Raw genomic sequence first — 114,277 nt, 5'->3', positions numbered from 1 at the left:
CTCAGCCGGCTCAATGTAGACGGCACGAAGGACGAGGCATCCGTCGACGTAGGCGATCCAGGCGGCCATACGGCGCAGTACGACGACATCCTCACGGCGATCGCCGCCGGCAACCAACCGTCCATCACCGTCCAGGACGGCATCAACGCCCTTGCCCTGGTCCGCGCCGTCTACATCGCCTCCACCCTCCAACGCCCGGTCAAATTCGAAGACGTCCTGGAAGGCAAATACGACGACGTAGAAGTCTCCCGAGGCATCGGCCTACCCCCGGTTTAAGCGCCTGGTGGGCGGTTGTTGAGGATTCGTTGGTAGAGGTTGCAGTCTTGCCAGGTTCCGCCGATGTGTAGGTAGGTGGGGGCGAAGCCGATCTGGTCGAAGCCGGTGCGCTGGAGGACGCGTTGGGATGCGACGTTGTTCTTCAGCGTGCTGGCTTCGATGCGGTGGAGTTTGAACTCGGTGTCGGCGAGCTCGGCGACCGCCTCGACGGCCAGCGTGGCCAGACCCCGGCCGGTCACGTCGCCGGCCAGCCAGTAGCCGAGGCTCGCGCTGCGGAACGGTCCGGCGACAACGTCCTGCAGCGTGAAAGCACCGACGACGCGGTCGGACTCGACCAGCAGCCACGGCACAACCTGACCGTTCTTGTAGCGCTCGAGCGTGCTCGTCAGCCGCTCCCGCTGCCCGGCAACCGTGAACCAGCTCTCGGGCCGAGCCGGCTCCCACGGCGACAAGTGGTCCCACGACCGCGTGTACGCATCCGCCAGCGCGGCAGCGTCCTCGAGGGTGGCGATGCGGAGTTGTACGTCGGGAGTCAGCGGGCGGGCTTCGATCACTTCGGCAGCCTACGTGCCTGGCTGGAGCCCGACACGCGAGGGGTGAAGGCGTCGTGGAAGATCGTCGACGCCGCCCCGACCGCGGCCGCGTCGGTCTGCAACATCGACTCCTCGACAGCGACCGGACGTGTCTCCCGGGCCACCGGATGCGCGTTCACCGCACGCCCGATCTCGGTCAGGAAGATCTCCGAGATCTCCTTCATGTACGCCGGCCCGCCGAGCACCACGAGATCGATATCGAGCAGATCCACCAACCCGACCGCTCCCTGCCCGACCACGCGCGCCACCTGCGTGACGGCCTGCACCGCCGCCGCATCACCATCAGCCGCCGCCTTGCACACCGCCTTGTACCGCTTGGCCTCGTCGGTCGCGCCCGGATCGGTCTCGACGTACCCGAACTCGGCCGCGATCACCGGCAACGACGCCGTCGGGTTGCACTCGGGGATCATCCGCGGCCCGTCGACCGGGTCCCACTCCCCCATCCGCAACGCCGCGATCTGCCCGAACTCACCCGCGTTCGCCGAACCACCGCGATAGATCGACCCGTTCAGGATCAGCCCGCTGCCGACGCCCGTACCGAGGTACAGGTAAGCGAAGTCCCGCGCCCGAGCCGACCGCCCGATCCAGCGCTCGCCGATCGCGGCCGCCGTACCGTCCTTCTCGACCAGCACCGGGTGATTCAGCCGCTCCTGCAGCAACTTCCGGATCTTCAGCCCACGCCAGGCAGGCTGCAGCGGAAGCGCGAGCAGCGACCCATCCGTATCGATGGGCCCCGGTACGGCGACTCCGACGCCGAGCATCGACGCGGGATCGACCTGGCTGATGCTCAACGCCGCCGACACCGTCGCCGCGGTCAGATCGATCAGCTTGCCCGCCTCGAGACCGTCCGCGAGATCGACAGTCTCACGACGGACGATCCGGCCGTCCAGATCCACGACCGCGACCGTCAGCAGCTCTGGGTCGATGTGGATGCCCACCGCGTGCGCGGCGTTCGACCGCATCCGCACCGGCGTCCGTGGCTTCCCGAGTCGTTCGGCGCGCTCCTGCGCCTCCTCGACCAGCAGCCCTTGCTGGAGGAGGATGCGCAGGATCCGCGACACCGACTGCTGGGTGAGACCGGTCCGGCGGGAGATCTCGGTCCGGCTGATGGTGCCGGCCAGCCGGATCGTCTCGATGATCACTGCCTCGTTGAACGAGCCCAGGTCGTACTGGTTCGCGCCGGCACGCCTCAGCCCCTCGAGCTCTGCCACGTCGTCGACCGAATCGTTCATCTCCACCTCCCCGTCTCACCTCGAGTAGCCGCGATCGTACTGCCGACTGTGCTTGCCGAGGCGTGTTTACGGCGCTTCGAGCGCTCCGTCGATGCGTCGTACTCCCGCTGCCCACTCGTCGTGTCCGGACAGTTGCGCGGGATAACGAGCCGCCGCCTCCAGATCGATGTCGATACCCCAGCCCGGCGCCTCGTTCGGGCGCAGCCAGCCGTCCTCGATCCGCAGCGTCCCGGGGAACACCTCGTGCACGGCGTCGTCGTAGATGTGACCCTCTTGGATGCCGAAGGCAACAGAACTCACGTCGAGCGCGACGTTCGCCGCGGCGCCGATCGGCGAGGTGTCACCGGGCCCGTGCCACGCCGTCCGTACGCCGGAGATCTCGGCCAGGTCCGCCAGCTTGCGCGCCGGGGTCAGACCGCCGATGTCGGAAACGTGCGATCGGATGAAGTCGACGCCGCCGTCCCGGATCAGCCGGACAGCGTCACCGAACGACGTTGTCAGCTCGCCGACAGCCAGCGGCACCGGCGAAGCGGCCCGCACCTCGGGCAGCCGGTCCCACAGCTCCGGCGCCAGCACGTCCTCGAGGAAGAACAGCCGGTGCGGCTCCAGCGAACGAGCCAGCAGCACCGCTTCCTTCGGCGTCAACCGCGAATGTACGTCGTGCAGCAGCTCGATGTTGTCCGGCAGCGCATGCCGCGCCTCGGCGAACAGCTCCGGCGTCGTCCGCAGGTAGTCCCGCGCCGACCAGCCGTTGTGGTACGGCGCATCCGGGTAGAGCGTCGGCACCCGCGGAGCGCCGTACCCGCCGCCGCCCGGCGTGGACATCTGCAGCCGGATGTGGCGCCAGCCCTGCGCGATCAGCTTCTGCGCGTGCTCGAGGGTGTCCTCGATCGTCTTGCCGCTGGCGTGGATGTAGGTGTCCGCGGCGGCGCGGACCTTGCCGCCGAGCAGCTCGTACACCGGCATCCCGGCGCGCTTGCCGGCGATGTCCCACAGGGCCTGGTCGATACCGGAGATCGCGTTGTTGGTGACCGGTCCGCCGCGCCAGTAACCGGAGTACCCGGCCAGTCGGGTCAGGTCGCCGATGTCACCCGGGTAGCGGCCGACGAGCAGCCGGGACAGGTGCTCGTCGACGAACGTCTGCACCGCCTTCCACCGCTGGGTGAACGTGGCGCAGCCCAGCCCGTAGAGGCCGGGTTCGGTGGTCTCGATCTTCACGACCACCAGCGGGATGCCTTGCGGCGCCGTGACGATCGCCTTCACCTCGCGGATCCGGAGGTCGTCGCGGACGGGCCACGGCTGGTCGAAGTTCGAAGGCATTCAAAGCTCCAGGGGAAGAGTTGGTAGGTCGAGTTCGTGCTTGGCCCGGAAGCCGAGCACGGTCCGGATGGCGGTCAGGTCGATCGGCACCTCGCGGCCGACGAACCGCCGCGATCGCGGCACGTCCGGCGCGAACGCGTCGAGCAGGTCCTCGGTCGCGTACGGCGCGATGGTGTTGTCCGCGGCGACGAAGAACGTGTGGGCTCCCGACAGCGATGCCGTCAGCCCGAGCTCCACGGCGTACGCCGAGTCCCGGGTATCCAGGTAGCTCCACGCCTCGCGCAGTCCGCCGGCCGGCTTCACCCGAACATTCTCGGCCATCCGCTCCAGCACGTCCGGCGAGTTCACATGCGGGAACCGGAACGAGACCACGTCGATCCCCCACCGGCGCCACGCCATCCGCGCGGTGTTCTCGTCGTTCTGCTTCGACAGCGAGTACCAGTCGGCGACGTCGGTCGGCGCCTTCTCGTCCCACGGGAAGTACGGCTGGCGGATCTCGTGCGGGTTGAACGGGACGCCGGTCGCGTTGATGCTGCTCGCGATCACCGCCCGGTCGATGCCGAGCGCGCCCGCCTGCGCGAGCACGTTGAACGTCGACACGACATTGATCGAGTAGACGTCGTACGGCGTACCCGCGGAGGGATGCGGCAGCGCTGCGAGGTGGACGACGTACTCCGCACCCTCCAGCGCCCGGGCGACATCCGTTTCGGAGCGGGTGTCGCCGATCAGCACCCGGTCCGCCTTCAGGTCCGGGTGCTCGACGTTCGACAGGGCGGTCACCTTCGCACCCAGGTCGTTCAGGTGCTCGACCGTCACCAGCCCGATCCGGCCGGCGGCCCCCGTGACCAGCACGCGCCGGCCGTTCAGTTCACTCACTCTGGCCTCACTCTTTGATTCCTCCCGCCATCCCTACGCCGCGCAGGAACTGTTTCTGGAACACCAAGAACAACACCACAGGTATCAGAACCGCGAGGAACAGGGCGCTCATCTGCAACGAGATCTCCGTGGTCTTCTGCACCCGCGGCAGCGCGACCGAGATCGGTTGCAGCCGCGGGTCCGGCAGCACGAGCAGCGGCCAGAGGTAGTCCTTCCAGGACCCGATCACTGTGAGCAGGGCGACGACGCCCACGATCGGCTTGGACAACGGCAGGATGAGCGCCGTGAACAGCCGCAGGTTGCTCGCCCCGTCGATCCGGGCGGCCTCGATCAGCTCGCGCGGGATCGAGTCGAAGTACCGCTTCATCACCAGGACGTTGAACGCGCCGGCCGCCGACGGCAGCCAGACCGCCCAGAACGTGTTCTGCAGGCTGATCCCGAGCAGCGGCATCTTCAGCACCGTCATGTAGAGCGGGACCAAGGAGATGACGCCGGGCAGGAACAGCGTCGCGAGTACGGCGCCGGTGACGATCGGACCCCACTTGGGCCGCAGGATGCTGAGCACGAACGCGCCCGTCGTACACACGAACAGCGTCGAGATCATCGAGCCGATCGCGATGAACGCGGTGTTGCCGAGGTACGCGCCGATCTGGACGCGGTTCCAGGCGTCGGGGATGTTCTTCAGCTGGATGCCCGACGGCCACATCTGCATCGGACCGCTGAGGATGTCCTGGCTGGTGGAGACACCGGACTTGAGCAGCCAGAGCAGTGGACCGACGCCGGCGATCACGACGGCGACGAAGATCAGCACCTGGATCGCCGGCAGGCCGTAGCGGATCAGGCCGCGCTGCCGGTCGGCTGTCGAGATGATTCCGCGCTCGGACATGCTCATGTCGTGCTCCAGCGGCGAGTGACGAAGTGGTAGACGACCGACAGCGCGCACAGCACCCCGGCGAGCAGCACGCTGAGCGCGGTCGCGGCACCGAAGTCTCCGTTGACGAACGCGTACCGGTAGATCAGCAGCAGGACCGTCATGGTGGCGTTGTTCGGGCCGCCGCCGGTGAACAGGAACGGCTCGGTGAACACCTGGAACGTCCCGATCAGCTGCAGCAGCATCATGATCAGGATGATGCCGCGGATCTGCGGCAGCGTGACGTGCCAGACCCGGCTCCAGATCCCGGCCCCGTCCAGCTCGGCCGCCTCGTACAACTCCGTGCGTACGCCGGTCAGCGCCGCCAGGTAGATGATCGAGGTGGCGCCCGCGCCGGCCCAGGTCGCCTCGAGCACGATGGCAGGCATCGCCAGCGTCTGCGAGTTCAGCCAGGCGAACGGGCCGATCCCGAACCAGCCGAGGATCGAGTTGAAGACGCCCGCACCGCTCGGGTCGTAGAAGAACGTCCACAACAGGATCGCGGCCACCGGCGGTACGACGGCCGGCAGGTAGGAGAGCACGTTGTACAGCCAGCCGGTCTTGCGCAGCTCGCTGATGAACACGGCCAGGAACAACGGCACCGGGAAACCGAAGATCAGTGCCAGGAAGGCGAAGTACAGCGTGTTGAGCGCGGCCTGCGGGAGTTGCGGGTCGGTCAGCACGTAGCTGAAGTTCGACCACCCGACCCACTCGGCGGGTAGCACCAGGTTGTTCTTCTGGAAGCTGAGCACCAGTCCGCGGACGATCGGGCCCCAGGAGAAGTACAGGAAGATCAGCACCAGGGGCAGGGCGAAGAAGATGCTGCTGAGCCCGCCGGAGCGGTACCAAGTGGCAACGCTCCGGCCGGACTTCTGGGTTCTTTGCTGGAACATGTGGCTACCGCGCGAGGCGAGCGTCGATCTTCGAGGCGGTGTCGCTCAGTAGCTTGTCGATGTCCGCGTCCTTCTTCGTCAGCACCTGCTGCACGACCGGGTCGAGCAGTGAGTAGACCTCCTGACCCTTGTTCGACGGCTCGGGCAGCAGCTTGAGCGACGTGGTCGAGTCGATGTAGCCCTGGAACTGCTTGACCGGAACGTTCACGTACGGCTCACGCCACTTGTTGAACTGGTCGTACGTCGACTGGCTCAGCGGGCTGATGCCGGGGCGGCCGACGAAGCCCTTGTCGGCGATCGTGGTCTTCGCGTCCTGCACCGCGACCGACTCGGTCGTGTACTTGTCGAACTGGTCGAACTTGATCCACTTCAGCGCCGCGACGATCTCGTTCTTGGTCGCCTTCGGGCTGATCATCTTCAGCGAGCCGCCGGTCAGCGTGCCGTACGGGCCGCCGTCCTGCGGCAGGGCGCCCTCACCGAAGTCGGCGGGCTTCATCCCGAACTGCTTCACGCTCATGTCGTAGGCGTCCGGCGCCTGCAGGACCATGCCGATCTTGCCGGCCGCGAAGTCCTGGCGGACCTCCTCCTGGTTGTAGAGGAAGCGGCTGCCCATCGAGTTGTCGGTCCAGCGCATGTCCTTGAGCAGCTGCAGCGCCTTCTTGGTCGGCGCGTCGTTGAACGTCGACTTCTTGCCGTCCGCGCTCTCGACCGTGCCGCCCATGCTGTAGGTCATCGTGGTCAGCATCCAGCCACCGGTGTTGTTCGTGGTGAGCTGCGAGTACCCGGCCTTGCCGGTCTTGTCATGGATCTGCTTGGCGTACTGACGGACCTCGTCCCAGGTCGTCGGCGGCTTGTCCGGGTCCAGACCGGCCTCGCTGAACAGCTTGCGGTTGTACGCGATGCCGACGGAGAACACATCGATCGGCACGCCGTAGATCCGGCCGTTGGCGTCCTGGACGATCTTCAGGACGTTCGGGTTCAGATCCTTGGTCAGGTCGACCATCTTCAGCTCGTCGGTGATGTCCGGGAGCTGCTTGTTCGGGATCATGTTGGCCGGCTCGGTGAAGCTGATGTTCATCACCGTCGGCAGCGTGCCGCCGGCCACCTGGGCCTGGAAGGTCTGCGCCTGCCAGCTGGTCTCGGTCGACTTCACCGTGATGTTCGGGTTCTTCGCGGTGAAGTCTTTGATCTTCTGGTTGAACGCCTTCAGGTCGTTCGGCTTGTCGGGGGTGGGGCGGTCCCCGATCGTGATCGAGACCGGGGCGTTCTGGTCGATATCGCCACCCGCGTCACCGGACGCTCCCGGTGTGGTGCCCTTCGCACAACCGGCGGCAAGCACCAGCCCGGCAACCCCCAGGGCGGCGCCCCACCTGCTCACTCTCGTCATCGGAACTCCTCAGGTTTCCGGATGCCGCCGATGTGCTCTGAGCCACACACCGGCCAGGTCCCGAGTAAGTTAAACCAAGCGTGTTACTAACTCAAGACCTAGACGGCCACTTTTGCGGTAACGGTTTCGCTCAGGGGTTCAGATCACCCAGCGGGAGGAACTTCGGCGTCTGCGGATCGCCCAGGAAGTCCAGCAGGATCCGGTTCACCAGGTCCGGCTTCTCCAGCGGCAGCCCGTGCGAAGTCCCCGGTACGACGGCCACCTGGGCGTCCGGGATCGCGCGGGCGACCTCCGCGGTGTGTTCGAGCCGGACGCAGTCGTCGTCGCCCTGCATGAGGAGGACCGGCATCGGCAGGGTCGTCAGGGTGGCCGGCTCGATGTCGGGGACGGTCTTCCACATCTGCACCCATTTGGCGAAGACGACGTCGAAATGGGCGGGGCCGTCGGGCGAGAGCGCGTCGTACTGCGGGCGGAAGGCCCCGGCGAGGAACTCCAGTCCGGCAGGCTCGAGCAGGGCCTGGTTGGCCGCGGTCCCGCCGGTGTGGGTCAACTCGGTGCCGATCAGCACGAGCTTGCGAACCAACTCCGGTCGGGACAGCGCGAGATTCATTCCCACCTTGCCGCCGTCACTCCAGCCGACCACATGCACCGGCCCGAGCCCCAGCGCCTCGATGAACGCGGCCGTGTCCGCTGCGAAGATCTCCATCGACACCGGCCCGTCGAGCGCCCATGCCCACGCCGGTCCGGCACCAACACCCGGTACTGCGCAGCCAACGCGGGCGCCTGCGCCGCCCAACTCTGCACGGTCCCTCCCCCACCGTGCAGCAACAGCACACCTTCGCCCGCTCCGAGCTCCTCGTAATACATCCCATCCACATACATGGACGTCGAACGATCCACACCAACTCCGACGTTCCCACCGAAACCAATCGTCGAGGAGAGATCATGCCGAACCCAGTTGTGCACTTCGAGATCATCGGGACCGATCCGGACCGACTGCGGGAGTACTACGCGGAGTTGTTCGGATGGAGCTACGCGGTCGGCGACACCGTGTCCGGTGAGGTGTCCGAGACCGGCCAGTACGGGTTTGTGGAGGAGTCGGTCGCCGGACTGAACGGTGGCGTCGGCGGTGGCCCCTCGCTACGGGCGAAGGTGCTGTTCTACGTCGGAGTCGACGACGTAGAAGCCGCGCTGGAGCAGGCTGAGGCGCTCGGCGGACGGCGGGTGTTCGGACCGGACGGGGTGCCCGGAAAGTTGGTGGTCGGCCAGTTCACCGACCTGGAGGGCAACCTGATCGGGGTCGCCGGTCCGGCGTAATCGGGCTCTAGCCGAAGCCGCGGATGCGGAACTGCATGACGTGGTAAGGCCAGCCGTTCGCGGTGTCCCATTGGCTGACGGACAGATGCATGTCTGACAAGGTGGACCCGGGGATGATGTAGCCGCCGTACAGCTGAGCCACGTGGTTGTCGTCTTCGGAGCCCCAATTGCCGCCGTAGATCAGGGTCTGGCGGTACGCCGTGTAGAGGTTCGACGTCGGCGTGTCCATGATGATGCCGTCGATGCGGTAGTCGCCGGCGTTGAACCAGGTCAGGACCCATTTGCCGCCGAGTGGGCGCAGGCTCATCTCGCCGAAGCTCCCGGTCAGGATCGGCGTCGCCGGATTGCCCCACGCCCACACCCCGTCGCGGTACCCCCACGGCTCGTACGCCGCCGGGTTCGCGATCTGTTCGGCGCGGACACGCTTGAGGATAATCGGCTTGTCACGCTGGAAACCGGTCGAGTAGACGTACACGTACCCGTCGTTCCCGAGCCCCCACGTGAGCAACTGGAACAGCCCGCCGTCGATGTTCGGGTCGAACTTCGCGCCGGTGTGATACCAGCTCGCACCCGAGTTGTCCGACCGCCAGATCTCCGTCCACACCACGTTACCGAGGCCTTTGTTCACCATTGCGTGCAGGTACATCGACCCGCCGATCGTGATCACATCCGACGGCAGCACGGTCGAGAACGTCGGATTGTCGTGCGGGTAGTCCCACAACTGCTGCGCCGCGTCTCCCCCGACGGCACCCGACCACTGCACCCCGCCGTTCAAGTCCGTTGTCGTCGACCACAGCGCGACCGGCGACCGCCACCATCCCCCGCCGACAGCCGGCTGCTCGAACGTGTCGCCGAACATGAACAGCAGCCGCCCGTCCGGCGTACGCGCCGGAATGCCGAGGTCGGTCGCCGCCATCCGGAACCGGTCGGTCAGACCCGGCCCGGTCAGGTCGGCCACCTTGTTCGTCAGCACGGCCTGGGTGCTCGAGAACGCTCTGGACGGTAGGGCGGCGAGTACGCCGGCGCCGAGCGCGGCGCGGAGGAACGTGGATCGCTTCATCATCGCTGTCTCCAGGGGCGGTTGGAGGATGGGAAATCGATTTCTGACTCTCCAGCAGCAATGCCCCTATGTCAAGGGGTGACCAGCACGGACGCCAGCTGGGTGAACTGCTTCCGCTGGGTTGCGTTCAGCGCCTTGGTCAGCTCGGTGATCCGGCGGGTGATCTGCATTTCGCCCTGTTCGGCCAGGCGACGGCCGGCCGGCGTCAGTGCCACGAGTACGCCACGACCGTCGTGCGGCGACGGGGTGCGCTGGACCAGGCCGCGCTTCTCCGCGCGTGAGACCAGGCCGGTGATCGAGGATTTGTCGAGGCCGAGGTGCTGGCCGAGCTCGAGCATGCCCGGCTGCCGATCGCGGAGGATCCCGAGCAGCCGGATCTGGATGATCGACAGGTCGTGCTCGGCGCCGACCGCAGCGAGGATCCGCTGGATCTGGAACGACAACTGCACGAGGGCATCCACGGTGTTCATGCTCCGGAGTCTAGTTGACGTGGTACGTGGCACAAACTATCCTCGTAAAGTAGTACGTGAGACAAAGTACTGTGCGAGGTGCTTGATGTACGCAGCCGTGGTCCGGTCGTTCGACGAGCCGCCGACGTACGACGTGTTCCCCGAACCGGCCGGACCCGATGTCGTCGAGGTGGTTGCCGCCGGCCTCCATCCGCGGGTGCGTTCGGCGGCGAACGGGACGCACTACACGTCGGAGGGCGCCCTGCCGATGGTGCCCGGTATCGACGGAGTCGCACGCACAACCGACGGTGAGTTGCTGTACTTCGTTGCCGATGACAACGCGGTCGGCACGATGGCGGAGCGGGCAGCCGTGGATCGCCGGCGTGCCGTCGTACTGCCTGAGGGCACCGATCCCGTGGCGGTCGCGGCCGGGATGAATCCGGCGATGTCGTCGTGGATCGCGCTCCGGCGACGCGCCGACTTCCACGGCGGATCCGTTCTCGTCCTCGGCGCGACCGGGAACGCGGGACAACTCGCCGTACAGATCGCCAAGCACCTGGGCGCGTCCAAGGTGATCGGCGCCGGCCGCGACTCCGAACGCTTGAAACTGCTCACGTCGCTGGGCGCGGATGAAGCGGTTACGCTCGATGCTGTCGCCGAGACCGCCGCTGACGTCGACATCGTTCTCGACTACCTGTGGGGCGAGCCGACCGAGCAGGCGATGTCCGCCATCCTCCACGCGCGCTCCGACCGGGCCCAACCGCTGACCTGGATCCAGATCGGCTCGATGGCCTCGCGCGAGCTGACGCTCCCGTCCTACCTGCTGAGGGCCGCCGCGCTCACCATCATCGGCAGCGGCCAAGGCTCAGTCTCCGGCCGCGACATCCTCGCCGAACTGCCCGAGCTGGCCACCCTCATCACGTCAGGCACGCTGGCGATCAACCCACGTGCGGTCCCGCTCGCAGACGTGCAGCAGGCCTGGACCACGCAGGCTGCGCCCGGCGAGCGCGTCGTACTAGTCCCTTGATCCGGTGGCTACCGGGCGGGTCGGGTCGGTGATCCACTCGGACCACGAGCCGATGTACACCTTCGAAGGCAGACCAGCGGATTCAAGTGCCAAGGCCTCATGGGCGGCGGTCACGCCGGAGCCGCAATAGACGGCGGTCTCGGCGTCCGGTGTCACACCGAGCTTCTCGAAGCGGGTGCGGAGATCGGCGGCAGGGAGGAAGCGGCCCGTTTCGTCAACGTTTGCGGTGGTCGGAGCGTTGGTGGCGCCGGGGATGTGGCCGGCGACCGGGTCCATGGGCTCGACCTCACCGGCGAAGCGCTCCGGAGCGCGGGCGTCCAGCAGGATGCCCTTCGCGGCGACCTCGGCCGCACCGTCGGCGTCGAGGACAGGCAACTGGCCGGGCGTTGCGGTGAACGTGCCGGCTCCGTCGGCCGGTGCTTCCACCGCGACCTCTCCCCCGGCGGCCTTCCAGGCGGCGAGTCCGCCGTCGAGGACGCGCACGTCGGTCAACCCGAAGTACCGGAAGATCCACCACGCGCGAGCGGCGGACATGGAGTTCGCGGCGTCGTACACCACGACCGGGGTGTCGGCAGAGGTGATGCCGAGGCGCTGGAACGTGCCGGTCACGGTGGTTGCGTCAGGCAACGGGTGGCGGCCGGGGCCGGGCGGACCGGCGAGCTCGGTCTCGAGGTCGACGAAGTACGCGCCGGGCAGGTGGCCGGCGTCGTACGCCTCCTTGCCGGGCGGACCCGCCAGGTTCCACGTCACGTCCGCGAGCACAGGCGACAGCGCGCGCAGTTCGTCAACGGTGATCAACGGGCTCATCCACGTCCTCGCTTCGCTCCGGGCGCGGATGAGGCACTGTCCGCGCTGTACTTTTTGATGAACTCGCTGCGCTCGCTCATGAAGCAGCTCCTCCGAACGGCAGGACCTCTGGGGACAGGGTGGCGCGGGCGCGGGCCTGGGTGAGTCGGCGGCGGTGATGCCGGCGACACAGCACCTCGTACGCCGGCTCGAGGTCGCGCGTCACCATGTCACCCACCACCAGCTGCTCGCCCTCGGTCACCATCTCCCCACCGATCGTACGGGCGTTGTGGGTGGCCCGTTCACCGCACCAGCACAACGCCTCGACCTGCAGCAGTTCCATCCGGTCGGCGAGCTCGACCAACCGGGCCGAGCCGGGGAACAGCGTCGCCCGGAAGTCGGTCAGGATCCCGAAACAGAACACGTCGATCTGCAGCTCGTCGACCAGTCGCGCCAGCTGCTCGATCTGCAGCGCGCTGTAGAACTGCGCCTCGTCGCACACCGCGTAATCGATCCGTCCGCCCTGGGTGAGCTCGCTGACGACGTACTCCCAGAAGTCGAACTCGGCCCGCACCTCGACCGCCTCCGCGGACAGACCGAGCCGGGACGAGAGCACCGACTCCCCGGCGCGGTCGTGGCTGGTGAAGATCCGGCCGAGCCGTCCTCGCGCCTTGTGGTTGTGATCCATCTGGAGGGCCAGCGTCGACTTGCCGCAGTCCATGGTCCCGGTGAAATAGAGGAGCTCAGCCACGGGCGATCATCCTGCCAAGTCAATGGTTCGCACCGCACGTCGGGGTGTGTCGTTCGGTGCGGCTTGGTTCTGAGCCCCGGTGCGGTTTGAATGGATCGTGCGCAAAGCTCTGCTCCTCATCCTCGCGGCCTGTCTCACGGTCGCCACCGCCGCTCTGCCGGCCAGTGCGACACCGGTCCGGGCCGAGGCGGGGTTGCGTGCGTACTTCGTGATCACCGAACCGAACCAGACCGGAAAGGTCACCGGAGCCGTCACGCAGAACGGCGGCACGGTCTACGCGACGTACGACGCCATCGGCGTGATCGTGGCGCACTCGACGGCTCCCGACTTCATCAACAAGATGCGCGACGTCGCCGGTGTCCAGAAGGCCGGAGCGACGCGTACGACGGACCTCCCGGCCGATGTCGACAACCCGGCGATCCCGTCCGCGGTCCCGGAGACCGCGACGACCGCTCCGGAGACGGATCGCTCCGACATGACGCAGATCGGCGCCGACCGGGCCTGGCAGAAGAACCAGGGCTCGAAGAGCGTGACTGTCGGCGTACTCGACACCGGCGTGGACGACCAGCACCCGGATCTGAAGGCGAACTTCGACGCGTCGAAGTCGGCGTCCTGCGCGTACGGCAAGGCCGACACCCGGCCGGGCGCGTGGCGTCCGGTCGGTGAGCACGGCACGCATGTCGCGGGGACGATCGCGGCCGCGAGGAACGGCGTCGGCATGATCGGGGTCGCCCCGGGCGTGAAGGTGTCGTCGATCCGGATCGCCGAGGCCGGCAACCAGTTGTTCTTCCCGGAGGACACGGTGTGCGCGTTCATGTTTGCCGCCGACAAGGGTGTCTCGGTGACGAACAACAGCTACTACGTCGACCCGTGGTTGTTCCTGTGCCCGAGCGACAAGGACCAGGACGCGATCGCCGAGGCAGTACGCCGGGCCGTCGCGTACTCGGACAGCAAGGGCGTCGTGAACGTGGCCGCGGCGGGCAACGAGGACTACGACCTGGCCAACAAGTCCGGCGACGACTCCAGCCCGGACGACTCGACCGCCGCACCGCGGACCGTCACGAACGACTGCATCAGCCTGCCGACCGAACTGCCGGACGTGATCGTCGTGGGCTCCGTCGACCCGACCAGCGTCAAATCGCAGTTCTCGAACTTCGGCGTGAACAAGATCAACCTGGCCGCCCCGGGTGAGGATGTGTACTCGACGGTGCCGGGCGGCGGCTACAAGATCCTCGAGGGTACGTCGATGGCGTCGCCGCACGTCGCCGGTGTCGCGGCGCTGCTCCGAAGCGCCGACCCTAAACTCACGGTCGCCGAGGTACGCGCCCGGCTCGCCCAGCAGGCGAACGACCTCGCCTGCCCGCCCGGCGCGACCGGCGAATGCGTCGGTCCGACGGCCAACAACTCGTTCTACGGTGAGGGTCTCGTCGATGCCGCCGAGGCGGTCGGAGCCGCGCCTGCGCAACCGCAGGGCGCGATCGCGATCACCGAACCGGGCGAGCAGATCGGTGTCGGCGGCATCCCGGCGATTCCGCTGCTGATGAAGGGTACGGGCGGCTCGGGCGACATCAGCTACACCGCCGCCGGCCTTCCGCCCGGGCTGTCGATCGACCCCGAACGCGGCTGGATCACCGGCGTCCTGACGCCCGGCTCGGGTCGCTACAAGGTCACCGTGATCGCCCGCGACGGCGAAGCCAAGACCGCGCAGACGAGCTTCTACTGGAACGTCTGGAGCTTCTAGCGTCCGGCGTCGACGAGCAGCGGGATCTCCATCTCGTCGGCGGTCAGCGAGCCGTGCAGACCGATCAGGTTCGCCTCTTGGGCGTGCCGACGGGATGCCACCAGCGCGACCGGACCCAGCGACGCGACGATGACGTCACCGAGACGCGGCGCCACCCGATCCTCGACCGGCCCGAACCAGCCGCGCGCGATCGCGTCCGACCGCGACAAAACCAGGGCCTTGTCGCCAAGCCGTTCGGTATAGGTCGCGATGACATCGAGCTCGGCCCCGGGAACGCAGTACAGGTGGCGGAAGCGGGACTCACCGCCGACGACGCGTACGCCGTCGGTCAGCGCCGGCTCGAGGTCGATATCCACGCGCTGCTCGGGCGCGATGTCGATCATGCCGTGGTCCGCGACGACGAGCAGTACGGCGTCGCGCGGGAGGGCTGAGCGAACCTGCAGGGCGAAGTCGTCAGCCGCAGACAGTTCCTTCTGCCATTGCCACGAGTCGCAGCCCTGCTGGTGGCCGATGTAGTCGAGCTGCGAGTCGTACACGTAGACCAGCGACGACTTCCCCTCGCGACTCGCGAATCGGGTCGCGTCCAACCGGTCCTCGACCGTGTCCGCGCCGCGGTGCGCACTCCCCCGGAACGCGGCAGCCGTCAGACCGGACGAATCGAACCGCGCCTTGCTCACGTTGCGAGTCGCGACGCCGGCGGCGGCTGCCCGTTCGAAGACCGTGCCATGCGGTTGCCAGCGACGCGGGTCGACCGGGGCATCCCAGGCCAGCGCATTCAGCAGGTCGCCGGTCTCCGGGACGATCGACGTGTAGCCGACGATGCCGTGCGCACCGGGCGGCAGCCCTGTGCCAAGACTCGTCAGACTCACCGCGGTCGTCGACGGCACACCGGCAGTCAGACTTCGGCTGGCCGGCATCAGCGAGGACAAGTACGGCGCGGCCTCGGAGTAGCGCTGGAGCAGGTTCCACCCCAGGCCGTCGAGGAGCAGTACGGCGTACCGCGAGGCGGCGGGCAGGCCGAGGACGTTCGTCTCCCCCGGCACCGACAGCGCACCGGACACCGACGGCAGTACGTCGGCGAGCGATCCGCCGCCGTACTGCGGGGACACCGGGACGATCACGGCGCTACCTGGTGGTCGCGAAGGACAGTGCCTTGGCGAACTCGAGCACCTGCTGGATCCCGGCCGGACCGTCGGCCGCGGCGCTGATCCGCAGCGAGATGTCGTCGGCCGCGACCGACCCGGTGTACCCGTGGTCGGCCTCGCAGTTCGGGTCGGCGCAGACGGCCGGCTCGAGGTCGATCCGGTTGACCATGCCCCAGCCGATCGTCAGCACGACCTCACCGGCGCCGGCCACCGCCGGGTCGGCCTTGCCGGAGGCGTAGCCGGCCGGGTTCGGGACGACGCGGTTCACGACGACGGCGTTCACCCGGTGCAGCGGGATCGCCTCGGTGGAGGTCGACGCATACGGCGCGCGGATCAGTTCGTCGGCGGCGTGTTCGTCGGTGTGGCCGACGATCAGCCGGCTCGGGGTCAGCGCCAGGATCGTGATGTGCCGCCGGACCTCGTCCCGGTCGAACGTCGGCTCGTGCTGCAGCACATACGCCCGGATCGGCTCGCCGGCGATCGCCACCTCGAGCGAATCCGTCACCACGTCGGGGTAGTAGCCGCACCGATCGATCGCCTCGCGCAGGTCCGCGGATGCGTCCGCGAGCTCCGGTGTATTCAGGTCACGCATGCCCTCATCCTTGCACGATCGCGAGCCCGAGCGTTCGACCCTTGTGGACAACCACGCTCAGTTCGCACTCGCCTTCCGCAGTACCGGCGCACCGGCGGCGCCCGCGACCGCGACGAGGATCAGCCCGGCCACAACCTGCCCGATCAGCAGCAGTACGCCGGAACTGCCCTGCGTGATGACCTTCCCGCCGCTCAGCGCCAGCCCGCACAGCGCGCCGAACCCGACGACCGGCAGCCCGACCCCGATCACCGGTACGACGGCCGCTACCCGCGCCGACCGCTCAATGACCTTCAGCGGTACGCCGGACCGCCGCAGCGCTCGGGCCGGAGCCGCCTGGTCGAGCGCAGTACCGACCGCACCGGCTGCAGTCGACGCTGCAACAGTCAGGAAGACCAGAGACAGCAGGAGTGCCACTCCGATCCGCATGTCGTGGAAGCTCGGGTCGTCGTCACCGGGCGGCATGAACACCGAGATGAAGCCGGTGACGAAGCCCGACAGGACCAGCGCCGCCACCGGTCGGAAAGCGCCCTTCGGGTCGTCGACAAGCCGGCGACCCGCCAGCAGCGTCACGGGTCCGTTGGCCAGGTTCGCCATCGTCTTGCCGACGACCTGCACTGCGAACGGGCCGATGATCCGTACGGCGAGCGCAGCGAACCCGACCCCGATCAGCAAGGGCAGGAGAGCTGCCTGCATGCCGTAGTAGGCCAGGATCAGTGGACCGATCACCAGCAGGCCGATGCGCACCACGCTGACGCCCTTGCGAGTCTGACCGCGGACAACGCCCAGCGGAGTGATGCTCACGCGGCCCAGGCCGATCAGCGCGCTCACTACAGACAGGACCGGTACGGCGACCAGTACGACGAGGACTGTCCACCAGTTGACGGTGATGTCGCCGACGTACCAGCGTCCGCCGCCGAGCGGGATGCGGGCGATCAGTGGGCTCAGGACCGTGTAGCCGACCAGTCCGACCACCGCACCGGCCAGAGCGAGGACAGCTTGCTCCACCGCGCTCAGCCAGAGGACCTGCGTTCGGGTGGCGCCGGCGAGACGTAGTGCGGCCAGTCTGTGTTCGCGGCGCTTGGCTGCGACACCGGCTGCCTGGCCGACGAGGCTGAGGATCGGGAACAGCACAAGCGTGATGCCGAAGGCCACTGCGATCAGCAGGCCGAGCATGCGGCTGTCCCACACCTTCTCGTGCCAGCTACTGACGTACTGCGGATGCTCGTCGACCGGGATCGTCTGGACACCGCGGATGACGATGAACTCCTCCGGCGAGGACAGACCCTTCGCGCTGATCACGCCGGTCGGCTGCGCAACGCCGTACTTCGTACTCAGGCTGGACCAGTGCTTGGCGACCTCAGGCGAGACAAAGACCTCGCCGGGCTTGGGAGTGTGGTCGAGGCCGGGCGGTGGCGGGAGTTCGTTGGGCTTGAGCGTTGCCAGGTCGAGGACGGACATCCGGTGGCCGTCTACGCGCTGGTCGTCGTCGAGATTCAGCGCACCGATCGCGGTCGCCGGATCGGCCTTGTCCCCACTCCGCCAGCCGATCCGCTCCGACCGGTGCGACAGTCCGAGTGAGCCCGCGATCAAGAAGGTCACCAGCAAGGCGACCACTGCGGTCGCTCCGAGCGCCGCGAGGTTGGCGGCTCGACCGCCCGGGCCGGGACGACGTACGAAGCGCAGACCGAGGTCAGTCATCGGATTCATCGTGCGACTCCCGTTGACTCACTGACTCGACCGTCGACGATGTGGAGGGCGCGGTGGCAGCGGGCGGCGACCGCATTGTCGTGAGTGACGACTACTACTGCAGCACCTCGATAGGTGGCGGCGCCGACAAGCAGGTCGATCACCTGCGAGCCAGTCGCTGCATCAAGGGCACCGGTCGGTTCGTCGGCGAACACCACCTGTGGTTCGCCGACCAGAGCACGGGCAATCGCGACTCGTTGGGCCTGACCGCCGGACAGCTCGCCCGGACGACGGCCGACCTCAGCGGCCAGGCCGACCTGGGCGAGCATGTTCCGCGCCCGCCCGATCGCGTCCCGCCGGCTCAGACCGTCCACCATCAACGGGAGCGCTACGTTCTCGTCCGCGGGCAGTTCGGCCAGCAGTTGGTTGTCCTGAAACACGAAACCGAGCCGGCGCCGACGCAGTACTGTCCGGGCGGCGTCGTTCAGCTGGTCCACTCGTTCGCCGGCGAGCCAGACCTCCCCCTGGTCCGGCGTGAGGATCCCGGCCAGCACATGCAGCAGGGTGGTCTTGCCGTTGCCGCTCGGACCCATCACCGCGAGGGCCTCGCCGGACCGGACGGCAACGTCCACGCCGGCCAGGCCGACCACGCTGCCGTAGTACTTGACCAGGCCGTGACCGGAGAGCACGACCTGCGACTGGGGACTCTGGAAGTTCATAGCCCTGAGCCTTCCGTCTACGGCGCCCGCGATCGTCGGCCTGCAGACCGGTCTTGCCGTCGCCTTCCGACGCCTTTCGGCAGGCCGGCGTACGACTCAAGTCGTACGTCAGGCCGGGAAGGCCGACGGATACGCGTCGCGGTAGCTCGGGATCGTGCCGCCCGGCGTCTCCACCGACTCGGCGTTCAGCATCGCGTGCACGATCGCCCGCGAGAGCGTGCGCGCACCGGCCGCGTAGAGCGTCTCGAGCTGTCCGAGCGCCATCGGATCGGTGACGCTCAGCCGGGGCCGGTCGTCGTCGGCCACCTGGGTCGACAACGCGAAGATGCTGTCGCCGTCGACGAGCGTGTGGATCGGATCGATCGCGCGGGCCAGCCCGTCGTGCGCGACCATCGCCATCCGCGTCGTCGCCGCCTTGTCGAGCGGTACGTCGGTCGCCACTACGGCGATCACGGTGTTCATCGACGGCCCTGGGATCAGATTGCGACCGGGCGCGGCGGGTGGCGGCGGCTCGACCGGCGTCCGCAGGTGGCTGAACTCGTCACCGATCCCGTAGCGGGCGCCGTACAGGTTGCCGTCCGCGTCGACCGTCGAGCCGGCCGCGTTGACGATCACGAGTACGCCGACTGTCGTACCGTCGTCGAGCCGTACGCTCGCCGAGCCGACGCCGCCCTTCAACGAGCGAGCACGCGCTCCGGCGCCGGCGCCGTGGTTGCCCAAGGCAACAGGTCCGTCGGTGGCGGCGGCGATCGCGTCCGCTCCCCAGGACGGCTCCGGCCGGGCCTTGAAGTCGCCGCCGCGGGCCAGGTCGAAGATCACCGCGGTCGGCACGATCGGCACCACGTCGTATTCGCCCTGGCCGACACGGACGCCCTCGCCGCGCTCCTCCAGCCAGCGCATCACACTGCCTGCGGTGTCGAGACCGAACGCGCTGCCGCCGGTCAGCACGATCGCGTTCACGCCGCCGTTCGAGTTCACCGGCGAGAGCAGATCGGTCTCACGGGTGCCGGGCGCTCCGCCGCGGACATCGACGCCGGCGACGGCGGTCGTCGGCACGTGGATGACCGTCGTACCGGTCAGGTACGGCGCATCGACACGCTCCACCTGACCGACAAGCACTCCGGGGACATCGGTGATCGCATTGTGCGGACCAGGCTGCATGCTGCGGATCATAATCCTGTTGCGGTAATCGTTAGCGTGAAATGTATGAACACCGATCAGCTCTGTGGTCTGCTGGCCGAACCGTCGAGGTTGCGGACGTACTCCGCGATCGTCCTCGGCGCCTCCACTCCCGAGCAGGTTGCCGGGAGCACCGGACTGGCCGCGCCGGTCGTGGTGAAGGCCCTGCAGCGGCTGACCAAGGGCGGACTGATCGAAGCCACCCGCGACGGGTTCACGGCGGACGACGCCGTGTTCAAGGACGCCGTCCGTGAGAGCCGCCCCGAGCGCGTTCCGCTCGACCCGGATCCGGCCCGGGACAACGTGCTCAGGTCGTTCATCCGCGACGGCCGGCTCACGCACTTCCCGACGTACCCGGACAAGTTCCGGATCGTGCTCGAGCACCTGGCGCAGAGCTTCGAGGTCGGCCGCAGCTACCCGGAGACCGAGGTCAACGAGATCCTCAACCGCTGGCACCCGGACCACGCCGCGCTCCGTCGCCAACTCGTCGACACCCGCCTCCTCACCCGCCAGAACAGCATCTACACCCGCCACCCCTAACACCTCCCCCGGCCCCGAACCTCCCACCCCGGCGCGCCCACCTCACGCCCCACTCCCCCGCGCCAGCGCCCCGTGCCCCGCGCCGCGTGCCTCGGTCCTCCTGGGTGGGTTAACCCATCCCGTGGCGGGTTCCCCCACTGTCTACAGGGTGGGGAACCCACAACAGGATGGGTTAACCCACCCAGGAGGCACGGGGCGAGCCCGTGGGCGGGGGGTGGTGGAGGTTAGGTGAGGCGGCGGGCTGGGGTGTCTTGGCGGGGTTTTTCGTTCGGGGCGATGCGGACGCGGGTGTCGAGGACGCAGGCGCCGTTGGCGGAGACCAGGACCGAGCGGAGGTCGAGGCGGACGACCTCTTCGAGGTCGAGCGTGAGGCGCGAGACGCGGTGCAGCAGGTCCTCGATCGCGGAGATGTCGACCGGGTCCGAGCCGCGGTACCCGTACAGCAGCGGCGACGCCTTCACTTCGCGCACCATCTCGGCCGCGTCCCGCGTGGTCAGCGGCGGCATCCGGTACGAGCGGTCGCCGAGCAGGTCCGTCGCCACCCCGGACAGCCCGAACGTGACCACCGGCCCGAACGACACGTCCTCGATCGTCGAGATCACCACCGGCACCCCCGGCGGCGCCATCTTCTGTACGACGAACTGCGCCCGACCCGGATCCGACGCGACACCGAACGTCTGCGTCATCTCCGCCCAGGCCGCCCGCATGTCCTCTTCATCGTGGATGTGCCGCCAGATGTCGGCCAGGTCGGGCCGCATCCGCCACTGCTCCGCGGTCGCCTTGAGGATCACCTCGAACCCGAGGTCCGCGGCGCGGTCGACCGCCTCGTCCGCGCTCAGCACCGGGAACGCCGGCAACACCGTGATCCCGTAGAAGCTCAACAGCCGCTGGCGGTCCGCCTCGGCGAGGTCAGCGCCACCGGGATGCCGCTGCAGGAACTCCGCGACGAAGTCCTCTCCCCCGGCCGTGTCCACCTCCGGCAGATCCGGGATCCGGCTGTCGGAGCGCCTGCGCCACTCGGCGTACTGCGTTGCCTTCGCGAGCGCGCCCACGGCGTACTGCGGGTTGAGGAACGACGGGATGGATCCCCGCGCGGCGCCACCGTCCTCGTCGGGGACGCGCAGCTCGGCAGGCACGCTGCGGGACGCGAGGAACGTCGACACCACAGGCTTGTCCGACCCGGCGGCAGCCGCGGCCAGCACCTGCGCGACCTCGGCGCCGTTGGACTGGACCGGCGGCGTGTAGATCACCACGACCGAGTGCACCCGGTCGTCCGCGAACACCTCGGACAGAGCCACGCCGAAGTCCGAGGCAGTCGCGTCCGCGCTCAGGTTGTGTGGCTCGCCGGCTACCTCCAGGCCACAGCTCGCCATCGTGTCCAGCGCGAGCAGCGTGAGCGCGTCGGAATTCGAGACGATCGCGACCCGGCGGCCCTTCGGCAGCGGCTGGTGCGCGAGCAACTGAGCGACGTCGAACAGCTCACCCGTGGTGTCCACTCCGATCAGGCCGCTCTGCCGGAACATCGACTCGACGGTTGCTGGAGGCAACAGGCTGCGCCGGACCATCTGCCCGACCGGCACGCCCTGGGTCGCCCGCCCGGACTTCAGCGCGACCACCGGCTTGCGACCGGCCAGCCGGCGCGCGACCCGGCTGAACTTGCGCGGGTTGCCGAGCGATTCGAGGTACAGCAGGACGACCTCGGTGGCCTCGTCGGAGTACCAGAACTGCATCAGGTCGTTGCCCGAGACATCGGCGCGGTTGCCGGCCGAGACGAAGCTCGACAGGCCGAGGCCACGACCGACCATGTCGGCCAGGATCGGTACGCCGAGGGCGCCGGACTGACAGAAGAACGCGACCCGGCCCCTGCTCGGCATCAGCGGTGAGAGCGTCGCGTTCAGCGAGACGCCGGCCGCGGTGTTGATCAGGCCGAGCGCGTTCGGGCCGATCACGCGCATGCCGTACGAGCGCGCCAGACCGACCAGGTGCCGCTGCCGCTTCCGCCCTTCGTCACCGATCTCGGCGAACCCGCTCGACACGACGACCAGCCCGCGCACGCCCTTGGCCGCGCAGTCGAGGACGACGTCCGCGACCATCTCCGCCTTCACCGCGACGACGGCCAGGTCGACGGTGTCCTGGACCTCGCGGATCGTCGGGTACGCCGGGACGCCCTCGATCTCGTCGGCCTTGGTGTCGGTGTTCACGGCGTACAACCGGCCCGGGAAGCCGCCGTCGCGGAGGTTGCGGAGCAGCGCGTTGCCGATCGTGCCCTCACGCCGGCTCGCGCCGATGACCGCGACCGACGACGGGGTCAGCAGTCGCGCGATCGACAATGCCTCGGACCGCTGCTCACGGGCCTGCATCACGCCGAACGAGGTGTCGGTCGGCGCGATGTCGAACTCGACCACGATCACGCCGTCCTCGAACTCGCGGGCGACCTTGTACCCGGCCTCGGCGAAGACCGTGATCATCTTCCGGTTGTCCGGCAGCACCTCGGCGACGAACCGGTGGATCCCGTTCTCGCGGGCGGCCTGCGCCAGATGCTCGAGGAACAGCTGCCCCAGACCGCGGCCCTGGTGCGCGTCCTCGATCAGGAACGCGACCTCCGCCGTGTGCCGTCCGGTCCGCTCGTAGCGGCCGACGCCGATCATCTCGTCACCGACGGTGACGATCAGCGCCAGGCGGTCGTGGTAGTCGACCTGGGTGAACCTGGCCACATCGCGGTCGGATAGCTGTGGGTACGGGGCGAAGAAGCGGTAGTACTTCGACTGCTCGGACACCCGCGAGTAGAACGCGACCAGCAGGTCGGCATCGCCGGGCGTGATCGGGCGAAGATGCGCGGTGGCGCCGTCCCGCAGGACGACGTCAGCCTCGTACTCCGCCGGATAGCCGTCCGGCAGCTCCTGGTCATACTGGCCCTTGGTCATGGGGCCTCCCGGTCTGGACCGAGGAGCGCAGGGAGCGCAGCGACCGGAGCGACGAGGGAAGACCGGGAGCACCAGCCCCATGACCCGCCGCGACGGAGTCGTGGCATCAAGAGAGTCACCTGGCAAGCGTACTCAAACAGTCACCTCGGAGGTCGTGAATATTGGTCGAGCGCATCGCGCCGGTGCTGGTGTTCCTGATCGCCGTGACCGTCATCGCCGAACTGGCCGACCAGGCCAAGGTGTTCGACGTCGCGGCACGGGAGGCCGCGCACCTCGCCCGGGGCCGGGTCTGGCGGCTCTGGCTGCTGGTCGTCGCGCTCGCCACCGGGCTCACAATCGTGCTGTCGTTGGACACCTGCGCGGTGTTGCTGACGCCGGTCGTGCTGTCGATGGCCCGCCAGCTGAACATCCCGCCCAAGCTGTTCGCGTTCACCACGGTCTGGCTGGCCGGTACGGCATCGTTGCTGCTGCCCGTGTCCAATCTCACGAACCTCCTCGCCCTCCATCAGTTCCGCCAGTTGGACACGTCGTTCATCTCGGTGAGCTGGCGTCCGGCGATCGCGTCGATCCTGATCACGGTCGTCGTACTCGCGGCCCTGTTCCACCGCGACCTGCGCCGGACGTACGCCGTACCGCCGACCCCGCCGGTCGAGGACAAGGTGCTGTTCTGGGGCGCGGCAGGCGTGTGTGTGCTGATGGGGCCCGCGTTCGTGTCCGGTGTGGAGGTCGCGTGGCCGGCCAGCATCGGGGCGATCGCGTTGGTCATCCTGTTCGCGATCCGGCGGCGCAGCGTGCTGCGGTGGTCGCTGATCCCGTACAAGCTCGTCATCACGGTCGTGGTGCTGTTCACCGTGGTCGGGTTCCTCAGCGACCACGGGCTCGAGGATCTGCTCCGCCGGATCGCGGGGACCACGTCCGAGCTGCGGTTGAGCGCGACTGCTGCCGTCGGCGCGAACCTGTTCGACAACCTGCCGGCGTACCTCGCGATGGAGCCGGTCGCCTCCAGCAGTCCACACCGGATGATGGCGCTGCTGATCGGCGTCAACTGCGGATGCATGCTGACCCTGTGGGGCTCGCTCGCCACGCTGCTCTGGCGGGCGCGTTGCGACGCGGCGCGGGTGGACATCTCCTGGTGGTCGTTCCTCTGGCGCGGCCTCATCCTCACGCCGCTCGTCGTGGCGGGGGCTGTTCTCGCCCTGAATGGGTCCTGAATGGGTAATGTGCGCGGCATGGCGACGGAGCAGAGCACCTCGGCGGTGACCCGGGAGTTCCGGGCGGCCCGGGACTTCCTGGTAGCGCATCGCGACGACTACGAGACGGCGTACCGGGACTTCAGTTGGCCGGCGTTGGAGCGGTTCAACTGGGCGCACGACTGGTTCGACGCCCTCGCGGTCGAGCAGCCCGAGGTGGCCGCGCTGACCATCGTCGAGGAGGACGGCCAAGTCACCACCCGGACGTACGCTGAGATGGCCGAGCGGTCCCGCCAGGTCGCCGGCTGGCTCACCGAGGCTGGTCTGAAGCCGGGCGATCGCGTGCTGATCGTGCTCGGCAACCAGGTCGAGCTGTGGGAGACGATGCTCGGCTGCATCCGCGCCGGCGCGGTGATGATCCCCGCGACCACCCTGCTCACCGACGCCGACCTCGCCGACCGCATCTCCCGAGGCAACGTCCGCGCCGTCGTCACGAGTGGCGCCGACGCCGGCCGGTACGCCGGGATCGCGGACCACTGCATCCGCGTGGCCGTTGGTGCTCTCGGCTCAGGGGCCGAGGGATGGCTGTCGTACGCCGACACCGAGAGCTACGACGGTCCGGTCCCTGAGGTCGACACCGCTGCGGACGACCCGCTCCTGCTGTACTTCACCTCCGGTACGACGAGTCAGCCGAAGCTGGTCGAGCACACGCAGGTCAGCTACCCGCTGGGCCACCTGTCGACGATGTACTGGATCGGCCTGCAGCCCGGCGACGTACACCTCAACGTGTCGTCGCCTGGCTGGGCCAAGCACTCGTGGAGCAACGTGTTCGCGCCGTGGAACGCCGGTGCGACCGTCTTCCTCTACAACTACACGCGCTTCAACGCGGAGCGGATGCTCCAGGTCCTGCAGGAGTACGGCGTGACCACGTTCTGCGCGCCGCCGACGGTGTGGCGGATGCTGATCCAGGCCGACCTGTCCGCGGTCGACGTACAGATCCGCGAATGCATTTCGGCTGGTGAGCCGCTCAACCCCGAGGTGATCGAGCAGGTCCGCAACGCCTGGGACATCACCATCCGGGACGGGTACGGCCAGACCGAGACGACCGCCCAGATCGGCAACACCCCCGGGCAGCCGGTGAAGCTCGGGTCGATGGGCCGCCCGCTGCCCGGGTACAGCATCGCGCTGATCGACCCGGCCACCGACGTGATCGGCGACGACGGCGAGATCTGCATCGAGCTGGCGCCTGCGCCGGTCCCGTTGATGCGCGGCTACCGCGACGCGGACGAGCTGACGGCCGAGGTGATGCGCAACGGGTTCTACCACACCGGCGACGTCGCGAGCCGGGACGCGGACGGTTACATCACGTACGTCGGACGGTCGGACGACGTGTTCAAGGCCAGCGATTACCGGATCTCGCCGTTCGAGCTGGAGTCGGTGCTGATCGAGCACCCCGCGGTCGCCGAGGCCGCCGTCGTACCGTCACCGGACCCGCTCCGGCTGGCCGTGCCGAAGGCGTACGTCGTCCTCGCAGCGGGACACGAGCCGTCGCGGGAGCTGGCCGGGGAGATCCTGGCGTTCTGCCGCGAGCACCTGGCGCCGTACAAGCGGATCCGGCGGCTCGAGTTCGCCGACCTGCCGAAGACGATCTCCGGCAAGATCCGCCGCGTCGAGCTCCGCGCCGACGAGGCCGCGAAGGTCGAGACCGGCGCCGGCAACACCTACGACGAGTCCGACTTCAAGTAGCCGGGGGCGTACGGTTTCCCCATGAGCGACGACAAGAGCATCATCGGGCGGATCGACGACCTGGTTGCGGAGGAGAAGGACCTTCGTGCCAAGCACTCCGCCGGCCAGATCAGTGACGCCGACGAGCATGCCCGGCTGAAGGCTGTCGAGATCGAGCTGGACCAGTGCTGGGACCTGCTCCGCCAGCGGCGTGCACGGCGTGAATTCGGTGAGAACCCCGACGACGCGCAGGCCCGTTCGGCCGACACCGTCGAGGGCTACCTCAACTAGAAACCACGCAGTTTCCCGGGGGTGATCCGGATCAGGACCGAGTACGACGCATGGAACTGATCCGGAGTCATCCCGAGCCCCGCGATGTCGTTGGCGTACTTCGTGTTGTACGCCGCAAGCGCCTCGCCGCGGATCGGTTCGCTCTCGATCACCGCCGTACCGGTGATGACGCCGACGTCTCCCCCGGTGTGCGTCGCGTTGAAGTTCACGCTGACCTGCGGGTGCGCCGCGATGTTGCGCAGCTTGGCCTTGTCCGGCTCGCTGCTGATCAGGAGCTCGTCGCCGTACCAGAGGAACCACACCGGCGTCGGAGCCGGCGTGCCTGACGGGGCGACCGTCGTCAGCCAGACCACTCGCTCGTGGCCGAGTTGCCGCGCGATGCGTTTGCCGAAGCCGGTGGACGTGTCGATCGTGAACATCAGAACCTCTCAGAGCGTCGGTCCGAGACGCCCCCATTCGATCGCCGGGCAGTGGTTCATCACCATCGTGAGTCCGGCCGCGGTCGTTCGGTCGTAGGCGTCCTGATCAACTACGTCGAGTTGGAACCACACTGCCTTGGCGTTGATTCCCACCGCTTGGTCCGCGATGTCGCCGGCCAGGTCGGAGTTGACGAAGACGTCCACGCAATCGACCGGGAACGGGATGTCCGCGAGCGTCGCGTACCCCTGCTCGCCGTGCACGGTCTCCGCGGACGGGTGCACGGGCACGATCCGCTTCCCGTGATTCTGCAGGAACCGCGCCACGCCGTACGCCGCCCGGCTGGTGTTGTTCGACAGCCCGACCACGGCCCACGTGTCGCAGTCGGCCAGGATCTTCCGGATCGCCTCGTCCATGTTCAACCTCTCAAGTAGGTCAGCACCGCGGATACGCGCCGGTCCAACCCCTCTTCCAACCGCAGTTTGGCGAAAATGTTTCCCACGTGTTTGCGGACTGCGGCCTCACTCACCACCAACTGTTCCGCGATCGACGCGTTCACCCGGCCCTCCGCCATCAGCGCGAGGACCTCGAGCTCGCGTGGCGTGAGTGCGGCCAGTGGCCCGTCGTTGCGCCGTCGTGCGAGCAACTGCCGCACCACCTCCGGGTCGACCACGGTCCCGCCGTTCGCGACCCGGTCCAGCGACTCGAGGAACTCCGTGACGTGCCCGACGCGGTCCTTCAGCAGGTACCCGATCCCGCCGGTGGTTGTCTCCAGCAACGTCGACAGGTAGGCGTCAGCGACGTACTGCGACAACACCAGGATCCCGATCGCCGGCAGCTCGGCCCGGATCGCCGCGGCGGCGCGCAGGCCCTCGTCGGAGTGCCCGGGCGGCATCCGTACGTCGGTGATCACCACGTCCGGCGGCTCCTTGCGTACGACGGCCAGCAGCGTGTCCGCGTCCCCGACCGAGTCCCGTACGTCGTGCCCGGCGCGATCCAGAATGCTGGCCAGGCCCTCCCGCAACAGCAGCGAGTCTTCGGCCAGCACAATGCGTAGTCGAGGGCTCAGTCGCCGAGTCGGCACGGGCACTCCATTCTCAGTCGGGTCGGCCCACCGGGTGGGCTGTCGACGTCGAGTGTGCCGCCCAATGCGTCCAATCGCGTCACCAGCCCGGTGAGTCCGGTCCCCGCACCGAGACGTGCGCCACCGATTCCGTCGTCCTGGATCGTGATGACCAGCCGCTCACGATCCACCCAGCCGGACACCTCGCATTTCGTCGCCTGCGCGTGCTTCGCGACATTGGCGAGCGCTTCGGACACTACGAAGTACGCCGCAGCCTCGATCGGCGGTGGCAAGCGGGTCGTCGACAGCTGCACCGTCACCGGGAGCGGCATCCGGTCGGCCACCTCCCGTACGGCGGCCTCCAGCCCGTGATCGACGAGCACCCGCGGATGGATCCCCCGTACCGCGGCCCGCAGGTCGGCCAATGCAGCCTCCGCCTCGGAGTGCGCCTTCACCACCAGCCGCCGTCCCTCGCCGTCGGGCAGGTCCAGCTCGGCCAGCCCGAGCGTCATCGTCAGCCCGACCAGCCGCTGTTGTACGCCGTCGTGCAGGTGCCGCTCGATCCGCGCCCGCTCGGTCTCGAACGCGTCGACCAGATCGAGCCTCGAGCGTCGGAGCTCGGCGAGGTTGCGCTGCAGCTCCTCCTGCCGCGGTCCGAGCATGGCCTTCGCGAGCGAGGCCTCAGCGCCGGCGATGACCCCGAGCAGGTACGAGCTGAACACGTAGAACACCGGCCCGAACAGCACCAGGAACAGCAGCCCCTCCCCCGCGGTGTCCAGCGTCCACGGCCCCATTCCCAGCTCGTCGTCGGCGGCGATGATCGGGGCCGCCAACGTGGTCAGCAGGATCGTCGCGCTGATACCGGCGAACAACGCACTGAGCGGCCAGATGAGCACGCCGAGCACGAAGCCGTACCCCAGCGCCCGCATCGAGGCCTGCTCGCGCCTGCGGAACGACAGCCGCTGTTTGAGCGACAGTGCGATCGGCAGCTGCGCATGCGGGCTGCTGATGCCGTCCACCAGCATCAGCCCGGCCCGCCAGCGCTCCATCCACCCGATCGCCGCACCGATGAGCGGGAACGCTGTCAGCATGAGGATGCCGATGAGAATCGGGCTCAGCAGCGCACTGAGCGCCGCCAGCCCGACCAGGACCCCGATCGCCGTCGCACCGACCGGCACCGACGTGAAGAGATACGCGTAGCTACGCCACGGCCACGACGAAATCAGATAGCGCGGCGACGCGAGCGCTGCCCACGCGGTCCTGGGGCCTCCCGGCCTGGACTGAGGAGCGGAGGGAGCGAAGCGACCGGAGCGACCGGAGCGACGAGGGAAGGCCGGGAGCAACAGCCCCAGGACCCGCCGCGACGGAGTCGCGGCATTCAACACTGTCTTCGGACTCTCCACCCACTCAACACTAGAGGTGGGCCGCCCTGTTGGGCGGTAGCGTGCGCGCTACTCCAGGTCTCCACCATGGGCCAGGGCTTCGCGCCCGCTTCCGCGGTTGCCTGGTTCTATGACCGCTACCGCGCCCTCGTACCCGACCGTCGCGCCGATCGAGCCGCCCGCGCTGCTGCTGGACGGCATCACCAAGACATACCGCTCCAAGGCCGGAGCGGTCGACGCGCTGCGCGGAGTGACGTACCACTTCGGCCGCGGCTCGTTCACCGCCGTCATGGGCCCGTCCGGTTCCGGCAAGTCGACGCTGCTGCAATGCGCGGCCGGACTCGACCAGCCGACCACAGGCACCGTCGTACTCAACGGAGTGACGCTGAGTGGACTGAGCGAGGTCGAGCTGACCAAGCTGCGCCGGGCGGAGATGGGCTTCGTCTTCCAGGCGTACAACCTGCTGCCGTCGCTGACCGTCTACGACAACGTCGCGCTGCCGCTCCGGTTGACCGGACGCCGGCCGTCGCGGAACGACGTCCACCGGGTACTCGACCAGGTCGGACTGGATGGCAAGGCGAAGCGGAGGCCCGCGGAGCTGTCCGGTGGTCAGCAGCAGCGGGTTGCCATCGCACGAGCGCTGATCACCCAGCCATCGGTGTTCTTCGCCGACGAACCAACCGGCGCGCTGGACAGCGGTACCAGCCGGCAGATCCTCGGGCTGCTGCGAGAAGCAACCGACCGCGCCGGCCAGACCGTTGTCATGGTCACCCACGACCCCGTGGCCGCGGCGTACGCCGAGCGGGTGCTGTTCCTGTCGGACGGACTGCTCGCCGGACACCTCGATCGCGCCACGCCGACGCAGATCGCCGCGGCCATGAGCGACCTGGAGCCCCCGACCGGGGCGGTGGGGTGGGGAAAGAGATGACACAGCTGTTCTACCTCAGCCGGCAGACCGTCAGTCGCCACCGGTCTCTGTACGCCGGATCGTTCGTCGCGCTCGCGGTCGGAGTGTTCCTGCTCGGGCTGGCTGCGACGGCCACAGCTGCGACCATCGCGTACCGCGGGCCGGCCGCGTCCGCGATCACAGTCACCACGCTGGGCGGCGACGGTGCAGCGCCTCGGCAGATCCGGGTGCCGTTCTCGGACGCCGATGTCTCGGGGCTGCAGGTCGTCCTGAACATGGTCGGGGCGATCAGCGGGTTCATCACGATCTTCGTCATCGCCAGCACGTTCGCCTTCGCGGTGGCCTCGCGGCGTCAGGAGATCGGACTGCTGCGGCTGATCGGTGCGACTCCGCGTCAGATCCGCCGGATGGTGCTCGGCGAGGCGCTGGTCGTCGCGCTGGCCGCATCAGTGACCGGTGCGCTCGCTGCTCAGCTCGCGACCCCGCTGCTGTTGGACAAGGCGTCGTACACCGAGCTTGCGCCGGTGAAGCTCGAGCCGGCCTCGCCATGGGTGCCGCTGGCGATCGCTGTCGCGGCGGGGCTGTTGGTCGCGATGCTCGGGGCGCGGTCGGCCGCCCGGCGGGCCGGTCGGGTCGGGCCGATCGATGCCTTGCGGGAGGCTGCGCTGGAACCGCCGCGGATCGGGCCGGTCAGGATCATCTTCGGCCTGCTGTTCATGGGTGGCGCGATCACGATGCTGTCACTGATCCGGCCGTCGAGCGGCGACGGCGCCGTACCGCTGGCGATGTTCACGCCGATGGTGATGGTGATCGCGCTGACACTGCTCGCGCCGCTCGTCGTACCGGTGGTCGGGCGGTTGTGGGCCGTCCCGCTGGTGGCGTGGACCCACGTGTCCGGTCGCCTGGCCCGCAGCAACGTGGTCGCCGCGCCACGCCGAAGCGCGTCGCTGGCCGCGCCCATCCTGGCGATATCCGCCGTCGCCGGGTCCATGGTGTTGAGCTTGAGCTTCGCCGCAGACAGTGCTGGGGCGACGATCCGTGATGCTGTGCGCGCACCCGTCGTCGCCACCGGCGGAGCACCGGTTACGGGCCCGGGAGTGAAAGCGGTCGATGCCGGGGTACCGCTTCAGATGGTGCGGATCGATCGGGACGACGCTGAACTCGAGGACGTCGAGGGGATCGATCCGGTGGTCGCCACGCAGACCCGGGACCTCACTCCGCTGGCCGGAGATGTTCGTCAGCTGACCGGGAATACGGTTGCTATCGGCAAGGAAATGTCGGGGTTCGAGGGGTACAAGGTCGGGGACGAGATCCCGCTGGTGTTCGTCGATCGGACGCCGGTGAAGCTGCGGGTGGTGGCGATCGTGAAGGACGCGTTCGGCGTGAACCCGTCGTTGCTCATACCGCTCGACCTGGCCCGCAAGCATGCACCGAAGGCGGAGCCGGAGCGGCAGTTCGTGCTGCCCGCCGACGGCGTCGATCCGGCGAGCCTCGTGCAGCAGTTGCCGCATGCGCAGCTGGCCGCCGCTTGGGAGGCCGACCAGGCGGCCGGCGTACGGAAGGGCAACCAGCTCGGGCTGATCCTGCTGCTCGGTCCGGCCGGGCTGTACAGCGCGATCGCGATCGCCAACACGCTGCTGATGGGCAGTCTGCAGCGCCGGCACGAGTTCATCACCTCACGGCTGCTCGGTGCAACGCCGGCCCAGATCCGGCGGATGGTGCTGTGGGAGTCGTCGCTGGTCGGAGCGGTCGCGCTGAGTCTCGGTACGGCGATCACGGTGACGGTCGGGATCCTCATCCGGCACGCGATGAACGCGGGGCTGGCCGACGTACCGTTCACGGTTCCGTGGGGTGTGCTCCTGGGCATCGGCGGACTTTGTCTGATCCTGGCGATAGGGTCCGCTCTGGCCCCGACCACGTACATCCTGCGCCGGTCACAGCCCTCCGCGGTAATGGAGTAGACCGGTACCGCGGAGATGATCGGCGCAAGGGTGGGTCGTGGCCCATGACCCGCCGCGCCGGAGGCGTGGCATGAGCACAGAAACAGCCGTTGACCAGGGACAATGGGTACGGCGCCGGACCGTCGCGGCGTCGTACCGGTTTGATCGAGGAGCTCGTAGACCCGCATGGCACGCCGTACCAGCACCGCCGAACCCGAAGACTTCGAGGAGCGCATCCTCGACATCGACGTCTCCGACGAGATGCGTACCAGCTACCTGGAGTACGCCTACTCGGTCATCTACGCCCGGGCGCTGCCCGACGCGCGGGACGGGCTGAAACCGGTGCAGCGGCGGATCCTGTTCTCGATGGCGGAGAACAACATCCGCCCCGACCGCTCGCATGTGAAGTGCGCCCGCGTCGTCGGTGAGGTCATGGGTAAGTACCACCCGCACGGCGACGGCGCGATCTACGACGCCCTGGTCCGGACCGGCCAGTCCTGGTCGATGCGGGTGCCGCTGATCGACCCGCACGGCAACTTCGGCTCGCTCGACGACGGCCCGGCCGCGATGCGGTACTGCCTCACCGGCGACACCCGGGTGCGACTTGTCGACGGCAGCTCTCCCAGGATCGCCGACCTGGTGAACCTGCCGGAGAACTCCGAGGCCTTCGTGGACCTGCAGGTTCTCGACAAGGACGGCAAGCCCGTCCAGGCAAGCAAAGTCTTCAATTCCGGCACACATCCGGTGAAGAAACTGGTGACGAAGAGCGGCCATGCGCTCCGCGGCAGTCACAACCACCCGGTGTTGTGTCTCGTGCCGGTCGCCGGTGTACCCATTTTCCAGTGGCTGCGGCTCGACGAGGTGAAGCCCGGCACAGTGGTGTGCCTCGCGCGCAACGCGTGGGCGACGGATGTTCCGATGGCTCACGAGATGACACTCGGCACGCTGTTCGGCGCCTGGGTGTCGGAAGGATTCGCCTCGACCGAACGCGCCGGTTTCAACAACACAGACGCGGAGTACTTCGAGTACGTACTCGCAGCGTACGACGCCGTCGTGGGCGGCCCGCGCTACGTGTACTCGCGGAAGGCTCCTCGGTCGGAGCGCACGATCCACGAGCTCGATGTCCAGAACCTGACCGCGTTCCGGGAGAGCCCGCTCGCGAGCATGATTGGCTTCAAGGCGGCCGACAAGCACATTCCCGAGGCCGTCTGGAACGGCACTGTCGGACTCAAACGCGCGTTCCTGATGGCGCTCTACGAAGGCGACGGCGGAATTCGCCGCGCCAACGACGCGTCAATGACGATCCAGTACTCGACCTACAGCGAGACCCTGGCATCGGGACTCCAGGAACTGCTGCTTGAGTTCGGCGTACACAGCAATCTCACGCAGTACTCGCGCGGCGAGTACCGACTGGTCATCTCCGGCCAGCACAACATCCACGCCTTCAGCGAGCGGATCGGGTTCCTCGCGGCGAAGCGACACACGCTCCGCGCGTTACTCGAGCGCGCTCCTCGGTACACCCACCGCCTCACCCGCGACTACGCACCGTACGTCGCGGACTTCGTACGCGACGCCCTCAATCCGGTGCGCGGGACGGGCAGGAGCTGGCTGCTCAACCACAACTTCGATCGTTTCGAGCGCTGGCAGGCCGATCGAAGCTTGCTCGTCGCGAAGCTCAAGGACCCTGAGATTCTCTCCGTGGTCGCGCCGATCATGGACTCCGGCTATCGCTTTGTCGAAGTGACAAAGGTCGAGGACTGCGCACCGGAAGCCGTCTACTCGATCCGGGTGGACAGCGACGATCATTCGTTCCTCGCCGGTGGATTCGTCAATCACAACACCGAGTGCCGGATGGCGCCGCCGGCGATGGCGATGACGGCCGGCCTGGACGAGAACGTCGTCGACTTCAAGCCGAACTACGACGGCCAGGAGGAAGAGCCGGGTGTGCTGCCGGCCGCCTTCCCGAACCTGCTCGTCAACGGCGCCACCGGGATCGCTGTCGGCATGGCCACCAACATGGCCCCGCACAACCTGGTCGAGGTGATCCAGGCGCTGCGGCACCTGATCAAGACGCCGACCGCCGACATCGACGACCTGATGCGGTTCGTGCCCGGGCCGGACCTGCCGACCGGCGGCAAGATCGTCGGCCTCGACGGCATCAAGGACGCGTACACGACCGGCCGCGGCAGCTTCAAGATGCGCGCCACCGCCCGGATCGAGAACGTCACCCCGCGCCGCAAGGGCATCGTGGTCACCGAACTGCCGTACGCCGTCGGCCCGGAGAAGGTGATCGAGAAGATCAAGACGCTGGTCCAGGCGAAGAAGCTGCAGGGCATCGCCGACGTCAAGGACCTGACCGACCGGACCCACGGCACCCAGCTGGTGATCGAGGTCAAGAACGGTTTCGTCCCCGAGGCGCTGCTGGAGCAGCTGTACAAGCTGACCCCGCTCGAGGACGCGTTCCACGTCAACAACGTCTGCCTGGTCGAGGGCCAGCCGCGGACGCTCGGCCTGAAGCCCCTCCTCGAGGTCTACCTCGACCACCGGTACTCCGTGGTCCGCCGGCGCAGCGAGTTCCGCCGGAAGAAGGCGCAGGACCGGCTGCACATCGTCGAGGGCATGCTGATCGCGATCCTCGACATCGACGAGGTCATCCAGATCATCCGCAGCAGCGACGACTCGGCCGAGGCGCGGTCCCGGCTGATCGAGATCTACGACCTGTCCGAGATCCAGGCGAACTACATCCTGGACATGCCGCTACGCCGGCTGACGAAGTACTCCAAGCTCGAGCTGGAGACCGAGAAGGGCGAGCTGGAGCGCGAGATCGAGGCGCTGACCGCGATCATCGACGACCCGAAGCTGCTGCAGAAGACGGTGTCCGACGAGCTCGCGGAGATCGCGAAGACCTACGGCACCCCGCGACGGACCGTGCTGCTGGAGTCGTCCGGCGCGACCAAGACAGCCGCCGTGCCGCTCGAGGTCAGCGACGACCCGTGCTGGATCCTGATGAGCTCGACCGGGCTGCTGGCCCGGACGAACGGGGTCGAGCCGTTCGGCGGCGGCGAGGCGCGCGCGAAGCACGACGCGATCGTCTCCGCGATCAAGAGCACGGCCCGTGGGCAGTACGGCCTGATCACGAGCGCCGGCCGGCTGATCCGGCTCGAGTCGCTCGACCTTCCCGCCGTACCGACGACCGCCGCAGCACCGAACCTGCAGGGCGGCGCGCCGATCGCCGAGTTCGTGTCGCTGGAGCCGGGTGAGAAGGCGCTCGCGCTGACCACGATGGACCCGGAGTCGGTCGGTGTCGCTCTCGGTACGACGGGCGGCGTGGTGAAGCGGGTCGTGCCGGACCACCTGAGCAACCGCGACTCGTGGGAGATCGTCGGGCTCAAGGACGGCGACGAGGTCATCGGCGCGGTCGAGCTGACCACGGGCGACGAGGAGCTGTGCTTCATCACCTCCGACGCGCAACTGCTGCACTTCCCGGCGTCCGCAGTACGGCCGCAGGGACGGACCGCGGGCGGTATGGCCGGTGTCCGATTGGCCGCGAAGGCGAAGGTCGTGTTCTTCGGCGCGATCGACGCAGGCCGGGAGGCGCAGGTCGTCACGATCGCGGGCTCGTCGTCGGCGCTGCCAGGGACGGAGGTCGGCGCGGTGAAGGTCACGCCGTTCAGCGAGTACCCGGGCAAGGGCCGTGGGACCGGCGGTGTGCGCTGCCAGCGGTTGCTCAAGGGTGAGGACGGGCTGCTGCTCGGCTTCATCGGTGCGGCGCCGGTGAAGGCCAGTGCGAGCAGTGGCGCACCGGTGGATCTGCCGCCGATCGACCCGCGCCGGGACGGTTCCGGCGTGCCGGTCGCGCAGCCGATCGCTGCGTGCGCTGCTGATCTGGCAGGCTGACCTTCGTGAAGAGACTGCTCGCGCTCGGCGCGGTCGTGGTACTTGCGCTGGCCGGATGCAGCGACAAGAAGGACACCGGCGGGGGTGGGCAGTCCAACGGAGACGCGGTCGCGCTGCTCACCGACGTCAAGAAGACGATCGACGACGCGGCCAGCGTGCACATCGTGCTCACCGGCCGCGACCTGCCGGACAACGCGCAGACGCTGGCCAGTGGCGACGGTGTCGCGACCCACGCCCCCGCGTTCAAGGGCAAGCTGACGGTGCGGTCGGCCGGTGCGCCGATCGACGCCCAGGTGGTCGCGGTCGGCAGCAAGGTGTACGCGAAGCTGTCGTTCACCCCCAGCTACATCGAGCTTCCGCCGTCCCAGCTGGCCTCGCTCGGCGCTCCTGACCCGGCGATCCTGCTGGACCCGGCGAAGGGCCTGACCGCGGTCCTGCCGACGATGAAGGACCCGAAGATCAAGGGCGAGACCCGCGAGGGCGCGAAGGTGCTGACCGAGGTCACCGGCTCCGTCCAGGGCAAGGACCTGCAAGGCATCTTCCCGAAGGCGCCCGCGGACCAGGACTTCCCGAGCACGTTCAAGATCGACAAGGACGCCAAGCAACTCGTCTCGGCCACCATCACCGGCCCGTTCTACTCCGGCGCCACCAGCAGCTACGACGTCACCCTCGACAAGTACGGCGAGAAGGTAGAGATCACCAAGCCGTGAGCGACAGCTCGGCGAGGACGCGACTGACGCTGGCGTCCATCGCGGTGGCCTTCGCGGCGGCGGACACGTACGTCGTCGTACTGGCGCTGCCGGACATGATGGCCGGCGTCGGGCTGTCCGCGGACGAGTTGCAGCGGGCGGCGCCGATCATCTCGGGCTTCCTGCTCGGGTACATCGCCGTACTGCCGTTGATCGGGCGGATCGCGGACGTGGTCGGGCGGACGCCGGTGCTCGTCGGGGCGCTGCTGCTGTTCGCGGTCGGGTCGCTGATCACAGCTGGTGCTTATGACCTGCCGCTGGTGGTAACCGGTCGGTTTCTTCAGGGGGTTGGCGGCGGTGGGCTCGTTCCGGCGACGCTCGCGCTGGTGGCTGATCTGTGGCCGGCCGATCGGCGCGGTCTGCCGCTTGGTGTGGTGGGGGCTGTGCAGGAGCTTGGGTCGGTTCTCGGTCCGCTGCTGGGTGCCGCCGTACTCGCGGTGGCCGATTGGCGGTACATCTTCTGGCTCAATCTCACCGTCGCAGTCGTGCTCGCGCTGCTCCTCCGAGGTCGTCGATGGCCACCGGTCTCCGGTGTTGTCGGCCTACTTGCCTGTGTCGCGCTTGGGCTCACGCTGACGGCGCCCGAGCGACTCGCGTCCGGGGTGACGCTCGGGCTGCCTTTCGTGCCCTTCATCGGAACCTCCCGGCTGCTCACGCCGATCGGTGTCGCCACGCTGGTCCTCGCGTTGATCTGGCTCGGCCTGGTGCTGTGGCGTGGGCGCGGCCGCACAGCAGGAGTCTTGTCGCAGGTTGACCTCGTCGGCGCGCTGCTGCTCGCACTTGCACTGGCCGGCGTGGTGCTGGCGTTCGCTACTGCCGACCCCGAGCGTGAACTGATGTCACCGGCCGGTCCGTGGCTGCTCGTCGCGGCCGCTGTCTTCGCGGTGGCGTTCGCGCTGTGGCAGCGTCGTACGGCGGCAGCCATCGTCCCTCGTGGTCTGCTGGGTGCAGGTCCGGCCTGGGGCTCGTTAGTGGTCAGCTTTCTGATCGGTTGTGCACTGATCGCGGCGCTGGTCGACGTACCGGTGTTTGCTCGCACCACCCAAGGCGGCGGGCAGTTGGCGGCCGCGCTGGTGCTGGTGCGGTTCCTGATCGCGCTGCCGGTCGGAGCTGTTGCTGGTGGGTGGCTCACCCGGCGCTACGGGCTCGGACTGATCGCGGGGGCAGGGCTCGGCTTGTCCGGTGCGATGTTCGTGGTCATGGCGTTCTGGAGTCGTACGGCGCTCGATCACTGGCCGGCGACCGTCGTACTGCTCGTCTGCGGTTACGGGTTCGGTCTGGCCCTGTCGCCTCTGAACACGGCAATGCTCGGGGCGACGCCCGCCGACACGCACGGCCTGGTGAGCGCGCTCGTGGTTGTCGCGCGCATGGTCGGCATGCTTGTCGGCGTCTCCGCGCTGACAGCGATCGGTCTCCGCCGGTACTACGCCATTGCCGACGGCATCAAATCGCCGAACGAGCTGTGCCCGTCCTCCCCCGGCAACTGCCGCCCGTTCGTCGACGCGCTCCGCGACGCCGCAGTTTCACAAGTTCACGCGATCTTTGCCGGTGCTGCCGTGTGCGCGTTCCTGGCCGCGGCCCTCGCCGTACTCCTGCTCGGCCGACGTGGGCTAACGCACACATGATGATCATCATGAGGGACAGCTGTCTCACCTCGCGTACCGTGAGGGTGTGACCCCTGCGCCCGACGCTCCGTCGACAATGGCCCGGCCCGGCCTGTGTTCGACGTACTGCCGGGTACTGCGTGAGCCGCTCGCCGGCACCGCGGTCGTGGCCAAGGGATGGGTCGTTGTCGAGCAGCCGGGTCCGTGGGGCGCGAAGGCGGCGACGCAGAGTCACCTCGATCCGGAGTTCGGCGGGCCGTTCGACGACCAGTGCAAGAAGGCCGACGTACGGTTCGGGCTGATCCGGATGCCGGGGCGGCACGCCGACGCGGTTGGGCGGTCGCACCAGGTGTTCGTTGCCTCGACCACGCCGGGCCTGAGCTGGCTGCTCGGCGGACACGTCGCAGACCCGTCCGAGCTGGGGGACCTCGATCTCGATGCGGTCGCGCGCGGTGATCGCGCTGCGGTCACCGCCTCGTTGCCCGCGCTCCTGCCGGTCGACGAGCCGGTCGTGCTTGTGTGTACGAACGGCAAGCGTGACGGATGCTGTGCGGTTCTCGGTCGGCCGCTGGTGTCAGGGCTCGCCGAACGGGCACCGGGGCGCGTGTGGGAAGCCAACCATCTCGGCGGACACCGCTTCGCTCCGACCGCGACGTACCTGCCTGCCGGCACGATGCACGGGCACCTCACCGTCGAGACGGCGGTCGAGGCGCTGGCCGCGGCCGATCGCGGCGAAACCATCACGACCGGCCTCCGCGGCCGGTCGACCTGGAGCAAGCGCGGTCAGGCGGCCGAGGTCGCCGTACGGGAGCTCACCGGCGAGCTTTCCCTGGATGCGTTGCGCGTCGTGGCCGAAGGCGCCGAGACTGTGACCGTCCAGCACCTCGACGGCCGGTCGTGGATCGTCCCGGTCACCAGCGCGCTCGCTGATCCTCCCCGTCCGGACTCGTGTGGAAAGGAACCGTTCGCGATGTCGATCCTGCAAACCGGTACTCCAGTGTCAGGCGCGATCCGATGAGCGGCGGATTCGACGATCTGCTCGCCGCCAACGCGGAGTACGTCGCCGACTTCCACTACGGCGGTTTCGACGGGATCGCGCATGCCGGGATCGGCCTGGTCACCTGCATGGACTCGCGGATCCCGCCCTTGGAGATGCTCGGCCTCAAGCCGGGTGACGCGAAGGTACTGCGCTCCGCCGGCGGGCGGGTCACCGAGATCACGATGACCGGGCTGGTCCTCGGCGTACAGCTGCTCGGCGTACGCCGGATCATGATCATCCCGCACACCCGCTGCGCGATGGCCGCGATGTCGGAGGACGACCTGCGCGCAAAGGTCGAGCAGGCCGCGGGCAAGCCGGCCGGCTACCTGCCGATCTCCGTCATCCCCGACCAGCTCGAGGCCCTCCGTCGCGATGTCGCCGCGGTCCGCGAACACCCCCTGATCGGCGACGACATCCTCGTCGGCGGCTTCATGTACGACGTCGACAACGGCCGCCTCACCCAGATCGACTGACCCGTAGCGGCGGTAGGACTGCTGCGGTGAGTCCGACCGAACAAGCCCCGAGAGCACACGCGGCCTGGCGCTGGTCCAACGGCGTCGTCATCACCCTCGGGGCGCTCGGCCTGCTCCCATTGGTCTTCCCGGGCCTCGCGCTGTGGTACAGCCTGCCGCACGTGGATCCACGGGACGCCGACCAAGGCGCAGATCCGGTCGACATCCACTCGGCCCGTTACCTCCTCTTCGCCCTGCTGCTCATCCTGCTGGCCAACGGCCTCCCGAGAGCCGCCCGCTGGTCGGCGCGCGGTTCAGTCGGTGGCGCCGTACTGCAGGGCGTGTGCGGCGTGGCCGTCGGCTTCTGGACCTATGCGGGCACGGCCTTCGGCGCCGGCGCATACTTCACGGGCAGCGACGACGCTTGCACCTATCCGAACTGCTGGCCGGTCCACACCGAGGAGAAGCTCAGCTTCCTCGCGGGCACGCTCACCGGCGTGGCCATGATCGTGATGGCGCTCTTGGTGAACCGGATCCCGTGGGTGATTCGCACTACGGTCCCGTTGGTCGTCTGCGTCGCCGGCGTGTTGATCCATCACTGGCTCTGGGTCACGTATCTCGTACCGATCTTCGAAGCGCCACCCGGCTAGAGCAGGACAACTCTGCCGGTGTCGAGTTCGTAGTAGGCGGCGGCCAGGTGGAGTTTGCCGGACTTTTCCAGGGGGCCTATGACGGGTGACTGGCGGAGGTTGGTGAGGGTGAGGGCGACGTTGGCGTGTACGGCGTTGGTGAGGCGGTCGCCGGGTTTGCCTGCTACCTGCCGGACTGCTGGGGCGAGGGTGTGTACGAGGTAGTCGAGGCCCTTGGTGTGGGACGTGCGTTGGTTCGCGTCCAGGGCCTTGATCGTAGCGTCGAGGGCGCCGCAGCGCTGGTGGCCCAGGACCATGAGGAGTGGGGTGTGGAGCTCGGCGATGCCGAACTCGATGCTGCCGGTCACCGACTGGTCGAGCGCTCCCCCGGCGCTTCGTACGACGACCAGGTCGCCGAGACCCTGGTCGAAGACGAGCTCGATCGGCACGCGGGAGTCGACGCAGCCGAGGATCGTGGCGAACGGATGCTGGCCTTTGCTCACGGCCACGCGCCGCGCAATACCTTCGTCCAGGTCCTGCTCCTGAGCCGCGACGAAGCGCGCATTCCCCAGCCTCAGCCGCTCGAGAGCTTGCTTGCCGTCGGCAACCAGTGCCTGGGTCGTGCTCGGGACCTGCGTACCTGCGGAGAGTTCGGGGGCGCCTCCGGCGGTTCCTGCGCAACCGCCGAGGGCTCCGGCGCCGAGAGCGGCCAGGCCGGCCGTCAGGGCCTGACGACGGGACGGATTGATCAACGGAGGGCTCCTCACGCGCGGACGGCGTGGGCGGTGCCGTCCTTTCGAAGGTAGCAGATTGCATACAGTCTGCAGTACCCACAAAGTCTTCGAATCTCTCGGCTCCAGCCGGGAAATCTGATAGACACCCCGTATGAGACTCCGCCCCAGCTCATTCCACCGCTCCCTGCTCATCGGCGCCCTGGCGTTGACTGCCGTCCTCTCCGGCGCGCCTGTGGTCCACGCCGTGCCGGCAACAGGCTGCCTGGATCAGTCGACCGCCGGGACCGTCGAGGAGCAGCGCCTCGACAGAGGCGTGGACGGTGGCCCGTCAGTTCCGGCCGAGATCCTCCGGCGGTCCGGCTTCGACCAGCAGGTTGAGCTCTTCAGTCGGCTCCTGTGCCACGTCCCCAACCGTCAGGCCGCAGCGGCATTAGTGCGCGCGCAGGGCGAGACCCTCTGGCGTACGGCGACGTACCGGGCGCAGCATCCCGTGCACGGAGCCGACGCGCTACCTGCAACCGATGACCGCGGCCTGTACTGGGCGCGCATCTCGATGGCCTTCGCCCTACGCCAATGGCAACCTCGCTTCGGCCTCGGTACGACGGAACGCGCCGGCCTGATCAAGTCGTTCGAGTACGCCTCGCGCGGCATCACGAGCACCCGCTTCACGCCGGGCGTGCGGAAGATCCTCGTCACCGGCTTCGACCCGTTCACGCTGGACGCCGACATCCGCATCGGCAACCCCTCCGGCGCGAACGCGCTCACGCTCGACGGCCAGCGCTGGACTGTGAGCGGCAAGACGTACGAGATCCAGACCGTCGTCTTCCCGGTCCGCTACACCGACTTCGACGAGAGCATGGTCGAGAACACTCTCGCACCGCACTACCGCCCGGGTCCGCAACACGCGGATCTCGTCATGACCGCGAGCCAGGGCCGCGTCGGCATCTTCGACCTCGAGGTCTTCAACGGGCGGCGCCGCTCGGTCAGCTCGATCGGCGACAACAACAACCTCTGGGGCGGCGGCACGATCAACGCACCGGTCGTCTCCCCCAGCATGCCGCCCGGCCCCGAGTTCATCACCTCGAGCCTCCCGCTCGCCCGAATGTCCCACGCCGACGTCACCCCGTTCCGGACCCGCATCAACACGTCGGTCCTGGAGATCCCAGCCGGCCAGAATGAACCCGTCCGCCGCCCCGACGGCCCCACTCCCGGCTCGATTGCCTCAGAGGGCACAGGCGGCGGCTACCTCTCCAACGAGGTCGCCTACCGCAACACCCTCCAACGCGACCTCCTCGACCCGTCGATGCCTGCCGGCCACCTGCACGTCCCCGTCCTGTCCTTCGACCCAGCCAACAAGACCGCGATCACCGACCCAACCTACGAAGCCAACCGCGAGACCATCATCAACGGCGCCCACGCAATCCTCCGCGCAGCACTCGGCTAGGACAGAAAACTGATCAGCGCCACGCTCGGCGTGATCACTATTCTGTCCATCAGATCGGGAGTAGGTCCGATGTATGGACGGGTAGGCCTGTTTCGAAGGAGCGGTTGGCCGCTAGACCGGTGACGAGAGCTAGGGCGGCCTGGCGGGCGTCGGCGATGTCGGGTGTCTCGGTTGGGTCGTTGTCCAGGAGGGCTGCGAGGACACGGGCGTCGGCGCCGCCGTGGCCGGTGTGGTCGTGGGCGACGGTGTGGTCGATCGGCGGCTCCCAGAGGGGGCGCAAGGTGATCGTCGTACGTCCGGCGGTCGGTGCGGCCAGGTCGCCGTGGACCCAGCCCTTCGACGATTCGACCCGTTGATTCGGGGCGGTAAATGTCGACTCTTCGACATTGAGCTCCAGGCGGCCACGCGATCCGTTGAACACCACGCGGTAGCCCTCGGAGGGTGAGTACGCCGTCAGGTGGTACGTCATCGTCGCGCCGCTGTTGTAGGACACCAGCAGTGCCATGTCGTCCTCGATCGTCACGCCTGGCGCGAAGACGTTGCGATCCCGGTAGTAGCCGTCCTCCCCCTCCGCGTCCAGGTACAGCTCGCGAAGCGTCGCGTTGTCCGCGAGGTGCAAGGCGAACGGATCGTCAGTGGCGGCAGCGGATCCGTCGACGCGGTCGTAAGGACGCGCATACCCGTGGGAATGCCCGGGCCCGTAGAACGCCAATTGCCCTTGTGCATAGACGATCCGCGGCTCCGCGCCGAGCCACCAGTTCACGAGATCGAAGTGGTGGCTGGCCTTGTGCACCATCAATCCACCGGAGTTCGCCTTGTCGCGATGCCAGCGGCGGAAGTAGTCCGCGCCGTGCGACACATCGAGCAACCACTCGAAGTGCACCGAGTGGATGTCCCCGATCGCACCGTCCGCCAGCAACGAACGCACCCGCCGATGCACCGGGTTGAACCTGTAGTTGTACGCGACCGACAACGACCCGCCGGTCTCCTGTACTGCGGCCAGGATGCTCGTCGCCTTCGCCGCATCGGTCGTCATCGGCTTCTCGCTGATCACACGTACGCCGGCCCGCAGCGCAGCCTCGATGTAGAGGTTGTGGGTCGCGTCGACGCTGGTGACGATCAGCAGCTCGATCCGCTCGACGCGCAACATCTCCTTGAACCGCCCCGGCGGCCATTGATGCGCCGTACGACGGCCCGCCGCGAGCAGCATGCGGTTGTGGAAGGCCATCCGGACCGAGTTCGGGTCGCACAACGCGACGACGTCGTACGCGTCACGTTTGGCCAGGCCTTCGGTGAAGAGTTGAGCGCGGTTCCCGGTTCCGACGATTGCCGTCCGCACAGGCATGGAGTACCTCCTATTGCTTGACCGCACCGGCCAGACCGTTGACGAAGAAACGCTGCAGCAGAACGAAGAGCAGGATGATCGGGGCGAGCGTGATGACCGTGCCTGCGCAGAGCAGCGTCCACTCGGTCGAGTTCTCGCCGATGAACGCGTACATACCGATCGCGAGCGTGCGCAGCTCGGGGCGGCCCAGCGTGAACACCAGCGGGATGAAGAAGCTGTTCCAGGCGGTGATCGCGGTGAACAGGCCGACCGTGGCCAGCATCGGCCCGGACAGCGGCAGCATGATCCGAGCGAACGTCTGGTGGAAGTTCGCCCCGTCGACCATCGCGGCGTCCTCGAGCTCCTTGTCGATCGCCATGAAGTAGCCCATGAACAGGAACGTCCCGAACACCACTCCCCCGGACGCCTGCACGATGATCACCGACCACAGGCTGTTCAGCAGATGCACCCGTTGCATCAGGTCGAAGACCGGGATGATCGTGTACCCGTGCGGCAGGAACAGCGTCGCCGACACCAGCCCGAGGCAGAACCCACGGCCCGGGAACCGTGTGCGGGCAAGTACGTATCCCGCGCAGGACGTGACTACTAAAGTGATCACGACCGTGCCTACGGTGATCAATATTGTGTTCATGAAGTACCGGCCGAACGAGGCCTCTTGCCAGGCGTTCAGGTAGTTCGCCCAGAGGAAGTGCGAGGGCATCGGATTCAGCCCGTCGGTGAAGAAGTCGTCATCACTCTTCAGCGATGAGCCGAGCGCCCAGAACAGCGGGTACAGCCAGGCCAATCCGCTGACGAGCAACGCGACGTGCGTCATCACCGTCACCACCCGCCTCCGCGTCATGAGGCACCCCGACGGCGAGCGAGTGACCGCAGTACCAGGACCTGGACGATGGAGAACCCGATCAGCAGCAGGCCGTAGATGAACGAGGCGGCCGACGCGAGGCCGATGTCCGGCTGGACCGCGTTGGCGTTACTGCCACCGAAGGCCAGATGGTAGATGTAGGTGTTCACGACCTCGGTGGCGAAGAACGGGCCGCCGCTGGTCAGCACCTGCACCAGGTCGAAGATCTGGAACGTCCCGATCACCGCCAGGATCACGATCACGACGCCGACCGCCCGCAGCATCGGGATCGTGATGTACCGGAACATCGCGATCCGGCCGGCGCCGTCCAGCCGTGCGGCCTCGTAGAGCTCGTCCGGAATCGTCTGCAGCCCGGCCAGGAAGTACACCAGGTTGTAGCCGAACGTGTGCCAGATCCCGACCAGGATGATGATCGCCATCGCGAAGTGCGGATCCCCCAGCCAGTCGATGTGCTGATGGATCAGGTGCAGGTTGAGCAGCAGCGTGTTGATCGAGTCACCGAAGTTCGACACGAGCAACTGGATCACGACACCGATCACCGCCGCCGACGTAACCACCGGCAGGAAGAACAGCGTCCGGTAGAACGACGCGAACCGCAGCCGCTTGTTGTTCAGCACGAGCGCGAGCGCCAACGCCAGGACCAGCTGGATCGGTACGACGAACGCTGCGTACACGAAGGTGTGGCCGAGGGAGCGCCAGAAGATGCTGTCGTTGACGATCTGCCGGAAGTTGGCCAGCCCGACGAACTCCGACGGGTCGCCGATCCCGTCCCACTTGTAGAACGTGTAGCCGAGCGACGCCATGATCGGATACACCACGAACGCCAGCAGCAGCACCATCATCGGCGCCAGATACACGTACGACCACAGATAGGTACGGCGCCGCGCCCGCCGCCGGGCCGCCGCCGGCGGCGGCGCTGAGGGCGGATCAGCAGCGGTCACGTCCTGACGTACGGCGGTCATCACCATCAGGCGCCCGGCTTCGTGGTGTAGGCCTTGGTGAGATCCCAGTCCGCGAAGGCGAAGTCCTTCGCGGAGACCCCCGGCGCCTTCTTGATCGCGTCGCCGAGCGCCTGGTTCATCTTGCCCTCGAGCTCGGTCAGCGCACCCTGCGGATCCTTGAGCTGACCCGTGTAGATACCGGCCAATACATCGTTGATGTCCGGCTTCACTGCAGGCAGCTGGACCGCCGACACCTTCGGGTTCCGGATCGCCGGCTGCGGTCCGACCACGGCCGCGCCCGACATCGCGACGTACTGCGAGAACGGCGCGAAGGTCACGCTCTTCGGGTCGTTGTTCTTCGCGTACACGGACAATCCCTGGCCCTGCTCAACCCAACGCTTCCCCGCGTCCGGGCTGTACAGCCAGTCGAACCAGGCCCACGCCTCATCGGCATGCGACGTCTTCGACGAGACCGCAACGAACCGTCCGCCGGGAGGTCCGTAGAACAACGCCTTCGGAGCCTCGCTCGGACTCGGCAGCGTGACCAGGCTGTAGTCGGTGAACTTGTGCTGCGTCCACTCCGGCTGGTTCCACACTCCCCCGACCGTCATCCCGAACCGCCCGCGCTCGAAGAACGCGCGCGCCTGCTCGTCGGAGATGCTCATCGAGTTCGGGTAGAACCAGTTCTTGCTCTTCCACTCCATCAGCAGGTTGATCACGTCGAGGTAGTTGCGATCGCTGCCGAACTTCCACTGCCCGACCCGGTAGTCCATCCCGTCGATGCCGCCGACCGCGGCGCCACCCGGTGAGCCGGCGCCGCGCACGAACAGATCCAGCCACCAGGCCAGGGTCGTGTTCGTCGAGTTGCCGAAACCGAACGGCGCGACCTTCCCGCCGCTCTTCGACGCGATGGCGTCGGCCGCCTGCGTGACGTCGTCCCACGTCTTCGGCAGCTTCACACTGCCGTCGTCGTTGGTCAGACCGGCGTCCTTGAAGACCCCGTGGTGAATGTAGAGCTGAAGCGACGGCGCCGGGGCGGCGAACGGCGCGGTGTAGAGCTTGCCGCCGAAGACGTCCACTCCCTCGACGAAGCTGTTCTCCGGGAAGCTGGACTGCCAGGACTTCGTCGCCCACTTGTCGACCGGCATCAGCCAGTCCTGCGACACCTGCTGGCTGAGCTGTGGGCTCTTCGGCACCATCAGGATGTCCGGCGGGTTGTTGCTGCGGTACGCGAGTGACACGAGGTCGGCGTACTTGTCGCTGACCTGCGTGGTCTTCTTGACCGCGATGTCCGGATGGGCCTGCTGGAACAGCTTGATCTCGTTGTCGACCCAGCTGGCCTGACTGGCGTACCAGTCCCAGTAGGTGATGGTCGTCTTGGCCTTCGATCCCGAGGCCCCGCTGCCCGAGGTGCCCGAGGAGCAGCCGGCGAGGGCGCCCGCGCCGGCCAGTGCTGCTGCACCGCGCAGCAGCGAGCGGCGTGAGATGGGTGATGACATGAGAATTCCTCCAGTGACTTAGCTGCAGGCCGGCGAGGCCGAAGACGCGGTCTGGGACAGGGAGCCGAGCCGCCAGGTGAGCGGACTGCCGTCCCAAGTCACCACTACGCGACGCGGACGTTGGAAGGGCAGGAACGAGACGGTCTGGCCGCGATCGGACGGTCCCGGGCTGAATGCGTTGTCGCTGCCGACCGGGACAGGGATGTAGTAGTTGTTGGCATTCGAGTAGCCGAAGTACGCCGTGTACGAGTCGGCGTTGTGTACGACGCAGGCCGCGGTCGGCTGGACCGGGTTGAACGCAGTCTCAGCAGGCCCGGTCCCCCGGACAGGTGTCTTCGCGAGTGGAGCGAACGAGGCATCGTCGACGAGCAGGTCGCCGGCGCCCGTCGAAGTACTGATCCACCACTCGGCCTTCGTGAGCGTTCCGGTCCAGGAGACCGTCGTGTTCAACGCCGAGATCTGCGTCCACCCGGTGGAGCTCACCGGCGCCGAGCCGAACCGCAGAGTGGTCGAGCCGGTGGACGTGGTGAGCTTGAGACTGACCATCGCGGTGTCAGCGCCGGACGCCAGCCGCACCCACGCGGAGGAGTCGTACAGGCCGCCGTTCACGACGGACACTCCTTGCGCCGGACCAGCCCACGCGGCCTCTCGCCCAGCAGCCGACAGGTCGCCGGACCCGGTGTGCGGAGTCGTCGACGCGTTCTTCAGCGTGCAGGTCCCGAGGCAGTACCAGCCGGTCGTGTTCGACTGGTTCTCGAGCGACCCGTTCGCCAGCACAGACGGTGTCGGCAGGTACGGCGTCACTGCGGGCGAACCCTGAGCTGGTGGCGGCGTGCCATCAGTTGGTGTGATGGCCAGATCGTCCAGCGTGCATTCAGGAGAGCTCGCACTGGGGTTCGACCACGCGAAGACTTGGACCCATTTCGTCCCTGTCGGTGGCGTGAAGGCGGCTAGCTTCTGCGTGTACGCGCGTTCGTCGGCGTACGACAGCTCGTACTGGAAGGTCGGCGTACCGGCTGTGGCGCCACCGCGGACGCCGACGTAGCACTGGGTACCACCGCCGTTCAGACGTCCCCAACCGGACAGGAGGTAGCTCGTGCCTGGGGTCAGGCCGGTGACATTCTGCGTGACGCCGGAGCCTGGGCTGAGCGAGAGTGCGGTGTGGCCGCTGTGTGCGTTCGCAGCAGTGCCCGGACCGGTGCCGAGCGACGTCCAGCCGCGAGTACCGCTCTCGAAGCCGCCGTCACCGATCGGATTCGGCTGGTTGGTGCGGACTGTGGTGGCAATGCCGTCCGTGATCACCTTGACCGAAGCGCCGGCGGTGGTCGGCATAGCGACCTTCACCTGCTTCGAGATGCCGTTCACGGTGACCGTCACCAGGTAGTCGCCGAGGAAGCCGCGCGTACCGAAGGTTCCGGCAGCATTCGACGGACCCGAGACGCTGGTGTGCCACTGGTGCTGGATCAGGTCTTCCCAGACCAGCGCGTTCGGCTTTGGTGACCAGTCGTCGTTGTAGAGCGCGACGCGAGGGTTGTAGATGTTCTTCGACCAGATCCCGAAGTTGCTGATCTGGTTGACGTTCGGGTTCGAGAACATCGCGGTCATGAAGTCGCGGGTGTAGTCGGCCTGCAGTTGCTGGTCGTCGGTGTCCACGTCGAACTCGGTAACCGCGACCTTCACGCCGAGACCGGCGAACTGGTCGACGATCGTCATCAGGTCGTCCGGCGACGTGAGCTGTAGCCCGTTGAAGTGGCTCTCGAATCCGACCGTGTCGATCGGCGCACCCGACGACTTCAACGACTGCACCAATTCGTAGACGTGATCGCGGTGCCGCGTCTCCCAGCCGTTGTTCTCCACGAGGCCGTAGTCGTTCAGAGCGAGCTTCGCGTTCGGGTCGGCGGCGTGCGCGAGCTGGAACCAGTTCGCGATCTCGTTCTGACCGAGGATGTCCTGGACGTTGTGTTCGGAGTACGGCTCGTTCACCACGTCCCACTCGTCGACGATCCCGGCCAGCGTCGACGCCTCGTCGGTGATGTGGGTGTTGATCCGGGCGCGCAACGCGGCCGGGTCGTTCTGCAGGTTCACGACGTCGGGCTGCATGAGTCCCCACGACGGCCAGATCAGATTGTGGCCGCGGATCCGTAGCCCGTGCTCGCGCATCCATTGCAGAGCGGGCAGCGTGATCGTCTCGCGCTCGGTCGGGTTCTCCCAGTGGTTCCACTTCAGGTTGTTGCCCAGGGCCCCTTGGGTGAAGAGCGTCGAGTACTTCGACTGGTACTGCGCCAGATCGGTCCCGCTGATCCCACCTGACGGATCACCGACCAGCCGCGCTCCGTCGGACGCGGCGCCGAACTTGAACGCACTCGTCTGCTGTACTGCGGACACAGTCGCGCCACTGACGGGATTCCCGGCCGTGTCGACGACCGAGACCGACAGATTCCCCTTACGGTACTGGTCGATGCGGGCGTCGGCCGCAGTACGCCAGGCTGCGTTCGGGTCGCGGCCGTCGTACGTCACCTGCGGGTAGCCGGCCGGATTGCCCGGCCCGAGATCCTGCACCGAGACGCCGGCGATCTGGAACTTCTGTGCCCCGTACCCGAGCCAGAGGTTCAGATGCGCGGCCGTGCTCGTCCCTGCCGTGTACGTCGTCGCTGCGCGGAACGGGAACTCGAACTTCTTCCACTCGGCGCCGTATTGCAGAGCAGCGTTGAGCGACTTCTTGAACGGCGAACCGTCGGTCTCGAAGACCAGGTGGGCATTGCCACTCGTCGGCGTGATCGCTCGGGCCCACACCGTCGCGACCAGCGCGTCGCCTTCAGTGACTGTGGCGGCAGCTGGTACGCCGAGGGTGATCTCGTACTCCCCGTCGAGACCGGGACTCTGCGGCCCGTTCGGGACGTTGATCTCGAGGGCTTTGGTGAAGTCGGGGTTGCCGGTGATATCGACCTGCTGCGTCGCATCGGTGGGGAGGCTCTTGAACTCGGTGAAGTTGGCGACGGCGTCGGCCGGGAGGACCTCGTACGGCGTGGCGTCGGCTCGGGCGGTGGTCTGGATCGCCACCGAGGCGATGAGGGCAAGCGTCGCACCGGTGGCCAGTTTTCTGATCACTCCGGATTCCTTCCAGAGAGCGCGCGACAGCATCGCCCGTCGGCGTCAGGCCTGGGGCTGCTGTCGTACGTGTGGTGTCAGCGGTCGGGCGGGACCTCGATCCGGGGATCAGGCCTTGGTGGTCTGCGAGCGTCCGCGCGGGGATCGGGTCACGGGCACCGGCCCGCAACTCGCCCGGACGATCAGGCTGGTCGGCATCACAAGTCGAGGCAGGTCGGCGGACAGCGGCTCGACGTCGACCGCCTCCCCCGGCTCCTCGTCGTCGGGGTCGCGAGGGCCGATCTCGGACAGCAGCAGCTCCGCCGCCCGCTTGCCCATGTCGATGAACGGTTGCTGGATGGTGGTCAGCGGCGGCCGGATCTGCGCCGCCGATTCGATGTCGTCGAAGCCGATCACCGACACGTCCTCCGGCACCCGCAGCCCGGCTTCGGCGGCCGCGGTCATCACGGCGTACGCCGTCACGTCGGAGTGCGCGAACACGGCCGTCGGACGCTCGTCGGCAGGCAGCGCGAAGAGTTCGTGTGAGCGGGCGCGGACCTGCTCGGGCAGGAAGTCGCCTGGCTTGGTGAGCTCCGGATCCGGCTGGATACCGGCCGTTCGGAGCGCGTCCAGGTAGCCGCGGTAGCGGTCCTGGCAGCAGCGGTACGTCATCCGCCCTTGTACACAGGCGATCCGCTCGTGTCCGAGCTGCAGCAGGTGATCCATCGCCGTCAACGCGCCGTCGTAGTTGTCGGCGGTGACCGACGGCAGTGCGACGTCGGCGTCGATGGTGTTCACCAGGACGACCGGCAGGCCTTCCTCGTGCAGCTGGACCAGCGGGTCGAGCGGTTGTTCATGGCTGACCACCAGCAGGCCGGAGGCCATGCTCGACGTCAGGATCCGGTCGATCAGCGAACCGTAGTCGCGGTCGTTGGTCGCCGTGTACAGGATGATGTCGAACCCGCTCCGCTCGGTCACCGCGGCCACCCCGATGTTGATCGAGGCAACCATGTGCCAGGACAGGCCGGGCACGACCATGCCGATCAGCCGGGTGCTCCCCTTGGCCAGCGCGGTCGCAGCGAAACTCGGCACGTACCGGTGCCGGCGCATCACCGCCAGGACGTGCCGCCTGGTCGCCGGGTCCACCTTCGGGCTGTTGTTGAGCACCAGCGAGACGGTGGACTTCGACAGCCCGGACAGCGCGGCGATGTCGCGGATCGTCAGCTTCGCCATCCGGCCATCCTTCGGGTTCTGGTCCGTTGGACTGGTCCAACGGCTGGTGCACCGGAACGTAACAGTGCGCCGGTACGCCGTCAACACCCTGCCTCCAATCGGTTTCAGTACGAATCATTGCGCCCGCCGCCGTCTTCGTGCCACGATCGTCGAACCGTGTTGGACCGGTCCTACGCAGGCCGGGATCACCTGCCGGGACCGGTCCGGCACGCCCGCAGGTTCGCCCATCCCGCCAGGCCCGACAGACCCGAGAAGTCCGACCGGCCTGACCAGCCCGCCGCCAGGAAGGCCGCCCATGCCGCCGTACGCCCTCGACGACTTCGCCTTCGACCTCCGCCGCGCCGTACCTCCAGCCGAGATCTGGGTCGGCAGCGGCACCGGGACGGTCAGCCAACTGACCGGGACCGTGTGCGGGGTCGGCGGCTGGTTCGCTCCCCCGCTGGCCGCGCCCGACAGCCGGCTGACGATCTCGCTGGAGGTCGACGGGCAGCGGGTCGTCGACCTGGCCCGACCGGGCGCCGGCAATCGCGGCCTTCTCCCGGCCGGCGGCACGTGGCGACCGGATCGGATCGTCCGCCGGGGCACCTACCACCAGTACGCCGACGGCCTGACCTCGCTGGCCGTCGAGTCCACCCTCACGCCGAGCCACGGCTCCCCCGGCTATGTCCTCACCCTGCGGATCCGGAACCGCTCCGGCAACACCCACGAACTCACCGTCGTCCCGGAGCTGGCCGCAACCCAAGCCCACCAGGTCCCGCTCTCCGAGTGGGGCTGGGTTCCGCCTGCCGCGGGCCGAGGCGAGCCGGTCACCCTGTCGCACGACGGCCTGACGACAACCCTTGAAGGACACGCCGAGGCGACCTTCACCATCGCCGTCCAAGCCGGCGCGGGCCACACCACCCGCGTCTGGGAGTCCCGCATCGCCCAGACGCTCGGCCGGGTCCCAACACTCACCTCCGACATCCCCGGGCTGGAGCAGTACTACCGCCGCTCGCTAGCCAGCGGGCTCGCCTGCTGGTGGGATCACCCCGACTTCGTCACCCAACCGTTCATCGCAACGTCCGGCCTCGACGGCGGAGCCCTCTGCTCGTATGCGTGGGACACCGGCGGCTACGCGCCGACACTGCTGAGCCTGATGCTCGGCGACAGCGTCCTCGACGTCATCCAGTCGTTCCTCGACGCCGACCTCACCGACCGGTACGCCATCGCCCCCGACGGCACCGGCCTCGGCGTCGCGTACGCCTACAGCGGCTGGTCTCTCGTCGCCCTGACCCGAGCGGCCGCTGCTGAACGCCGGCTCGATCCCGCCTTGATCGCCCGGCTGTACGACGTACTCATCACCCTCGACAAGCGGTTCCAGCCCGACGGCCAGACCGGCGTACTGCGGGACTACGGCGACCAGAGCAATCTCCTCGAGATGCGCGGATCCGGCTGGGAGCATGTCGTCGCGAGCCCCAACGCCGAACGCGCCTGGACCCTCGAGACGCTCGCCGAACTCTCCGACCTCACCGGCGCCGCGCTGCCGTCCGACGAGCTCAGGCGCTCGGCGCGACAGATCCGCGAGGAGGTGATCCGGCAGTTGTGGGATCCCCAAGCGAGGTGGTTCCGCAGCCGCTATCCCGACGGCCACACCGAGCTCGCGTACTCCGTCCAGGCCTTCGACGCCCTGCGATCCTGCCCGCCGGAGATCGCGAACGCGCTGATCAGTCACCTCCGCCCCGGCGCGTTCCTCGGCGAGTACGGCGTGAGCAGCGTCAGCGCCGAGGACGAACTGCACTACGAGACCGCCGACATCGACTGGTCAGGCGCCGGCGCGTACACCGGCGAGGCACCGCAACTCGCGCTCACGCTGTGGCAGCAAGGTCATCCCGAGCTCGCGTGGGACGTACTGCGCCGGCTGTTCTGGATGGGCGAGCACTACCCGTACTTCCCCCAGGACCACTACTCCGACAAACCCGGCGCGCCCGCCTCCGGCCGCCGCATCAACATCATCGCCGGCCTCACCGGAGCCGAAGCCGTCCTCACCGGACTGGCCGGCATCCACCCCAACCCCGACGGCTCGCTGCACATCACGCCGAACCTGGTTGCCGCTGGCAACATCACGCTGAGTGGTCTTGGTTACCGCGGGCACACGATCGACATCAGCATCAGACCCGACGGCTTCGAGGTCTTCGTGGACGGCGAGACGCAGTCGCCCGACCCGGACGGCACGGTCGTCGCAGTACGCCCCGCGGTGAGCGGTTGCGGTTCGGGTGCCAGCGCCGGATGATTCAGAGGTTCGATCCGCCCGTCGAATGCTGGGAGGGGCCCACGCATGAAGATCCGACTTCTGGTCAGTGCTGCCGCAGCGACCGCGCTCGTCGCGGCAGCAGTCGCAAGTCCGGCTCAGGCGTCACAGAAGGCGATCGCCGCGCCGGCGGTGCCGACCTTCGTCGACGGTCTCGCCCAGGCCGTCTTCTCGACCAACCCCGCCGATTGGTACAGCGGTGAGGTGTGGGTCCAGGCGCCGTTCGACAGCGACCACGACGGCGCGCCTGACCGGATCCACGCCGACTTCACCGCTCCCTCGGAGGTTCTGACCCAGGGGCTGAAGGTGCCGGTCATCTTCGAGGACAGCCCCTACTACGCGGGTACGGCGGACGAGTACAGCAACTGGGGTGTCGACCACGAGCTGGGCTCCCCGCCGGCGACGCGTCCGCGTGCACCGTTCTGGGCGGCGTTCGACACCAGCCCGGTGATCAGCACCGTCTACGAGTCGACCTGGGTGCCACGCGGGTTCGCTGTCGTCCACGCGGAGTCGCCGGGCACCGGCCATTCGGACGGCTGCCCGACATCCGGCGGCACGAACGAGACCCTGGCCGCGAAGGCGGTGATCGACTGGCTCAACGGTCGAGCCCGCGCGTACACCACCAAGGACGGCTCGACCCGGGCGGTGGCCGGCTGGACGACCGGAAATGTCGGCATGATCGGTACGTCCTACAACGGGACCCTGCCGGAGGCCGTTGCGACGACCGGGGTGGCGGGCCTGAAGGCGATCGTGCCGATCTCGGCGATCTCCGACTGGTACGACTACTACCGCGCGAACGGCATGGTCCGGGCGCCGCACTCGTCGTCGAACCCGTCCGGCAACAACAACGCGTTCCAGGGCGAGGACCTCGACGTACTGGCCGACGTCGTCTACTCGCGGCTCGACGAGACCGGCGCGCGGACGATCTGCCAGCCGGTGATCGACGACATCGAGCGGAACATCGACCGCGCCACCGGCAACCGCAACAAGTTCTGGCAGGAGCGCGACTACATGAAGGACGTGCGCAACGTCCGCGCCGCGACCTTGCTTGCCCATGGCAACAACGACTTCAACGTGATGACGAAGAACGCGGCCCAGTTCTACGCCGCGTTGAAGAAGCAGCACGTGCCGCACATGTTCTACTTCCACCAGGGCGGCCACGGCGGCGCGCCGCCCGACGTACTCGTCAACTACTGGTTCACCCGGTACTTGTACGGCGTACAGAACGGGGTCGAGCGGTTGCCGCGATCGTGGGTCGTCCGCGAGGCCGCGTCGTGTCCGCCGCGTCAGACGACGGTGGCCGGAGAGCAGTCCAACACGGCGACGCTCGCGGTGGCGGATACGACACCGTTCCGGATCGGGTTCTCGTTGACGGTGCCGCAGACCAATGCCGACGGGACGGTCACGAACACAAACCGGCTGATCACGAAGATCGCCGACTCGACCCATCTGGTCCTGGCCGCCCCCGTCGCAACCGCGGCCGGCCAGAAGGTCGCCGACGGTGCGACCGTCAGCCTGCAATGCAGCAACGCCAACCCGACGCCGTACGCCGAGTGGCCGGACCCGGCCGCCGGCCAGGCAGGACTGCATCTCACCCCGGGAGCGCCGGCCCGCGGCGGCCTGACCTTCGCACCGACCAAGTCCGGCACGGAGACTCTCACCGACGACTCATCGATCGCGGCCATCACCTCCGCGAACGCGCCGTCCTCGGGAGTCCGGTTGGTGTACCAGACGCCACCGCTCACCAAGCCGGTCCGCATCAGCGGTACGCCGTCTGCCTCGCTGCAACTCGCCTTCAGCGCATCCAAGGCGAATGTGACCGCGGCACTGGTCAGCTACCCGCCGACCGGCAACGGCACGATCCTCACGCGCGGCTGGATGGACCCGGCCAACCGCGTGTCCGACTGGTTCGACGCGCCGGTCAAGCCGGGCAAGATGTACCGGATGGACGTCGACCTGCAGCCCAAGGACACCGTCGTACCAGCCGGAAACCGACTGGCCCTGATGATCGTGTCGAGCGACCGCGACTTCACCATCCGGCCCGCTCCCGGCACCCAGTTGACTCTCGACCTCTCCCACAGCTCCATCGACATCCCGGTGGTCGGCGGCCGGAAAGCACTGGCCGACGCCCTCAAGTAGTCAGGACAGCGAAGGCTTCGAGCACAGAATCGAAGTGATGATCCGCAATCGGTGAGTCCACCGCATGGTGGCTCCCAATGCGGATCGTGCGCAGGCCTGCGTTGATACCCCCGGCGATGTCGTACGCCGGATGATCGCCAACCATCCACCCGCCCTCGAGCCCCGCGCCGGCATGCTCCGCTGCGATGGCGAAGATGCGGGCATCGGGCTTTCGTACGCCGACCGCGCCGGAGATGCAGCAGTAGTCGACGGCGCGGTCGATGCCGGTGTGCGCGAGTTTGGCGGACTGCTGTACGACGTTCCCGTTCGTCACCACAGCGAGCCGCCAACCCGCCGTACGCAAAGCCGCCAACCCTTCGAGCACCTCGGGGTCCACCGAGGTGAACGGCGGGTGCTCGCGGTCGTAGTCGTCGACCGAGATCCCGACGCCGAAGCGCTGCTCGAATCGATGGAACAACTCGTTGCGCGGCGTGAACCCGCCGTTGTCGTGGGCAATCAACCAGTCGACCGCGTCCGGACCGAGTCCGGCGCGGTCGACCCACCAGCGCGCCCAGGCCACGAACGCTCCGTCCCGATCGATCAACGTGTTGTCGAGGTCGAAACAGACCAGTCGTGGCGCCATGGCTCAACCCTTACACAGCGCGCCATACCCAGGTGACTCGGTCGTACAGCCGGTCGAAGCCGGCTCGTTGCAGGTTGTGGAGGGACGTGTTGTGTTCCCCCGGTGCTTCCGCGCCGGTTTCGGCAACCATCCAGCGGCAGCCGGCGGCCAGGGCGCCTCGGAGGCGGGCGGTGAGGAGTGCGGACTGGGCACCACGGCCGCGGGCGCCCGGCACGGTGGCGCCGCCGAACATGTCGGCGCACTCCCCGTTGACGAAGATGCTGCCGACGGCAACGATCTCGTCGTCGCCGTCCCAGACGGCGTACTGCTGCCAGTTCGCGCGCCCCACACAAGCCGCGGTCATCTCGACCATCGCCGGTGTGGTGAACCCGAAGGTCGCCATCATCACCGTCGCGAACTCCTGCGCCTGGTCCGGCTCGACCAGGCCGACCCGCAGACCGGAGTCCGGGGCCGGCCCATCAAGCTTGATCTCGCAGCCCAGCTTCACGTAGCGGCCGCCCTGGGTGAGGTTCAACTTCGCAGCCGTCGTGGCCCAGTCAGCGGGCAGCAGCGACGGCGCAATTGCGAACGTACCCTCGGAGAGTCCTTCCGAGCGGAAGAAGTCGCATACCTCTGAAAGCGCATCCACCGTGACCGACTCGGTGGTGGCGAATCCGCCGGCCCGGTTGAAGAACCCGCTCGGGTCCTCGCGAAGCACCAGCGCCTGTACGTCGCCGATGCGCCGCGAGCTGATCCCCAGCGTTTCCCGCAGCGATGACGGCGCGCCGGCCACGAAATCGACGTACGCTGCGATCTCCGTCTGTTCAGCCAGGTCGACCGGCACCGTCATGCTGATTCCTTGAGGAAGCCCAGCACAGCGGCGATGAACTCGTCGGTCTGCTCGAGGTGGCCGAAGTGGCCGCTGTCCTTCAGTTCGCAGAGCCGTACGTCGGGCATCCCGGCGTCGATCTCGTACGCGAACCGCGGCGCGCAGATGAAGTCGTAGCTGCCGACGATGACCAGGGCAGGCACGTTGATCGTGCCGAGCTGGTCGCGGACGTCCCACTCGACCGGTAGCCGGTTCGGGTCGTGCCTCGTCTGCAGGCTCAACTCACCGCCCCGCGCGATCGTCGCCCGGTAGTCGGCGAAGTACGCAGGCAGGATGGCGCTCAGGTACTGCCGGTGTGACTCGTCGTCGGTGATTTCGAGCGTCTTCGTCACGGTGGCCGCGTCCCAGATCCGGCCCGCCTCGACGGCCTCCGGGCGATCCGGCCAGCGCTTCACGAACGCCGCCATCTCTTCGGTCGCCACGCCGAACAGCTCCGGCCCGTAGACGGCCGCGGTGTCGTACAGGATCAGCCCGCGGAGCCGGTCAGCGTGGTCGATGCCGAATTGGAGCCCGACGAAGCCTCCGTGCGAGTGCCCCAGGAAGTAGCCGGTCTCCGCGCCGAGGTCGTCGAGCACGGCTGCCGCGAAATGTCCGTAGCGGGACAGGGAGTAGTCCCCTTCCGGCAGCAGGTCGCTCTCGCCGGAACCGACAGGGTGCAGGTAGACCATCGTCAGCGAGCTTTCCAGCTCCGGGATCCGGAGGTAGCCCGGATGTACGCCGGGTCCGCCCGAATGCACGAGGCAGACCGGTCCGGTGCCCGCTACCTCGTAGACCTGCCGGATGCCGTCGACGACGACAGTGCGTTTTCCATTCATACCCGCAGGATGCGGTGACGTTCCGGGAAAGTTCGATCGCGACGTGGACTTCTTTTCAGCGTTGACGCGGGTGGTACAGACGCACCTTGCCGACCCGGTCCTGGTCCAGGTGGTGCACCCACACGACGCTCGGCGGGCAGTGCGTCGGGTCCTCCGGCGGGCTGATCAAGGCAGCCTCCCAGATCACGACCTCGCGGCTGGCCACCACGTTCACCACCTCTTGGCGTACGCCGTCCGACACGTCGCGGTCGAACGCCTCCGGCAGGTAGCCCATGTCCGTACGCTTGCCTGTCGGCCACAACACCTGCGCCTCCGACGACCACCGGTCGGCGATCGCGGAGGCGAGCTGACCACGTCGACCGGACTCCATGAAGTCCTCGGCGAGCTCGCGGTGCAGCGCGGTCGCGGTAGCGACGTCGTCGTACACCCCGTCCGCCGAGGTCAGCAGCGCATCCCTCAGCTTCGCGCGCGCCTGATGGAGCCGGCTGCGCACCGTCCCGACCGGCAGGTCGCACAGCGCCGCTATCTCCTCGTACGACGAGACGTCCGTGAAGTACCGCAGCAGGGTCACCAGCCGCAGCCCCGGCGTCAGATCCTCGAGCGCCGTCCAGACCCAGTCTCGCAACGCGTGCTGGTCAAGGATCTCTGCGGGATCAGGCACCACATCCAGCCGCGCGACCGTCGCCGGCTCGGCTACCGGAACCGCTGACATCTTCCGCAAGCGGGCGCGACAGACGTTCCGCACCACCATCTTCAACCATGGGCCGACGGCATCCGGGTCCCGCACATCACTGACGCGGCGCAGCGCGATCATCGCCGCTTCTTGTACGGCGTCCTCGGCATCGTGGCTGTGACCGAGGACCGAAACCGCGACCGCCTGCATGCCCGCCCGGTGTCTGGCGAGCAGCAGGCCGAGAGATCCCGCGTCGCCGGAGTTCGCGGCGCGCAGCAGGTCGGAGTCCTGCGGCGCTCCGCTCACCACATCAATCACGCAGAAAACCCTACGTGAACCCACCAAGACTCAGACGTCGATGCGGTTCTCGTCCAGCTCGTAGGCGCCCTGGACCAGGAACTCCTTGCGCGGAGCAACGTCGTTGCCCATGAGCAGGTCGAAGACCTTGGCCGCCTCCTCCGCGTGGTCGACCGTGATCCGGCGGAGCGTGCGGTGCCGCGGGTCCATGGTGGTCTCCGCCAGCTGGTCGGCGTCCATCTCACCGAGACCCTTGTAGCGCTGCGGGGGCTCCTTCCAGCGGACGCCCTTCTTCATCAGCTCGGCCGTCTTCCGCTGGTACTCCGCGTCGCTGTAGGTGTACAGGTACTTGTCCTGACCCTTCTTCGGGTTCGTCAGCTCGAACCGGTGCAGCGGCGGCACGGCGGTGTAGACGCGTCCCGCCTCGACCAGCGGCCGCATGTACCGGAAGAACAGCGTCGCGAGCAGGCAGCGGATGTGGGCGCCGTCGGAGTCGGCGTCGGCCATGAAGATGATCTTCCCGTACCGCGCCTGCTCCAGGTCGAACGTCCGGCCCGAGCCGGCGCCGACGACCTGGATGATCGACGCGCACTCGACGTTCTTCAGCATGTCGCCGACGGACGCCTTCTGCACGTTGAGGATCTTGCCGCGGATCGGCAGCAGCGCCTGGAACTCGGAGCTGCGCGCGAGCTTCGCAGTACCGAGGGCCGAATCACCCTCGACGATGAACAGCTCGGACCGGTCGACGTCGTTGCTGCGGCAGTCGGCCAGCTTCGCCGGCAGCGCGGACGACTCCAGCGCGGTCTTGCGCCGCTGCAGCTCACGGTGCTGACGAGCCGCCACCCGTGTCCGCGACGCGGCGACGACCTTCTCCAGCACGGCCCGCGCCTGCGCCTTCTGCGCGGCCTTGCTGGACGTCAGGAACGCCTCGAGCTCGGTCTGCACGACCTTCGCCACGATCCGCGACGCCGCCGGCGTACCGAGAACTTCCTTGGTCTGGCCGTCGAACTGCGGCTCGGCCAGCCGCACTGTGACGACCGCCGTCATGCCTTCGAGGACATCGTCCTTGATGATCTCCTCGCCGTTCTTCAGCAGGCGGGTGCCATCAAGTGCGTTGGTGAAGCTCTTCGACAGTGCACGCTCGAAACCGTTGACGTGGGTGCCGCCCTTCGGCGTGGCCACGATGTTCACGAACGACCGCAGCTCCGTCTCGTACCCATCGCCCCAGCGCACTGCGATGTCGACGTCGAGGTCGCGCTCGACGTCGGACGGCGTCATGTGGCCCGCGTCGTCGAGCATCGGCACGGTCTCGGTGAAGTGACCCGTCCCGGTCAGGCGGACGACGTCGGTCACCTTCTGGTCGGTCGCGAGGAACTCGGTGAACTCGCTGATGCCGCCGTCGTGCTTGAAGTGCTCCTCGGTGACCTCGTCGCCGCGCTCGTCGCGGATCACCAGCAACAGGCCCGGCACCAGGAACGAGGTCTGCCGCGCCCGGGTGACCAGCTCGTCGTAGTTGAAGGCGGCGTCCTTGGTGAAGATCTGCCGGTCGGCCCAGTACCGGATCCGGGTGCCGGTGACACCCTTCCTCGCCCGGCCCGCCTTGCGCAGCCCCTTCGCCGGGGTGAACGAAGCGGTCGCGCCCTCGCTGTCGAACTCACCGGCCACACCACGCCGGAAGGAGGTCGTCCAGACCGTCCCGCCGCGGTCGACCTCGACGTCCAGCCGCGCGGACAGCGCGTTCACCACCGAGGCGCCGACACCGTGCAGACCGCCGGAGGCGTTGTACGACCCGCCGCCGAACTTGCCGCCGGCGTGCAGCTTGGTGAACACCACCTCGACACCGCTGAGCTTGGTCTTCGGCTCGATGTCGACCGGGATGCCGCGGGCGCGGTCCTTCACCTCGACCGAGCCGTCCTTGTGCAGGACGACGTCGATCTGCTCGCCGAACCCGGCCAGGGCCTCGTCGACGCTGTTGTCGATGATCTCCCACAGGCAATGCATCAGACCGCGGCTGTCGGTGGACCCGATGTACATACCGGGCCGCTTCCGGACCGCCTCGAGACCCTCGAGGACGAGCAGATGGCGGGCGTTGTACGCCGGGTCGATCTCGGTACTGCGAGGCGTCGGGGCGGCCACAGGGCTCCTTCACTGGTTCACACGCTTACGACCTACAGCCTATGCGGCGGCACCCCCAAAACCTGGCAGGCGGGGCCCGGGACGGCATGAGGCCGGACATGCCGACGGGAACAGGAGATACGTGTTGCGACAGGTATCGATCCGGACTCGATTGGAAGTGGCGTACGACACTCCGATTCTCAGCACACGGTGACGGTTTCATGGCGCACAGTGAGAGAAGAAGCACTCCGCCGCCGTGGCTCACCGGAAAATCACCTAGCGAAGAAACTCTTCCGCGACAGCTTGCGTCATACGGAGACAGGTGGTTCGTCTCACATACGGACACGTTGTCCCCACCGGGAAGCGATCCGCATGTCAGGATGTTGCTATCTGGTGAGTACGGAACTAGATGAGATGAGGCCTCAATGACTACAGCACTCGCCCCGAGTTCGGCCCTGTCGGCCGCGGATCGTTGTGACCGCTGCGGTGCGCAGGCCTACGTCCGAGTCACCCTGACCAGCGGTGGGGAGCTACTCTTCTGCGCCCACCACGGTCGCGAGCACTCGGAGAAGCTGCGCAATATCGCGATCACGATCCACGACGAGACCGGTCGGCTCGAAGCCACCCCGACGGTTTCCGCGGAAGAAGAGCGGTAACCCCCCAGGCTGTTCCAAACGCGCCAACGGCGGCGCCAAAGTCATACAGGCTTCGATGGCGGTTCACCCCAGTCGGGTGACCGCCATCCTTCCTTTACACGACAGGTACTCCGGGCCCCGGGCCGTGTCGCCGCAGTTCTTGCCAGGCTCGCGCCAACCGGGTCACCGCATCATCAAGCACTTGTTCCGAGTAAGCGAACGGCACCCGTAGGTAATCGTCGTGCGATCCGGACGGATCCATCGCCTGACCTGCCACCACCTCGACACCGTGCCGCAACGCCACCTGTGCGAAGACTCGCGCGTCCGTGTCGGGCAGCCGGATCCACAGCGCGGATCCGCCGACCGGTGTGCTCCATTCCCATTCGGGCAGTCGTTCGGTCAGCAACTCCCCCATCAACTTCTTCCGCGCCGTCGCCATCTGAGCCCGCGTCGCCGTGAGCTCCGTGAGCCGCGGCAGCAAGCGCGCGGTCAGCGCCTGATCGATCAGCGGACTCCCTAGGTCGGCCAGCGCCTTGTGGCGGGCCAGTCGCTCAGCCAACGGTCGCGACGCCCGGATCCAGCCGATCCGCAGACCGCCCCATACGGCCTTCGACACGGACCCGATCGTGAGTATCTCGGCATCGTCCGGCGCGTAGGCCGCGAGAGGCGGAGGGATCGCCGGCCCGGCCGGATCCCATGCCGAGTACGCGTTGTCCTCGACCACCACGACGCCGTACCGAGCGGCGAGCTGCGCGACCTGCCGGCGCCGGTTCGCCGACATCAACTGGCCGGTCGGATTGTGGAACGTCGGCATCACGAACAACATCGCCGGCTGGTGCTCCGCGAACGCAGCCTCCAGCAGGTCCGGCCGGATCCCGGCATCGTCCAGCGGTACGCCGACCACTCGTCCGCCGGCCGCTCCGAACAGGTCGAAGCAGCCCGGCCAACTGGGCTGCTCGATCGCAACCGCGGCGCCGTTGCGCAGGTACATCTGCGTCACCAACGCGATCGCCTGATGCGCTCCGGTCGTCACCACGATCTCGTCCGGCGCCGTGGGCAGCCCGCCGTCGGTGAAGTGGTCTGCGATGCGTTCTCGCAGTACCGGGAGGCCGCGCGGGTGGTAGCCGACGTCGCCGAGGAGCGCGGGCAGCTCGGTGGAGGCGAGGTCGATGAGCTCTGACGAGAGTTCGGGCAGGCCGGGGTCGACGGCGTAGGTGAGGGAGATGACTTCGCCGGGGCCGACGGTGATGCGGTGGAAGAGTGACTCGCCGTACCCGGTGGGCATGTGCTTGTCCGCTCGTGAACGACCACGTCCGGCCGCACGTGCCACCGTCGTACCGCTGCCGCGGCGGCTCTCGACCAGGCCGCGGGCGCGGAGTTCGTCGTACGCCGCGACGACCGTCGAGCGGCTGATCGCGAGCGACTCGGCCAGCCGGCGCTCAGCCGGCAGACGGGACCCGACCGGAAGGTCGGACGAACCGATCAGGGCGGCGATCTCGTCGGCCAGCCGCCGGTACAGGCCGCCGGAGCGACCGGTCAGTCGGTGGCCAATCAGGTGAGCCAGCGCCAAGGGGTCTCCAGAACGGTCCACTTCTCCCCCAATTGGCTCGGGTGGACTGCTTCTCGCGCCGCCAGGCTAGTCCGCATGGGAATCGGTCAGGTGCTCGGGTTCACCGGCGCAACAGTCGTGCTGGTCGGGATGCCGGGGCCGAACAACCTGTACATCTCGCTCCGCAGCCTCACGCAAGGACGCCGCGCCGGCGTCGTGTCGGCGCTCGCCGTCGAGACCGGGACGCTGGTCTACATCGTCGTCACCGCGCTCGGCCTGGCCGCGCTGGTCCAGGCCTCCCCGACGCTATTCACCGCGATCACCGTCACCGGCGCCCTGTATCTCGCCTACCTCGGCATCAAGACGCTCACAGCATCGGCGGCCGAGCTCAACAGCGTTGCGCCCGCGTCGCTGGGGCGAGTGTTCCGCGACGGCGTCGTGGTCAACCTGTTGAACCCGAAGGCCGCGCTGTTCTTCCTCGCGTTCCTCCCGCAGTTCACCACCCGCGGGGCCGCGCCGGGTCAGCTCCGCACCGAGATGCTGCTGCTCGGCGCCGGCGCAATGCTGATCGGCCTCGTCCTCGACCTCTCGTACGCCGTCGGCGCCGACGCGATCGGCCGACGCTTCCGATCTGTCCGTACGTCGGGACGCGCGCGGAATCTCGTCGTCGCGACCATCTACCTCGGACTCTCGGCGTTCGCGCTGATCACCGCACTCTGAGGCGCTTCGAGCACCGTGAGCGTCTCGCCGTCGAGGCGCACGGACAACGTATCCGTGCCGATGCGCAAACCCCTTACCTCGAGTGCATTCCAGGGCATCGACTCCGCGGGATTGATGACCAGGGTGCCGCCCGGGACGTCCGGCTCGATGCCGAGCGCGGCCACGAGCACCGCGACCGCGGACGCTGCGGCCCAGGCCTGCGGACGACACGACAGCGGGTACGGCGTTGGCGTGTTCTCCTCGCTCGTACCGCGGCCGCCGTACAGCTCCGGGAGCCGGTAGCCGAACGCGTCCGCCGCGCGGATCAGGCCCTCGACGTACGACGTCGCAACGTCGGACTGACCGGTCGCGAACAGGCCTTGGACCGTCATCGCGGTGTCGTGCGGCCAGACGCTGCCGGTGTGGTACCCGAGCGGGTTGAAGCGGGTCATTGCCGTGGACAACGTTCGCAGTCCGAAGCCGCTGTTCAGATCGTCGCCGGCGAGGACCTCGGCGACGACCTGCTCCTCGTCGGCGTCGAGCAGGCCGGTGCCGAGCAGGTGGCCCATGTTCGATGCGCGGCCGGCGACCGGGTTCTTCGCACCGTCGAGCGCGATGGCCGGGTAGCCGTCGACCCAGAACGTCTTGCGGAAACGCTCCTGTAGTGCGACCGCCCATTCGCGCCACTCGTCACCGGACTCGCCGTGCGCCTCGAGCAGCTCGGCGCCTCGCACCGCGGCGGCGTACGCGTAGCCCTGTACTTCGCACAGCGCGATTGGTGCGGTGGCGAGTGTGCCGTCAGGCCATTGCACTGCGTCGACGGAGTCCTTCCATCCCTGGTTGGCCAGGCCGTGGCCGGACTCGTCGACGTACTCGAGGAAGCCGTCGCCGTCCGGGTCGGCGTACTCCTTCATCCAGGTGAGCGCGCGTCGGAGGTTCGGCAGCAGGTCACGGACCTCGTCAGCCGGCATCCCCCAGCGACAGGCCTTGTGCAGGGTCATGATCCACAACTGGGTCGCGTCGTGCGTGCCGTAGTACGCCGCGGGGAGGACCAGGCCGCCGCCGTGATCGGCGACCTCGGCGCGCAGCTCGTGCGGGATCTTGCCGGGCTGCTCGGCCGACTCGGCGTCGACCTTCGTGCCTTGCCAGGCAGCCAGCGCGCGGAGGGTGCCGGCCGCGAGGGCCGGGTCGACCGGGATGAGCATGCCGGACGAGATCAGCGAATCGCGGCCGAAGAGCGTGAGGTACCAGGGCGGGCCGGCGCCGAGGTACCGGTCGTTGCCGGCGGCCAGCTGGAGTGCGCTGATGTCTTCGAGCGAACGGTCGATCCAACGCTCGACCCGCTTGTCGTCGCAGTGGACGGTGACGTCGTACGGCGTGCGCTCGGCGGGCGGCTCGATCGAGAAGCCGGTGGTCGACTTCGGGAACTCGGCCGTGACGCGGAGGGTGATCGTGAACTCCTCCCCCGGCTCGAGCCGGGGCGTCGCCGTGACGCCGGGGTCGGCGGTGACGACGACTCGGGTGTCATCGCTCTCCCAGCGCGTACGGCCGGGACCGTCCGGGAACGGAGCGAGCTGCGGCAGGCTCGCGGCGGCGCCGCTGCGGACCGCCGCCGTACCGGCCAGATCGGTGCCCAGGGCAACATCTAGTCGGCCCTCGATCGCCGAGCGGGAACGGTTCACCAGCGTGATCTGCTCGGTCAGGCCGTCGTCGTCGACCGTCCGGGTGCGGTACAGCATCACGGTCGGGTCGTGCCGGGTGTCGCCGAGTCCCTCGACCGTCGCGACGTACTGATGCGTGGCCGCGTCCCGCTCGTCGACGTGGACCGGGATCGGTTCCCGGCCGTCGACGGTGACGCTCAGCCGGGACAGGATCCGCCGGTCCCGCGCGTACACCCCCTCGGCGCCGGAGCCGGTCAGCTGACCGGATCGCGGCGAGAGAACCACCCATGGGGCGGCAAGAGCGGTGACCAATTCGTGCAGCTGGGACATGTCTCCACCCTAAAGGGGACGGTTTGCGGCACAGTGTGGTGTGTGGAGACTGGCGTGACGGTACTTGTCGGGATCGCGATCTTTGTCGGGATCGTGGGCATCGTCGTGCCGATCCTGCCCGGGGCGATCCTCAGCCTGGCGGCGATCCTGGTCTGGGCGATCGTCGAGCACAGTGCGACCGGGTGGATCGTGTTCGCGATCACCGTGGTCCTGATCGGTGCCAGTCAGGTGGTCAAGTACGTGGTACCGGAGCGCCGGCTCCGCGAGGCCGGCGTACCGCGCCGCTCGATGGTGGTCGGGGTGCTGCTCGGCATCGTCGGGTTCTTCGTGATCCCGGTGGTCGGCATGTTCATCGGCTTCCCGGTCGGCGTCTACATCTCCGAGCTGCATCGGCTGCGCACCCACGCCGCCGCGTGGACCTCCACCAAGCACGCGCTCAAGGAGACCGGCGTCTCGATGCTCATCGAGCTCATCGGTACGTCGCTGGCCGCCGCGCTGTGGCTGATCGCCGTTCTCTTCATCGTCTGACCCTTGATCGAACTGCCAGCTGATTCTTAGGTGCACCGGAGCTTCGTCTCAGTTGCGTGGTGCAGCGTGGAAAGACCCAGTGTCAGGTGACGGCCCGGCACGCAGTACGGAAGGCGCAGCAGGATGAAGCTTTCGCAGAAGCGATGGCGGCTCATCGGCACCGTCGCCGCGGTTGCCGTGACGACTACTGCCGGCGGAGTCGCCTGGGCAGCGACCAACGCGGATCCGACGCCGTCACCCTCGGTGTCGCCCTCAGGGTCGCCGTCCACGCCCGGGCAGCAACAGCAGAAGCCCGACCGGCCCGGTAAGGGCGGCTTCGGGCCGCGGGGTGAGTTCGGGATCGGCGGGGCGCTGCACGGCGAGTTCGTCGTACCGAAGGAAGGCGGCGGGTACCAGACCGTCGCGACGCAGCGTGGGTCCGTGACCGCGGTCAGCAAGGACTCGATCACGGTCAAGAGCGACGACGGGTACAGCCGCACGTACAAGGTGGACGCCGCCACGCTGGTGAACTCCGCCCGGGACGGCATCGCGTCGATCAAGACCGGCAGCACCGTGAACGTGAGTGCGGTGGTGGCGGACAACGCCGCGACCGCAACGATGATCAACGACGGCTCCGCCCGCGACGCGGCCGGTCAGAAGTGGGGGTTCAAGCACGGGCCACGCTGAGTCACTCACAGCTGATTGCCAGGAAGCTTCCAGGGTTCACATGGGAACTCACGGCAGACTGTCAGCATGAGTCCGCATCTACTGGTCGTCGACGACGAGCCGAACATCGTCGAGCTCCTGTCCGCAAGTCTGCGTTTCGCCGGGTACGACGTCACCACGGCGACCCACGGCGCCGAGGCGCTGCGCAAGGCGCGTGACGTGGAGCCCGACCTGGTGGTGCTCGACGTGATGATGCCCGGCCTGGACGGGTTCGAGGTGGTCCGCCGGCTCCGTGGCGAGGACCGGCACGTGCCGGTGCTGTTCCTCACCGCCCGTGACGCGGTTGAGGACAAGGTGCTCGGGCTGCAGACCGGCGGCGACGACTACGTCACCAAGCCGTTCAGCCTGGACGAGCTGGTCGCACGGGTGCGTGCGCTGCTCCGCCGATCCGGTCACCGCGAGCAGACCGCGACGGAGGCCGCCGTACTGCGTTATGCGGACCTGGAGCTCAACGAGGACAGCTACGAGGTGTTCAAGAGCGGTCAGGCGGTGCAGCTGTCGCTGACCGAGTTCAAGCTGCTGCGGTGCCTGCTGGAGAACGCGGAGCGGGTGATGTCGAAGGGCCAGATCCTCTCCGCGGTGTGGAACTATGACTTCACCGGTGACGCGGGCGTGGTCGAGTCGTACATGTCGTACCTACGCCGCAAGGTCGACACCGGCGACCAGAAGCTGCTCCACACCGTCCGCGGGGTCGGCTACGTCCTGCGCACCCCGCGAGGCCCCAACTGATGCAACCGACCCACCGGCGGTTCGCCGACCGGTACCCGTTGCGCGTCACGATCGTCGTCGTCCTGCTGGCGCTGGTGGTCGTCGCGCTCGGTGCGTCCGGCGTACTGGCGACGACGATCATGCGCGGGTACCTGATCGACCGCGTCGACGAGCAGCTGCAGCAGACCGCCGTGCCGCTGTCCCATGCGCCGTCCGATCGCCGTCCGCTGCCGCCGGGCGCCGGTCCGTCGAGGCGGCAGTTGCCCAGTCAGTTCGTGGTCCAGTTCAGTAACTCGGAGGGCGACAGCGACAACGGGCCGGTCAACGCGCGGCCCGACGAGACCGAGCCGCTGCCGAAGCTGCCCACGCTCAACCTGAACCAGGTGCGCGCGCTCAACGGGAAGTCGTTCAACGTCGAGGCCCAGTCCGGCGGCGCCACCTGGCGGGTGCTCGCGGTGCCGACGGACGACGAGCAGGGGTCCGTCATGGTCGCGCAGAGCCTGAAGGAGATGGACCACACGATCCAGCGCCTGGTCGGGATCCAGGTCGCTGCCGGAGTCATCCTCCTGGTGCTCCTGGCCGGTGTCGGGACCTACGTTGTACGGCGAAGTCTGCGCGGGCTCGAGGACGTCGAGCACACCGCGGTGGCGATCGCCGGCGGGGATCTGTCGCGACGGGTACCGCAACGGGATCCGCGGACCGAGGTCGGGCGGCTGTCGCTCGCACTGAACCAGATGCTCGGTCAGATCGAGACCGCCTTCGCACAGCGGACGGCCTCGGAGTTTGCCGCGCGGCGGTCCGAGGACACTGCCCGGCGTTCGGAGGAGGCGGCACGGCAGTCGGAGGACCGGATGCGGCGGTTCGTGGCGGACGCGTCGCACGAGCTGCGTACGCCGTTGACGTCGATCCGCGGGTTCGCGGAGTTGTCGCGGCAGCGTGGCGACACGACGGACTCGGACACGATGCGCCGGATCGAGGACGAGGCGAAGCGGATGGGACTCCTCGTCGACGACCTGCTGCTGCTCGCACGCCTGGACCAGCAGCGCCCGCTGCGGATGGAATCCGTCGATCTACTCCCGATCGCCGCCGACGCCCTCCACAACGCCCAAGCCATCCAGCCGGACCGCACCCTCTCGCTCACGATCCTGCCTGACTCGGAGGCTCCCGTCGTCGAGGGCGACGAGGCCCGCCTCCGGCAGGTGCTGGGCAACCTCGTCAGCAACGCGCTGAACTACACCCCGGTGGATGCGCCGATCACGGTCTCGGTAGGCACCCGAGGCAACGAAGCGGTCATGGAAGTCAGAGACACCGGCCCCGGCCTCTCCGACGAACAGAAGGCGCCCGTCTTCGAACGCTTCTACCGAGCCGACACCGCCCGCAACCGCACCACCGGCGGCTCGGGCCTGGGCCTCTCCATCGTCGCCGCCCTGGTAGCCGCCCACAACGGCCGCGTCACCACCACCGACACCCAACCCCACGGCGCAACCTTCACCATCTACCTCCCCCTCAACCAGTAACCCCTGCTCCGAACCAGCGGGTCAGCTGCGTGGTCAGGTCTTGCTGGTTGGTGCCGAGCCAGGCGATGTGGCCGTCGGGGCGTAGGAGGAGGGCGGGGGCGTCTACTGCGACGGTGGGGTCGGTGAGGTGGTCGACTCGGTCCGACCAGCCGTCGGTGGTGAGGTGTTCGGTGCGGTCCAGGAGCAGGCCGCGGCCGTGGTGCAGGAGGTCGTAGAGGTTGCCGTGCTTGGTTTTGAGGTCGCGTAGGCGGCGGCCTTGCAGGTCAGGGCCTTCGCCGAAGTCGTAGCGGATGTCGATCGCGGTGATCTTCTCGATCAGGTGGCGGTTCACCTCGACGAAGTCCATGAGTTCGGTGAGCAGCCGGCGTACGGCCTGTGGGCCTGGGTCGGTGGAGAGCAGCTCCATCTGGGCCCGGGTGTTGTCCAGCACATCCTCGGCAACTGGGTGACGTTCGGCCTCGTAGGTGTCCAGCAGCGTTTCCGGCGCCCAGCCGCGGATCTCTGCGGCCAGCTTCCAGCCGAGGTTGAATGCGTCCTGAATGCCGAGGTTGAGGCCCTGTCCCCCGGTCGGCGGATGAATGTGCGCTGCATCGCCGGCCAGCAATACGCGCCTGATGCGATAACGCTCGGCCAGCCGGGTGGCATCCCCGAAGCGCGACAACCAGTGCGGGGAATGCGCTCCGAAGTCGGTCCCGGCGATCGTGCGCAGGTGTTGTCTGAAATCGTCGAGCGTAGGTTCGGCGCGCTCACTGACTCCCGCGACGGGGATTACAACGCGATAGATCCCGTCGGCGAACGGCGTGATGCTGAAGGTCTTGTAGGTCTCGCGGACTTCGGTCACCTTGGCGGCAAGCTCGTCCTGTGGCACGTCGAGTTCCAGCTCGCCCATCAGCGTTTCGTTCCGCGAAGGCTCGCCGGGGAAGCCGACGCCGAGCAGCTTGCGGACCGTACTGCGGGAGCCGTCGCAGCCGACGAGGTACCGCGAACGCAACTGCTCCCCGTTGTCCAGCTCGGCAGTCACACCCTTGTCGTCCTGTTCGAAGCCGACCACCGCACAACCACGCCGTACCTGCGCCCCACGGTGAATCGCGTGTTCCTCGAGGAGTTGAACGACGACCGGCTGCGGAATGCCGAGCAGATAGGCGTGTGCGGAATCCAGGTCCGCAGGTGCGGGCTTGTTGATAGCGGCGAAGAAACCGCCGGCCGGACGTTTCCTGCCGCGTTCGAGCATGCGATCCAGCAGGCCCCGCATCGCCAGCACTTCGAGACTGCGAATATGCAGTCCGACAATTCGGACGATGGACGCGGGCTCGGTTTCCTTGTCCAGAACGAGTACGCGTACGTCGTGCAGCCGCAGTTCGGCGGCGAGCATCGCGCCAGTCGGGCCGCACCCGGCGATGACTACGTCGAAGGTTTCCACCCCGCCATACTGGTGCAGTGAACCGCTATCTGCTCGACAACCGTCGCCCGGAGGCCGGTGAACGGTTCGCGGCGCTCGCCGAACTGTTCGACCCGTGGACCTTTCGCCACCTCGACGACCTGGGGCTCGGTGAAGGGTGGCGGTGCTGGGAGGTCGGTGCCGGCGGCGTGTCGGTGCCGCGCGGACTGGCCGGGCGCGTCGGGACGAGCGGCCGGGTGCTGGCCACGGACATCGACGTGTCGTGGGCCGAGCCCGCGGCCGGTGGCGTGCTCGAGGTACGCCGGCACGACGTACTCCGGGATCCGCCGCCTGCGGAGCAGTTCGACCTGGTCCACGCCCGGCTCGTCCTGGTGCACCTGAAGGATCGCGCGGCCGCGATGCGAACCATGATCGATGCGCTCCGGCCCGGCGGATGGCTGGTCATCGAGGACGGCGACCCCGCCCTGCAGCCCCTGGCCTGTCCCGATGAACGTGGCCCTGCCGAGGCGCTCGCGAACCGGTTGCGCGCCCAGATGCGATCGCTGATGGCCGAGCGCGGGGCCGACTTCGCGTACGGCCGCACGCTGCCCCGGCTACTGCGTGAGTCAGACCTGGAGGATGTCCGCGCCGAGGCCTACTTCCCCATCGCGTCACCAGCGTGCGCAGTCCTGGAATCGGCCACGCTCCACCACGTCCGCGACCAACTCCTGGCCGCCGGCCTGGCAACACCCGAGGAGATCCAGACTCACCTTACGAACCTCGCGCACGGCGACCTGGACCTCATGCTCGCCCCGATGATCACAGCCTGGGGCCGCAAGCCGGTCTAGAGCTCGGGGAAGGCGCGGTTCGCGGTTTCGCCGTGTTCTAGAACCTGGGCGGCCGGGCCCAGGATCTTGGGGTCGGGGCGGCCAACCAGTTCTACGTCCTTGTCGGTGTAGTCGTAAAGGCTGAGGACGTGGCGCATCGCCTCCAGCCGCGCGCGCTTCTTGTCGTTGCTCTTCACAACGGTCCACGGCGCGTGCTCGGTGTCGGTGTAGTGGAACATCGCCTCCTTCGCCTCCGTGTACGCCGACCACTTGTCCAGCGACGCGAGGTCGGTCGGCGAAAGCTTCCACTGGCGCACCGGGTCGATCTGACGGATGGTGAAACGGGTCTGCTGTTCCGCTTGCGACACCGAGAACCACAGCTTGACCAGCAGGATCCCCGACCGGACCAGCATCCGCTCGAATTCGGGTGCCTGGCGCATGAACTCCTCGTACTGCTCCTGGTCGCAGTACCCCATCACGTGCTCGACGCACGCGCGGTTGTACCAGGAGCGGTCGAACATCGTCATCTCACCGGCAGCCGGCAGGTGCGCGACGTACCGCTGGAAGTACCACTGGGTCTGCTCGCGGTCGGTCGGCTTCTCGAGTGCGACGATGCTCGCGCCGCGCGGGTTCAGGTGCTCCATGAACCGCTTGATCGTCCCGCCCTTGCCCGCCGCGTCCCGGCCCTCGAACACGATCACCAGCCGCTGCTTCGAGCGCTTCACCCAGTACTGGAGCTTCAGCAGCTCGATCTGGAGCAGCCGCTTGTCCCGGTCGTAGATCTCCCGCGGCAGGCGCTCGCCGTACGGATAACCCTCGCGCCAGGTGTCGACCGGCGTACCGTCGGCACGCAGCAGCACCGGGTCGTCGTCCTCCTCGTCGAGGACACGGAAGCCAAGCTCTCGAACCAGGTCAGGGGTGCTCATGCCCCCAGCGTCAGCCCCGATGGTGACGTGGAGGTGAACAGGTCACCGGCGGCGGAGCTTGACCGTGCAGTCGCGGCGGTTGATCTGCTCGCCGTCACGCATCACCTGCGCCCGGTCGTGCACGCGACTGACCAGCGTCTCCCACTCGCCGTCGGCCAGGTCGAGGCTTTCGATCACCTCGTCAGGCGTCGGAAAGTGGATGTCCGGGTGCGGGTTGTGCTCCCCCGGCGGGAACCCCATGTGACCCTCGATCAGCAGTACGCCGTGCGGCGCGAGCACACCGGCCGCGCTCCGCAGGATCGCGTCCCGCGGCAACTCCGTCTTCGAATGCAGGAACTGCACCGACACGAGATCGAACGAGCCCTCCGGGAACGACTCCCCCAGCTCATGCTGCTGCCACTCGATCCGGTCCTCGACCCCGGCGTCCCTCCCGTGCTGCGCCGCTCGTTCGAGCGCGACCGACGAGATGTCGACCGCCGTCACCGCCCAGCCCTGTTGTGCGAGCCAGATCGCATCCGCGCCTTCGCCGCAGCCGAGGTCGAGCGCGCGCCCCGGCGTAAGGTCGGACACCTCGTCCACCAGGACGACGTTCGGCCGACCGCTCCAGATCTGGTCGCGCTCGGCGTAGAACGAATTCCAGTAATTCTCGGACAGTTCCTCGGTTGTCATGTGAAGATGCTGCGTTGGCCCGATGACGACAAGCAAACATCTTTGCCAGATCGGCAAATCACGAGGGAGCACTGCGGTGATCGAGGACGGCGAAGAGATTCCACTGCTCGGCGGTGACGTGACCGAGGGGCTGGTCCGCGTCGGCGACACGGTACGGCGGCCGCCGGGCGAGCGGGACGAGCTTGTCCGGGACGTGCTGCTGTACCTCGAGAAGGCCGGCTTCGACGGAGCACCGCGATACCTCGGCGTCGACTCCGCAGGCCGTCAGGCACTCACGTACGTCGAGGGCGAGGTCGCCGGACGCCCGCGGCCGCCATGGATCGCCGACGAGGAGCGTGCGCTCTCGGTCGCCCGGCTGCTGCGTGCCTACCACGACGCGATCGAAGGATTCGGGATCCCGCAGAACCTGCCTGCGACGATCCAACCGCCGGGTCTGCCTGACCTCGACGACCCGCTGGAGCTGATCGGGCACCAGGACGTCACGCCGGAGAACGTCATCTTTCGCGAAGGACGCGCGTACGCGTTGATCGACTTCGACCTGGTCCGTCCGGTGAGCCGGGCCGGCGAGGTCGTGAACCTGATGCTGTGGTGGGCGCCGTTCGGCCCGGACGCCGACCTCGATCCCGAACTGCGCGGTCTCGACCGGCTGCGGCGGTGCCGCCTGATCGCGGATGCCTACGGCCTGTCCGAGCCGGACCGCAAGCGCCTGATGAAGCTCGCGATGGCCCGGGACGAGCGCACGTGGCACACGATGAAGTACCGCGCCGAGACCCTCGGCGGCGGCTGGCAGCGGATGTGGAGCGAAGGAGTCGGCGATACCATCCGGCACCGCCAGGCCTGGCTCGACGAGAACGCCGACCACCTCACAACCGCACTGCTCGCCTGAAACTGCTCGCCTGAAACTGCTCACCTGAAGTGCACCGGAAGGCTGACCGCGGCTGAACCTGACCGCCCCTGACCAGGCTCAGCCGCGGCGCCTGCTCAACGGGTGATCGTCACCTCGGCGCCGACCCTCGCGGATTCGTAGATCGCCGACAGCATGCGCGCCATCTCCAGGCCCTGCTCGGCCGTCGCGTCGGCGGGGATCTCGCCGCGGCAGATCTGCAGGAAGTGGTCGATCTGGTTGGCGAACCCGACCTGGAAGTCGAAGCCGAGCGAGTCGATCTGCGGCTGGACGTGCAGCAGGGTGTCGTGCCGCTCGGTGATCATCAGCAGCTCGGGCTCGATCTCGGCGCCGCCCTTGTCGCCGTGGATCTTCACGCTCGTCGAGTTCCGTGCGTGCAGCGAGTACGACGTGTCCACGTCGAGGACCGCCCCGCCCTCGAACCGGATCTGCGCGGTCGCGTAGTCCTCGACGTTGTTGACCTTGGTCTCGGACGCGGCGCGGTACCGGGTCAGGTGCTGGATGTTGTCGCGCGCGCCGAGCGGCGAGAACGTCGCGCCCGACACCGAGACCGGCTTCGGCATGCCCATCAGGTACCAGCACAGGTCGATGATGTGCACACCCAGGTCGATCAGCGGACCGCCGCCCGACACGTTGACGTCGCCGAACCAACCACCCGGGTTGCCGGCCGCACGGATGATCGTTGCCCGCGCGGCGTAGATGTCGCCGAACTCGCCCTCGTCCAGGAAACGCTTCGTCACCAGGGCATTCGGGGCAAACCGGCGTACGTAGCCGATCTGCAAGGCCTTGCCGGTCTCCTTGGTCGCCTTGACCAGCGCCTCGGCCTCGGCGACCGTGACGGACATCGGCTTCTCGACCAGTACGTGCTTGCCGGCCCGCAGCGCCGCCTCGGCGATCTTCGCGTGCAGCAGGTTCGGCACGCAGATGCTGACCGCGTCGACACCGGGATCGTTGAGGATCTCGTCGACGACATCGGTTGCCCGCGGTACGCCGAACTCGTCGGCGCGCGCCTTGGCCCGCGTCTGGTCGATGTCGCACACGGCCACCAGCTCGGCCTGCGGGTTCTTCTGGTACGAGATCAGGTGCTGGGTCGCGATCGCGCCAACCCCGATCACTGCAATGCGGGTCGTCATGTCAGGCAGCTCCTGCCAGTCGAAGAATGTTGTTGAGCGAGCGCGAGATCGCGTCGGGGGTCGACTCCAGACCCTCGAACTCGAGGCTCACCGGTACGTCGGGCTTGGTGTTGACCAGTGCGAGCAGACCGGGCAGGTCCACGTCGCCGTGGCCGGAGATCGTGCCGAGCAGGTAGTCGCCGGCCAGTGTCTTCAGCCAGCCGTCGCCGGCCGACCGGCGGATGTGGAAGTCCTTCACGCCGATCGACGCGGCGAGGTCGATCAGGCCGGCGGCGGTCTTGCCGGGCACCTCGCCGACGCAGAGCCCGTTGCCGAGGTCGAGCGTGACGCGGAAGTTCGGGCGGTCGACGGCGTGCACGAGCCGCGCCAGCCGGTCGCTCCCGTTCATGAAGAAGCCGTGGTTCTCGATCGTCGACGTGATGCCCAGCTCGGCCGCGTGGTCGGCGACCGCGCGGCAGCCTTCCACCACCTGCGCGAACGTCGTCTCGAACTCGCCCGGGTCCTGCTCACGCCACGACCACGGCGCGACGTCGTGCCGGAAGATGCGGGCGCCGAACCGGTGCGCGACATCCAGTTGCCGGCGGAGCCGGTCGATCTCCTTGGCGTCCGCCGACCGCAGATCGCCGCTGACCAGGTAGTTCACGATCGGTACGCCGATATTCTCGGCGTGTTTGGCGGTCGCGTTGACGACGTCGGGATTCTCCAGGTAATACTCGCCGTCCATGGCGGCGACCTCGATGTGCCCGGCCGGGGATGCCGCCACCCAGTCCAGGACCGCGATCAGGTCCATCTCGCCGCTGGTCATCAGCGAGCGGAAACAGTACGAGCTGACTCCGAGCTTCACTTGGTGGTCCTCTCAGTGTTCAGGGGATTGATGCCGTGCTGATGCGGTGCCAAGGACTGGGGAAGTCCTTGACGCCGTAGATGTCCGAGCCGAACCGGTCGAACGCGTTGCCGACCGCCCCGAGCACCACCGCCTCGCGCCCCAGAGCCGAGGCGACGAACGGTGGACGTTCGGGGAAAACCAATTCGTTCTCGACCGCGGCCACGAGCGGCCGCAGCAGTACGCCGCTGTCCTGCGCGAGTCCGCCGCGTACGACGACGACCTCGGGGTCCACGGTGAGCAACACCGTTGCGATGCGCCCGGCGATCTGCGCGCAGAAGTCCTCGATCTCCTGCTGCGCGGCGGCATCGCCCTGCGCCGCCGCCGTCAGTACTTCCTCGCCGGTCGGGTGCGAGGCCCAGATCAACTGTCCCCGTCGGGCGTTCCGCGTCCAGCGCATCCCGCGTTGCGCGCCGAGTTCGCCGGCCAGGCGGTGACGTCCTTGCCGGATCACCCCGTTGAGCACGATCGACACCGACAGGCGTTGACCGATCTGGAGGTAGACGACATCGGAGTACCCACGGCCCGCGCCGACGCGCTGCTCGGCGAGCGCCGCCAGCTTGATGTCGTTGTCTACGGCAACGGGTTTGCCCAGGTCCTGCCCGACGACGTCCGCGGTCTGCAGGCCGACCAGACCGGGCAGTGCGAGGCTGGCGCGAAGGTAGCCGTTGGTTTCGATCACACCAGGAAGCGCCACCCCGACGGCCCGAAGGCGCTCGAGATCCAGCCCGCTCTCGTCGGCCGCGAGGTGTACGGCGTGCCGGATGAGCTCGGTCGTCGGCTCCTGCTTGAGCTCGGTGTAGGCGACGCGGCGGCCTGACAGGTCGCAGATGATCGCGCGTACGCCGCGTGGGCCCAGGTCGACGCCGGCCACGAGACCGGCCTCCCGGGCGAACCGGAAGGCTCGCGCCGGACGGCCCGGTCCCGCGGTCGACGGCTCTGTCGGTTCGACGAGGCCGGCCTCGACCAGATCGTCGAGTACGGCGTGCACCGTCGGGCGGGACAGGCCGGTACCGGCGCTGATGACGCCGACCGTCTGCGCCTCGTCAGCATCAGCCAGGAAGCGCAGACAGGCGACCTGATTCGCGCCTCGCACAGTGTCCATCGGCCCCAAACCTGTTATGCAACCGGCTTTAATAAAGACGGTAACAGAATAGGTTGACGGGTGGCAATGGACGTTAGCGGTTCAGAATCGTCCGTTCGACGACCGTCCACGTGGTCGTGGTCAGCAAGTACAGACCGGCGGCGAGCGGCACGAACGCGACCGTGAGGATCGTGCCGTACGGCAACAGCTGAGCAAGGCGCCGGGACAAGGTCGTCGCCGACGCGTCGAGCTGACGCACCTGCAGTCGCGCCGAGAACCACGCGACGACGGCGAGTAGAACAGCCAGGACGACGAAGGCCGGCGTACCGGCGAAGATCGGCCAGTGCACACCAAGTGGCGCACCGAGCAGGCTGCCGCTGATCAACTGGTTCGACTCCCCCGCCACGATCGTGCGGGAGAACAGCGTGTACATCAGCCAGAAGAACGGCATCTGGGCCAGCGTCGGCAGGAACCCGGCGAACAGCGTCGTACCGGACTCCGACTGAAGCTTCGCCACCTCACGCTGCAGGCGTTCGGGGTTGCCGCGGTGGCGTTCGGTCAGCTGCTTCAACTGCGGCATCATCGCCGCGCGTGCTTTCAGCCCGCGGTGGGCGCGCACGCTCAACGGGACAAGACACAGACGTACGACCAGCGTGCACAGCACGATCGCGATCACCGCGGCGTACGCGCCGGTGAGCGGTTGGAGGGTCGAGACGAGGGACGTGAGCAAGTGATAGGCACCGGCGACCGGTGCCTCCAGGAAGGAAGGCACAGCAGAACTCCACGAGTGAGAAGGAACAGGCAGCGAGGAAGAGCGCTACTGTCCCGGTGCTCGTGGTCGGGGCCGGCCGGCCAGGTCGGGATCCCGGAGGGAGAGATACGCGGTACGGCGGGCGTTGGCCCGGGCGGCGCTGACACGCGCAGGCAACGGCGATGCGAGCGGGCGCTGGGCCGCGGTCCGGGCGACGGCGACCTGGACCGCCAGAAACAGCACGGCCGCCGCCGTGAACACGGCGACGGCCAGCAGGCCCGAGTCCGGGCCGAGGGCAGGCATCGCCAGCGTCCAGACGCCGGCGAGCACCTGCCCCATCATCATCAGTCCAGGTAGTCCCGGAGGACCTGCGAACGCGACGGGTGCCGCAGCTTCGACATGGTCTTGGACTCGATCTGGCGGATCCGCTCGCGCGTCACGCCGTACACCTTGCCGATCTCGTCGAGCGTCTTCGGCTGGCCGTCGGTGAGGCCGAACCGCATCGAGACCACACCGGCCTCGCGCTCGGACAGCGTGTCGAGGACGGCGTGCAGCTGCTCCTGGAGCAGCGTGAACGAGACCGCCTCGGCCGGCACGATCGCCTCGGAGTCCTCGATCAGGTCGCCGAACTCGGAGTCGCCGTCCTCACCGAGCGGAGTGTGCAGCGAGATCGGCTCGCGACCGTACTTCTGCACCTCGATGACCTTCTCCGGGGTCATGTCGAGCTCCTTGGCGAGCTCCTCCGGAGTGGGCTCCCGGCCGAGGTCCTGCAGCATCTGCCGCTGGACCCGGGCCAGCTTGTTGATGACCTCGACCATGTGCACCGGGATACGGATCGTCCGGGCCTGGTCTGCCATCGCTCGGGTGATCGCCTGCCGGATCCACCAGGTGGCATACGTCGAGAACTTGTAGCCCTTGGTGTAGTCGAACTTCTCCACCGCGCGGATCAGACCGAGGTTGCCCTCCTGGATCAGGTCCAGGAACAGCATGCCGCGGCCGGTGTAGCGCTTGGCCAACGACACCACCAGGCGCAGGTTGGCCTCGAGCAAGTGGTTCTTGGCGCGGCGGCCGTCCTCGGAGATCCACTCGTACTCGTCGCGGACCTTCTCCTTGAGCTTGGCGGCCTCGTCGGCGGTCTGCTCCTCCGCGAACAGGCCGGCCTCGATCCGCTTCGCGAGCTCGACCTCCTGCTCGGCGTTCAGCAGCGGCACCTTGCCGATCTGCTTCAGGTAGTCCTTGACTGGGTCGGCGGTCGCACCGGCGACCATCACCTGCTGCTCGGGCTCGTCGGTCTCGTCGGCCTCGGAGACGATGAAGCCCTGGTCCTCGGTGAGCTCCTTCTCCAGCCCCTTGACCGCGTCAGGCTGGAAGTCGGACTCGTCCACCTCGTCGAGAGCGCGCGGCTTCCCGGTCTTCGGGTCGATCGCCAGACCCGCCTCGGACACTGCCTTCTTCGCCGGAGCCTTCTTGGCGGCGGCCTTCTTCGCGGGGATACCGTCCTCCTTGGTACTGGCGGTCTTCACCGCCGCCTTCTTAGCGGCTACCTTCTTGGCAGCGGGATCGGTCACTCGGGCGCTGGTCCTCGGAGCCGTGCTGCGGGCGGTGGCGGCCACGGCCCGGGCCGGCTCGGCGGGAAGATTCTCGGACGAGCTGGACGACACGAATTACCTCTCGTCTGACGCAGGGTTTGTACGGCGGTACGACTGATGAAGCTCGGGGTGTTGCTGAGTCTGTGAGCACTGCTGTGTGTGGCTGCTCGCTGGTCAGGCGGCGGCAACAGTCCATTGTAATCCGCGAACCAAGGCCACGCGTCGCACGACCCCCCGGAACGGTGCACTCAGGCCCCTGCCGGGCGGGCATTCCCGCGCCGGCAAGGGCCTGATCCGCTCAGTACTCGAAGGGTACGTCGCCGCTCGTCCTTCTGCAGAACCGTTATACGTCTGTGTTCACCCGTTGCGTGTCTGCCGCAGCGGGCGTGCGACCACCCGCTGCCGCACCACCTGCTGCTCCTGCTTGAACTGTCGCACCCGCACCAGCGATGCCACGTCGATCACATCCGCGACGGACTTGAACGCGCCGTCCTCGCCGTACGGCTCGGACGCCTCACGCCAGCCGCGCGGGCGGACCTTGAGTTGCTTGCCGAGCAACGCGACGAAGATCTTCGCCTTCTGCGCGCCGAAGCCCGGCAGGGCCGACAGCCTGGCCAGCAGGTCGTCCCCTGACTTGACATCGGACCAGAGGGACGAAGCGTTACCGCCGTACTGCTCGTCCAGGTGTTTGGCCAAGGTCTGGATCCGCGCCGCCATCGCGGTCGGGAACCGGTGCACTGCCGGCGGACCGGCCACCACCTCGACGAACGCGTCGGGGTCGTAGTGCGCGACCGTGGCGGGATCGAACGGTCCCAACATCCGCTTCGAGATCGCGACCGGGCCCGCGAACGCGCGCTCCATCGGGATCTGCTGGTCGAGCAACATGCCGACCAGCAAGGCGAACGGATCTCTGCTCAACATCTCGTCGGCGTCGGGCTGCTGTGCGAGGCACAATTTCCTGCTGCGTGTCGAAGTCACCTCAGTCCTCCTCCCCCTCAGACAACTCAGGCTCGGCCTTGACGGCGAGCACCGGACACGGAGCATCGAGCAGCACCCGCTGCGCGTTGCTGCCGAGGATGAGCTTGCCGACCGGTGAACGGCGCCGCAGCCCGATCACGATGAACTCCGCATGCACCTGCTCGGCGACGGCCACCAGGTCCTCCGCCGGGTCCAGGCCACGCACCAGCTGCCGCACCTCGTAAGGCACGCCGGTGGAATCGAGCTGCTCCCGTACTTCCGTCAAAGCGGCATCACTCGCCGCAGCTTCGTCGCTGTCGAAGCTGCGTCCGCCCCGGTGCGAGTTCACCACCACCAACTTCGCGTCGCGCAGCGTCGCTTCCTCCGCTGCTCGCCGAAGCGCCGCACGGCCTTCCGCCTTCGGCACATAACCCACGACGATGGTCGTCATCGCCCTGCCTCACCTCCGGGTGTGTGTCGACCCGTCTCGAACGATACTGCTCCCGACCGCGGTCGGCATCCGCTGCATTTGCACCTGTTGTGTCGCGGCGGTGACGGAGGGCTGCCGGTGCCCGAGTACTACCCGCGGCGGGCCCGCCTAACCTTCCGGTGGCCACACCTTTGCAGGGCTGTCACCCAACGCGCCACCCCTGTAGTCCGGGTCGTTATCGAACTCGTCCATCAACCGGCCCACCCCGTTGCCCTGGGCAAGATCGAACGGGTTCCGTCAGAAGGACCGGGGTTCCGTCAATCCCTGTCCTACGTTGTCCTGTGTGGATCGCGGGCCCGAACCGGTTCAGTCCACCGGCCATTCGTGCACCGGCGTGTTCTCGTGCATGTGGTCGCGGTACCGGCGGAGCATCCCGCGCAACGCGTCCTTGCGACCGTGCGACCCCTTTGTATACAGGCGATGGAACTCATCGGCCTGCCATGACGCTCCGTTGCGGCCGGTGAGGCACCGCTGCTCGATGATGCCGAGCAATCGATCCCTGACCGCCACGTCGACACCCCAGGCGTCCAGACCGCGAACCGCCAACGGCAGAAGGCGTCTGAGCACGAGCTCGGTCGCACGCGCCGTACCGACGCCCGGCCAGAACACCTCCGCGTCGATCCCGTTGCGGGCGGCGTTGTGGAAGTTCTCCTCGGCCGCGCTGAACGACATCTGCGACCAGATCGGCCGTTCGTCGTCGGCGAGCGCACGGACCAGACCGAAGTAGAACGCGCCGTTGGCGATCGTGTCGACGACCGTCGGGCCGGCCGGCAGGACACGATTCTCGACGCGCAGATGCGGCTTCTCCCGGACAACGTCGTACACCGGGCGGTTCCAGCGATAGATCGTCCCGTTGTGCAGCCGCAACTCCGAAAGCGCCGGGGTGTCGCCGCGGTCGAGAACTTCGATCGGATCCTCGTCGGACGTCACCGGCAGCAAGGCCGGGTAGTAGCGCGAGTTCTCCTCGAACAGGTCGAAGATCGAGGTGATCCAGCGTTCACCGAACCAGACCCGCGGCCGGACGCCCTGGGTCTTCAGCTCGTGCGTGCGCGTGTCGGCGGCCTGCTCGAACAACGCGATCCGGGTCTCGCGCAGCAACTCCTTGCCGAACAGGAACGGCGAGTTCGCGCCGACGGCGAGTTGTACGCCGGAGATCGCCTGCGCGGCGTTCCAGTACCTCGGGAAGGCCTCCGGCGTCACCTGCAGGTGGAACTGCGTCGACGTACACGCGGCCTCGGGGACGATGCTGTCCGCGGTGACCTGCAGGCGCTCGACGCCGTCGATCGAGATCTGCACGTCCTCGCCGCGGGCCGCGAAGATCTGATCGTTGAGCAATGCGTACCGCGGATTCGTGCTGAGCGCGTCGCGGCGGATGTGCTCGGTCAGCAATGTCGGCAGGATACCGACGACGACCATCGACGAGCCGGTCCGGGCAGCCTTGTCCTCGGCGGCGTTCAGGCTGTCCCGGATGCTCGCTTCCATCGTGTCCAGACCGAGTCCGTCGATCTGCCCGGGCGGCACGTTGATCTCGATGTTGAACTGGCCGAGCTCGGTCTGGAACGCGTCGTCCTCGATCGCGCTCAGCACCTCGGTGTTCCTGAACGCCGGGTCGCACTTCTCGTCGACCAGGTTCAGCTCGATCTCGATCCCGGTCATCGGCCGCTCGGGCGCGAACCGGGCTTCGCGCAGCATCCGCGCGAAGGCGTCCAGATTGCGATGGACCTGACCCCGGAACGCGGTCCGGTCCGCCCGGGTGAACTCGACCCGGTCGACTTCCTCACCCATCAGCGCCTCCCCTGGTGGCTCCTTCGCTCAGTGTGCCTGAAGTGCCCACCCGCCGCCTGGTGAATCACACCGGATAGACGATGAAATCCTTCCGCTCGATCCGGACAGGCTCATCTCCTGCCTCCGCCAGCACCTCAGCAAGCTCGGTCAGTACGGCGGGCTGCAGCTGCAGTTCGTGCTCGTCGGGATGCTTGTCGGCGCCCATCTCGTAGTCGCGCCCGGGCTCCTTCGTCAGCTCGATGTGCGCGCCCAGCACCAGCTCGACCGGATTGCCGTCAGCAACGAACTCCGCCAGCCGCGCGATGCTCGCCCGGAACGCGGGCCAGTCGAACACGTAGAGCCGGCCCGGGTAGAGCGAGTCGCCGCTGAACAGCAGCCGCGTGTTCCGGTCGTACGTCGCGATGTGGGACGCGTGGTGCCCCGGGATCGGGACGATGTCGAGCACCCGTCCGCCGAGGTCGAACTGCACGACACCGTCCGGCCAGTCCGCGAACCCGAAGTACTGCGCGACCTCGTCGGCCGTCTTCCCGACGACCTCGTCGAACTCGCCGTCGCCGCCGACGTGGTCGCCGTGGCTGTGGGTGTGGGCGACGACGAGCTGCCGCTCCCCCGCGAGCTCCTCGATCAACGGACGCAGCGGCGCGTGGCCGGTGCCGGTGTCGAGGAGGAAGGCTCGTTCGTCGCCGAGCAGGAGGTACAGGAACGGGCCTTCGAAGTTGGTGTGCAGCGCCTGGCGGATGATCGCCGTACGGTCGTCGTACCAATGGACCTGGTGGGCGGGAGTGGACGGATCGGTGCCGTCGTCCCACTGCTCGGGAAACGTCATAACCGGAATTGTCGGTCACAGCAGGGACACTGGACAGGTGCGTGGGGATCCGTCGGTGCTGCATGTCGATCTGGACGCGTTCTTCGCGGCCGTCGAGCAGCGGGACAAGCCGTCACTGCGGGGCAAGCCCGTGGTCGTCGGCGGTATCGGCGTCCGCGGAGTCGTGTCCACCGCGTCGTACGAAGCCCGCAAGTACGGCGTGCGGTCGGCGATGTCGACCGCGGAAGCGCGATCGCGCTGCCCGCACGCGGCGTACCTCGCTCCGCGCTTCGAGGCGTACCGGCAGAGCAGCCAGATGGTGATGGCGGAGATGCGGGCGTTGTCGCCGCTGGTCGAGCCGCTGTCGCTCGACGAGGCGTTCATCGACCTGGCGGCGAGCGGGCTCAGCGGGTTGACGGTCGACGACGTCGAGGCGATCGCTCGCGATCTGAAGGAGTCGATCCGGAAGGTGAGCGGCGGCCTGACCGCGTCGGTCGGCGCGGGTACGTCGAAGCTGATCGCGAAGATCGCCAGCGACCTCGACAAGCCGGACGGCGTGGTCGTCGTCCCGGCCGGCACGGAGGCGGAGTTCCTCGCGCCGATGCAGGTGACCGTGATCCCTGGCGTGGGTCCGGCGACCGCGCAGCGGCTCAGCATGGCCGGCGTGCGGACCGTCGCCGATCTGCAGCAGCTCGACGAGGACGAGCTGGTCCGCCAGATCGGATCAGCGCACGGCACCAGCCTGCACCGGCTCGCTGTCGCGGCCGACGACCGTCCGGTGGTGAGCGATCGCGAGACCAAGTCGGTCAGCGTCGAGGACACCTTCGAGACCGACATCATCGACCGCTCGCTGCTGGTCGCGATCGCCGATCGGATGTCCCTGCGCGTCTCGGAGCGGCTCCAGAAGGCCCAGCTCTCCGGCCGGACAGTCACCGTGAAGACGCGTATGCACGATTTCACCACCCACACCCGCTCGTCGACGTTGGCCGGGCCGACCGACGACTCGCGGGTGATCGCGCGGGTCGCGCGCCGGTTGCTCGAGGAGAGCGAGGTCGGCGGCGGCATCCGGTTGCTGGGCGTAGGCGTCTCGTCACTGGCCGACTGGATCCAGGACGATCTGTTCACCGAGGACGAGCACGCTGACGACCCGGTCGAGGTCATCGAGTTGCCTGCGCGACCGCGCGACCAGCTCGGCTTCCATCCGGGTCAGGACGTCGCCCATCCCGACTACGGCCGCGGTTGGGTGTGGGGTTCGGGGCGCGGTCGCGTTACGGTCCGCTTCGAGACCGCCGACACCCCGCCAGGGCCGGTCCGGACGTTCGCGATCGACGACCCGGCGCTGACAAAAGTGCGGATCATCGGTGCGGATGCAGACGAAGAACCCGAAACTGACCAGAATGTGTCGAATGAATGAGGAACGGCGGGGGGTCTACCCGTTCTGTGCGCCGTGTACGGCGGCGTCGGAGGCGTGGGCAGCCGGGACGGCCGGCCCGATGGGCAGCCGGTTCTACGGCCACCGCGACGTGTGCGAGAACTGCGGATCGTCGGTGCGGACGCTCTACAACACGGTCCTGTGGCTGCCGGTGTCGAAGGTCGGCAAGTTCCGGATCATCCCGACCGGCGGCCGCACGTACGTCGGACGCAAGGTGGTCACCCGGCCGCTGCAGACCGTCGTACGGCAGGAGCCGGTGTCGGCGATCGCGACCTATCCGGAGCTCGAGGCGGACTCCGGCTACAAGCAGGCCGAGGCGTACTGGGAGCAGGACGAGCCGGGACAAGCGTTGCCGTTCTACCAGTCGGCGCTGACCGAGCGGGAAAAGGTGCTCGCGGCCGACGACCCGGCCACGTTGCGGGTCCGGCTGCGGGTGGCGCAGGGCTTGCTGGCGACCGCGAACTACGGGCGCGCGATCGCGTGGTTCGAGCTGGTGACGCCACAGTTGACGGAGGTGTTCGGGCCGCATCACGAGCTGACCCGGGCGGCGACCGAGGCAACGACCGGTGCACGGCTGATGGTCGGCGGGCCGCGGTCCGAGGCTCAGCTGCTCGCGGACATCGTCGCCGCCGACGAGGCCGGCCTGCTGGCCGGGGATCCGCAACTGGTGCGCGATCGGGCCGCATTGGGGCGGGCGTTGCTCGCGTGCGGCGACATCTCGGAGGCACTCGAAGCGCTGACCCAAGTGGTTCGCGACGCGGCTCCGGGGCATCCCGACACTGTGGTCTATCGCGCGGCGCTGGTGGATGCGTGCGAGATCGCCGACGGGCGCGGGAAGAAGCGTGAGGTGCAACTCGCCGCGGCGGCACGCGAGGTGCTCACCGGCGAAGCCGCACCGACAAGCATGTGACGCATCCTTCGAGCTTCTCGAACTCGCTGATGTCCACGACAACCGGCGTGTAGCCGAGTTCCGCGAACAACTCCGCGGACCTCGGCGCCGACGCCGCCATCAACAGCCGGTCCTCCCCCAGCAGTACGACGTGTGCGCCGGCCTCCTCGGGAACGGACCGGAAGCTGTCGAACGCCGACGGATCGTCGACGAGCGGCTCGTACCCGATCACTGTCCCGTCAGGCAACGCCGTGACAGCCGACTTCAGATGCAGCACCTTCTGCACCGGCACCGCGCGCACGTCGGCACCGAGTGGAGCCAACGCCTCGCGCAGTTGCTCGATCCCCGCTGCGTTCGTCCGTCCGCCCTGTCCGACGTAGATCGTCGCGCCGATCTTCAGTACGTCGCCGCCGTCGAGCGTGCCGGGATCGGTGATGCGGCGGATCTCGTAGCCCTGCGCGGCAACGGTCTCCTCGGCCGCCGCGGCCTCCGCTCGTCGCTCGTTCGCGCCGGCTCGGGCGATCACCGCAAGGTCGCCGTACACGACCATCGTGTCCTCGACGAAGACGCTGTCCGGGCACTCCTCGATCGGCGGCACCTCGACCGTGGACCAGCCGGTGCGGTGCAGCGCGTCGACGTACTGCTGCCACTGCGTCGAGGCGAGGCCGATGTCGACAGGCGCGCGTTCGATGTGGGTGACCAGGCCTTCGGCGAGGCGCGGGCTCGGACGGCGGATGAGGGCTGTCGGCATGTCCGCAGGCTATCCGGGTACCAGGAGGCATCCGAGAGAGGAGACAACGGGATGCCGAAGATTCTTCCGGCGGCGGGTGGCGACGTGGTCGAGATCATCCTTGCCGATCACCGGTGGTTCGAAGAGGCGCTGCGTGAACTGCGCGACGTCCGGAGCGACCGCGAGGCAGTGCTCGCCGACCTGGCCACGGTCCTGATCGCCCACGCCGAGGCCGAGGAGTCGAAGGTCTATCCCATGCTGCGGCGCAAGGACGCGATCGATGCCGAGGAGGTCGAGCACTCCGAGCACGAGCACGACGAGGGCAACGAGGCGCTGCTCGAGTTGATGGAGGTCGAGGACACCGGCAGTGAGGAGTTCAGCTCGAAGCTGCACGAGCTGTCCGAGGCGCTCACACATCACCTCGACGAGGAAGAACGCGACGTCCTCAACCCCGCCCGCACCGACATCTCCGACCAGGTACGCCGGAACCTCGGCGACACGTTCGCGGAGGAACGGGCACGGCTGATCGCCGAGGACTGCGGCAATATCGCGAACGTCCGCAAGATCGTCAAAAGCTGAGGACGAGCCCCTCGTCGGCAGCAACGACCTCGCCGTCGAACTCAGCCTGCGCCTCACGCACCGAGACAGCGCGATCGGACCCCGGCCAGAAGTGCGTCAGCAACAACCGCCGGGCTCCCCGCGCACCTCGAGCCGCCTCAGCCGCCGTCATCAGGTAGGCGCTGGTGGACGCGCCCTGGTACGTCGCATCTGAGATGAACAGGTCGGCGCCGTCGGCCAGCCGCCGCAACTCGGGCGACGGGCCGCTGTCGCCGGTGTACGCGACTGTGACACCCGGTGCGCTCAGCCGGACGCCGAGATTCGTCTTGTAGTGCGGTAGTTCCACAGTCAGGACATCGAACGGCCCGATGCGGTCGGTCGACGCGAGATCGTGCACTACGAAGACCTCGGCCGGGTCGGGGTTGGGCTCGAGAGCACGCAGTACGTCGAGAGTCCCCGGCGTGCAGTGCAGTGGAACGGGCGGTGCATCGGGAGCCTCGTAGTAGCGCACTCGCGCCAGTCCGCTGACGTCGACGCAGTGGTCCGGGTGCTGGTGCGTCACGACGACCGCATCGACCTCACCCTGCGGGCAGTGCTCCAGCAGGCGGGGCAAGGCGGCGTACCCGAGATCGAGCACGACCCGGAAGCCGTCGTACTCCAGCAGGAACCCAGCGCACGCCCGTCCGGCCTCGGGCCACGCACCGCAGGAGCCGAGGACCGTCAGCGACCTCACCGGGTGGCGAACGGCTGGTTGCTCGGCACGATCTCCTTGCCCAGCGGCAGGAGCGAGACCGGGATCAGCTTGAAGTTCGCGATGCCGAGCGGGATGCCGATGATCGTCAGGCAGAGCGCGATCCCGGTGGTCAGGTGGCCGAGCGCCAGCCACCAGCCGGCGAAGATGATCCAGATGATGTTGCCGAGCAGGGCGCCCGCGCCGGCGCTCGGCTTGTCGACCACGGTCCGGCCGAACGGCCACAGCGTGTACCCGGCGATGCGGAAGGACGCGATGCCGAACGGGATCGTCACGATCAGCACGCAGCAGATGATGCCGGCGACCGCGTACCCGACAGCCAGCCAGAACCCGGCCAGCACCAGCCAGATCAGGTTGAGAAGCGTCTTCATGCTCCAAAGCCTGCCACCTCGCGGGTGTGTTTCCGCACCAAATCCGCGACAAGCCCGGGATCGTTCCGGGGCATCCAGTGCCCTCCCCTGACCACCGTCACTGTCAGGTTGGGTGCCCATCGTGCGATATCGGTCTGCAGCGCGGTGGTGACGAACGGGTCGGCGTCCGGTGAGACGGCGAGCACTGGGACGTCGGTACGGCGTTGTGCGGGGCGGATGAGCCGCGGGACGACGTTGGCGCGGTACAGCTTCATGCCGTTCACGTAATCACCGATCGACCGCTGCTCGGTGGCGTCCTGCTGCTCGAGGCGGTTGAAGACGCGGTGCGCCCAGCCCCTGCGCCAGGCGAGCTCCGGCAGCCACGGGAGGTGGAAGTAGAAGATGTACCAGGAGTGCAGGAGCTGCGTCAGGGCAGCGCGGTTCGCTCGACGAAGGAAGTACCCGGCGTGATCCAGCGACGGCCCTGAGATGGACACGAAAGAGGCGATGCGGGGGTGTTCGTCTGTGACGAACTGCCAGGACTGGATCGAGCCCCAGTCGTGGGCCAGGACATGGACTGGCTCATCGGGCGACGCGTGGTCCAGGACCGCCTCGAAGTCTTCCTGGAGCCGGTCCAGGGCGTACGCCGAGGTGCGGCTGGGGTGGTCGGACTCGCCGGCGCCGCGGACGTCGTACGTGATGACGTGGACGTCGGTGGCGAGTCGTTCGGCGACCGGCTCCCAGAGTGACGCGTTGTCCGGGTAGCCGTGGACGCAGATCAAAGTCGGTGCATCTGGGTTGCCGTAGTCGTAGACGGCGATGCGCGTGCCGTCCCGACTAGTAGTGGTCGACCTCGAGGGTGGCAAAGGTCATCCCCGCTTTCACCAGTCGCTCGCGCAGGGCAGGTCCCATGGCGGCCGCCGTCGTGGTCTGGCCCGACGTCTCCGGGAGGTCGTCGAGTGCGAGGCACAGTGCGCTCTCGCCGAGCATCTTCGCGGTCTCGTCGTACCCGGGATCGCGGCCGGCGACCTCGGTGATCACCTGCTTGCCGCCACCGCGGCCGACGAACCGGACGTTGAACCACGACCGCGCCCGCCGCTCCGGGCTCGGCCCGTCGCCGGGCTGCAGCCGGTTCAGCATCGCCTTCCGAACCGGCGGGATCTGCGCGCCGGCGATCAGCAGGCCGACCCCACCGATGCCTGCGGCAACCATCGGGAGACGGTCCATCGCCGCGTAGTGCGAGTAGCGGAAGTCGGGGCCGTAGCGATCGAGCAGCCGTGCGGAGTACCCGACGATCTGCGGATCGATCGTCGGCAAGGGCACCGCCCAGAAGCCTTGCTGGCGGTGGATCCGCCCGGCCACCGAACGCGCCTTCCGCCCTTCCGGCTGCGGCTCGGCCTGTTTGCGGGCCCGATGAGCGTCGATGTGCTGCTTCGGGCGCGAGAACGCGGTGATCGCCGTGTGGAACGTGCCACCCGACGGTCGACCGCCCGCGCGGAGCAGGCCGTCCACCTGGATCGGCACACCCTCGGGAAGCTGCTCGACCGTGAACTGCACGCCGAGGTCGTACGGGATCGAGTCGAACCCGCAGGCATGGATGATCCGCGCGCCGGTCTCCGTCGCACGCTGGTGATAGCGCACGTACATCCGGTCGGTGAACTCGGACTCGCCGGTGAGGTCCAGGTAATCGGTCCCAGCCTCGGCGCAGGCCGCCACGAGCGGTTCGCCGTACCGGATGTATGGCCCGACCGTTGTCGCGACGACCTTGGTCGACTCGGCGAGCGCACGCAAGGACTCGGGGTCGGTCACGTCGGCGTGCAGGACGTCCTTGCCGAAGCGTTCCAGCTTGGCTTTGTTGCGTCCGGCAACAGCCCAGTGCAGGCGGTCCGGTGCGTTCTTCTCCAGGTACTCCGCGGTGAGCGCGCCGGTGAAGCCGCTCGCGCCGAGCAGCACGACGTCGTACTGGCGGCTCATTTGTGCGCAGCCTTCTCCGAGTCGGCCAGACCGCCGGCGCCGGTCGGCCTCGACGACGCCTCGGCTCCGCGCGCCTGGACGTCGGCAAGCGCCGCCGCGTCCGCCTTCGGGACGCTGAACCGCGAGCCGAGCTCGATGAAATGCGGGATGGCCCACCGGAGGACCTTCATCGCACCGATCCAGCCCGGCACGTGCACGGTCCGCGAACGTTTCCTGATGCCGTCGGCGAACTTGTCCACCGCGAACTCCAGCGGGTACGTCTTGCTCGCGAGCGGCATCCCCGTCCGGACCTTCCCGAACACCGGGTGCTCGTCCGCGCCGCGGACCATGTCGGTGTCGACGAACGTCATGTGCGCGACGCCGACCCGCACGCCCAAATGCTTCAGCTCCGGCCGCAACGTGTCGCCCATCGCCTCGACGCCCGCCTTGGCAGCGTTGTACGCCGACAGGCCCGGGATGTGCACGATCGCGGCGAGCGACGATACGAGCAGGAGATACCCCTTGCTCTCCAGCAGGTACGGCAACGTGAGGTGCGTCGTACGCCAGACGCCCAGCAGATCGACCTCGAGCACGCGCTCCCACGTCGCGGGATCCATACTCCGGGCGAAGCCGGGCGCGGCGATTCCCGCGTTCGCCATCACGACGTCGATGCGGCCGTAGCGCTCGATGACGCCGTCAACCGCCGTACGCAGCGCGTCGGTGTCGGAGACGTCCGCCTCCCACCAGCCGGCGTCCGGGCCGCAGTCCTCCGCGACCTGCTTCAGCTCGCCCGGCTCCAGGCCGACCAGCGCGAGCTTCGCGCCCTCGGTCGCCAACTTCCGGGCCACCGCGGCGCCGATCCCCCGGGAGGCTCCGGTGATGAGGACGACTTGACCGGCCAACGGACGCATCTGGACCTCCAGCTTGTTGAGCAGATACTCAACAGTAAGTGCTTATTGACCGTTTACTCAATAGACTGGCCGGATGAGCCAGACCTCCTCCTCCGCCAGGTTGCGCCCTGATCAGCGGCGGGCGCAGATCCTCGCGGCAGCGCGCCAGGTGCTGCTCGCGGACCCGCACCGCGAGCTGACGGTCGAGCTGGTCGCCGCGGAGGCCGGCGTCTCCCCCGCTCTGCTGTTCCACTACTTCGGATCGAAGAAGAAGTTCCAGTACGCCGTCATCGAGGAAGCCGCCGCGGAGGTCATGCTGCGAACCGCCCCGGATCCGTCCCTGCCGCCGGACGAGCAGCTCCGATCAGGCATCCGCGCGTTCGTCCGGGCCGTACTCGAAGCCCCGCAGCTCTACCGAGCGACGCTGCTGATGTCGGCCGCCGGCGATCCGGAGATCCGCGCGCTGCACTCCGATCTGCGCCGCGTGTTCAGCCAGTGGGTGATCAGCGCGGTCGCAGAGCGTGGCATCGAGGTCACCCCCGTCGTCGAGCTCGCCTGCCACGGCTGGCAGGGTTACGTCGAACAGACCCTCCTGGTATGGATCGACGACCCGACCGTTTCGCCGGAATCCCTCGAACACCTCTGCGAGCAGTCCCTGGACGCGATCCTCACGACAACGTCCGAGTGAGAAGGCATGAACAAGTTCTTCCTGACGGTCCACATCCTCGCGGCCATCCTCTGCGTCGGTCCGGTGACCGTGGCGACCAGCATGTTCCCATCGATCGCGAGGCGCACGCTGACGGCCGGGAGCCCGGACGCGGGCGGGTTGCAGGTGCTGCACCGGATCACCAATGTCTACGCCTGGGCGAGCCTCGCCGTCCCGCTCTTCGGGTTCGCTCTCGCGGGCAGCATGCATGTGATGGGCGAGGCCTGGCTGATCATCTCGATCGTGCTGACCTTGGCCGCGGCGCTGGTGCTCGCGTTCCTCGTCGCGCCGGCGCAGTCGAGCGTGCTGGCGGTCGTCGGCGGGACGACCGAGGAGCGCAGCGCTGTCCTGTCGAAGGCGAAGCTGCTCTCGATGACGTCCGGGATCTTCGCGCTGCTCTGGCTGGTCGTGCTCGTGCTGATGGTCGTCAAGCCGGGGCACCACAGAGGGTAAGGTTCCCGCGTGCTGACGGTTGCCACGGTGAACGTGAACGGAATCAGAGCCGCCTTCCGGCGCGGGATGCAGCCGTGGCTCGACGACACGGATCCGGACTTGTTGCTGATGCAGGAAGTCCGGGCGACCGACGACGTACTGCGGGAGCTCCTCAGTAGCGGCCGGGATGGCGACTGGAACATCGCGCACTCCGAGCCCGCGATCGACGGGCACAAGGGACGCGCGGGCGTCGCGGTCGCGAGCCGGCGTCCGATCAAGGAAGAGCGCGGCGAGATCGGCCCGGAGCGGTTCGCGGGGACCGGGCGGTGGGTCGAGGCGGACGTCGTACTGGATGACGGTACGACGCTGACTGCGGTGAGCACGTATGTGTTCACCGGCGAGTTCGAGACACCGCCGCGACAGGAGGAGAAGTACGCGTTCCTCGACGCGATCACGGCCCGCCTGACCGAACTGCGCGCCGACGGCCGGCACGTGCTGATGTGCGGCGACCTGAACATCGCCCACCGCGAGGAAGACCTGAAGGCCTGGAAGGCCAACCGCAAGAAGAGCGGCTTCCTGCCCGAAGAGCGCGCCTGGATGGACCGCCTGTTCGAGGCCGGCTGGGTCGACCTCGGCCGCCGCTTCGGCGGCGACGGACCCGGCCCGTACTCCTGGTGGTCCTGGCGCGGCAAGGCCTTCGACAACGACGCCGGCTGGCGCATCGACTACCAGATCGCCTCCCCCGCGCTAGCCTCCGCAGCCACGAACTGCGCCATCCACCGAGCCCCGACCTACGCCGAACGCTGGAGCGACCACGCCCCCGTCGTCGCGACGTACGACGTCTAGGGCATGCCTCCCGATCCCCCGCCGTAGCGAGCAGGTGCTCGGCACGGTGCATCGGCGCGCGGGGGCGAAGGGGTCGATGCGGAGCATCGTTCCCTTTGCACCCGTGCGGCGAGGTGCCGTGCCGAGTGCCGCGCAGTCGGCGCGGGATCGGGAGGCATGCCCTAGGGAAAGCCTGCGCGGAGACGACGGCGTGGCGGGTAGTCTCGCGGCATGTCCGAGACTTCTTCTGTTACGCCGCCGGTTGCTGCTCGTAAGCCGGTTGAGCGGGTGCATCACGGCGATGTGTTCGTCGACGAGTACGAGTGGTTGCGGGACAAGACCGACGACGAGGTGCTGGGGTACCTGCGGGCCGAGAACGCGTACACCGAGGCGCGCACCGCCCATCTGGAATCGTTGCGTGAGGCAATCTTTCGGGAGATCTCGGACCGGACGCTGCAGACCGACCTGAGCGTCCCGGCGCGACGCGGCGGGTACTGGTACTACTCGCGCACGATCGAGGGCCGGCAGTACTCGCTGCACTGCCGGGTCAAGGTGGACGGCGACCAGCCGCCCGCGACCGACGGCGAGATCGCCGGCGAAGAGGTGATGCTGGACGGGAACGAGGTGGCCGGCGACTCCGAGTTCTTCTCGCTCGGCACCGTCGACGTCTCCCCCGACGGCCGCCTGCTCGCGTACTCCGTCGACCTCAAGGGCGACGAGCGGTTCACCCTGCGGATCAAGGACCTCAGCACCGGCGAGCTGCTGCCCGACGAACTGCCCGAGGTGCACTACGGCTCGGCCTGGTCCGCCGACGGCTCGACGATCTTCTACACCAAGGTCGACGACGCCTGGCGCCCGCACCAGGTCTGGCGTCACACGCTCGGTGCGACGGATGACGTCCTCGTCATGGAGGAGCCGGACGAGCGCTTCTGGGTCGGCGTCGACCTCACGCGCAACGAGCAGGCCATCATGATCGCGCTCGGCAGCAAGCTGACCAGCGAGGTCTGGCTCCTCGACGCCAACGACCCGACCGGCGAGGCAGTCGTCGTGGCGCCGCGTCGCGAGGGCGTCGAGTACGACGTCGAGCACGCCGGCGACCAGCTGCTGATCACGCACAACGCGGATGCCGCCAACTTCTCGCTGGCGTCCGCGCCGCTGGACTCTCCCGGCGACTGGACGACGCTGATCGAGGGCGACGAGACCAGCCGCCTCCTCGGCACCGACGCGTTTGCCGACCACGTGATCCTCTACCGGCGCCGCAACGCGCTGACCGAGCTGGCGATCATGCGCCGTACCGATGGCTCGTTCGCCGCGCCTGAGGTGCTGGAGTTCGACGAGCCGATCCACACGGTCTCCCCCGGCCGCAACGACGAGTGGTACGACACCCGGTACCGCTTCGGCTACACATCGCTCGTGACGCCCGGTTCGACGTACGACGTGGATGTCGCGACGGGCGAGCGTCGATTGCTGAAGCAGCAGCCCGTTCTCGGCGGCGTGGACCTGACGGCGTACACGCAGTACCGCGAATGGGCGACGGCGCCGGACGGGACGAAGGTGCCGATCTCGATGGTCGCGCGCAAGGACGTCGCGAAGGACGGGAACGCGCCGGTCGTGCTGTACGGCTACGGGTCGTACGAGTCGTCGATGGATCCGTGGTTCTCGATCCCCCGGCTGTCGCTCCTCGACCGCGGTGTGGTCTTCGCGATCGTGCACGTCCGGGGCGGCGGCGAGCTCGGCCGGCACTGGTACGACGACGGCAAGATGCTCACGAAGCGGAACACGTTCACCGACTTCATCGCGGCCGCGGACCACCTGGTGCAGGCCGGCTGGACCAGGCCGGAACGGATCGTCGCGCAGGGCGGCAGCGCCGGCGGTCTACTGATGGGTGCGGTCGCGAACCTGGCCCCGGAAGCGTTCGGCGGAATCGTCGCGGAGGTCCCGTTCGTGGACGCGCTGACCACGATCCTCGACCCGTCGCTGCCGCTGACTGTGATCGAGTGGGAGGAATGGGGAAATCCGCTCGAGGACAAAGCCGTCTACGAGTACATGAAGTCCTACTCGCCGTACGAAAACGTTGCCGCGCAGCGCTATCCGCGCATCCTGGCGATCACCAGCCTGAACGACACCCGGGTGTTCTTCGTGGAGCCCGCGAAGTGGGTGGCGAAACTGCGCGCGACCGCGACCGGTGACGCCGACGTACTGCTGAAGACCGAAATGGAAGCCGGCCACGGCGGCCGCAGCGGGCGGTACGACGCCTGGCGCGAGGTCGCGTTCTCGCTGGCCTGGGAGCTGGACACGCTCGGCCTGAGCTGAACCACGCTCGACCGGAGGGAATATCTGTCCCTGGACGTGTGTTGTGCAACACATCCAGGGACAGATTTCTGGACGGATTCTCAGGTTCGACGCGGAGTGTCAGGCCTAATACCCCAGCAAAGCTGCGGGACACCGGTTTCCACGGCGGAATCACTGCCGGGAACTCTCAGGGAACCTTCAGGGTGTTTACACACTGGTACCGGAATCTTGAACCCTACTCGAGCGTTGCTCTCCATGTAACGACGAAGGGAGTTTCGGTGGCTCGCATGGCTCGTGTCCGGTCCACGGACGACGGTATCGACGGCAAGGACAGTGTAGGTCTCTACCTCGAAGAGATCGCACGGACTCCTTTGCTGACGGCTGAGGAAGAGGTCGAGCTCGCTGAGACGGTCGAAGCAGGACTCCTTGCGGAGCAACTGCTGGCCGAGGGGCGGGTTGGACGTAAGAAGGGCGGAGCGCCCAAATATGCGACGGAGGAAGAGCTGGAGTGGCTGGCCGAAGCGGGCCGGCGCGCGCAGCAGCGGTTCGTGACCGCGAACCTCCGGCTCGTGGTGTCGATCGCCCGCCGGTACGGGCGGTCCCAGATGCCGCTGCTGGACCTGGTCCAGGAGGGCAACACGGGACTGATCCGCGCGGTGGAGAAGTTCGACTACCGGAAGGGTTTCAAGTTCTCGACGTACGCGACCTGGTGGGTGCGGCAGGCCATCACCCGCGGTATCGCGCAGCAGGCCCGTGTGGTCCGGCTGCCGGTGCACGTGGTGGAGCAGCTGAACCAGATCGGGTCGGCGCGGCGCACGCTGGAGCGCAAGCTCGGGCGCGAGCCGGAGATCGACGAGATCGCAGCGGAGCTGGGCCTGGACCCGGAGCGGGTCACTGAACTGATCCGAATCGGCCGGGACCACATCAGCCTGAACAGTCCGGTCGACGACGAGGGCGAGACCTCGCTGGGTGACCTGATCGCGGCCGAGACCGCGCCGGGTCCGGACCAGCTGGTCGCGGACGCGTCCGACCGTTCGGGTCTGTTCAGTCTGGTCGACCAGCTCGACCCGCGGTCCGCGGACGTGATCCGGCGCCGCTACGGCCTGCACGACGGCCGCCAGGCCAAGCTGGCCGATATCGGCGCAGTGCACGGCATCTCGGCAGAGCGAGTTCGCCAGATCGAGCGCGAGGCGCTGGGCCGCCTCCGCCTGATGGCAGACCCGACGCTGGCCGCGTAACACCCACTCCGAAACCCCTCAGGACCCTCGAGCCGCGATCCGGCTCGGGGGTCCTTCGGTATGTCTGTGCGTATTTCTGGGGTCAGTTCCAGCTGTCGATCAGCGCCGGCAGCTCCGAGAGGCGCTGGATCGTGGCGTCCGGCGTCCCTTCGGTGTGGCCGATCTGCTCGGTCGGGATCGCGCTGTGCGGCAGGTGCGCGGCCCGCATCCCGACGTTCTGCGCACCCCAGACGTCGTCGAACAGCCGGTCGCCGACGAACAGGCAGCGGGACGGCTCCGACACACCGACGGCCCGCATCGCGGCCAGGAACGCCTCCGGGTGCGGCTTCGTGTGCGCAATCTCGCTGGTGTAGACCGCGCCGTCGAGCAACTCGTGGACACCGTCTCGCGCGAAGATCGCCTCGTGCCGCTCGCGGGGCCAGATCGTGTTCGAGAGCACGCCGACCTTCAGCCCCCGCGCGCGGAGCTCCTGCAGCGTGTCGAGCGCGTCGGGCTCCAGCTCGGTGTGCGGGTCCCACTGCCGGTCGTACTCCGCTTGGGCCGCCGGGCTCATCACGACCTCGGCCAGCGTGCACACCTCCTCCAGCGTGCTGCTGAGATGCTCGTCCCTGGAGCGCCGCCAGATCGACCCTTCGGCCGCTACCAGCCGGGCCGCCAGGTCGTCGGCCTGCTGCTCGTCGAGCACCGACGCGACGGCTCGCCAGGTCTCGTGCAGGTCGATGTCGTGCCAGGTCGCCAATGTGCCGCCCCAGTCGAACAGGACGGCCTCGATCTTCACGTTCGTCACGCGGCACAGCCTGCCAGAGCCGACCGACAGTTCTCGCCTGCTTTTCAACTCACCCGCGCGACCTGCTGCCGCTTGGCCAGCCAGGTGATCGCGAACGCATAAAACGCGAGGCACGGGATGTCCGAGACCAGCAGCGTCCACGGCGCGCCGCCCTGCTCGTCCCAACCGGACAGCTGACCCATTGCCGCAGGCAACAAAAAGGCGAGCAGGTTGTTCAGCGCGTGCAGCGCGATGCCGGCCTCCAGTCCCCCGGTCCGGACCGTCAGCCAGCCGACGGTGATCGCGAACAGGAACACGTCGGCCATCGCCCAGCCGGTGTACCCGTGCGCCGACACGAACGCCGCGCCGCCGATCACGATGCCCGGCCACGGCGATCGGAAGATCGTCCGCACCCAGCGGGCCTTGCCGTCGGGGTTGTCCGGACCGTACGCCCCGACCGCCTGGATCAGCCACCCGCGGAACATGAACTCCTCGGCGGCCGACTGGAACGGCACCAGGAACAGGATCACCAGCGCCGGTACGGCGAACGCGCCGAAACCGATCCACGAGCCGCCGTCGGTCCCGATCGCGTCCTCGGGCGGGAAGATCGCGTCGACGAGCGCGCCCATCGCGTACGACAGAGCGAGGTACCCGAGGGCCGGCACGCAGCACAACAGCAGCCAGCGCCAGCGGATCTTGTTCAGGACCGAGGCGACGCTCCAGAACGGCCGGCGTTGGACGACCCACGCGGCCAGGCCGACGCACGGGGTCAGGATGCCGAGCATGACTAGCGTGACGGCGAGGTTCTCGGTGTCGCTCGGGAAGATGTCCGTCCCGGTCGGCGCCGGGAACGGTCCGGCGACGACGCGGTGCACGATCGTCCAGGCGACGACAACACCGGTGGTCAGGAACAGGACGAAGGCGCCGAGCAGCAGGGTCCCGACGATCGGGCGCCACCACGCGTGCTTCGGAGTACGGGCGAGCCGGTGGAACGGCGTACCCGGCGGGGCGGGGATGACGCGGGGCTCGCGGTAGGCATATTGGGCCGGGTACGGCGCCGGCGTGCCCCACTGCTGCGGGTGCGGCGGTGGTTGCTGGAGCGGCGCTCCCCACTGCTCCGGGTACGGGCCGGGGTGGGGCGGGGGCGGTGGGTACTGCCCCGGCTGGGAGTATGGGCCCGGTTGCGGTTGGTGTTGCGGTGGCGGCCCGGGCTGTTGCGGGTCCATGACTGGACTCTAGAAGATCGGGCCAAGCACCCAGTGCACATGGAGGGAAAAACACGGTGGTTACTGATCCGGCAACATCCAGGTCGACGGATGCGCTGCCGCAGTCCGTACTGATGCCGCTCAGCGGATCGGCCATCTTCCTTGTCGTCCAGGTCGAGGAAGGCGGCGAGGACCGGACCCGCGACCTCCTGGAGAGCCTGAGCGGTCTCGTCCGCTCGGTCGGCTTCCGGGTGCCGAACGGTAACCTCTCCTGTGTCACCAGCATCGGCTCCGACGTCTGGGATCGCCTGTTCAGCGGTCCGCGGCCCGCCGAGCTGCACCCGTTCGTCGAGCTCAAGGGCGCGACCCACCACGCTCCGGCGACGCCCGGCGACCTGCTCTTCCACATCCGGGCGGCCCATCAGGATCAGTGCTTCGAGCTGGCCGGGCAGATCATGACCGTCCTCGACGGCGCCGCCACGGTCGTCGACGAAGTACACGGCTTCAAGTACTTCGAGATGCGCGACCTGCTCGGCTTCGTCGACGGGACAGAGAACCCGACCGGCTCGGACGCACAGGCCGCCGTACTGATCGGCGACGAGGACCCCGACTTCCGGGGCGGCAGCTATGTGATCGTGCAGAAGTACTTGCACAACCTGAAGACGTGGAACGCGCTGACCGTCGAGCAGCAGGAGGCCGCGGTCGGGCGGACCAAGCTCGACGACATCGAGTTCCCCGACGCGAAGAAGGCGGCCAACGCGCACATCGTGCTGAACGTGATCGAGGACCAGGACGGCAACCAGCTGCAGATCCTGCGCGACAACATGCCGTTCGGCACGATCGGCACCCAGGAGTTCGGCACGTACTTCATCGGGTACGCGAAGAGCCCGGCGGTGACGGAGCTGATGCTGCACCGGATGTTCATCGGCGTGCCCGAGGGCACCCATGACCGGCTGCTCGATTTCTCGACAGCGGTCACGGGCGGCCTGTTCTTCACGCCGACGTCGGACTTCCTCGACGACCTGCCGCCGGCGCCCTGACGGTCAGTCGCCGTTCAGCGGGGCGTCCACGACACTGCCCCAGCTGAAGTCGATCCGGTCGTCGAAGGTCGTCGGGACCTTGCCGAGCGAGTTGATCACGGTCGCGGTTCCGTTGGCGTGCCCAACGGCGTACAGGTAGCCCGCGCTGGTGTCCTTGTCGATGCCGAGCAGCAGCGTGCCGTAGTTGCCGCAGCGGGCGGTCAACAGCCGCTCGAAGCTCCCCCACGTCCGGGTCCGCAGCGGAGTCACGATCGGCTTCATCGGCGAGGTCAGTGGGATGCGGATCGAGTAGAGCGCACCTCCCCACGTGGTCGCCAGCAGGCTGTCGTAGGTCGGCGTGCGGCTGAGCAGCGTGACCGCCTTCACGGCCGAGAATCCGGGGTACGAACCGGCTGCCTTCCAGACCTCGGTGCCGTTGTTCTGCGTGCTCAGGTTCCAGCGGAACAGCGAGCCGTCGCCCCGGAGCGCATACACCCGCCGGCCGGTCGTCTCGAGGGACCACGACTGCGTCAAGGTGCGGAAGGCGCTCCAGCCGCCGCCGATCTTGGTCAGGCTGCTGCTCACGACCTGGCCGCCGCTGCCCTTCTGGACCCACTGATGCGCCTGGTACATCACGTCCCCGCTGACAATGTGGCCGTCGAGCGACATCTGGTCGCCGAAGTCGTCGTCCCACGTCCACTGCGTGCTGAGCGAGATCGGCCGGCTGCCGAACGGGTTCTTTGCCATCACGTCCACCGGCTTCACCGTGATCGGCGACGTCGAGTTCACGTAGCGGTCGACCGAGTCGTTGCCGGCAGTGATCCCGCCGGACTGCACATAACAACTGCTGGCTGTCTGCGCTGTCTGGGCTGTCTGGGCTGTCTGGGCCGCATGGGCCGGGGTCATAGTGAGGACAGGTCCGGCCAGGAGCAGGCCGGCGGCTGCCGCAATCATCTTTCGCATGTTCATTCCCCCTTCGGTGCTAAGTTTCGATCACTCTGCTTGATGCGGATGTCACTTCGAAAGTTGTGAAAGCCAACCTGTCGGTGCCATAGGCCAGACTGGATTCATGTTGCTCTCCGAGGTGGTCACGACATCGGCCGCGCTGGCCGGGACCCGGTCGCGGCTGAAGAAGGCAGAGTTCATCGCCGGATTGTTGTCCAAGGCCACTGAGCCGGCCGAGATCGAGATCGTCGTGACGTACCTGTCCGGCGAATTGCGGCAGCGGCGGACCGGGGTCGGCTGGCGGACGCTGAAGGACGCGCCCGAGCCGGCCACCGAGCCGTCGCTGACGGTCGAGGAGATCGACCAGGCGTTCGCGGAGCTGGCAGAGATGTCAGGCACCGGTGTGCAGGCGCGGCGGCGGGAGGCCGTGGACGGATTGTTCTCGCGGGCGACGGCGGATGAGCAGTGGTTCCTGCGTCAGCTCGTCGGCGGCGAGTTGCGGCAGGGCGCGCTGGACGGCGTGATGGCGGACGCGGTCGCGCGGGCGACCGGGATTCCGTTGGACAAGATCCGGGCCGCGGCGATGCTACGCGGGGCGGCTGCTCCGGTCGCCGTCGCCGTACTGACCGAGGGCGAGGCCGGGCTCGCGCAGTTCGGGCTCGAGGTCGGGCGTGGGGTGCAGCCGATGCTGGCGCAGTCGGCGACCACGGTCGCGGAGGCGCTGACGAAGACCGGCTCGCCGGCCGCGCTCGAGTGGAAGCTCGACGGGATCCGGATCCAGGTGCATCGCAACGGCGACGAGGTGGTCGTCTACACGCGGACGCTCGACGACATCACGACGCGGGTGCCCGAGGTCGTGGGCGCGGTCCTCGCCCTCGATGCGCAGCAGGTCGTGCTTGATGGTGAGCTCATTGCGCTGCGGCCGGACGGTCGGCCGGAGCCGTTTCAGGTGACCGGGTCCCGGACGGCGACGCGCGCGGCGACAGGGCCGGAGTCCGTGCCGCTCACGCCGTACTTCTTCGACATCCTGCATCAGGACGGTGAGGACCTACTCGGGCTCGACGGAGCATCGCGGCACGAGTGGCTGTCGAAGCTGGTGCCCGAAGAGCGCCGGGTGCCGCGGCTCGTGACCGATGACGCCGAAGCCGGGCAGGCGTTCTTCGCGGATGCGGTGCGGCGCGGGCACGAGGGCGTGATGGTGAAGTCGTTGACCGTGCCGTACGAGGCGGGCCGGCGCGGCTCCGGCTGGGTGAAGGTCAAGCAGACGCACACGCTGGATCTGCTCGTGCTCGCGGCGGAGTGGGGTCATGGGCGCCGGACGGGCTGGCTGTCGAACCTGCATCTCGGTGCGCGCGACGAGGAGACGGGCGAGTTCGTCATGCTCGGGAAGACGTTCAAGGGACTGACGGACGAACTCCTGCGGTGGCAGACCGAGCGCTTCCAGGAGCTCGCCGTACGGCGGGACGACTGGGCTGTCTATCTGCGTCCGGAGGTGGTGGTGGAGATCGCGTTCGACGGTGTGCAGACGTCGCCTCGCTACCCGGCCGGGATGGCGTTGCGGTTCGCCCGGGTGATTCGTTATCGCGAGGACAAGCGGCCCGCGGACGTTGATACGGTGCAGACCGTGCGTGCGATCCACGCCGGTCCAGATCTGGCGGAAGAAGGCCCAGCTGATGAATGAGGATCCTGACGTCGCGTCCCGCCGGATCGCCCGCGAGTCGATCGACCGCGACGACCCGACCGGCTGGTTCGAGCACCTGTACGCCGCGGCCGCCGAAGGAGCCGCCGTTGTCCCGTGGGACCGCGGTACGGCGCACCAACTGCTGACCGACTGGGTCAATGAGTCGAAGCCCGACGGCACCGACAAGACCGCGCTGGTCGTCGGCGCCGGCACCGGCTGGGACGCCGAGCTGGTCGCCGACCGCGGGTACGACACGACGGCGTTCGACATCTCCCCCACTGCGATCGCGACAGCGCATCGGAACCACCCGGACTCCAGGGCGCACTACATCGTCGCCGACCTGCTGGCTCCGCCGACCGACTGGCATCGCGCGTTCGATCTTGTCGTCGAGATCTACACGGTCCAGGCTCTGCCGATCCACCTGCAACCCAACGCCATCAAGCAGGTCACCGACTTGGTCGGCCCCGGCGGCACGCTCCTGGTCATCGCCGCCGCGCGCCCCGACGACCAACCCGACGACGAGATCCAAGGCCCGCCCTGGCCGCTGACCCGCGCCACCATCCGGTCCTTCACCGCCCCCGACCTCCATCTGATCCAACTCGACCGGGCCCCCAGCCCGACCGACCCCACCATCCTTCGCTGGCGAGCCGAGTACCTCCGCGACTAACCAAGCACCACCACCGCAAGCTGCTCCCGCCGGCACGCCATCGCGGAGCCCCGTCAGCTGCCGTCTCGTCGTGCGGTGGTCCCGAGTCTCGGTAGTGCTCTACCTGTCGAGCTGGCGATCAGCGCGGCACCGACCTCGTGTGGGGCGTATTACGGTGAGGTAGGCGTGGTGCGGGTGGAGGGCAGGACTGGGGGTCCGGATGGGTGAGTTGCCGACGTTGGTCTCGCGGGCGCAGGCGGCTGCGGTCGAGGTGGGGATGTCGTTGACGCGGGACGGGACGGGCCCCTCGAGCTGTCTTCCGGGTGTCGGGCGGTTCCTCGCCGTGCTTGCGGCGGGATGTCTGGGCGGGCGGATCGGCGAGATGGGTACGGGCGTCGGCGTCGGGGCGGCGTGGATGGCATCGGCGATGCCCGCGGACTGCCGGCTGGTGACGGTCGAGCTGGATCCGGTTCGGGTGGCGGCGGCACAGCGGGTGTTCTCCGATCAGGAGCGGGTCGAGGTGATCCACGGCGACTCGTACGACGAGTTGGCGCTGCGGGCACCGTTCGATCTGGTCTTCGTAGACGGCGGGCGGTCCGATCGCGTGGTCGAGTTGCTGCGGATCGGCGGGCGACTCGTGTTCGACGACGTGACGCCGGTCGAGGCGCTGCCCGCGGACTCGCCGTACCGGGAGAACGACCCGAAGCGGCAGTTCTTCTTCACCGATTCACGCCTGATAGCGACCGAAGTGGTTCTTCCGGACCTGCGAAATTCACTCCTGGTGGGCACCCGCGTGGCTTGAGATCGCATGGGAACATCTGTTCGAAAATCATGTAGACTCGCTCTATGGCGGGGCGAAACGTGGTGGGGCCGACGGCTCTGAGGATGATGCTTGGGGGTCATCTGCGGGAGCTCCGCGAGCGCGCCGGTGTCACCCGGTCAGACGCCGGCTGGGCGATCCGGTCGTCGGAGTCGAAGATCAGCCGGCTCGAGCTCGGGCGGGTCGGCTTCAAGGAGCGCGACGTCGCCGACCTCCTCACGCTGTACGGCGTGCATGAGGCGCGCGAGCGGGATCGCCTGCTGGAGCTCGCCCGCGAGGCCAACGACCCGGGCTGGTGGCATCGCTACGGCGATGTCACGCCGGACTGGTTCGACGCGTATCTCGGCCTCGAAGCGACCGCCGAGCTGATCCGGACGTATGAGATCCAGTTCGTCCCGGGACTGCTGCAGACCGCGGAGTACGCGCGAGCCGTCGCCCGGCTGACTCCGTCCGGCGTGCCGACCGAGGGTGAGATCGATCGGATCGTCGCTTTGCGCACTCGTCGGCAGCGGGTGCTGGACCGCGAGCCGCCGCTCAAGTTGTGGGCGGTCATCGAGGAGTCGGTGCTGCATCGCCCGATCGGCGGCCCCGACGTACTGCGCAATCAACTCGACGCGCTCCGCGAAGCGATCACCCGGCCGAATGTGACACTCCAGATCATCCCGCTCGCGAGCAGCGGTCACGCCGCGACCGGCGGGGCGTTCTCGCTCCTCCGGTTTCCGCAGCGCGATCTGCCCGACATCGTCTACCTGGAACACCTGACCAGCGCGCTGTACCTCGACAAGCGCGACGACGTCGAGGCCTACACGCAAGCGCTCGACCTACTGGCCTCCAGCAGCCCGTCACCCCAACAGACCGACCGCGAGCTGACCCGCCTGCTCGACCGCCTGGCGAGCTGACTCGGGCCTGTTTGGTAGTCCAGCGCCGTAGCGAGGAGGTGCTCGGTGCGGCGAGGTGCCGTGCCGAGTGCCGCGCAGTAGGCGCTGGACTACCAGACAGGCCCTAGTTCTCGGTGTCGGTCGACCCGAGGTGCTCGATGCGTCCCTGGTCCTCGCCCGCGTCGAGCAAGCTGCCGTCACCGGTCGGATTGTCGACGTACTCCGAGATCGCGATGTCCGGGTGGTGCATGTCGAAGGCCGGCGAGTCCGAGCGGATCCGTGGCAGCTTGTCGAAGTTGTGCCTCGGCGGCGGGCAGCTCGTGGCCCACTCCAGCGACCGGCCCCAGCCCCACGGATCGTCGACCTCGACGCGCGGATGCCGCCGCGACTTGTAGACGTTCCAGAAGAACGGCAGCGTCGAGATCCCGAGGATGAACGAACCGACCGACGACACCTGGTGCAGTGTCGTGAAGCCCTCGAAGGCGCTGTAGTCGGCGTACCGGCGCGGCATGCCCTCGACACCCAGCCAGTGCTGCACCAGGAACGTCGTGTGGAAGCCGATGAACAGCAGCCAGAAGTGCAGCTTCCCCCAGCGCTCGTCGAGCATCCGCCCGGTCATCTTCGGCCACCAGTAGTAGAAGCCGGCGAACATCGCGAACACCACGGTCCCGAACACCACGTAGTGGAAGTGCGCGACCACGAAGTACGTGTCAGAGATCTGGTAGTCCAGAGCCGGCGAGGCCAGGATGACCCCGGTCAGGCCGCCGAACAGGAACGTCGTCAGGAAGCCGACCGCCCAGAGCATCGGCGTATCGAACGACAGCGAACCGCCCCACATCGTGCCGATCCAGTTGAAGAACTTCACCCCCGTCGGCACGGCGATCAAGAACGTCATGAACGAGAAGAACGGCAGGTTCACCGCACCGGTCACGAACATGTGGTGCGCCCACACCGCGATCGACAGTGCGCCGATGCCCATCGTCGCTGCGACCAGACCGATGTACCCGAAGACCGGCTTGCGGCTGAACACCGGCAGGATCTCGGTGATGATGCCGAAGAACGGCAAAGCAATGATGTAGACCTCGGGATGCCCGAAGAACCAGAACAGGTGCTGCCAGAGGATCGCGCCGCCGTTCGCAGAGTCGAACACATGGGCGCCCAAGGATCTGTCCGCCTCGAGCACCAGCAGCGCCGCCGCGAGAATCGGGAACGCGATCAGGACCAGGATCGACGTGACCAGGATGTTCCAGCAGAAGATCGGCATCCGGAACATCGTCATGCCCGGCGCCCGCATCGTGACGATCGTGGTGATGAAGTTGACGCCGCCGAGAATCGTGCCCAGACCGGCCATCCACAGTCCCATGATCCACAGGTCGCCGCCGATACCCGGCGAGCGCACCTGGCCCGACAACGGCGAGTACGCCGTCCAGCCGAAGTCCGCCGCACCGCCCGGCGTGAAGAACGCGCCGACCGTGATCAGGCCGCCGAACAGGAACAGCCAGTAGCTGAACATGTTCAGCCGTGGGAACGCCACGTCCGGAGCACCGATCTGCACGGGCATGATCACGTTGGCGAACCCGACGAACAGCGGCGTCGCGAACAGCAGCAGCATGATCGTGCCGTGCATCGTGAAGAGCTGGTTGTAGGTCTCCTCGTTCACGATCTGCAGGCCCGGCTCGGCGAGCTCGGCGCGCATGACGAGCGCCATCACCCCGGCGATCAGGAAGAAGATGAAGGACGTGACCAGGTACAACTGGCCGATCACCTTGTGATCGGTCGTCGACAAGAGTTTGCCGATCACCTGCCCGAGTGGCCGCCGTCGTAGTCCGACAGCAGTCGCTCCGGTGCGCTCGGTGATCCCAGCCTGTCCGCTGACGCTGGCCACGGTTCGATTAGACACCTATGCACCGGAGAGGAACACCCCTTACCGGGAAGGACCGGCCGCGATCACTGCGCGTACGTCGTCCAGTCGCAGCGTCGCCGGATCGACGTCCATCAGGCACCAGGTGGCGCCGGCGTCGGCGTACGGGCGCGGATCGTCGTCGGGTTCGAGCGCCACCGCGATGTCGAAATTGTCCGGATTGCCGCGCAATTCCCGCAGTACGGCGGCCGGCTCGGCGAGCTGGTCCGGCGACGTGAGGTTGACCGGGAAGAACCCGTCGTACCGCGCGGCTCGCCGGATCGGCTTGGTGTTGCCGGGGAAGCCGGCGATCCACACCGGCACTCGCCCAGCGACCGGGCGGGGCAGGAACTGCACGTCGTCGACCAGGTGGTGCTTGCCGCGGTACTTCACCGGCTCCCCCATCCAGCCCGCCGTCAGGATGTCGAGCGTCTCGTCCATCTGCTCGGCTCGCACCCGGTCGTTCACCTCCTCACCGGTCTTCGAGTACTCCTGTGCGAAGCGATCACTGCCCAGCCCGACCCCGAGCGTCAGCCGACCGCCGGAAAGCCTGTCCAGAGTCGTTGTCTCGCGCAACAACTTGGCCGGTCGCCGGCGCGCGATCGGCGAGACCATCGGGCCGATCCGCAGCCGTTCGGTGGTCATCGCCATCGCGCTCATCGCGATCCACGGATCCGAGACCAGGCGGACCGGTTCCCGCCACCACAGCTGATCCCAGAGGAAGAACCCGTCCCACCCGGCTTCCTCAGCGGCCGCGGCCAGGTGCGCGACTTCGCGCGGGTCGGACAACTCGTCGAACAACGGCAACCAGATCGCGTACTTCATCGCGCCGCCACCTCATCAACAAACGCCTTCCAGTACGGCGCAGACAGCCCGTGCCCCATGCCGGCCAGCACTACGAGCCGAGCGCCCGGCACCGCGTCACGCACAGCCTCACCGTGCGGCAACGGCAGCAACGGGTCAGCATCTCCGTGCATCACGAGAACCGGGACCGTCAGGTCACCGAAACCACCGTTGCGTGGGCCGTCGAAGGTCATCGCGAAGTGGTTCGTCATCGCCGCCTCGTAGTCCCTGGTCCGAGCCATGTCCTCCACCACCAAGGCCCGGGCGGCCGACTCTTCGAAGTGGCCGGCGGCCTCCGCCTCGATCGCGCGTACGACGTACTCCTCGACGGCGGCCTGGTCGGCGAAGTCCGGCGTACCCAGATGAGGCATGTCAGGTGACGGCCCCGGGAGTCCTTCGTCGCCCGTACTCGTCGAGACGAAGGTCAGGGAGGCGACGCGAGACGGGTGATCGACGCCGAGGATCAGCGCCGTACCGCCGGACATCGACTGGGCCACCACGTGCGCCTTGTCGATGCCTAAGGCATCGAGCAGACCCACCGCGTCGGCCGCCAGGTCGCTCATCGCATAACCCGGTTCTCGGAGCGGGTACGCCGTCGACCGGCCGGTGTCGCGTTGGTCGTAGCGGATCACGAACCGCCCGCGGGCGGCGATTTCCGTACACAGCCGGCTGTCCCACCACAGCATGGAGGCGGTCGCGCCGTGGATCAGCAGGACGGCGGGATCGGCCGGATCGCCGTACGTCTCCGCGCAGATTTCGATGCCGTTGACCTCGTAGATGTTCTCCATACGAACGACCGTAGGAGGCGGCAGGTGATCGTGAAAAGCGATTGATTCTTATCAAAGCAATCGCTGATGGCGATAGAGTGCCGTCATGTACGAGTTGCGTCATCTGGCGACGCTGGCTGCCGTCGCCGACGAGGGTTCGTTCGGCCGTGCCGCGAGCAGGCTCGGGTACACCCAGTCGAGCGTCAGCCAGCAGATCGCAGTACTGGAGAAGATCGCCCGCGGTCCGCTGTTCGACCGGCCGGGCGGGCCGAAGCCGGTGCGGATCACGCCGCTCGGCGCTGTCCTGCTGCAGCACGCGCGCGACCTGCTGCGTCGCGCCGACGAGCTGAGTGACGGGATCGAGCGGTTCCGGGCGGGCGACAGCCGGATCGACATCGGCACGTTCCAGACCGTCTCGAACACGCTGCTGCCGCAGGTGATCCGCGGGCTGCGGGACGCGCATCCGGGCAGCGACATCCGGCTGTTCGAGGAGGAGACGGACGATCCGGATCTCACCGGGCTCGACCTGATGTTCTTCGACGGCCGCGGCGGCGACGGCATCGACCAGCTCAAACTGCTCGACGATCCGTACGTCCTGGTGGCGCGCCCCGACCACTTCCCGGCCGGACCGGTCCCGCTCGAGACGCTCGACGGCCTGCCGCTGGTCGCCCATCCACCGATCTGCCACCAGGCGGTGGTCGAGGACTTCCTGCGCGCTCGCAGCATCCGCCCGCAGTTCGTGTTCCGCACCGAAGGCAACGAGGCGCTGCTCGCGATGGTCCGCGCCGGCCTCGGTGCGGCCCTCGCGCCGCGTCTCGCCGTACTGCGGGACGACCCGAGCCTGACGCTGCACGAGCTCACGCCCGAGCTCCCGGCGCGGGAGATCTTCTTGCTGTGGCAGGCCGGCCGCACGCACTCACCGCTTGCGGCACACGCGATCGAGCTCGCGCGGAGTGCGGCGGCCGGCCTCAAATTAACTGACGGTTAGCACCTTCGACGCGGTCTGCGTCCCCTGGTGGTCTGCGTCGGCCAGCCACACCACGCGGTAGGTGTAGGTGCCGCGTGCGGTCGGCTTGATGCTGAACGCGTACTTCCCGTTCGTCGTCAGCTTCCCGGTCGTGACCGCAACCCACGTCGTACCGGAACGACGCTGCAGGTACGCCGTCGTACCGGCGTGCGGCGGGTTCAGGTACCCGTACAGCAACGTCGACGCGCCCAGCTTGATCGCGCCCGGCGTCAGGTACGCCGACAGCGCCGGGTGCACCTGGACGAGCGGAGCGGTGCTCCGCGTCCCCAGGACTGCACCGCCGCCGTTGTAGCCCCACATGTAGTAGGTCGACACGGCCGGCTTCTGCACGGTCGACGCGACCCCGCTGGCGTTCGTGGTGAACGATCCGACCGTCGTCCACTTGCTCGCGTTCTTCGCCTTCGAGTACAGCACCGCCGGTACGCCGGCCAGCGCCACGCCGTCCAGCCGACTGACCGCCGTCGACAGCGTCACCGCCTGCGTGTACATGATCGAGGCCGCACTGGCGCCGATGGTCGCCTTCGACCCGACGAGCTTCACGTCGACACCGGGACCGATCTTGCCCTTGCTGTCCTTCACCCAGACGCGGTAGGCGTAGCTGGCCGAGTTCGACAACCCGGTCTGCGTGAACAGGCTGGCCGTGCCGTTGTAGACCGCCGTACCGGACGTCGGCAGCGGCGGAGAGGTCGAGCCGACCGCGCTGCGAACCATGATCTGCCCCAGCGTCACGTTGGCCGGCTTTGTCCACCGCAGCGTCGCCGCTGCAACGCCACCGGTGACGGTGAAGCTGGTGACTGGTGGCGGCGGGGCGGTCAGGTTCAGGTAGTTCTTGTCGATCGACAACGTGACGCCACCGTTGGTCTCACTGACGCTGTCGTACTGATGAACGCGCTGGTGATTACTCCAGTACGCAGCCGGAACCGACATCGTGCCCGGAGTCCGGTTCCACTGGGCCATCCAGATGTTGTCCGGCCGCGTGTACGCGGTGCTCGTGTAGCCGCTGACCAGGTCCTGTCCCCCGTGCGCAGCGTTGACGTAAGCGCCCCCGACGTAGCCTCGCGAGTTCAACTCCTGGGTCCAACCACTCACATACGACAGCACCGCCGCCTTGCACGCCGCGGTCGACTCGTACGGCTCGAGGTCGGTGTAGATCGCGCTGCGCTGGGCGAACCCGAGCGCCTGCGCCGCGGCGACCGCGTTGATCGCAGCGTTGCGGCCCTGGACCAAGGCGGTTGAGGCGACCGACGACATCCGGCTCTTGTACGTCGTGCACGGCGCCTGGTAGCCGACGTCGATCAGGAGGAACTGCCAGCCCTTACTGGCGTTCGTGGCCACCCAGTCGGCAGTCAGGTTCGGCTGCGCGCAGGCACGGAGGCCGCCGCTGATGTAGATGCCGATCCCCTGGTACGTCGGGCGCCACGCGTCCATCGTGGACTGCGGCGGGGCGGTGCACGCATCGAAGCCGTTCCCGGCGAAGTTGCCCGTAGCAACCACCGATGGGGCGACCGCGGCCGGCGCAGCGACCCGGGCGGACGGCGTCTTCGTCACCACTCGACCGGTGGCGAGTACGTTGCTCGCCGCAGCCTCCGCACCCGGTGCGTAGTACGCGGTCGCCAGGACGCCGGCGTCGGTGACCGAGCGTCGGAGCAGGCCGTCGCTGGACGGCGTGTTCGTGGTCAGCGGCTCCAGGATCAGGCCGGAGCTGCGGCCGACGAGGTGCGCCGGGCAATTGGCCTGCGACGTACTGCGGCCCAGGTACACGGCGGGCTGGTCGAGCCGGACGCAGGCCGTCGGGTCGGCGGTCAGGTCGACGACCGGCCAGTTGGCCGGGACGGTTACTTGATAGCCGCGGTACGAGACGGTCTTCGTCTCGTCCGCGACAGCAGAAGTGGTGACGGTAATACCCGCCACCAGGGCGAGGGCGAGTGCCAGCCCCCCAGGTCTGAACAACCTCACAGTGCTCCCCAGATGATCGACGATCAGAGCCCCCAAGTGAAAGCGAGCACCTGCGCTCTTGTCGAAGAGCATCCGGCACTCGCCTCGATGCCCGGATGCTATCGGCGCAGGTGGTTCACCTGGTGGCCACCCCCATTTTGGATCGATCAGTTCAAAACGTGTTATGCTCGGCGGCATGCCGAGGCCGAGGACGTTCGACGAGGATCGCGCCATCGACGCCGCGATGCGCGTGTTCTGGTCGGCCGGCTACGAAGCGACCTCGACGCAGGACCTGTGTGAGGCGACCGGCCTCGGCCGGAGCAGCATCTACAACACGTTCAGCAGCAAGCGCGATCTGTTCGACCGCGCGCTGCGCCGGTACGTCGATCAGTTCACCGCGGCCCAGCTCGAGGTGATCGAGGACGCCGCCGTACCGCTCCGTGAACGGGTCCGGCGGATCCTGTGGACCGCGGTCGAGCCGGAGCCCGACGATCCGGCCGGCTGCTTCGTGATCAACACGATCGTGGAGCTCGGCCCGAAGGACGCCGAGATCATCGACCTGCTCGACCGGGACCACGAGTCCAAGCTGACTGCCCTGACGAACGCGATCCGCGCGGCGCAGGCCGGCGGTGAGCTCGACCCGGAGCAGTCCGCGACCGGGCTCGCGACGTACGTCTTCACCGTTCTCGGCGGTCTCCGCGTCGCCGCTCGGCGCGGCGCCGACCGCGCCAGCCAGCAGGCCGTCGTCGAGGCCACTCTCCGCAGCTTCTAAGCACTTCCCGCCGCTCCAATCCGAGAGGACATCCATGCCTCGCGCTGTCTATCTGCTCGGCCTGGCGATCTTCGCCCAGGGCACGTCCGAGCTGATGCTCGCCGGCCTGCTCCCCGAGATCGCGACCGACCTGCACGTGTCGATCCCGGCCGCCGGCCTGCTGATCTCGGCGTTCGCCGTCGGCATGCTCGTCGGCGCCCCGATCCTGGCCGTCACCACCCTGCGCTGGTCCCGCCGCGCGGCGATGCTCGCGTTCCTGGCGATCTTCGCGCTCACCCACGTCGCCGGCGCGCTGACGTCCTCGTACGGCGTCCTCCTCGCGACCCGCGTCGCCGGAGCCTTCGTGTACGCCGGCTTCTGGGCGGTCGCCTCGGTGACCGCGATCGAGCTGGCCGGACCGCAGGCCCGCGCCAAGGCGATGAGCATCCTGGCCGGCGGTCTCACCGTCGCCACGATCGTCGGCCTGCCCGCAGGCACCCTGCTCGGCCAGCACCTCGGCTGGCGGTCCGCTTTCTGGGCGGTCGCCGCGACGTCGGCGCTCTCGATCATCGGGGTCGTCGCCACCATCCCGCGGGGCCGGGCGGAGCGGACTCCCCAGCTGCGGCAGGAGCTGCGCAGTATGGCGAATCCGCAACTGTGGCTCGCGTACGGCACCACCGCGTTGTCGACCGGCGGAATCCTGGTGATCTTCAGCTACCTCGCTCCCCTGCTCACCGACACCACCGGACTGTCGGACGGCTGGGTGCCCGCGGTCCTGGCGCTGTACGGCGTCGGCGCGCTGCTCGGCATCACTGTCAGCGGACGGACGGCGGACCAACGCCCGTTCACCACGCTGGCCCTCAGTCTGACCGGAGTGATCGTCGCGGCGATCGTGCTCGCGCTCGCGACGAGTACGCCGTGGCTCGCCGTACCGGCGATCATCGCGGTCGGGACCTTCGGGTTCGCGTCCAACCCGGCGGTGAACTCGCGGGTGTTCAGCGTCGCCGGATCCGCGCCGACGCTGGCTGCGGCGTTCAACATCTCCGCGTTCAACGTCGGGATCACGGTCGGCCCGTGGCTCGGTGGACTCGCGCTCGACGGGGGCGCCGGGTACTCGTCGGTCGGCTGGATCGGCGCGGGGCTCGGAGTACTTGCCGTCGGCACCATTCCGCTCGCGATCCGGGCCGCTGGTCAGCCGACGTACGAGAGGGCCAGCTCGATGACCGGCTCGTAGGACGTGCGAGCGACGCCTGCCCAGAAGTCTTGACCGGCGACCAGGTCCTCGGTCGTCATCCGGTAGATCAGCGCGCGGATCAGCATCTGGCCCCACTCGGGCAGGTGTGCCCAACGCGCGGCGAGGTCGGGTTCGGCGCCGTACCAGCACAGCGCATCGGCAACGGCGACCGCCGACGCCCACGACGGCGGTCGCCAGTACACCGGCCAGTCGATGATCGCCGGCGGAAGCCCGTCGGCGAACATCACGTTCCCCGGCAGATCCCCGTGCACGACCTGCTCTGCCAGCTCGACCTGCCGCCACGCATCCACGAGCGGCGCAGTGAGTTCGCCGTACGCCGGGCTGCCGTCGTACGACTGCTCACCCCACGCGACCCGATCGCCGTCGGACCAAGGATCGTCGCGCCCCTCAAGGAAGCCGGGTCGCGGCAACCCGGCAACGGCCTCGTGAAAGGCCTCAGCTGCCGTCAGTACTTCGTCCTGCCGTCGGACGTCGGTCGCACCGGCGAGCAGTTCGCTGGCCTCCCACCCGAACTCGACCCATTCACCGCGAAGGCTCCGCACGGGCCGAGGCACCCGAAACGCCTCGGACTCAGGCAGGCCGTCCAACACCTCGGCCCGCCAGACACTCTCCGAAACCACGCGTTTCAGCA

At 68.0% G+C, this 114,277-nt stretch carries 105 protein-coding genes and 5 pseudogenes (2 of these 110 running past the window's edge); 46 read left to right on the top strand and 64 right to left on the bottom strand.

Going from position 1 to position 114,277, the window contains the following annotated elements:
* Positions 1 to 276, top strand: partial view of a Gfo/Idh/MocA family protein gene (locus tag EV645_RS33975; RefSeq protein WP_130448165.1) — the 3' end only. The gene continues 813 nt to the left of window position 1, outside the view; only the last 276 of its 1,089 coding nucleotides appear in the window; the start codon falls outside the window, past its left edge; its stop codon occupies positions 274 to 276.
* On the opposite strand, the gene EV645_RS33970 is transcribed toward EV645_RS33975, so the two are convergent.
* The 8 genes and pseudogenes from EV645_RS33970 to EV645_RS33935 form a co-directional block, all read right to left on the bottom strand.
* Positions 273 to 830, bottom strand: a complete 558-nt coding sequence (locus EV645_RS33970) for a GNAT family N-acetyltransferase (RefSeq protein WP_130448164.1) — start codon at positions 828 to 830, stop codon at positions 273 to 275. The two genes, EV645_RS33975 and EV645_RS33970, sit on opposite strands and share 4 nt — an antisense overlap.
* Entirely contained in the window at positions 827 to 2,101 is a 1,275-nt protein-coding gene (locus EV645_RS33965) for an ROK family transcriptional regulator (protein ID WP_130448163.1), read from the bottom strand. The genes EV645_RS33970 and EV645_RS33965 overlap by 4 nt, the downstream gene beginning before the upstream one ends.
* 66 nt (positions 2,102 to 2,167) lie before the next feature.
* Entirely contained in the window at positions 2,168 to 3,421 is a 1,254-nt protein-coding gene (locus tag EV645_RS33960; RefSeq protein ID WP_130448162.1) for an enolase C-terminal domain-like protein, read from the bottom strand.
* Positions 3,422 to 4,297: an NAD-dependent epimerase/dehydratase family protein gene (locus tag EV645_RS33955; RefSeq protein ID WP_242000832.1), complete on the bottom strand. Its 876-nt coding sequence runs from the start codon at positions 4,295 to 4,297 to the stop codon at positions 3,422 to 3,424.
* A gap of 7 nt (positions 4,298 to 4,304) precedes the next feature.
* A complete protein-coding gene (locus EV645_RS33950; protein ID WP_130448161.1) occupies positions 4,305 to 5,189 on the bottom strand; it encodes a carbohydrate ABC transporter permease in 885 nt (294 codons plus the stop codon).
* A complete protein-coding gene (locus EV645_RS33945) occupies positions 5,186 to 6,100 on the bottom strand; it encodes a carbohydrate ABC transporter permease (protein WP_130448160.1) in 915 nt (304 codons plus the stop codon). Before EV645_RS33945 ends, EV645_RS33950 begins: the two co-directional genes overlap by 4 nt.
* A gap of 4 nt (positions 6,101 to 6,104) precedes the next feature.
* On the bottom strand, positions 6,105 to 7,487 hold the full coding sequence (locus tag EV645_RS33940; protein ID WP_130448159.1) for an ABC transporter substrate-binding protein: 1,383 nt from the start codon (positions 7,485 to 7,487) through the stop codon (positions 6,105 to 6,107).
* A 130-nt stretch (positions 7,488 to 7,617) separates the two neighbouring features.
* Positions 7,618 to 8,354, bottom strand: a pseudogene (locus EV645_RS33935) (alpha/beta fold hydrolase).
* Positions 8,355 to 8,432: 78 nt separating this feature from the next.
* Here EV645_RS33935 and EV645_RS33930 point away from each other — a divergent pair.
* The gene (locus EV645_RS33930) at positions 8,433 to 8,804 is read left to right on the top strand and encodes a VOC family protein (protein ID WP_130448158.1); all 372 of its coding nucleotides are present in this window, start codon (positions 8,433 to 8,435) and stop codon (positions 8,802 to 8,804) included.
* Positions 8,805 to 8,811: 7 nt separating this feature from the next.
* On the opposite strand, the gene EV645_RS33925 is transcribed toward EV645_RS33930, so the two are convergent.
* Positions 8,812 to 9,867 carry a DUF4185 domain-containing protein gene (locus tag EV645_RS33925; protein WP_242000830.1) on the bottom strand — a complete coding sequence of 352 codons (1,056 nt, stop codon included), beginning with the start codon at positions 9,865 to 9,867 and terminating at the stop codon, positions 8,812 to 8,814.
* 68 nt (positions 9,868 to 9,935) lie between these two features.
* Entirely contained in the window at positions 9,936 to 10,334 is a 399-nt protein-coding gene (locus EV645_RS33920) for a MarR family winged helix-turn-helix transcriptional regulator (RefSeq protein WP_130448157.1), read from the bottom strand.
* Positions 10,335 to 10,419: 85 nt separating this feature from the next.
* Between EV645_RS33920 and EV645_RS33915 the strand changes: the two genes are divergently transcribed.
* Positions 10,420 to 11,340: a quinone oxidoreductase family protein gene (locus EV645_RS33915; protein ID WP_130448156.1), complete on the top strand. Its 921-nt coding sequence runs from the start codon at positions 10,420 to 10,422 to the stop codon at positions 11,338 to 11,340.
* Here EV645_RS33915 and EV645_RS33910 read toward each other — a convergent pair.
* Positions 11,329 to 12,147 carry a sulfurtransferase gene (locus EV645_RS33910; RefSeq protein ID WP_130448155.1) on the bottom strand — a complete coding sequence of 273 codons (819 nt, stop codon included), beginning with the start codon at positions 12,145 to 12,147 and terminating at the stop codon, positions 11,329 to 11,331. The two genes, EV645_RS33915 and EV645_RS33910, sit on opposite strands and share 12 nt — an antisense overlap.
* 76 nt (positions 12,148 to 12,223) lie before the next feature.
* Positions 12,224 to 12,877, bottom strand: a complete 654-nt coding sequence (locus tag EV645_RS33905; protein WP_130448154.1) for a thymidine kinase — start codon at positions 12,875 to 12,877, stop codon at positions 12,224 to 12,226.
* 97 nt (positions 12,878 to 12,974) lie between these two features.
* Here EV645_RS33905 and EV645_RS33900 point away from each other — a divergent pair, with 97 nt between their 5' ends.
* A complete protein-coding gene (locus EV645_RS33900; protein ID WP_242000829.1) occupies positions 12,975 to 14,618 on the top strand; it encodes a S8 family peptidase in 1,644 nt (547 codons plus the stop codon).
* On the opposite strand, the gene EV645_RS33895 is transcribed toward EV645_RS33900, so the two are convergent.
* The 5 genes from EV645_RS33895 to EV645_RS33875 all read right to left on the bottom strand — a co-directional run bounded on the left by EV645_RS33895 (position 14,615) and on the right by EV645_RS33875 (position 19,921).
* Complete coding sequence (locus tag EV645_RS33895; protein WP_130448152.1) at positions 14,615 to 15,739, bottom strand: alkaline phosphatase family protein; 1,125 nt, start codon at positions 15,737 to 15,739, stop codon at positions 14,615 to 14,617. The two genes, EV645_RS33900 and EV645_RS33895, sit on opposite strands and share 4 nt — an antisense overlap.
* 4 nt (positions 15,740 to 15,743) lie before the next feature.
* The gene (locus EV645_RS33890; RefSeq protein WP_130448151.1) at positions 15,744 to 16,355 is read right to left on the bottom strand and encodes a DUF5998 family protein; all 612 of its coding nucleotides are present in this window, start codon (positions 16,353 to 16,355) and stop codon (positions 15,744 to 15,746) included.
* Positions 16,356 to 16,412: 57 nt separating this feature from the next.
* A complete protein-coding gene (locus EV645_RS33885; protein WP_242000828.1) occupies positions 16,413 to 18,053 on the bottom strand; it encodes an FtsX-like permease family protein in 1,641 nt (546 codons plus the stop codon).
* Positions 18,054 to 18,058: 5 nt separating this feature from the next.
* Entirely contained in the window at positions 18,059 to 18,760 is a 702-nt protein-coding gene (locus EV645_RS33880) for an ABC transporter ATP-binding protein (RefSeq protein WP_198682046.1), read from the bottom strand.
* 108 nt (positions 18,761 to 18,868) lie between these two features.
* Positions 18,869 to 19,921: a P1 family peptidase gene (locus EV645_RS33875; protein WP_130448149.1), complete on the bottom strand. Its 1,053-nt coding sequence runs from the start codon at positions 19,919 to 19,921 to the stop codon at positions 18,869 to 18,871.
* A gap of 45 nt (positions 19,922 to 19,966) precedes the next feature.
* Here EV645_RS33875 and EV645_RS33870 point away from each other — a divergent pair, with 45 nt between their 5' ends.
* The gene (locus EV645_RS33870; RefSeq protein WP_130448148.1) at positions 19,967 to 20,479 is read left to right on the top strand and encodes a DUF2087 domain-containing protein; all 513 of its coding nucleotides are present in this window, start codon (positions 19,967 to 19,969) and stop codon (positions 20,477 to 20,479) included.
* Positions 20,480 to 20,703: 224 nt separating this feature from the next.
* Here the strand turns inward: EV645_RS33870 and EV645_RS33865 are convergent, their stop codons facing one another.
* Positions 20,704 to 23,403, bottom strand: coding sequence for a bifunctional acetate--CoA ligase family protein/GNAT family N-acetyltransferase (locus EV645_RS33865; protein ID WP_130448147.1), 2,700 nt, complete (start codon positions 23,401 to 23,403; stop codon positions 20,704 to 20,706).
* 161 nt (positions 23,404 to 23,564) lie between these two features.
* On the opposite strand from EV645_RS33865, the gene EV645_RS33860 reads away from it, so the two are divergent.
* From EV645_RS33860 to EV645_RS33850, 3 genes are read left to right on the top strand one after another with little or no spacing between them, the layout of a single operon-like run.
* Positions 23,565 to 24,614 (top strand): ArsB/NhaD family transporter, encoded by a 1,050-nt coding sequence (locus EV645_RS33860; RefSeq protein ID WP_242000827.1) that lies wholly within the window; start codon positions 23,565 to 23,567, stop codon positions 24,612 to 24,614.
* Between the two features lie 18 nt (positions 24,615 to 24,632).
* Complete coding sequence (locus EV645_RS33855) at positions 24,633 to 26,339, top strand: AMP-binding protein (RefSeq protein ID WP_130448145.1); 1,707 nt, start codon at positions 24,633 to 24,635, stop codon at positions 26,337 to 26,339.
* A 21-nt stretch (positions 26,340 to 26,360) separates the two neighbouring features.
* Positions 26,361 to 26,609: a DUF2630 family protein gene (locus EV645_RS33850; RefSeq protein WP_130448144.1), complete on the top strand. Its 249-nt coding sequence runs from the start codon at positions 26,361 to 26,363 to the stop codon at positions 26,607 to 26,609.
* Here the strand turns inward: EV645_RS33850 and EV645_RS33845 are convergent.
* The 4 genes from EV645_RS33845 to EV645_RS33830 are packed head-to-tail and all read right to left on the bottom strand — an operon-like array spanning position 26,606 to position 29,312.
* Positions 26,606 to 27,028, bottom strand: coding sequence for a TIGR03667 family PPOX class F420-dependent oxidoreductase (locus EV645_RS33845; protein ID WP_130448143.1), 423 nt, complete (start codon positions 27,026 to 27,028; stop codon positions 26,606 to 26,608). The genes EV645_RS33850 and EV645_RS33845 overlap by 4 nt on opposite strands.
* Positions 27,029 to 27,037: 9 nt before the next feature.
* A complete protein-coding gene (locus tag EV645_RS33840; RefSeq protein ID WP_198682045.1) occupies positions 27,038 to 27,442 on the bottom strand; it encodes a CoA-binding protein in 405 nt (134 codons plus the stop codon).
* A 2-nt stretch (positions 27,443 to 27,444) separates the two neighbouring features.
* On the bottom strand, positions 27,445 to 28,110 hold the full coding sequence (locus EV645_RS33835; RefSeq protein WP_198682044.1) for a response regulator transcription factor: 666 nt from the start codon (positions 28,108 to 28,110) through the stop codon (positions 27,445 to 27,447).
* On the bottom strand, positions 28,092 to 29,312 hold the full coding sequence (locus EV645_RS33830; RefSeq protein WP_277877144.1) for a sensor histidine kinase: 1,221 nt from the start codon (positions 29,310 to 29,312) through the stop codon (positions 28,092 to 28,094). Before EV645_RS33830 ends, EV645_RS33835 begins: the two co-directional genes overlap by 19 nt.
* A gap of 289 nt (positions 29,313 to 29,601) precedes the next feature.
* Between EV645_RS33830 and EV645_RS33825 the strand changes: the two genes are divergently transcribed.
* The 10 genes and pseudogenes from EV645_RS33825 (at position 29,602) to EV645_RS33780 (ending at position 40,709) form a co-directional block, all read left to right on the top strand.
* Positions 29,602 to 30,399 carry an ABC transporter ATP-binding protein gene (locus tag EV645_RS33825; protein WP_130448141.1) on the top strand — a complete coding sequence of 266 codons (798 nt, stop codon included), beginning with the start codon at positions 29,602 to 29,604 and terminating at the stop codon, positions 30,397 to 30,399.
* A complete protein-coding gene (locus tag EV645_RS33820) occupies positions 30,396 to 32,339 on the top strand; it encodes an FtsX-like permease family protein (protein ID WP_242000825.1) in 1,944 nt (647 codons plus the stop codon). The genes EV645_RS33825 and EV645_RS33820 overlap by 4 nt, the downstream gene beginning before the upstream one ends.
* Positions 32,340 to 32,504: 165 nt before the next feature.
* A pseudogene (locus tag EV645_RS43310) lies at positions 32,505 to 33,065 on the top strand (DNA gyrase subunit A); the annotation flags it as partial.
* A 171-nt stretch (positions 33,066 to 33,236) separates the two neighbouring features.
* Positions 33,237 to 33,767 (top strand): annotated as a pseudogene (locus tag EV645_RS43305) (LAGLIDADG family homing endonuclease); the annotation flags it as partial.
* Positions 33,768 to 34,133: 366 nt separating this feature from the next.
* Positions 34,134 to 36,215 (top strand): annotated as a pseudogene (locus tag EV645_RS43300) (DNA gyrase/topoisomerase IV subunit A); the annotation flags it as partial.
* A gap of 5 nt (positions 36,216 to 36,220) precedes the next feature.
* A complete protein-coding gene (locus tag EV645_RS33800; protein ID WP_130448140.1) occupies positions 36,221 to 36,925 on the top strand; it encodes an LppX_LprAFG lipoprotein in 705 nt (234 codons plus the stop codon).
* Positions 36,922 to 38,589: an MFS transporter gene (locus tag EV645_RS33795; RefSeq protein ID WP_130448139.1), complete on the top strand. Its 1,668-nt coding sequence runs from the start codon at positions 36,922 to 36,924 to the stop codon at positions 38,587 to 38,589. Before EV645_RS33800 ends, EV645_RS33795 begins: the two co-directional genes overlap by 4 nt.
* A gap of 46 nt (positions 38,590 to 38,635) precedes the next feature.
* Positions 38,636 to 39,586 (top strand): sucrase ferredoxin, encoded by a 951-nt coding sequence (locus tag EV645_RS33790; protein ID WP_242000823.1) that lies wholly within the window; start codon positions 38,636 to 38,638, stop codon positions 39,584 to 39,586.
* Complete coding sequence (locus EV645_RS33785; RefSeq protein WP_130448138.1) at positions 39,583 to 40,080, top strand: beta-class carbonic anhydrase; 498 nt, start codon at positions 39,583 to 39,585, stop codon at positions 40,078 to 40,080. Before EV645_RS33790 ends, EV645_RS33785 begins: the two co-directional genes overlap by 4 nt.
* Positions 40,081 to 40,106: 26 nt before the next feature.
* A complete protein-coding gene (locus tag EV645_RS33780; protein ID WP_130448137.1) occupies positions 40,107 to 40,709 on the top strand; it encodes a hypothetical protein in 603 nt (200 codons plus the stop codon).
* Here EV645_RS33780 and EV645_RS33775 read toward each other — a convergent pair.
* Complete coding sequence (locus EV645_RS33775) at positions 40,706 to 41,440, bottom strand: carbonic anhydrase (RefSeq protein WP_242000822.1); 735 nt, start codon at positions 41,438 to 41,440, stop codon at positions 40,706 to 40,708. The genes EV645_RS33780 and EV645_RS33775 overlap by 4 nt on opposite strands.
* 133 nt (positions 41,441 to 41,573) lie before the next feature.
* Here EV645_RS33775 and EV645_RS33770 point away from each other — a divergent pair, with 133 nt between their 5' ends.
* Positions 41,574 to 42,866: a pyroglutamyl-peptidase I gene (locus tag EV645_RS33770; protein ID WP_130448135.1), complete on the top strand. Its 1,293-nt coding sequence runs from the start codon at positions 41,574 to 41,576 to the stop codon at positions 42,864 to 42,866.
* A 49-nt stretch (positions 42,867 to 42,915) separates the two neighbouring features.
* Here the strand turns inward: EV645_RS33770 and EV645_RS33765 are convergent, their stop codons facing one another.
* From EV645_RS33765 to EV645_RS33740, 6 genes are all read right to left on the bottom strand, one after another.
* Entirely contained in the window at positions 42,916 to 44,211 is a 1,296-nt protein-coding gene (locus EV645_RS33765) for a Gfo/Idh/MocA family oxidoreductase (RefSeq protein WP_130448134.1), read from the bottom strand.
* A 10-nt stretch (positions 44,212 to 44,221) separates the two neighbouring features.
* Entirely contained in the window at positions 44,222 to 45,052 is an 831-nt protein-coding gene (locus tag EV645_RS33760) for a carbohydrate ABC transporter permease (protein ID WP_130448133.1), read from the bottom strand.
* Positions 45,049 to 46,035, bottom strand: a complete 987-nt coding sequence (locus EV645_RS33755) for a carbohydrate ABC transporter permease (protein ID WP_130448132.1) — start codon at positions 46,033 to 46,035, stop codon at positions 45,049 to 45,051. The genes EV645_RS33760 and EV645_RS33755 overlap by 4 nt, the downstream gene beginning before the upstream one ends.
* Before the next feature lie 5 nt (positions 46,036 to 46,040).
* The gene (locus EV645_RS33750; protein ID WP_242000821.1) at positions 46,041 to 47,513 is read right to left on the bottom strand and encodes an ABC transporter substrate-binding protein; all 1,473 of its coding nucleotides are present in this window, start codon (positions 47,511 to 47,513) and stop codon (positions 46,041 to 46,043) included.
* Between the two features lie 18 nt (positions 47,514 to 47,531).
* Complete coding sequence (locus EV645_RS33745) at positions 47,532 to 50,621, bottom strand: endo-1,4-beta-xylanase (RefSeq protein WP_242000820.1); 3,090 nt, start codon at positions 50,619 to 50,621, stop codon at positions 47,532 to 47,534.
* Positions 50,622 to 50,729: 108 nt separating this feature from the next.
* A complete protein-coding gene (locus EV645_RS33740; protein WP_130448130.1) occupies positions 50,730 to 51,833 on the bottom strand; it encodes a LacI family DNA-binding transcriptional regulator in 1,104 nt (367 codons plus the stop codon).
* 295 nt (positions 51,834 to 52,128) lie between these two features.
* Here EV645_RS33740 and EV645_RS33735 point away from each other — a divergent pair, with 295 nt between their 5' ends.
* Both EV645_RS33735 and EV645_RS33730 read left to right on the top strand, forming a co-directional pair.
* Positions 52,129 to 54,102, top strand: a complete 1,974-nt coding sequence (locus tag EV645_RS33735) for an MGH1-like glycoside hydrolase domain-containing protein (protein WP_130448129.1) — start codon at positions 52,129 to 52,131, stop codon at positions 54,100 to 54,102.
* Between the two features lie 45 nt (positions 54,103 to 54,147).
* Positions 54,148 to 56,259 (top strand): Xaa-Pro dipeptidyl-peptidase, encoded by a 2,112-nt coding sequence (locus EV645_RS33730; RefSeq protein WP_130448128.1) that lies wholly within the window; start codon positions 54,148 to 54,150, stop codon positions 56,257 to 56,259.
* Here the strand turns inward: EV645_RS33730 and EV645_RS33725 are convergent.
* Genes EV645_RS33725 through EV645_RS43480 form a run of 6 tightly spaced genes read right to left on the bottom strand, consistent with a single transcriptional unit; the run spans position 56,252 to position 61,856 of the window.
* Entirely contained in the window at positions 56,252 to 56,881 is a 630-nt protein-coding gene (locus EV645_RS33725; protein ID WP_130448127.1) for an HAD family hydrolase, read from the bottom strand. The genes EV645_RS33730 and EV645_RS33725 overlap by 8 nt on opposite strands.
* A gap of 10 nt (positions 56,882 to 56,891) precedes the next feature.
* Positions 56,892 to 57,710, bottom strand: coding sequence for a GNAT family N-acetyltransferase (locus tag EV645_RS33720; protein ID WP_198682042.1), 819 nt, complete (start codon positions 57,708 to 57,710; stop codon positions 56,892 to 56,894).
* Positions 57,707 to 58,564: an alpha/beta fold hydrolase gene (locus EV645_RS33715; RefSeq protein ID WP_130448126.1), complete on the bottom strand. Its 858-nt coding sequence runs from the start codon at positions 58,562 to 58,564 to the stop codon at positions 57,707 to 57,709. The genes EV645_RS33720 and EV645_RS33715 overlap by 4 nt, the downstream gene beginning before the upstream one ends.
* Positions 58,565 to 58,619: 55 nt before the next feature.
* Positions 58,620 to 59,555: an RNA polymerase sigma factor gene (locus EV645_RS33710; RefSeq protein ID WP_130448125.1), complete on the bottom strand. Its 936-nt coding sequence runs from the start codon at positions 59,553 to 59,555 to the stop codon at positions 58,620 to 58,622.
* 30 nt (positions 59,556 to 59,585) lie between these two features.
* Entirely contained in the window at positions 59,586 to 61,670 is a 2,085-nt protein-coding gene (locus EV645_RS33705) for a DNA gyrase/topoisomerase IV subunit B (protein WP_130448124.1), read from the bottom strand.
* 39 nt (positions 61,671 to 61,709) lie between these two features.
* On the bottom strand, positions 61,710 to 61,856 hold the full coding sequence (locus EV645_RS43480) for a SunI/YnzG family protein (RefSeq protein ID WP_422386659.1): 147 nt from the start codon (positions 61,854 to 61,856) through the stop codon (positions 61,710 to 61,712).
* A 218-nt stretch (positions 61,857 to 62,074) separates the two neighbouring features.
* Here EV645_RS43480 and EV645_RS33700 point away from each other — a divergent pair, with 218 nt between their 5' ends.
* Positions 62,075 to 62,305, top strand: coding sequence for a DUF7455 domain-containing protein (locus EV645_RS33700; protein WP_130448123.1), 231 nt, complete (start codon positions 62,075 to 62,077; stop codon positions 62,303 to 62,305).
* A 94-nt stretch (positions 62,306 to 62,399) separates the two neighbouring features.
* On the opposite strand, the gene EV645_RS33695 is transcribed toward EV645_RS33700, so the two are convergent.
* Positions 62,400 to 63,875 carry an aminotransferase-like domain-containing protein gene (locus EV645_RS33695; RefSeq protein ID WP_198682041.1) on the bottom strand — a complete coding sequence of 492 codons (1,476 nt, stop codon included), beginning with the start codon at positions 63,873 to 63,875 and terminating at the stop codon, positions 62,400 to 62,402.
* 54 nt (positions 63,876 to 63,929) lie between these two features.
* Between EV645_RS33695 and EV645_RS33690 the strand changes: the two genes are divergently transcribed.
* Positions 63,930 to 64,553 carry a LysE family translocator gene (locus EV645_RS33690; RefSeq protein ID WP_130448121.1) on the top strand — a complete coding sequence of 208 codons (624 nt, stop codon included), beginning with the start codon at positions 63,930 to 63,932 and terminating at the stop codon, positions 64,551 to 64,553.
* Here EV645_RS33690 and EV645_RS33685 read toward each other — a convergent pair.
* Positions 64,511 to 66,523, bottom strand: coding sequence for an amylo-alpha-1,6-glucosidase (locus tag EV645_RS33685; RefSeq protein WP_130448120.1), 2,013 nt, complete (start codon positions 66,521 to 66,523; stop codon positions 64,511 to 64,513). The two genes, EV645_RS33690 and EV645_RS33685, sit on opposite strands and share 43 nt — an antisense overlap.
* A gap of 54 nt (positions 66,524 to 66,577) precedes the next feature.
* On the opposite strand from EV645_RS33685, the gene EV645_RS33680 reads away from it, so the two are divergent.
* The 4 genes from EV645_RS33680 (at position 66,578) to EV645_RS33665 (ending at position 69,981) form a co-directional block, all read left to right on the top strand.
* The gene (locus tag EV645_RS33680; protein ID WP_242000819.1) at positions 66,578 to 67,051 is read left to right on the top strand and encodes a DUF456 domain-containing protein; all 474 of its coding nucleotides are present in this window, start codon (positions 66,578 to 66,580) and stop codon (positions 67,049 to 67,051) included.
* A 123-nt stretch (positions 67,052 to 67,174) separates the two neighbouring features.
* On the top strand, positions 67,175 to 67,717 hold the full coding sequence (locus EV645_RS33675; RefSeq protein WP_130448118.1) for a DUF5666 domain-containing protein: 543 nt from the start codon (positions 67,175 to 67,177) through the stop codon (positions 67,715 to 67,717).
* Positions 67,718 to 67,783: 66 nt separating this feature from the next.
* The gene (locus tag EV645_RS33670; protein ID WP_130448117.1) at positions 67,784 to 68,485 is read left to right on the top strand and encodes a response regulator transcription factor; all 702 of its coding nucleotides are present in this window, start codon (positions 67,784 to 67,786) and stop codon (positions 68,483 to 68,485) included.
* The gene (locus EV645_RS33665) at positions 68,485 to 69,981 is read left to right on the top strand and encodes a sensor histidine kinase (protein ID WP_130448116.1); all 1,497 of its coding nucleotides are present in this window, start codon (positions 68,485 to 68,487) and stop codon (positions 69,979 to 69,981) included. Before EV645_RS33670 ends, EV645_RS33665 begins: the two co-directional genes overlap by 1 nt.
* On the opposite strand, the gene rox is transcribed toward EV645_RS33665, so the two are convergent.
* Entirely contained in the window at positions 69,971 to 71,401 is a 1,431-nt protein-coding gene (gene rox / locus EV645_RS33660; RefSeq protein WP_242000818.1) for a rifampin monooxygenase, read from the bottom strand. The two genes, EV645_RS33665 and rox, sit on opposite strands and share 11 nt — an antisense overlap.
* A 17-nt stretch (positions 71,402 to 71,418) precedes the next feature.
* Here rox and EV645_RS33655 point away from each other — a divergent pair, with 17 nt between their 5' ends.
* Positions 71,419 to 72,207 (top strand): class I SAM-dependent methyltransferase, encoded by a 789-nt coding sequence (locus EV645_RS33655; protein ID WP_198682040.1) that lies wholly within the window; start codon positions 71,419 to 71,421, stop codon positions 72,205 to 72,207.
* Here the strand turns inward: EV645_RS33655 and ppk2 are convergent.
* On the bottom strand, positions 72,204 to 73,112 hold the full coding sequence (gene ppk2 / locus EV645_RS33650) for a polyphosphate kinase 2 (protein WP_130448115.1): 909 nt from the start codon (positions 73,110 to 73,112) through the stop codon (positions 72,204 to 72,206). The two genes, EV645_RS33655 and ppk2, sit on opposite strands and share 4 nt — an antisense overlap.
* A 42-nt stretch (positions 73,113 to 73,154) precedes the next feature.
* A complete protein-coding gene (locus tag EV645_RS33645; RefSeq protein WP_130448114.1) occupies positions 73,155 to 73,781 on the bottom strand; it encodes a class I SAM-dependent methyltransferase in 627 nt (208 codons plus the stop codon).
* 76 nt (positions 73,782 to 73,857) lie between these two features.
* Here EV645_RS33645 and EV645_RS33640 point away from each other — a divergent pair, with 76 nt between their 5' ends.
* Positions 73,858 to 74,667, top strand: a complete 810-nt coding sequence (locus tag EV645_RS33640; protein WP_130448113.1) for an aminoglycoside phosphotransferase family protein — start codon at positions 73,858 to 73,860, stop codon at positions 74,665 to 74,667.
* Positions 74,668 to 74,762: 95 nt separating this feature from the next.
* Here EV645_RS33640 and EV645_RS33635 read toward each other — a convergent pair whose 3' ends face one another.
* The 10 genes from EV645_RS33635 to EV645_RS33590 all read right to left on the bottom strand — a co-directional run bounded on the left by EV645_RS33635 (position 74,763) and on the right by EV645_RS33590 (position 84,183).
* A complete protein-coding gene (locus EV645_RS33635; protein WP_130448112.1) occupies positions 74,763 to 75,818 on the bottom strand; it encodes a Gfo/Idh/MocA family protein in 1,056 nt (351 codons plus the stop codon).
* 1 nt (position 75,819) lies between these two features.
* Positions 75,820 to 76,662: a sugar phosphate isomerase/epimerase family protein gene (locus EV645_RS33630; protein ID WP_130448111.1), complete on the bottom strand. Its 843-nt coding sequence runs from the start codon at positions 76,660 to 76,662 to the stop codon at positions 75,820 to 75,822.
* Between the two features lie 19 nt (positions 76,663 to 76,681).
* Positions 76,682 to 77,806, bottom strand: coding sequence for an ROK family transcriptional regulator (locus EV645_RS33625; protein ID WP_130448110.1), 1,125 nt, complete (start codon positions 77,804 to 77,806; stop codon positions 76,682 to 76,684).
* 73 nt (positions 77,807 to 77,879) lie between these two features.
* Complete coding sequence (locus tag EV645_RS33620; protein WP_130448109.1) at positions 77,880 to 78,557, bottom strand: YidC/Oxa1 family membrane protein insertase; 678 nt, start codon at positions 78,555 to 78,557, stop codon at positions 77,880 to 77,882.
* A 45-nt stretch (positions 78,558 to 78,602) separates the two neighbouring features.
* Positions 78,603 to 78,881: a DUF6412 domain-containing protein gene (locus EV645_RS33615; protein ID WP_242000817.1), complete on the bottom strand. Its 279-nt coding sequence runs from the start codon at positions 78,879 to 78,881 to the stop codon at positions 78,603 to 78,605.
* Positions 78,881 to 80,197, bottom strand: a complete 1,317-nt coding sequence (locus tag EV645_RS33610; RefSeq protein ID WP_130448108.1) for an RNA polymerase sigma factor — start codon at positions 80,195 to 80,197, stop codon at positions 78,881 to 78,883. Before EV645_RS33610 ends, EV645_RS33615 begins: the two co-directional genes overlap by 1 nt.
* A gap of 285 nt (positions 80,198 to 80,482) precedes the next feature.
* Positions 80,483 to 81,103: an HhH-GPD-type base excision DNA repair protein gene (locus tag EV645_RS33605; protein ID WP_130448107.1), complete on the bottom strand. Its 621-nt coding sequence runs from the start codon at positions 81,101 to 81,103 to the stop codon at positions 80,483 to 80,485.
* Position 81,104: 1 nt separating this feature from the next.
* The gene (locus EV645_RS33600; RefSeq protein ID WP_130448106.1) at positions 81,105 to 81,533 is read right to left on the bottom strand and encodes a universal stress protein; all 429 of its coding nucleotides are present in this window, start codon (positions 81,531 to 81,533) and stop codon (positions 81,105 to 81,107) included.
* 345 nt (positions 81,534 to 81,878) lie between these two features.
* The gene (locus EV645_RS33595; protein ID WP_130448105.1) at positions 81,879 to 83,357 is read right to left on the bottom strand and encodes a glutamate-cysteine ligase family protein; all 1,479 of its coding nucleotides are present in this window, start codon (positions 83,355 to 83,357) and stop codon (positions 81,879 to 81,881) included.
* Between the two features lie 64 nt (positions 83,358 to 83,421).
* On the bottom strand, positions 83,422 to 84,183 hold the full coding sequence (locus tag EV645_RS33590; RefSeq protein ID WP_130448104.1) for an MBL fold metallo-hydrolase: 762 nt from the start codon (positions 84,181 to 84,183) through the stop codon (positions 83,422 to 83,424).
* A 37-nt stretch (positions 84,184 to 84,220) separates the two neighbouring features.
* Here EV645_RS33590 and EV645_RS33585 point away from each other — a divergent pair, with 37 nt between their 5' ends.
* Both EV645_RS33585 and EV645_RS33580 read left to right on the top strand, forming a co-directional pair.
* Positions 84,221 to 85,576, top strand: coding sequence for a DNA polymerase IV (locus tag EV645_RS33585; protein WP_130448103.1), 1,356 nt, complete (start codon positions 84,221 to 84,223; stop codon positions 85,574 to 85,576).
* A complete protein-coding gene (locus EV645_RS33580) occupies positions 85,569 to 86,504 on the top strand; it encodes a tetratricopeptide repeat protein (protein WP_130448102.1) in 936 nt (311 codons plus the stop codon). The genes EV645_RS33585 and EV645_RS33580 overlap by 8 nt, the downstream gene beginning before the upstream one ends.
* Here EV645_RS33580 and ddaH read toward each other — a convergent pair.
* On the bottom strand, positions 86,473 to 87,234 hold the full coding sequence (ddaH, locus tag EV645_RS33575) for a dimethylargininase (RefSeq protein WP_130448101.1): 762 nt from the start codon (positions 87,232 to 87,234) through the stop codon (positions 86,473 to 86,475). The two genes, EV645_RS33580 and ddaH, sit on opposite strands and share 32 nt — an antisense overlap.
* 51 nt (positions 87,235 to 87,285) lie before the next feature.
* Here ddaH and EV645_RS33570 point away from each other — a divergent pair, with 51 nt between their 5' ends.
* Positions 87,286 to 87,792, top strand: a complete 507-nt coding sequence (locus EV645_RS33570; protein WP_130448100.1) for a hemerythrin domain-containing protein — start codon at positions 87,286 to 87,288, stop codon at positions 87,790 to 87,792.
* Here the strand turns inward: EV645_RS33570 and EV645_RS33565 are convergent.
* The 5 genes from EV645_RS33565 to EV645_RS33545 are packed head-to-tail and all read right to left on the bottom strand — an operon-like array spanning position 87,782 to position 91,736.
* A complete protein-coding gene (locus EV645_RS33565; protein WP_130448099.1) occupies positions 87,782 to 88,504 on the bottom strand; it encodes an MBL fold metallo-hydrolase in 723 nt (240 codons plus the stop codon). The two genes, EV645_RS33570 and EV645_RS33565, sit on opposite strands and share 11 nt — an antisense overlap.
* Positions 88,501 to 88,893 carry a YccF domain-containing protein gene (locus tag EV645_RS33560; RefSeq protein ID WP_130448098.1) on the bottom strand — a complete coding sequence of 131 codons (393 nt, stop codon included), beginning with the start codon at positions 88,891 to 88,893 and terminating at the stop codon, positions 88,501 to 88,503. Before EV645_RS33560 ends, EV645_RS33565 begins: the two co-directional genes overlap by 4 nt.
* Positions 88,890 to 89,738 carry an alpha/beta fold hydrolase gene (locus EV645_RS33555; protein WP_130448097.1) on the bottom strand — a complete coding sequence of 283 codons (849 nt, stop codon included), beginning with the start codon at positions 89,736 to 89,738 and terminating at the stop codon, positions 88,890 to 88,892. The genes EV645_RS33560 and EV645_RS33555 overlap by 4 nt, the downstream gene beginning before the upstream one ends.
* Positions 89,710 to 90,846 carry a saccharopine dehydrogenase family protein gene (locus EV645_RS33550; RefSeq protein ID WP_130448096.1) on the bottom strand — a complete coding sequence of 379 codons (1,137 nt, stop codon included), beginning with the start codon at positions 90,844 to 90,846 and terminating at the stop codon, positions 89,710 to 89,712. The genes EV645_RS33555 and EV645_RS33550 overlap by 29 nt, the downstream gene beginning before the upstream one ends.
* A complete protein-coding gene (locus EV645_RS33545; protein WP_130448095.1) occupies positions 90,843 to 91,736 on the bottom strand; it encodes an SDR family oxidoreductase in 894 nt (297 codons plus the stop codon). Before EV645_RS33545 ends, EV645_RS33550 begins: the two co-directional genes overlap by 4 nt.
* Positions 91,737 to 91,809: 73 nt before the next feature.
* Here EV645_RS33545 and EV645_RS33540 point away from each other — a divergent pair, with 73 nt between their 5' ends.
* The 6 genes and pseudogenes from EV645_RS33540 to EV645_RS33520 all read left to right on the top strand — a co-directional run bounded on the left by EV645_RS33540 (position 91,810) and on the right by EV645_RS33520 (position 97,208).
* Positions 91,810 to 92,403, top strand: a complete 594-nt coding sequence (locus EV645_RS33540; RefSeq protein ID WP_130448094.1) for a TetR/AcrR family transcriptional regulator — start codon at positions 91,810 to 91,812, stop codon at positions 92,401 to 92,403.
* 6 nt (positions 92,404 to 92,409) lie between these two features.
* Positions 92,410 to 92,874, top strand: a complete 465-nt coding sequence (locus tag EV645_RS33535) for a hypothetical protein (RefSeq protein ID WP_130448093.1) — start codon at positions 92,410 to 92,412, stop codon at positions 92,872 to 92,874.
* 9 nt (positions 92,875 to 92,883) lie between these two features.
* A complete protein-coding gene (locus EV645_RS33530; protein ID WP_130448092.1) occupies positions 92,884 to 93,699 on the top strand; it encodes an exodeoxyribonuclease III in 816 nt (271 codons plus the stop codon).
* A gap of 210 nt (positions 93,700 to 93,909) precedes the next feature.
* A complete protein-coding gene (locus EV645_RS33525) occupies positions 93,910 to 95,991 on the top strand; it encodes a S9 family peptidase (protein ID WP_130448091.1) in 2,082 nt (693 codons plus the stop codon).
* Positions 95,992 to 96,286: 295 nt separating this feature from the next.
* Positions 96,287 to 96,355: pseudogene (locus EV645_RS43475) on the top strand (hypothetical protein); the annotation flags it as partial.
* Positions 96,327 to 97,208, top strand: coding sequence for a sigma-70 family RNA polymerase sigma factor (locus EV645_RS33520; RefSeq protein ID WP_422386664.1), 882 nt, complete (start codon positions 96,327 to 96,329; stop codon positions 97,206 to 97,208). The pseudogene EV645_RS43475 and the gene EV645_RS33520, both read left to right, overlap by 29 nt.
* Positions 97,209 to 97,290: 82 nt before the next feature.
* Here the strand turns inward: EV645_RS33520 and EV645_RS33515 are convergent, their stop codons facing one another.
* The gene (locus EV645_RS33515) at positions 97,291 to 97,995 is read right to left on the bottom strand and encodes an HAD family hydrolase (RefSeq protein WP_130448089.1); all 705 of its coding nucleotides are present in this window, start codon (positions 97,993 to 97,995) and stop codon (positions 97,291 to 97,293) included.
* 44 nt (positions 97,996 to 98,039) lie between these two features.
* Positions 98,040 to 99,200, bottom strand: coding sequence for a CPBP family intramembrane glutamic endopeptidase (locus EV645_RS33510; RefSeq protein ID WP_130448088.1), 1,161 nt, complete (start codon positions 99,198 to 99,200; stop codon positions 98,040 to 98,042).
* Between the two features lie 56 nt (positions 99,201 to 99,256).
* On the opposite strand from EV645_RS33510, the gene EV645_RS33505 reads away from it, so the two are divergent.
* Positions 99,257 to 100,219: a Dyp-type peroxidase gene (locus tag EV645_RS33505; RefSeq protein ID WP_130448087.1), complete on the top strand. Its 963-nt coding sequence runs from the start codon at positions 99,257 to 99,259 to the stop codon at positions 100,217 to 100,219.
* Between the two features lie 3 nt (positions 100,220 to 100,222).
* On the opposite strand, the gene EV645_RS33500 is transcribed toward EV645_RS33505, so the two are convergent.
* Positions 100,223 to 101,161, bottom strand: a complete 939-nt coding sequence (locus EV645_RS33500; protein WP_130448086.1) for a hypothetical protein — start codon at positions 101,159 to 101,161, stop codon at positions 100,223 to 100,225.
* 106 nt (positions 101,162 to 101,267) lie between these two features.
* On the opposite strand from EV645_RS33500, the gene EV645_RS33495 reads away from it, so the two are divergent.
* The 4 genes from EV645_RS33495 (at position 101,268) to EV645_RS33480 (ending at position 105,189) form a co-directional block, all read left to right on the top strand.
* Complete coding sequence (locus EV645_RS33495) at positions 101,268 to 102,824, top strand: ATP-dependent DNA ligase (RefSeq protein WP_130448085.1); 1,557 nt, start codon at positions 101,268 to 101,270, stop codon at positions 102,822 to 102,824.
* On the top strand, positions 102,817 to 103,491 hold the full coding sequence (locus tag EV645_RS33490; protein ID WP_130448084.1) for a class I SAM-dependent methyltransferase: 675 nt from the start codon (positions 102,817 to 102,819) through the stop codon (positions 103,489 to 103,491). Before EV645_RS33495 ends, EV645_RS33490 begins: the two co-directional genes overlap by 8 nt.
* Positions 103,492 to 103,690: 199 nt before the next feature.
* Positions 103,691 to 104,272, top strand: a complete 582-nt coding sequence (locus EV645_RS33485; protein ID WP_198682039.1) for an O-methyltransferase — start codon at positions 103,691 to 103,693, stop codon at positions 104,270 to 104,272.
* Between the two features lie 44 nt (positions 104,273 to 104,316).
* The gene (locus EV645_RS33480; protein ID WP_130448083.1) at positions 104,317 to 105,189 is read left to right on the top strand and encodes a helix-turn-helix domain-containing protein; all 873 of its coding nucleotides are present in this window, start codon (positions 104,317 to 104,319) and stop codon (positions 105,187 to 105,189) included.
* Between the two features lie 103 nt (positions 105,190 to 105,292).
* On the opposite strand, the gene ctaD is transcribed toward EV645_RS33480, so the two are convergent.
* The 3 genes from ctaD to EV645_RS33465 form a co-directional block, all read right to left on the bottom strand.
* Positions 105,293 to 106,969: an aa3-type cytochrome oxidase subunit I gene (gene ctaD / locus EV645_RS33475; RefSeq protein WP_242000864.1), complete on the bottom strand. Its 1,677-nt coding sequence runs from the start codon at positions 106,967 to 106,969 to the stop codon at positions 105,293 to 105,295.
* 123 nt (positions 106,970 to 107,092) lie between these two features.
* Positions 107,093 to 107,893, bottom strand: coding sequence for an LLM class flavin-dependent oxidoreductase (locus EV645_RS33470; RefSeq protein WP_130448082.1), 801 nt, complete (start codon positions 107,891 to 107,893; stop codon positions 107,093 to 107,095).
* Positions 107,890 to 108,699: an alpha/beta fold hydrolase gene (locus EV645_RS33465; protein ID WP_130448081.1), complete on the bottom strand. Its 810-nt coding sequence runs from the start codon at positions 108,697 to 108,699 to the stop codon at positions 107,890 to 107,892. Before EV645_RS33465 ends, EV645_RS33470 begins: the two co-directional genes overlap by 4 nt.
* Positions 108,700 to 108,784: 85 nt before the next feature.
* Between EV645_RS33465 and EV645_RS33460 the strand changes: the two genes are divergently transcribed.
* Positions 108,785 to 109,666, top strand: a complete 882-nt coding sequence (locus EV645_RS33460) for a LysR family transcriptional regulator (RefSeq protein ID WP_130448080.1) — start codon at positions 108,785 to 108,787, stop codon at positions 109,664 to 109,666.
* On the opposite strand, the gene EV645_RS33455 is transcribed toward EV645_RS33460, so the two are convergent.
* Positions 109,652 to 111,655, bottom strand: a complete 2,004-nt coding sequence (locus EV645_RS33455; RefSeq protein ID WP_422386658.1) for a glycoside hydrolase domain-containing protein — start codon at positions 111,653 to 111,655, stop codon at positions 109,652 to 109,654. The genes EV645_RS33460 and EV645_RS33455 overlap by 15 nt on opposite strands.
* A gap of 181 nt (positions 111,656 to 111,836) precedes the next feature.
* Here EV645_RS33455 and EV645_RS33450 point away from each other — a divergent pair, with 181 nt between their 5' ends.
* Complete coding sequence (locus EV645_RS33450; protein WP_130448078.1) at positions 111,837 to 112,412, top strand: TetR/AcrR family transcriptional regulator; 576 nt, start codon at positions 111,837 to 111,839, stop codon at positions 112,410 to 112,412.
* Between the two features lie 34 nt (positions 112,413 to 112,446).
* Positions 112,447 to 113,625 (top strand): Cmx/CmrA family chloramphenicol efflux MFS transporter, encoded by a 1,179-nt coding sequence (locus EV645_RS33445; protein WP_130448077.1) that lies wholly within the window; start codon positions 112,447 to 112,449, stop codon positions 113,623 to 113,625.
* On the opposite strand, the gene EV645_RS33440 is transcribed toward EV645_RS33445, so the two are convergent.
* Positions 113,583 to 114,277: the 3' portion of a TIGR02569 family protein gene (locus EV645_RS33440; protein WP_130448076.1), read on the bottom strand. The gene runs 103 nt beyond the window's last position; only the last 695 of its 798 coding nucleotides appear in the window; its start codon lies off the right edge, out of view; its stop codon occupies positions 113,583 to 113,585. The genes EV645_RS33445 and EV645_RS33440 overlap by 43 nt on opposite strands.

Origin of the sequence: Kribbella rubisoli (assembly GCF_004217145.1) — a bacterium.
GTDB classification, from domain to species: Bacteria; Actinomycetota; Actinomycetes; order Propionibacteriales; family Kribbellaceae; genus Kribbella; species Kribbella rubisoli.
The sequence above is the reverse complement of the archived record's forward strand: the minus strand, read 5'-3'. Positions and strand labels throughout refer to the sequence as shown.

Excerpts from the sequence above, each read along its gene's own strand:
- EV645_RS33965 (WP_130448163.1), bottom strand. The coding sequence starts at position 2,101 with ATGAACGATTCGGTCGACGACGTGGCAGAGCTCGAGGGGCTGAGGCGT.
- EV645_RS33960 (WP_130448162.1), bottom strand. The coding sequence starts at position 3,421 with ATGCCTTCGAACTTCGACCAGCCGTGGCCCGTCCGCGACGACCTCCGG.
- EV645_RS33950 (WP_130448161.1), bottom strand. The coding sequence starts at position 5,189 with ATGAGCATGTCCGAGCGCGGAATCATCTCGACAGCCGACCGGCAGCGC.
- EV645_RS33945 (WP_130448160.1), bottom strand. The coding sequence starts at position 6,100 with ATGTTCCAGCAAAGAACCCAGAAGTCCGGCCGGAGCGTTGCCACTTGG.
- EV645_RS33940 (WP_130448159.1), bottom strand. The coding sequence starts at position 7,487 with ATGACGAGAGTGAGCAGGTGGGGCGCCGCCCTGGGGGTTGCCGGGCTG.
- EV645_RS33930 (WP_130448158.1), top strand. The coding sequence starts at position 8,433 with ATGCCGAACCCAGTTGTGCACTTCGAGATCATCGGGACCGATCCGGAC.
- EV645_RS33925 (WP_242000830.1), bottom strand. The coding sequence starts at position 9,867 with ATGATGAAGCGATCCACGTTCCTCCGCGCCGCGCTCGGCGCCGGCGTA.
- EV645_RS33920 (WP_130448157.1), bottom strand. The coding sequence starts at position 10,334 with ATGAACACCGTGGATGCCCTCGTGCAGTTGTCGTTCCAGATCCAGCGG.
- EV645_RS33915 (WP_130448156.1), top strand. The coding sequence starts at position 10,420 with ATGTACGCAGCCGTGGTCCGGTCGTTCGACGAGCCGCCGACGTACGAC.
- EV645_RS33910 (WP_130448155.1), bottom strand. The coding sequence starts at position 12,147 with ATGAGCCCGTTGATCACCGTTGACGAACTGCGCGCGCTGTCGCCTGTG.
- EV645_RS33890 (WP_130448151.1), bottom strand. The coding sequence starts at position 16,355 with ATGCGTGACCTGAATACACCGGAGCTCGCGGACGCATCCGCGGACCTG.
- EV645_RS33885 (WP_242000828.1), bottom strand. The coding sequence starts at position 18,053 with ATGACTGACCTCGGTCTGCGCTTCGTACGTCGTCCCGGCCCGGGCGGT.
- EV645_RS33880 (WP_198682046.1), bottom strand. The coding sequence starts at position 18,760 with ATGAACTTCCAGAGTCCCCAGTCGCAGGTCGTGCTCTCCGGTCACGGC.
- EV645_RS33875 (WP_130448149.1), bottom strand. The coding sequence starts at position 19,921 with ATGCAGCCTGGTCCGCACAATGCGATCACCGATGTCCCCGGAGTGCTT.
- EV645_RS33870 (WP_130448148.1), top strand. The coding sequence starts at position 19,967 with ATGAACACCGATCAGCTCTGTGGTCTGCTGGCCGAACCGTCGAGGTTG.
- EV645_RS33865 (WP_130448147.1), bottom strand. The coding sequence starts at position 23,403 with ATGACCAAGGGCCAGTATGACCAGGAGCTGCCGGACGGCTATCCGGCG.
- EV645_RS33855 (WP_130448145.1), top strand. The coding sequence starts at position 24,633 with ATGGCGACGGAGCAGAGCACCTCGGCGGTGACCCGGGAGTTCCGGGCG.
- EV645_RS33850 (WP_130448144.1), top strand. The coding sequence starts at position 26,361 with ATGAGCGACGACAAGAGCATCATCGGGCGGATCGACGACCTGGTTGCG.
- EV645_RS33845 (WP_130448143.1), bottom strand. The coding sequence starts at position 27,028 with ATGTTCACGATCGACACGTCCACCGGCTTCGGCAAACGCATCGCGCGG.
- EV645_RS33840 (WP_198682045.1), bottom strand. The coding sequence starts at position 27,442 with ATGGACGAGGCGATCCGGAAGATCCTGGCCGACTGCGACACGTGGGCC.
- EV645_RS33825 (WP_130448141.1), top strand. The coding sequence starts at position 29,602 with ATGACCGCTACCGCGCCCTCGTACCCGACCGTCGCGCCGATCGAGCCG.
- EV645_RS33820 (WP_242000825.1), top strand. The coding sequence starts at position 30,396 with ATGACACAGCTGTTCTACCTCAGCCGGCAGACCGTCAGTCGCCACCGG.
- EV645_RS33785 (WP_130448138.1), top strand. The coding sequence starts at position 39,583 with ATGAGCGGCGGATTCGACGATCTGCTCGCCGCCAACGCGGAGTACGTC.
- EV645_RS33770 (WP_130448135.1), top strand. The coding sequence starts at position 41,574 with ATGAGACTCCGCCCCAGCTCATTCCACCGCTCCCTGCTCATCGGCGCC.
- EV645_RS33765 (WP_130448134.1), bottom strand. The coding sequence starts at position 44,211 with ATGCCTGTGCGGACGGCAATCGTCGGAACCGGGAACCGCGCTCAACTC.
- EV645_RS33760 (WP_130448133.1), bottom strand. The coding sequence starts at position 45,052 with ATGACGCGGAGGCGGGTGGTGACGGTGATGACGCACGTCGCGTTGCTC.
- EV645_RS33755 (WP_130448132.1), bottom strand. The coding sequence starts at position 46,035 with ATGACCGCCGTACGTCAGGACGTGACCGCTGCTGATCCGCCCTCAGCG.
- EV645_RS33750 (WP_242000821.1), bottom strand. The coding sequence starts at position 47,513 with ATGTCATCACCCATCTCACGCCGCTCGCTGCTGCGCGGTGCAGCAGCA.
- EV645_RS33740 (WP_130448130.1), bottom strand. The coding sequence starts at position 51,833 with ATGGCGAAGCTGACGATCCGCGACATCGCCGCGCTGTCCGGGCTGTCG.
- EV645_RS33735 (WP_130448129.1), top strand. The coding sequence starts at position 52,129 with ATGCCGCCGTACGCCCTCGACGACTTCGCCTTCGACCTCCGCCGCGCC.
- EV645_RS33730 (WP_130448128.1), top strand. The coding sequence starts at position 54,148 with ATGAAGATCCGACTTCTGGTCAGTGCTGCCGCAGCGACCGCGCTCGTC.
- EV645_RS33725 (WP_130448127.1), bottom strand. The coding sequence starts at position 56,881 with ATGGCGCCACGACTGGTCTGTTTCGACCTCGACAACACGTTGATCGAT.
- EV645_RS33720 (WP_198682042.1), bottom strand. The coding sequence starts at position 57,710 with ATGACGGTGCCGGTCGACCTGGCTGAACAGACGGAGATCGCAGCGTAC.
- EV645_RS33715 (WP_130448126.1), bottom strand. The coding sequence starts at position 58,564 with ATGAATGGAAAACGCACTGTCGTCGTCGACGGCATCCGGCAGGTCTAC.
- EV645_RS33700 (WP_130448123.1), top strand. The coding sequence starts at position 62,075 with ATGACTACAGCACTCGCCCCGAGTTCGGCCCTGTCGGCCGCGGATCGT.
- EV645_RS33690 (WP_130448121.1), top strand. The coding sequence starts at position 63,930 with ATGGGAATCGGTCAGGTGCTCGGGTTCACCGGCGCAACAGTCGTGCTG.
- EV645_RS33685 (WP_130448120.1), bottom strand. The coding sequence starts at position 66,523 with ATGTCCCAGCTGCACGAATTGGTCACCGCTCTTGCCGCCCCATGGGTG.
- EV645_RS33675 (WP_130448118.1), top strand. The coding sequence starts at position 67,175 with ATGAAGCTTTCGCAGAAGCGATGGCGGCTCATCGGCACCGTCGCCGCG.
- EV645_RS33670 (WP_130448117.1), top strand. The coding sequence starts at position 67,784 with ATGAGTCCGCATCTACTGGTCGTCGACGACGAGCCGAACATCGTCGAG.
- EV645_RS33665 (WP_130448116.1), top strand. The coding sequence starts at position 68,485 with ATGCAACCGACCCACCGGCGGTTCGCCGACCGGTACCCGTTGCGCGTC.
- ppk2 (WP_130448115.1), bottom strand. The coding sequence starts at position 73,112 with ATGAGCACCCCTGACCTGGTTCGAGAGCTTGGCTTCCGTGTCCTCGAC.
- EV645_RS33645 (WP_130448114.1), bottom strand. The coding sequence starts at position 73,781 with ATGACAACCGAGGAACTGTCCGAGAATTACTGGAATTCGTTCTACGCC.
- EV645_RS33635 (WP_130448112.1), bottom strand. The coding sequence starts at position 75,818 with ATGACGACCCGCATTGCAGTGATCGGGGTTGGCGCGATCGCGACCCAG.
- EV645_RS33625 (WP_130448110.1), bottom strand. The coding sequence starts at position 77,806 with ATGGACACTGTGCGAGGCGCGAATCAGGTCGCCTGTCTGCGCTTCCTG.
- EV645_RS33615 (WP_242000817.1), bottom strand. The coding sequence starts at position 78,881 with ATGATGATGGGGCAGGTGCTCGCCGGCGTCTGGACGCTGGCGATGCCT.
- EV645_RS33600 (WP_130448106.1), bottom strand. The coding sequence starts at position 81,533 with ATGACGACCATCGTCGTGGGTTATGTGCCGAAGGCGGAAGGCCGTGCG.
- EV645_RS33595 (WP_130448105.1), bottom strand. The coding sequence starts at position 83,357 with ATGGGTGAGGAAGTCGACCGGGTCGAGTTCACCCGGGCGGACCGGACC.
- EV645_RS33590 (WP_130448104.1), bottom strand. The coding sequence starts at position 84,183 with ATGACGTTTCCCGAGCAGTGGGACGACGGCACCGATCCGTCCACTCCC.
- EV645_RS33580 (WP_130448102.1), top strand. The coding sequence starts at position 85,569 with ATGAATGAGGAACGGCGGGGGGTCTACCCGTTCTGTGCGCCGTGTACG.
- ddaH (WP_130448101.1), bottom strand. The coding sequence starts at position 87,234 with ATGCCGACAGCCCTCATCCGCCGTCCGAGCCCGCGCCTCGCCGAAGGC.
- EV645_RS33570 (WP_130448100.1), top strand. The coding sequence starts at position 87,286 with ATGCCGAAGATTCTTCCGGCGGCGGGTGGCGACGTGGTCGAGATCATC.
- EV645_RS33560 (WP_130448098.1), bottom strand. The coding sequence starts at position 88,893 with ATGAAGACGCTTCTCAACCTGATCTGGCTGGTGCTGGCCGGGTTCTGG.
- EV645_RS33550 (WP_130448096.1), bottom strand. The coding sequence starts at position 90,846 with ATGAGCCGCCAGTACGACGTCGTGCTGCTCGGCGCGAGCGGCTTCACC.
- EV645_RS33545 (WP_130448095.1), bottom strand. The coding sequence starts at position 91,736 with ATGCGTCCGTTGGCCGGTCAAGTCGTCCTCATCACCGGAGCCTCCCGG.
- EV645_RS33540 (WP_130448094.1), top strand. The coding sequence starts at position 91,810 with ATGAGCCAGACCTCCTCCTCCGCCAGGTTGCGCCCTGATCAGCGGCGG.
- EV645_RS33535 (WP_130448093.1), top strand. The coding sequence starts at position 92,410 with ATGAACAAGTTCTTCCTGACGGTCCACATCCTCGCGGCCATCCTCTGC.
- EV645_RS33525 (WP_130448091.1), top strand. The coding sequence starts at position 93,910 with ATGTCCGAGACTTCTTCTGTTACGCCGCCGGTTGCTGCTCGTAAGCCG.
- EV645_RS33510 (WP_130448088.1), bottom strand. The coding sequence starts at position 99,200 with ATGGACCCGCAACAGCCCGGGCCGCCACCGCAACACCAACCGCAACCG.
- EV645_RS33500 (WP_130448086.1), bottom strand. The coding sequence starts at position 101,161 with ATGCGAAAGATGATTGCGGCAGCCGCCGGCCTGCTCCTGGCCGGACCT.
- EV645_RS33495 (WP_130448085.1), top strand. The coding sequence starts at position 101,268 with ATGTTGCTCTCCGAGGTGGTCACGACATCGGCCGCGCTGGCCGGGACC.
- EV645_RS33490 (WP_130448084.1), top strand. The coding sequence starts at position 102,817 with ATGAATGAGGATCCTGACGTCGCGTCCCGCCGGATCGCCCGCGAGTCG.
- EV645_RS33485 (WP_198682039.1), top strand. The coding sequence starts at position 103,691 with ATGGGTGAGTTGCCGACGTTGGTCTCGCGGGCGCAGGCGGCTGCGGTC.
- EV645_RS33480 (WP_130448083.1), top strand. The coding sequence starts at position 104,317 with ATGGCGGGGCGAAACGTGGTGGGGCCGACGGCTCTGAGGATGATGCTT.
- EV645_RS33470 (WP_130448082.1), bottom strand. The coding sequence starts at position 107,893 with ATGAAGTACGCGATCTGGTTGCCGTTGTTCGACGAGTTGTCCGACCCG.
- EV645_RS33465 (WP_130448081.1), bottom strand. The coding sequence starts at position 108,699 with ATGGAGAACATCTACGAGGTCAACGGCATCGAAATCTGCGCGGAGACG.
- EV645_RS33460 (WP_130448080.1), top strand. The coding sequence starts at position 108,785 with ATGTACGAGTTGCGTCATCTGGCGACGCTGGCTGCCGTCGCCGACGAG.
- EV645_RS33450 (WP_130448078.1), top strand. The coding sequence starts at position 111,837 with ATGCCGAGGCCGAGGACGTTCGACGAGGATCGCGCCATCGACGCCGCG.
- EV645_RS33445 (WP_130448077.1), top strand. The coding sequence starts at position 112,447 with ATGCCTCGCGCTGTCTATCTGCTCGGCCTGGCGATCTTCGCCCAGGGC.